The sequence below is a fragment of the Bradyrhizobium sp. 215_C5_N1_1 genome, assembly GCF_052075935.1.
In the GTDB taxonomy this organism is placed as follows: domain Bacteria; phylum Pseudomonadota; class Alphaproteobacteria; order Rhizobiales; family Xanthobacteraceae; genus Bradyrhizobium; species Bradyrhizobium barranii.
Genome location: NZ_CP197228.1, coordinates 6,566,933 through 6,682,275, shown reverse-complemented (window position 1 = coordinate 6,682,275; position 115,343 = coordinate 6,566,933). Strand labels below are relative to the sequence as shown.

The 115,343-nt window shown below is 64.3% G+C and carries 100 protein-coding genes and 2 pseudogenes (2 of these 102 running past the window's edge); 70 read left to right on the top strand and 32 right to left on the bottom strand.

Going from position 1 to position 115,343, the window contains the following annotated elements; all coding sequences use genetic code 11:
- Together AB7G19_RS32030 and AB7G19_RS32025 are read left to right on the top strand one after the other, a co-directional pair.
- Positions 1–1,927: the 3' portion of a LodA/GoxA family CTQ-dependent oxidase gene (locus AB7G19_RS32030; protein ID WP_085404478.1), read on the top strand. 68 nt of this gene lie to the left of the window's left edge; only the last 1,927 of its 1,995 coding nucleotides appear in the window; its start codon lies beyond the left edge, outside the window; the stop codon is at positions 1,925–1,927.
- Positions 1,928–1,935: 8 nt separating this feature from the next.
- Positions 1,936–2,937, top strand: a complete 1,002-nt coding sequence (locus AB7G19_RS32025; protein WP_354114756.1) for an NAD(P)/FAD-dependent oxidoreductase — start codon at positions 1,936–1,938, stop codon at positions 2,935–2,937.
- Between the two features lie 61 nt (positions 2,938–2,998).
- Here AB7G19_RS32025 and AB7G19_RS32020 read toward each other — a convergent pair whose 3' ends face one another.
- On the bottom strand, positions 2,999–4,093 hold the full coding sequence (locus tag AB7G19_RS32020) for an amidohydrolase family protein (protein WP_441268730.1): 1,095 nt from the start codon (positions 4,091–4,093) through the stop codon (positions 2,999–3,001).
- A gap of 322 nt (positions 4,094–4,415) precedes the next feature.
- Here AB7G19_RS32020 and AB7G19_RS32015 point away from each other — a divergent pair, with 322 nt between their 5' ends.
- The 3 genes from AB7G19_RS32015 to AB7G19_RS32005 all read left to right on the top strand — a co-directional run bounded on the left by AB7G19_RS32015 (position 4,416) and on the right by AB7G19_RS32005 (position 7,448).
- On the top strand, positions 4,416–4,769 hold the full coding sequence (locus tag AB7G19_RS32015; protein WP_085404475.1) for a UBP-type zinc finger domain-containing protein: 354 nt from the start codon (positions 4,416–4,418) through the stop codon (positions 4,767–4,769).
- A 468-nt stretch (positions 4,770–5,237) separates the two neighbouring features.
- Positions 5,238–7,013, top strand: coding sequence for an AMP-binding protein (locus AB7G19_RS32010; protein ID WP_245344242.1), 1,776 nt, complete (start codon positions 5,238–5,240; stop codon positions 7,011–7,013).
- 60 nt (positions 7,014–7,073) lie between these two features.
- Positions 7,074–7,448 carry a hypothetical protein gene (locus AB7G19_RS32005; RefSeq protein WP_135215070.1) on the top strand — a complete coding sequence of 125 codons (375 nt, stop codon included), beginning with the start codon at positions 7,074–7,076 and terminating at the stop codon, positions 7,446–7,448.
- On the opposite strand, the gene AB7G19_RS32000 is transcribed toward AB7G19_RS32005, so the two are convergent.
- Together AB7G19_RS32000 and AB7G19_RS31995 are read right to left on the bottom strand one after the other, a co-directional pair.
- Positions 7,417–7,800, bottom strand: a complete 384-nt coding sequence (locus AB7G19_RS32000; RefSeq protein WP_028150113.1) for a YidH family protein — start codon at positions 7,798–7,800, stop codon at positions 7,417–7,419. The two genes, AB7G19_RS32005 and AB7G19_RS32000, sit on opposite strands and share 32 nt — an antisense overlap.
- 97 nt (positions 7,801–7,897) lie before the next feature.
- Positions 7,898–8,641, bottom strand: a complete 744-nt coding sequence (locus AB7G19_RS31995; RefSeq protein ID WP_085404556.1) for an SDR family NAD(P)-dependent oxidoreductase — start codon at positions 8,639–8,641, stop codon at positions 7,898–7,900.
- A 145-nt stretch (positions 8,642–8,786) separates the two neighbouring features.
- On the opposite strand from AB7G19_RS31995, the gene AB7G19_RS31990 reads away from it, so the two are divergent.
- From AB7G19_RS31990 to AB7G19_RS31965, 6 genes and pseudogenes are all read left to right on the top strand, one after another.
- Positions 8,787–9,557 (top strand): methyltransferase domain-containing protein, encoded by a 771-nt coding sequence (locus AB7G19_RS31990; protein WP_028150111.1) that lies wholly within the window; start codon positions 8,787–8,789, stop codon positions 9,555–9,557.
- A 212-nt stretch (positions 9,558–9,769) separates the two neighbouring features.
- Positions 9,770–10,771 (top strand): DctP family TRAP transporter solute-binding subunit, encoded by a 1,002-nt coding sequence (locus AB7G19_RS31985; protein WP_085404471.1) that lies wholly within the window; start codon positions 9,770–9,772, stop codon positions 10,769–10,771.
- A 236-nt stretch (positions 10,772–11,007) separates the two neighbouring features.
- Positions 11,008–11,376, top strand: a pseudogene (locus AB7G19_RS31980) (TRAP transporter small permease); the annotation flags it as partial.
- Positions 11,377–11,616: 240 nt separating this feature from the next.
- Positions 11,617–12,900: a TRAP transporter large permease gene (locus AB7G19_RS31975; protein WP_321576422.1), complete on the top strand. Its 1,284-nt coding sequence runs from the start codon at positions 11,617–11,619 to the stop codon at positions 12,898–12,900.
- Positions 12,901–13,019: 119 nt separating this feature from the next.
- Complete coding sequence (locus AB7G19_RS31970; RefSeq protein WP_085404470.1) at positions 13,020–14,177, top strand: GGDEF domain-containing protein; 1,158 nt, start codon at positions 13,020–13,022, stop codon at positions 14,175–14,177.
- A gap of 252 nt (positions 14,178–14,429) precedes the next feature.
- Positions 14,430–16,352, top strand: coding sequence for an alkyl/aryl-sulfatase (locus AB7G19_RS31965; RefSeq protein WP_085404469.1), 1,923 nt, complete (start codon positions 14,430–14,432; stop codon positions 16,350–16,352).
- Between the two features lie 180 nt (positions 16,353–16,532).
- Here AB7G19_RS31965 and AB7G19_RS31960 read toward each other — a convergent pair whose 3' ends face one another.
- Entirely contained in the window at positions 16,533–17,603 is a 1,071-nt protein-coding gene (locus AB7G19_RS31960) for a glycosyltransferase family 4 protein (RefSeq protein ID WP_085404468.1), read from the bottom strand.
- A gap of 272 nt (positions 17,604–17,875) precedes the next feature.
- On the opposite strand from AB7G19_RS31960, the gene AB7G19_RS31955 reads away from it, so the two are divergent.
- From AB7G19_RS31955 to AB7G19_RS31940, 4 genes are read left to right on the top strand one after another with little or no spacing between them, the layout of a single operon-like run.
- Positions 17,876–19,639, top strand: coding sequence for an ABC transporter ATP-binding protein (locus tag AB7G19_RS31955; RefSeq protein WP_085404467.1), 1,764 nt, complete (start codon positions 17,876–17,878; stop codon positions 19,637–19,639).
- Positions 19,640–19,698: 59 nt separating this feature from the next.
- Positions 19,699–21,903 (top strand): amylo-alpha-1,6-glucosidase, encoded by a 2,205-nt coding sequence (locus tag AB7G19_RS31950; RefSeq protein WP_085404466.1) that lies wholly within the window; start codon positions 19,699–19,701, stop codon positions 21,901–21,903.
- Between the two features lie 22 nt (positions 21,904–21,925).
- Positions 21,926–22,459, top strand: coding sequence for a PRC-barrel domain-containing protein (locus AB7G19_RS31945; protein WP_085404465.1), 534 nt, complete (start codon positions 21,926–21,928; stop codon positions 22,457–22,459).
- A 23-nt stretch (positions 22,460–22,482) separates the two neighbouring features.
- Positions 22,483–23,796 carry an MFS transporter gene (locus tag AB7G19_RS31940; RefSeq protein WP_085404464.1) on the top strand — a complete coding sequence of 438 codons (1,314 nt, stop codon included), beginning with the start codon at positions 22,483–22,485 and terminating at the stop codon, positions 23,794–23,796.
- A 39-nt stretch (positions 23,797–23,835) separates the two neighbouring features.
- Here AB7G19_RS31940 and AB7G19_RS31935 read toward each other — a convergent pair whose 3' ends face one another.
- The 4 genes from AB7G19_RS31935 to fixL form a co-directional block, all read right to left on the bottom strand.
- Positions 23,836–24,525 carry a helix-turn-helix domain-containing protein gene (locus AB7G19_RS31935; protein WP_085404555.1) on the bottom strand — a complete coding sequence of 230 codons (690 nt, stop codon included), beginning with the start codon at positions 24,523–24,525 and terminating at the stop codon, positions 23,836–23,838.
- Positions 24,526–24,628: 103 nt separating this feature from the next.
- Positions 24,629–25,051: a response regulator gene (locus AB7G19_RS31930; protein ID WP_135215071.1), complete on the bottom strand. Its 423-nt coding sequence runs from the start codon at positions 25,049–25,051 to the stop codon at positions 24,629–24,631.
- A 58-nt stretch (positions 25,052–25,109) separates the two neighbouring features.
- A complete protein-coding gene (gene fixJ, locus AB7G19_RS31925; RefSeq protein WP_028150099.1) occupies positions 25,110–25,727 on the bottom strand; it encodes a response regulator FixJ in 618 nt (205 codons plus the stop codon).
- 3 nt (positions 25,728–25,730) lie between these two features.
- Positions 25,731–27,248, bottom strand: a complete 1,518-nt coding sequence (gene fixL, locus AB7G19_RS31920) for a sensor protein FixL (RefSeq protein ID WP_085404554.1) — start codon at positions 27,246–27,248, stop codon at positions 25,731–25,733.
- Between the two features lie 207 nt (positions 27,249–27,455).
- On the opposite strand from fixL, the gene AB7G19_RS31915 reads away from it, so the two are divergent.
- The 12 genes from AB7G19_RS31915 (at position 27,456) to AB7G19_RS31860 (ending at position 39,262) form a co-directional block, all read left to right on the top strand.
- Positions 27,456–28,289, top strand: coding sequence for a universal stress protein (locus AB7G19_RS31915; RefSeq protein ID WP_085404462.1), 834 nt, complete (start codon positions 27,456–27,458; stop codon positions 28,287–28,289).
- 39 nt (positions 28,290–28,328) lie between these two features.
- The gene (locus tag AB7G19_RS31910; protein WP_085404461.1) at positions 28,329–28,754 is read left to right on the top strand and encodes a CBS domain-containing protein; all 426 of its coding nucleotides are present in this window, start codon (positions 28,329–28,331) and stop codon (positions 28,752–28,754) included.
- Between the two features lie 301 nt (positions 28,755–29,055).
- A complete protein-coding gene (gene ccoN, locus AB7G19_RS31905; protein ID WP_085404460.1) occupies positions 29,056–30,705 on the top strand; it encodes a cytochrome-c oxidase, cbb3-type subunit I in 1,650 nt (549 codons plus the stop codon).
- Positions 30,706–30,715: 10 nt separating this feature from the next.
- On the top strand, positions 30,716–31,450 hold the full coding sequence (gene ccoO / locus AB7G19_RS31900) for a cytochrome-c oxidase, cbb3-type subunit II (RefSeq protein WP_014497065.1): 735 nt from the start codon (positions 30,716–30,718) through the stop codon (positions 31,448–31,450).
- A gap of 13 nt (positions 31,451–31,463) precedes the next feature.
- Positions 31,464–31,628: a CcoQ/FixQ family Cbb3-type cytochrome c oxidase assembly chaperone gene (locus AB7G19_RS31895; protein WP_014497064.1), complete on the top strand. Its 165-nt coding sequence runs from the start codon at positions 31,464–31,466 to the stop codon at positions 31,626–31,628.
- 6 nt (positions 31,629–31,634) lie between these two features.
- Positions 31,635–32,510, top strand: coding sequence for a cytochrome-c oxidase, cbb3-type subunit III (gene ccoP / locus AB7G19_RS31890; protein ID WP_085404458.1), 876 nt, complete (start codon positions 31,635–31,637; stop codon positions 32,508–32,510).
- 113 nt (positions 32,511–32,623) lie between these two features.
- A complete protein-coding gene (gene ccoG / locus AB7G19_RS31885) occupies positions 32,624–34,090 on the top strand; it encodes a cytochrome c oxidase accessory protein CcoG (protein WP_085404457.1) in 1,467 nt (488 codons plus the stop codon).
- A gap of 15 nt (positions 34,091–34,105) precedes the next feature.
- Positions 34,106–34,591, top strand: coding sequence for a FixH family protein (locus tag AB7G19_RS31880; protein ID WP_085404456.1), 486 nt, complete (start codon positions 34,106–34,108; stop codon positions 34,589–34,591).
- Between the two features lie 11 nt (positions 34,592–34,602).
- Entirely contained in the window at positions 34,603–36,792 is a 2,190-nt protein-coding gene (locus AB7G19_RS31875; protein WP_085404455.1) for a cation-translocating P-type ATPase, read from the top strand.
- Positions 36,792–36,959, top strand: coding sequence for a cbb3-type cytochrome oxidase assembly protein CcoS (gene ccoS, locus AB7G19_RS31870; RefSeq protein WP_014497059.1), 168 nt, complete (start codon positions 36,792–36,794; stop codon positions 36,957–36,959). The genes AB7G19_RS31875 and ccoS overlap by 1 nt, the downstream gene beginning before the upstream one ends.
- Positions 36,960–37,091: 132 nt before the next feature.
- Positions 37,092–38,234 (top strand): patatin-like phospholipase family protein, encoded by a 1,143-nt coding sequence (locus AB7G19_RS31865; protein ID WP_085404454.1) that lies wholly within the window; start codon positions 37,092–37,094, stop codon positions 38,232–38,234.
- A gap of 77 nt (positions 38,235–38,311) precedes the next feature.
- Complete coding sequence (locus AB7G19_RS31860) at positions 38,312–39,262, top strand: oxygenase MpaB family protein (RefSeq protein WP_085404453.1); 951 nt, start codon at positions 38,312–38,314, stop codon at positions 39,260–39,262.
- Positions 39,263–39,412: 150 nt separating this feature from the next.
- Here AB7G19_RS31860 and glgA read toward each other — a convergent pair whose 3' ends face one another.
- On the bottom strand, positions 39,413–40,828 hold the full coding sequence (gene glgA / locus AB7G19_RS31855) for a glycogen synthase GlgA (protein WP_085404452.1): 1,416 nt from the start codon (positions 40,826–40,828) through the stop codon (positions 39,413–39,415).
- 192 nt (positions 40,829–41,020) lie between these two features.
- On the opposite strand from glgA, the gene AB7G19_RS31850 reads away from it, so the two are divergent.
- The 9 genes from AB7G19_RS31850 (at position 41,021) to AB7G19_RS31810 (ending at position 50,587) form a co-directional block, all read left to right on the top strand.
- Positions 41,021–42,217, top strand: a complete 1,197-nt coding sequence (locus tag AB7G19_RS31850) for a CaiB/BaiF CoA transferase family protein (RefSeq protein ID WP_354114745.1) — start codon at positions 41,021–41,023, stop codon at positions 42,215–42,217.
- Positions 42,218–42,346: 129 nt separating this feature from the next.
- On the top strand, positions 42,347–43,891 hold the full coding sequence (locus AB7G19_RS31845) for an ABC transporter substrate-binding protein (protein WP_085404450.1): 1,545 nt from the start codon (positions 42,347–42,349) through the stop codon (positions 43,889–43,891).
- A gap of 7 nt (positions 43,892–43,898) precedes the next feature.
- Entirely contained in the window at positions 43,899–44,849 is a 951-nt protein-coding gene (locus tag AB7G19_RS31840) for an ABC transporter permease (RefSeq protein ID WP_071915956.1), read from the top strand.
- Positions 44,836–45,708: an ABC transporter permease gene (locus tag AB7G19_RS31835; RefSeq protein WP_085404449.1), complete on the top strand. Its 873-nt coding sequence runs from the start codon at positions 44,836–44,838 to the stop codon at positions 45,706–45,708. The genes AB7G19_RS31840 and AB7G19_RS31835 overlap by 14 nt, the downstream gene beginning before the upstream one ends.
- Positions 45,705–46,697, top strand: a complete 993-nt coding sequence (locus AB7G19_RS31830; protein WP_085404448.1) for an ABC transporter ATP-binding protein — start codon at positions 45,705–45,707, stop codon at positions 46,695–46,697. Before AB7G19_RS31835 ends, AB7G19_RS31830 begins: the two co-directional genes overlap by 4 nt.
- The gene (locus AB7G19_RS31825; protein WP_085404447.1) at positions 46,694–47,665 is read left to right on the top strand and encodes an ABC transporter ATP-binding protein; all 972 of its coding nucleotides are present in this window, start codon (positions 46,694–46,696) and stop codon (positions 47,663–47,665) included. The genes AB7G19_RS31830 and AB7G19_RS31825 overlap by 4 nt, the downstream gene beginning before the upstream one ends.
- A 179-nt stretch (positions 47,666–47,844) precedes the next feature.
- The gene (locus AB7G19_RS31820) at positions 47,845–48,912 is read left to right on the top strand and encodes an alcohol dehydrogenase (RefSeq protein WP_135215076.1); all 1,068 of its coding nucleotides are present in this window, start codon (positions 47,845–47,847) and stop codon (positions 48,910–48,912) included.
- A 134-nt stretch (positions 48,913–49,046) separates the two neighbouring features.
- Positions 49,047–50,126, top strand: a complete 1,080-nt coding sequence (locus AB7G19_RS31815) for an isocitrate/isopropylmalate dehydrogenase family protein (protein ID WP_085404445.1) — start codon at positions 49,047–49,049, stop codon at positions 50,124–50,126.
- Between the two features lie 38 nt (positions 50,127–50,164).
- Positions 50,165–50,587 carry an ASCH domain-containing protein gene (locus tag AB7G19_RS31810; RefSeq protein WP_085404444.1) on the top strand — a complete coding sequence of 141 codons (423 nt, stop codon included), beginning with the start codon at positions 50,165–50,167 and terminating at the stop codon, positions 50,585–50,587.
- Positions 50,588–50,602: 15 nt separating this feature from the next.
- Here the strand turns inward: AB7G19_RS31810 and AB7G19_RS31805 are convergent, their stop codons facing one another.
- The 4 genes from AB7G19_RS31805 to AB7G19_RS31790 all read right to left on the bottom strand — a co-directional run bounded on the left by AB7G19_RS31805 (position 50,603) and on the right by AB7G19_RS31790 (position 54,794).
- Positions 50,603–51,424 carry an enoyl-CoA hydratase gene (locus AB7G19_RS31805; RefSeq protein ID WP_085404443.1) on the bottom strand — a complete coding sequence of 274 codons (822 nt, stop codon included), beginning with the start codon at positions 51,422–51,424 and terminating at the stop codon, positions 50,603–50,605.
- A gap of 176 nt (positions 51,425–51,600) precedes the next feature.
- Positions 51,601–52,950: a L,D-transpeptidase family protein gene (locus AB7G19_RS31800; protein ID WP_135215077.1), complete on the bottom strand. Its 1,350-nt coding sequence runs from the start codon at positions 52,948–52,950 to the stop codon at positions 51,601–51,603.
- Positions 52,951–53,347: 397 nt separating this feature from the next.
- Positions 53,348–53,719 (bottom strand): helix-turn-helix domain-containing protein, encoded by a 372-nt coding sequence (locus AB7G19_RS31795; RefSeq protein ID WP_014497036.1) that lies wholly within the window; start codon positions 53,717–53,719, stop codon positions 53,348–53,350.
- Positions 53,720–53,744: 25 nt separating this feature from the next.
- Complete coding sequence (locus AB7G19_RS31790) at positions 53,745–54,794, bottom strand: LysR family transcriptional regulator (protein WP_038943246.1); 1,050 nt, start codon at positions 54,792–54,794, stop codon at positions 53,745–53,747.
- Between the two features lie 482 nt (positions 54,795–55,276).
- Between AB7G19_RS31790 and AB7G19_RS31785 the strand changes: the two genes are divergently transcribed.
- Together AB7G19_RS31785 and AB7G19_RS31780 are read left to right on the top strand one after the other, a co-directional pair.
- Positions 55,277–55,543 carry a hypothetical protein gene (locus AB7G19_RS31785; protein ID WP_028152051.1) on the top strand — a complete coding sequence of 89 codons (267 nt, stop codon included), beginning with the start codon at positions 55,277–55,279 and terminating at the stop codon, positions 55,541–55,543.
- Between the two features lie 207 nt (positions 55,544–55,750).
- The gene (locus AB7G19_RS31780) at positions 55,751–56,482 is read left to right on the top strand and encodes a cytochrome c biogenesis CcdA family protein (protein WP_085404442.1); all 732 of its coding nucleotides are present in this window, start codon (positions 55,751–55,753) and stop codon (positions 56,480–56,482) included.
- Between the two features lies 1 nt (position 56,483).
- Here the strand turns inward: AB7G19_RS31780 and AB7G19_RS31775 are convergent, their stop codons facing one another.
- Positions 56,484–57,797, bottom strand: coding sequence for an ATP-binding protein (locus tag AB7G19_RS31775; protein WP_085404441.1), 1,314 nt, complete (start codon positions 57,795–57,797; stop codon positions 56,484–56,486).
- Positions 57,794–58,457: pseudogene (locus AB7G19_RS31770) on the bottom strand (response regulator transcription factor). The gene AB7G19_RS31775 and the pseudogene AB7G19_RS31770 overlap by 4 nt, the downstream one beginning before the upstream one ends.
- 257 nt (positions 58,458–58,714) lie before the next feature.
- Between AB7G19_RS31770 and AB7G19_RS31765 the strand changes: the two are divergent.
- The gene (locus AB7G19_RS31765; protein ID WP_094184428.1) at positions 58,715–61,024 is read left to right on the top strand and encodes a TonB-dependent receptor; all 2,310 of its coding nucleotides are present in this window, start codon (positions 58,715–58,717) and stop codon (positions 61,022–61,024) included.
- 97 nt (positions 61,025–61,121) lie between these two features.
- Entirely contained in the window at positions 61,122–61,400 is a 279-nt protein-coding gene (locus AB7G19_RS31760) for a hypothetical protein (protein WP_135215078.1), read from the top strand.
- Positions 61,401–61,418: 18 nt separating this feature from the next.
- Here the strand turns inward: AB7G19_RS31760 and AB7G19_RS31755 are convergent, their stop codons facing one another.
- From AB7G19_RS31755 to AB7G19_RS31745, 3 genes are all read right to left on the bottom strand, one after another.
- The gene (locus tag AB7G19_RS31755) at positions 61,419–62,552 is read right to left on the bottom strand and encodes a mandelate racemase/muconate lactonizing enzyme family protein (protein WP_085404438.1); all 1,134 of its coding nucleotides are present in this window, start codon (positions 62,550–62,552) and stop codon (positions 61,419–61,421) included.
- Positions 62,553–62,574: 22 nt separating this feature from the next.
- Positions 62,575–64,032 (bottom strand): sensor histidine kinase, encoded by a 1,458-nt coding sequence (locus tag AB7G19_RS31750; RefSeq protein ID WP_085404437.1) that lies wholly within the window; start codon positions 64,030–64,032, stop codon positions 62,575–62,577.
- Positions 64,033–64,423: 391 nt separating this feature from the next.
- Complete coding sequence (locus tag AB7G19_RS31745; RefSeq protein ID WP_085404436.1) at positions 64,424–65,698, bottom strand: serine hydrolase domain-containing protein; 1,275 nt, start codon at positions 65,696–65,698, stop codon at positions 64,424–64,426.
- A 162-nt stretch (positions 65,699–65,860) separates the two neighbouring features.
- On the opposite strand from AB7G19_RS31745, the gene AB7G19_RS31740 reads away from it, so the two are divergent.
- Complete coding sequence (locus AB7G19_RS31740; protein WP_085404435.1) at positions 65,861–66,778, top strand: intradiol ring-cleavage dioxygenase; 918 nt, start codon at positions 65,861–65,863, stop codon at positions 66,776–66,778.
- Between the two features lie 748 nt (positions 66,779–67,526).
- On the opposite strand, the gene AB7G19_RS31735 is transcribed toward AB7G19_RS31740, so the two are convergent.
- Complete coding sequence (locus AB7G19_RS31735) at positions 67,527–69,263, bottom strand: bifunctional protein-serine/threonine kinase/phosphatase (RefSeq protein WP_167768251.1); 1,737 nt, start codon at positions 69,261–69,263, stop codon at positions 67,527–67,529.
- 55 nt (positions 69,264–69,318) lie between these two features.
- Positions 69,319–70,158, bottom strand: coding sequence for a formate/nitrite transporter family protein (locus tag AB7G19_RS31730; protein ID WP_028146778.1), 840 nt, complete (start codon positions 70,156–70,158; stop codon positions 69,319–69,321).
- Between the two features lie 673 nt (positions 70,159–70,831).
- Between AB7G19_RS31730 and AB7G19_RS31725 the strand changes: the two genes are divergently transcribed.
- The 11 genes from AB7G19_RS31725 to AB7G19_RS31675 all read left to right on the top strand — a co-directional run bounded on the left by AB7G19_RS31725 (position 70,832) and on the right by AB7G19_RS31675 (position 84,413).
- Positions 70,832–72,145 (top strand): CmpA/NrtA family ABC transporter substrate-binding protein, encoded by a 1,314-nt coding sequence (locus tag AB7G19_RS31725; protein ID WP_085404433.1) that lies wholly within the window; start codon positions 70,832–70,834, stop codon positions 72,143–72,145.
- 61 nt (positions 72,146–72,206) lie between these two features.
- The gene (ntrB, locus tag AB7G19_RS31720; RefSeq protein ID WP_085404432.1) at positions 72,207–73,103 is read left to right on the top strand and encodes a nitrate ABC transporter permease; all 897 of its coding nucleotides are present in this window, start codon (positions 72,207–72,209) and stop codon (positions 73,101–73,103) included.
- A 13-nt stretch (positions 73,104–73,116) separates the two neighbouring features.
- Complete coding sequence (locus AB7G19_RS31715; RefSeq protein WP_085404431.1) at positions 73,117–73,911, top strand: ABC transporter ATP-binding protein; 795 nt, start codon at positions 73,117–73,119, stop codon at positions 73,909–73,911.
- Positions 73,912–74,247: 336 nt separating this feature from the next.
- Positions 74,248–75,639, top strand: a complete 1,392-nt coding sequence (locus AB7G19_RS31710) for an MFS transporter (RefSeq protein ID WP_085404430.1) — start codon at positions 74,248–74,250, stop codon at positions 75,637–75,639.
- A gap of 121 nt (positions 75,640–75,760) precedes the next feature.
- Positions 75,761–76,189: a globin family protein gene (locus tag AB7G19_RS31705; protein ID WP_014497011.1), complete on the top strand. Its 429-nt coding sequence runs from the start codon at positions 75,761–75,763 to the stop codon at positions 76,187–76,189.
- Between the two features lie 10 nt (positions 76,190–76,199).
- Entirely contained in the window at positions 76,200–77,417 is a 1,218-nt protein-coding gene (locus AB7G19_RS31700) for an NAD(P)/FAD-dependent oxidoreductase (protein WP_441268729.1), read from the top strand.
- 14 nt (positions 77,418–77,431) lie between these two features.
- Positions 77,432–80,137: a nitrate reductase gene (locus tag AB7G19_RS31695; protein WP_085404428.1), complete on the top strand. Its 2,706-nt coding sequence runs from the start codon at positions 77,432–77,434 to the stop codon at positions 80,135–80,137.
- A 261-nt stretch (positions 80,138–80,398) separates the two neighbouring features.
- Positions 80,399–81,295, top strand: coding sequence for an SMP-30/gluconolactonase/LRE family protein (locus tag AB7G19_RS31690; RefSeq protein WP_085404427.1), 897 nt, complete (start codon positions 80,399–80,401; stop codon positions 81,293–81,295).
- Positions 81,296–81,303: 8 nt separating this feature from the next.
- Positions 81,304–82,143 carry an aldo/keto reductase gene (locus tag AB7G19_RS31685; RefSeq protein WP_085404426.1) on the top strand — a complete coding sequence of 280 codons (840 nt, stop codon included), beginning with the start codon at positions 81,304–81,306 and terminating at the stop codon, positions 82,141–82,143.
- Between the two features lie 188 nt (positions 82,144–82,331).
- Positions 82,332–83,273, top strand: a complete 942-nt coding sequence (locus AB7G19_RS31680) for a DMT family transporter (RefSeq protein WP_085404425.1) — start codon at positions 82,332–82,334, stop codon at positions 83,271–83,273.
- Between the two features lie 60 nt (positions 83,274–83,333).
- Positions 83,334–84,413 carry a zinc-binding dehydrogenase gene (locus tag AB7G19_RS31675; RefSeq protein ID WP_085404424.1) on the top strand — a complete coding sequence of 360 codons (1,080 nt, stop codon included), beginning with the start codon at positions 83,334–83,336 and terminating at the stop codon, positions 84,411–84,413.
- Here AB7G19_RS31675 and AB7G19_RS31670 read toward each other — a convergent pair.
- The 3 genes from AB7G19_RS31670 to AB7G19_RS31660 all read right to left on the bottom strand — a co-directional run bounded on the left by AB7G19_RS31670 (position 84,391) and on the right by AB7G19_RS31660 (position 87,348).
- The gene (locus AB7G19_RS31670; RefSeq protein WP_085404423.1) at positions 84,391–85,818 is read right to left on the bottom strand and encodes a TAXI family TRAP transporter solute-binding subunit; all 1,428 of its coding nucleotides are present in this window, start codon (positions 85,816–85,818) and stop codon (positions 84,391–84,393) included. The two genes, AB7G19_RS31675 and AB7G19_RS31670, sit on opposite strands and share 23 nt — an antisense overlap.
- 51 nt (positions 85,819–85,869) lie before the next feature.
- Positions 85,870–86,790, bottom strand: a complete 921-nt coding sequence (gene ppk2, locus AB7G19_RS31665; protein WP_085404422.1) for a polyphosphate kinase 2 — start codon at positions 86,788–86,790, stop codon at positions 85,870–85,872.
- Between the two features lie 96 nt (positions 86,791–86,886).
- Positions 86,887–87,348 (bottom strand): Lrp/AsnC family transcriptional regulator, encoded by a 462-nt coding sequence (locus AB7G19_RS31660; RefSeq protein WP_014497003.1) that lies wholly within the window; start codon positions 87,346–87,348, stop codon positions 86,887–86,889.
- Positions 87,349–87,483: 135 nt separating this feature from the next.
- Here AB7G19_RS31660 and AB7G19_RS31655 point away from each other — a divergent pair, with 135 nt between their 5' ends.
- Positions 87,484–89,847 (top strand): transketolase, encoded by a 2,364-nt coding sequence (locus AB7G19_RS31655; RefSeq protein ID WP_135216300.1) that lies wholly within the window; start codon positions 87,484–87,486, stop codon positions 89,845–89,847.
- A gap of 269 nt (positions 89,848–90,116) precedes the next feature.
- Positions 90,117–91,547, top strand: coding sequence for an aldehyde dehydrogenase family protein (locus AB7G19_RS31650; RefSeq protein ID WP_085404420.1), 1,431 nt, complete (start codon positions 90,117–90,119; stop codon positions 91,545–91,547).
- Between the two features lie 276 nt (positions 91,548–91,823).
- On the opposite strand, the gene AB7G19_RS31645 is transcribed toward AB7G19_RS31650, so the two are convergent.
- Positions 91,824–92,792: an SMP-30/gluconolactonase/LRE family protein gene (locus tag AB7G19_RS31645; protein ID WP_085404419.1), complete on the bottom strand. Its 969-nt coding sequence runs from the start codon at positions 92,790–92,792 to the stop codon at positions 91,824–91,826.
- 91 nt (positions 92,793–92,883) lie between these two features.
- Between AB7G19_RS31645 and AB7G19_RS31640 the strand changes: the two genes are divergently transcribed.
- Positions 92,884–93,708 (top strand): NAD-dependent epimerase/dehydratase family protein, encoded by an 825-nt coding sequence (locus tag AB7G19_RS31640; RefSeq protein ID WP_085404418.1) that lies wholly within the window; start codon positions 92,884–92,886, stop codon positions 93,706–93,708.
- 70 nt (positions 93,709–93,778) lie between these two features.
- On the opposite strand, the gene AB7G19_RS31635 is transcribed toward AB7G19_RS31640, so the two are convergent.
- Positions 93,779–94,609, bottom strand: coding sequence for a potassium channel family protein (locus AB7G19_RS31635; RefSeq protein WP_441268728.1), 831 nt, complete (start codon positions 94,607–94,609; stop codon positions 93,779–93,781).
- Positions 94,610–94,638: 29 nt separating this feature from the next.
- Entirely contained in the window at positions 94,639–95,544 is a 906-nt protein-coding gene (locus AB7G19_RS31630) for a transglutaminase family protein (RefSeq protein WP_441268727.1), read from the bottom strand.
- A gap of 192 nt (positions 95,545–95,736) precedes the next feature.
- Here AB7G19_RS31630 and AB7G19_RS31625 point away from each other — a divergent pair, with 192 nt between their 5' ends.
- From AB7G19_RS31625 to AB7G19_RS31615, 3 genes are all read left to right on the top strand, one after another.
- Positions 95,737–96,000 carry a GlsB/YeaQ/YmgE family stress response membrane protein gene (locus AB7G19_RS31625; RefSeq protein WP_028146794.1) on the top strand — a complete coding sequence of 88 codons (264 nt, stop codon included), beginning with the start codon at positions 95,737–95,739 and terminating at the stop codon, positions 95,998–96,000.
- A 24-nt stretch (positions 96,001–96,024) separates the two neighbouring features.
- Positions 96,025–96,450, top strand: a complete 426-nt coding sequence (locus AB7G19_RS31620) for a hypothetical protein (protein WP_085404551.1) — start codon at positions 96,025–96,027, stop codon at positions 96,448–96,450.
- Between the two features lie 105 nt (positions 96,451–96,555).
- Entirely contained in the window at positions 96,556–96,810 is a 255-nt protein-coding gene (locus AB7G19_RS31615; RefSeq protein WP_135216299.1) for a hypothetical protein, read from the top strand.
- Between the two features lie 67 nt (positions 96,811–96,877).
- Here AB7G19_RS31615 and AB7G19_RS31610 read toward each other — a convergent pair whose 3' ends face one another.
- Both AB7G19_RS31610 and AB7G19_RS31605 read right to left on the bottom strand, forming a co-directional pair.
- Positions 96,878–97,777: a hypothetical protein gene (locus tag AB7G19_RS31610; protein WP_085404415.1), complete on the bottom strand. Its 900-nt coding sequence runs from the start codon at positions 97,775–97,777 to the stop codon at positions 96,878–96,880.
- Between the two features lie 32 nt (positions 97,778–97,809).
- Positions 97,810–98,490 (bottom strand): GntR family transcriptional regulator, encoded by a 681-nt coding sequence (locus tag AB7G19_RS31605; protein ID WP_085404414.1) that lies wholly within the window; start codon positions 98,488–98,490, stop codon positions 97,810–97,812.
- Between the two features lie 174 nt (positions 98,491–98,664).
- Here AB7G19_RS31605 and AB7G19_RS31600 point away from each other — a divergent pair, with 174 nt between their 5' ends.
- The 4 genes from AB7G19_RS31600 to AB7G19_RS31585 all read left to right on the top strand — a co-directional run bounded on the left by AB7G19_RS31600 (position 98,665) and on the right by AB7G19_RS31585 (position 103,509).
- Positions 98,665–100,383: an IlvD/Edd family dehydratase gene (locus AB7G19_RS31600; RefSeq protein ID WP_085404550.1), complete on the top strand. Its 1,719-nt coding sequence runs from the start codon at positions 98,665–98,667 to the stop codon at positions 100,381–100,383.
- Between the two features lie 61 nt (positions 100,384–100,444).
- Complete coding sequence (locus tag AB7G19_RS31595) at positions 100,445–101,440, top strand: TRAP transporter substrate-binding protein (RefSeq protein ID WP_063984777.1); 996 nt, start codon at positions 100,445–100,447, stop codon at positions 101,438–101,440.
- Positions 101,441–101,593: 153 nt separating this feature from the next.
- Entirely contained in the window at positions 101,594–102,172 is a 579-nt protein-coding gene (locus AB7G19_RS31590) for a TRAP transporter small permease (RefSeq protein ID WP_085404413.1), read from the top strand.
- Positions 102,169–103,509 (top strand): TRAP transporter large permease, encoded by a 1,341-nt coding sequence (locus AB7G19_RS31585; protein WP_085404412.1) that lies wholly within the window; start codon positions 102,169–102,171, stop codon positions 103,507–103,509. The genes AB7G19_RS31590 and AB7G19_RS31585 overlap by 4 nt, the downstream gene beginning before the upstream one ends.
- A 4-nt stretch (positions 103,510–103,513) precedes the next feature.
- Here AB7G19_RS31585 and AB7G19_RS31580 read toward each other — a convergent pair whose 3' ends face one another.
- Positions 103,514–104,083 carry a histidine phosphatase family protein gene (locus tag AB7G19_RS31580; RefSeq protein WP_085404411.1) on the bottom strand — a complete coding sequence of 190 codons (570 nt, stop codon included), beginning with the start codon at positions 104,081–104,083 and terminating at the stop codon, positions 103,514–103,516.
- The gene (locus AB7G19_RS31575) at positions 104,080–104,874 is read right to left on the bottom strand and encodes an enoyl-CoA hydratase/isomerase family protein (RefSeq protein ID WP_085404549.1); all 795 of its coding nucleotides are present in this window, start codon (positions 104,872–104,874) and stop codon (positions 104,080–104,082) included. Before AB7G19_RS31575 ends, AB7G19_RS31580 begins: the two co-directional genes overlap by 4 nt.
- 227 nt (positions 104,875–105,101) lie before the next feature.
- Here AB7G19_RS31575 and AB7G19_RS31570 point away from each other — a divergent pair, with 227 nt between their 5' ends.
- Positions 105,102–106,322, top strand: a complete 1,221-nt coding sequence (locus AB7G19_RS31570) for an NAD(P)/FAD-dependent oxidoreductase (RefSeq protein WP_085404410.1) — start codon at positions 105,102–105,104, stop codon at positions 106,320–106,322.
- On the opposite strand, the gene AB7G19_RS31565 is transcribed toward AB7G19_RS31570, so the two are convergent.
- Complete coding sequence (locus AB7G19_RS31565) at positions 106,323–107,237, bottom strand: ribokinase (protein ID WP_135216297.1); 915 nt, start codon at positions 107,235–107,237, stop codon at positions 106,323–106,325. It abuts the gene before it with no gap.
- A gap of 19 nt (positions 107,238–107,256) precedes the next feature.
- Complete coding sequence (locus AB7G19_RS31560; RefSeq protein ID WP_014496984.1) at positions 107,257–108,150, bottom strand: sugar kinase; 894 nt, start codon at positions 108,148–108,150, stop codon at positions 107,257–107,259.
- Positions 108,151–108,359: 209 nt separating this feature from the next.
- Between AB7G19_RS31560 and AB7G19_RS31555 the strand changes: the two genes are divergently transcribed.
- From AB7G19_RS31555 to AB7G19_RS31525, 7 genes are all read left to right on the top strand, one after another.
- Entirely contained in the window at positions 108,360–109,208 is an 849-nt protein-coding gene (locus tag AB7G19_RS31555; RefSeq protein WP_135216305.1) for a VOC family protein, read from the top strand.
- Between the two features lie 127 nt (positions 109,209–109,335).
- Positions 109,336–110,091 (top strand): TetR/AcrR family transcriptional regulator, encoded by a 756-nt coding sequence (locus AB7G19_RS31550; protein ID WP_193560924.1) that lies wholly within the window; start codon positions 109,336–109,338, stop codon positions 110,089–110,091.
- A gap of 321 nt (positions 110,092–110,412) precedes the next feature.
- A complete protein-coding gene (locus AB7G19_RS31545) occupies positions 110,413–111,222 on the top strand; it encodes an ABC transporter permease (protein WP_071915912.1) in 810 nt (269 codons plus the stop codon).
- Between the two features lie 62 nt (positions 111,223–111,284).
- Positions 111,285–112,277, top strand: coding sequence for an ABC transporter substrate-binding protein (locus tag AB7G19_RS31540; protein ID WP_085404408.1), 993 nt, complete (start codon positions 111,285–111,287; stop codon positions 112,275–112,277).
- Positions 112,274–113,122: an ABC transporter ATP-binding protein gene (locus AB7G19_RS31535; RefSeq protein ID WP_085404407.1), complete on the top strand. Its 849-nt coding sequence runs from the start codon at positions 112,274–112,276 to the stop codon at positions 113,120–113,122. The genes AB7G19_RS31540 and AB7G19_RS31535 overlap by 4 nt, the downstream gene beginning before the upstream one ends.
- Before the next feature lie 4 nt (positions 113,123–113,126).
- Entirely contained in the window at positions 113,127–114,515 is a 1,389-nt protein-coding gene (locus AB7G19_RS31530; protein WP_085404406.1) for a hypothetical protein, read from the top strand.
- Positions 114,516–114,520: 5 nt separating this feature from the next.
- A protein-coding gene (locus tag AB7G19_RS31525) for a Gfo/Idh/MocA family protein (protein WP_441268726.1) crosses the window boundary here: on the top strand, positions 114,521–115,343 show its 5' portion. It continues 329 nt past the right edge of the window; only the first 823 of its 1,152 coding nucleotides appear in the window; it begins with the start codon at positions 114,521–114,523; its stop codon lies beyond the right edge, outside the window.

The window sequence follows — 115,343 nt, the reverse complement described above, 5'->3', positions numbered from 1 at the left end:
CGCGCAAGGCGCCGGCGACTACGTCATCGGCCCCGAGATGATCGGCGGTGCGTCGACCTTGCCCGGCACGACGCCGGAACAGCCGGCTCGCTTTGTCGAGGACTTTCGCACCGCGAACGGAGAGATCAAGCGGCAAGCCGCGCGCTTCCGCATCTACGCCCACATGAAGGACGGCAGCGTGCAGGAGGTGACCGCTGCATCCGCGAAGATCGAGTGGCGCGTCTGCATCGCAAACCTCAAGGCCGGCTGGTACGAGTTCAACCAGGCAATGGACCTCGGCCCGCTGAGCCAGAACGCGTTGCAGCGAAATCGCGAGCTGGTTTTGCCGGACGCCAGGTGGAAGCTCGACATCACGCCAACCCCGCGAAGCATCGCGGGGCAGGGGGCTGGCCCGATCAGGCTGGACGATGGCGCGTTCTGGGCTTCGCCGGTCTATCTCGGCGAGCTTCGTACCGATGAGGAGGGGCGGCTGATCTTCCTCGGCGGCAATGGAGTTTCGCGGCCTTTCCGCAAAGGGACCCGGCCCCTGACTTTCGCCAACAATCCAGGTTGGCACGATGACGTCAGCGACGGGCCGGTGCGGGCGCAAGTGACATTTGCGGGGCATGCACCGATCGATGCGGAGCCCGGCTATGTCTGCGTTACGCCGCCGAATTACGCGCCGGGGCTGTTCGGTCTCGTCACGATGGACGACGTGGTGCGGGAAGTGTTCTACGACAAGGGCTGGATTCCACGACCGGTCAAGACCTCGTTCGTCAACGACGTGCAACCAATCTTTCAGCGCCTGACCGGACTGCAATGGGTCAACCACGGGCTCTTCGTCGTTCATGGTTTTGGCTCGCCGCTCGACGCGCAGAATGCGCAAGTCCTCGCCAAGCTCAACGACGCGTCTGCTGCGAATGCGGCGTGGCGCGCGGCCGTGCTGGCGTTGTTTCGCGATCCAGGCGCGAGCGGCGCACTGATCGAAGATCAGATAGCGCAGGTGTTCGGCGATGCGGTCGACCAATTCTTCGAAGGTCCGCCGAAGCCTTCGAATTCGCTGCTTGCCGTGACGAAGACCCAGTACGCGCACCTCAAGCGCTGGGCTGCTGGAACATTCGACGCCGACGGGCCGTCGCACCAGCCGCCGCAGGCGCAGGACTTCGATGCCCTGCCTCCCGAGGTCCAGGTCAAGCATCTCGAGCGCGCATCCTTGCACGATTGTCTCGGCGGCCCATTCCATCCCGCGATGGAGATGACATGGGTGATGCGGATTCCGCTGATGTGGGCATCGGCGTATCGGCTGAAGGTCCTGGCCGGTGAGCAACCAGCGCGGCAGGACTTCGGGGGTACTCTCACTCCGGCGGTCTGCACCGGCGCGAATGGTCCGCACGATGGTGTCGCAGCCGGCTGCCTCACCCGCTTCCTTGGCGTGCCGTGGCAGACTGATCATACCTCGTGCAATTCGGCGGCCGACTACTTCCCGTCGACGTTCCTGTCGATGCCGACGTTCTGGGGACCGCGTGCCCCGGATCAGGTTCTGGCAGACGGAAACTATCTGCGTGCGGCCGCCATCGCGCCTCTCGGCCAGGCGACGCAACAGCAGACCTTCAAGCACCTGATGAACCGGGTCGACTGGTTGCGCGACATCCGCGGCAACGATTACTATGACCGCCTGTCGAACATGATTGCGGAATGGTCCGAGCTCGGCATGGTGTTGCCGGTGAAGAACGCGCCTGCATCTCTGCCGGTGCAGGATCTGCGGGTCGAGCAGGGACGCCGCGACAGCAGCGGGCCGATCGATGTCACGGCCGATCCGAAGTACCACGCGGTCGAAGACATGGAGAGCCTTTTCTTGCCGCAGACGACGGCAGGCCTGGCGCAGCGGCGCGGTGCACGCAAGACGGCTCCCCCGCCGAAGCGGACCTATCGCCCGGGCGAGATCTGACCTTGGACGTGCTGCGCACCGACTGTCTCGTGGTCGGCGCGGGGCCTGCCGGCTTGACCGCCGCACGCCTGCTGGCCCTTAGGGGCCGCACGGTCATTGTCGCAGATTCCGGCGTCACGCCGACGACGCGGCTTGAGCTGCTTGCTCCGGCCTCGCTCGTCACTGTCGCGGCGGTGGGACTTGAACATCTGCTCGACGATCCGGCGATCGCCCGAGCCTGTCTCGGGATTCGACGAACACACCGTTCGGGCGCGTCGGACTACGAGGACTTTCTGCGTCATCCCTGCCGCGTCGGGTATGTGGTCGATCGCGGCCGTTTCGACCAGCGCCTTCGCGACGAGGCTGTCGCCGTCGGGGTTACATTTTACGGGCTGCGCGCAATCGGCGTCACGCCGGACCGCGGCGTTATCTGTCGTGCGAGCGATAGCGCTCGGACGAAGCTCGTCCTTGCGGAGATCGTTGTCGATGCAACGGGGCGCGCCGCCGCGATTGCGCGGCGCCGGGGCGCGCGCGTGGCCGCCCGGGATCGCATGGTCGCCGAACTGGTCGAGGATGCGGCTGACGGCGCGACGGCCGGTTCCGCATCGTGGCTCGAATACAGCAGCGATGGACCGACCTGGTCTTACCGCATCAGTGGGCCGCGAGGGCGTGTGCAGACTTGGCGCATTCGCAGATCCGGCACACCGGCTGGAGATGCGCTGCTCAGCGTGGACGCGTCGGCTTGCCTCCTCTCGGAGGCCGCGGGCGAAGGTTGGATTGCAGTGGGCGATGCGGCGATGGCGTTCGATCCGATTGCCTCTCAGGGGCTGTTCAACGCATTGTCGTCCGCTTTGGTCGCGACGGGTGCGCTGTTGTCGGCTGATCGGCTGAGCCCGACCTCGGCGCGATTGTATTCCGACGCGGTCGCCACAACATTCCTTCACTGCGAAGCAGGCCGTATCAGCGTCTATGGCACCATGCCTCCGGCGCCGCAGTCATGGGCCGATCCGGCAAAAACGATCGCGCAATGAAGCATGATTTCGCAGGCCGATCGGGCTCCGAAGCCCGCTCCACGCTTTTCGGGATGATCCTCTAACCCTGCAGCCGGGGAACGAGACGTGTCGCGTTCCGATGGCCGATCGCATCGAGATCGTCTGTCGAGAGGCCAAGCTTCTGCAACTGCGCGAACTGGCCAAGGCTGAAGTACGGATAGTCGCTGCCATAGGTGATCTGCGAGGCGGGCACGAGCTTGAGCAGCGCGGCCATGGACGGCGCGAAAGTCGCATTCGCGGTGTCGTAGTGAAGCCGGCGTAGTTCGCCTTCGATTCCGTCCGGCGCAAACTCCTTCAGGTCGGGCCGCGCCCCATAGAATGAATTGATGCGCCCGGCCATCATCGGTATCGTGCCGCCGGCGTGCGAGAATAGCCATTTGATGTCGCGGTGGCGGGCGAATGCGCCGCTGAGCAGAAGGCTCGTCACGGTCCGTGTGGTGTCGTGCGGGACTTCGATCACCGCCGGGAACGTGCCGACACTGAGCGCGCTACAGCAACTCGCGACCAGCGGATGCACATAAACGACCGCCTTGCGACGGTTCAGCTCCTCGAACACCGGCCTGTAAGCGGCATTGCCGAGCCATTTGTCGCCGTAGCTGCTTTGCAGCCCGATCCCGTCCGCCTTCAGCGTGTCGAACGCATATTCGATCTCCCTGAGCGTGGCATCGACGTCCTGCATCGACAAGGTCGCGAACAGGCCGAAATGGCCCGGATGGTCGCGCACCATGTCCGCCGCGTACTCGTTGCAGGCGCGCGCGAGCCGGCCGGCTTCCGCCGGCCCGAGGTCGAACCACACGCCTGGCGTGGAGGCGACCGACAGGATGCCTGTGCGTATGCCATTGCGGTCCATGTCCTCGACGAGCTTCTCGCGGGTCCAGGCCACCTGGCCGGGAAAGTGCGGCTGCTTGCGTGCGTCTTCGTAGCCAAGCCAGAGCTTTTGATACTCAGGCGGATAGAAATGAAGGTGAGTATCGATCAGCGCCGGCTTGGTCTGTCCGTGCACCGCAACGGCGGGGACGGCCGCGGCCAGGCCAAGTGCACCAACGCCCGCGAGGAAGCCGCGGCGCGACGAGGGCGGGCCGTAGCAGGTGGGGCAGGCGTGATGCCCTCGAGATTTTTGATCCCATTTGTTCATGTTGCACGTCTCCCGTGACGAACTGGCAAAGCCAAGGCCTGTGGTGCTTCTATCGGCAGAACGTTTCGTCCCTCCGCTGTCTGTGGTGCGGCCGCAGCGGGGCAATGATTGTTGGGGATTGGAATACGCCGATTTTTCGTCGCCGAACGATGCCTCGCGTCACGCCTGTGCATCGCCGCCGCAACTTTGTGTGAACGCCTCTCCAATTCTCCCGCGAGATGCTCCCTGATGTCGCGAGGTTGACCCGTCGGGCGAAACACTGGCAAAATGCGATGGCGGCGAAGATTTGCGATGACCGCAATCACTTTCAGTGAGTGGATCGATGAAGTCTGACAGGGATGGCATCAACCTCGCGGCCAAGCCAAGCGGAACGGGTTGCGCGGAATGCTCGGCTGCTGGCGGATGGTGGTTTCATCTTCGCAGATGTGTCGAATGCGGTCACATCGGCTGCTGTGATACGTCACCCAATCAGCATGCAACGAAGCATAACGCGGCGACGGGTCACCCGATCATCACGAGCTTCGAGCCGGGCGAACGGTGGTTTTACGACTATCGCACGGGACAGCCCTTCGCGGGCCCGAAGCTGCAAGGCCCGCACGCGCATCCGTTGGACCAGCCGGTGCCCGGGCCGGACGGCGCGGTGCCTCCGGACTGGCAATCGCTGCTGCATGAATAGGTCGCAGCCTCTGGCAACTGGTCCATAGCAGACGAGCGCGTTTAGCAGCGGGGCTGCTTCCGGGCATCGCGCGTGAACTCACGGGCGGACGTCTTGCGCGAACTCTCGGCACCCGTGAATCCCCCATTGGAACCCTCACTGGTGTCCGTGACGCCGGATCAGCGACATTGCAAATGCAACGCGATCCTCGCGAAGATGAAATTCTCACGCAACGTAGCATCGAGATATTGCCCTCCCGACGTTCTGCAGGAGCCTCATTGCGCGTGAGGACTACAGATCGTTTGCATCGATCGCCGCCGCCTCAGCCGGGCCTTCGCGGATATCGAAAGGAGAACGCCTGTGCAGCCTGCTCTCGACCATCCTGCTTCCACGCCATATTGTTCTATGCCTTCACCACCGACCGACATCGAGGTCACGAGAAGGGATGACGGCACCCTGATATTGCGATCGCGGATTATGCTCGCTGGAGTGAGCGGGACGATTTGCGCATACCTTCCCCACTGGGCTCAGGAAACGCCGGACCGCGTCTTTCTCGCGCAACGAACCCGCGACAATGCATGGCAGTCGATCAGCTATGGCGAATTCTGGTCTCGAGTGCGCTCGGTCGGGCAGGCGCTGATTGATCGGGGTGGCGCAGCGGGCGATACGCTGGCCATCCTGTCCGGCAATTCGATCGAGAATGCGGTGATCCAGTTCGCCGCGATGTCGATCGGTCTGCAGGTTGCGCCGATCTCGCCAAGCTACAGTCTTCTGCCAGGTGGCCTCAGCCGCATCGAAGACATCGCGAAGGTCCTCACGCCGAAGTTTGTGTTTGCCCAGAAGGCGGATCCCTTCGTGCAAGCCCGTGCCATCCCCGGCTTTGCGCAGGCCGAATGGATAACGGCGGAAGAGGCGGCGGATACCACGCCGCTGTCGGAGCTATCCGCCGCGACACCGGGTCACGCGTTTGAGGCGGCGTTCGCAGCACTCGGACCGGAGACCGTCGGCAAAATCCTGTTCACGTCGGGATCGACCGGCTCTCCCAAGGGAGTGATCAATACCCATCGCATGATGTCGAGCGTGCTGCAGATGGCCGCTCAGGTCACGCCGGTCTCGCAGCCCCTGGTTCAGATCGAATGGCTGCCCTGGCATCATACCATGGGCTGCAACGTCATACTGAATGGGATTCTGAAGAACGGCGGCTCTCTCTATATCGACGATGGCCGACCGACGCCCGAAGCGTTTCATCGAACAATCGCCAATCTGCACGACGTCTCTCCGACGGCCTCATTCAATGTCCCAACCGGTTACGCGTTGTTATGCGCCGCGCTCGGCGAGGATCCAGACCTGAGGCGGAAGTTCTTCCATCGCATCGACAGAATGATTTTCGGGGGCGCGGCGATCCCGGCGGCCGTAATGGCAACGCTTCAGGAATATGCAATCGAAGTCCGCGGCGAGCGAGTTCCGATTTTGGCCGGATACGGCGCCACGGAAGCCGGGCCGACCATCTGCGTGTCTTATCGACCGTGCGAAGCGCCGGGAGAGATCGGCTTGCCGGCACCCGGCATCGAACTCAAGCTGGTTCCGGCGATGGACGGTTACGAGGCGCGGGTCCGTGGCCCGAACGTCATGCCCGGTTATCTCGGATTACCCGAATTGTCTGCGGCGGCATTCGACGAAGAGGGCTTCTATCGGGTAGGCGACGCGGTCTCGTTCATCGATCCCGCCGATCTCTGCCGCGGCCTGAGGTTTTCCGGGCGTCTCTCGGAGAATTTCAAAATGATGACAGGCACGTGGGTGCTCGTCGGCGAGCTGCGTGCCGCCATCCTGGACCGGATGGGCGGCGTGCTGCAGGATCTGGTCATCGGAGGCGAGGGCCGCGATTCTCTCGTCGCGCTGGTATGGCTCAATCCGGACCGTGCAAGGCGACATGCTAACGGCGCAGCAGGCGCGGATTCCGGTGACACCCTTTCATTGGATTCCGGCGTTCGCGCATACGTCCATCGGGTCTTGACCGAGCATAACCTAGCGGCAGCGACCAACGCGCGGATATCGGCCGTTGCCATCCAGATCCAGCCGCTGTCGCTCGCGGCAGGCGAGACAACGGACAAGGGCTACATCAATCAGCGCGGGGTCCTGAAGAACCGTTCCGCCATTCTCGACAGTCTCTATAGCGGAGCAGCCTCGCCGCACATCATCCGGCTTGCCTCTCATCCACGCGCGTTGTCGACGGCAGGAAATGCAGTCACGTCGACTGATGCATGACCAGAGAGCCCGGCCGCCGACCTTCCGAGCGTGTTTCTTAAAGGGACCGCCTCTGCGTCATTGACGGCGGCGACGCCAGTAGATTTGGACGAGTGTGCGGCGAACGCCGCAACCCCAACGCGCCGCCGCGGCGATGCCGCAGCCGGCCCTGCCTTTCATTCAACCCGCGAAGCCCAAATTCTCACCATTGGCCTCGGCTTGCTCATTTCGGCGGCTTGGAATATGTATAGACATGCGGTCCATCATCGCGGCCGCAACATCACGTCAGTCAACACCGAGGTCGGCCCCGATGTGATCCTGATGGACGAGCCGTTCGGCGCTCTCGATGCCCAGACCCGTATGGTGATGCAAAGCGATCTCCAGACGTTGTCGATGGAAGCCGGCGCCACCGCTAGGTCCAAAGTCAGAGCGCAAAATAGACGGTCATCGCTGTAACGATCAGGCCCAGCACAACGGCGAGCACCAGTTCTGTCTTGATGCCGCCGGCGGAATGAGATTGTGCGTCGTCAATCATTCGGCCAGTCCTGATGAAGCGAAAGAGCGAAATCACGATGATTGCGATCCCGATCGCGATCAGCGCGAGGCCGTCATAGTGACTGAACGCTCCCGTGAAGCGATCGAATTGCAGTCGGGACCCGATCTCCGTCCTGTTGGCTTCAGCGATAGTTCGGACGAAGAGGTTGAATTTCTCGACGACAAAGCCAAACGCGATGATTGCGATGCCCGTCCTGACCCAGGCGAGAAAAGTCCGCTCGTTTGCCGCGTGGTCTGAGTATCTCTCAATCATCGAGACCTCTCTGGTTGCTGTCGATGGGGTTCGTCGCGCGCTATTCCCGCAGGAGCGGAGCGGCGGGGCGCAATGTATGCGAAGCCAGGGCAAGCCCTCAGAACTGATACCGCCGCAGCCCCCCATCCACCGGGATCACCGTCCCCGTGATGTACCGCGCCACCGGCGACGCCAAAAACACCGCGAGCGCTGCCAGATCCTCCGGCTCGCCCCAATAGCCGACCGGGATTTCTTCTTCGGCAAAGCGCTCGCGATAACCCGGCGGATAGTTGCGGCGGATCTGTTCGCTCATGATGCGGCCGGGCGGGATGCAGTTGATGGTGATGCCGTGCTCGCCGATCTCGCGCGACAGACCCTTGGCCCAGGCGTGCACGGCGGCCTTGGCGGCGAAGGCGGCGTTGAGTCCCTCCGGCTCGGACTTGCCGGTGATGTTGACGATGCGGCCCCATTTGCGTTCGATCATCTGCGGCAGCAGCGCATGCGCGATGCGGCGGTAGCTGGTGAAGTTCAGCGCGATCGCCTCGTCCCATTTGCTGTCGGGCGCATCGACGGGAAGGGGGCGGCTGCCGCCGGCATTGTTGATGAGGATGTCGACATGGCCGAGCTCCTTTTGCGCAAAGGCCGCGATGTTCTCCGCGGCGTCCTTCGCCATCACGTCCTGCTCGAACGACGTGATCAGGCCGGAGCCGACTTCCTTCACCAGCTCGGCAAGGAGATCAGTGCGCCGCGCCACGCCGACGACGCGGACGCCTTCGGCAGCCAGGCCCTTGGCGATGGCGCGGCCGATGCCGATGCTCGCTCCTGTCACGACTGCGGTTTTCGATTTGAGCCCGAGGTCCATGGTCACACGCTCTCTTGTTTGCTTTTTGCTTCTTGTCGTTCGTTTCCTGCCCGTCCCGCCGGCTTCGCGAATTGCCTGAGCGGGACGAGCAGTGGTAACCAAGAGCCTCGACGAAGGAAACACGAAAAAGAAAAGGCGTTGAGCAATGGTCTGGGATCCGCAGCAATACCTGAAATTCTCCGGCCATCGGCTTCGGCCCGCCGTCGACCTCTTGATGCGGATTCCGGATTTCGCCCCGCGCGCGATCGCCGATCTCGGGGCAGGGGCCGGCAACGTGACAAAACTGATCAAGGAGCGCTGGCCGGACGCGACCGTGACCGGTGTCGAGGGCTCGGCCGAGATGGTGGCCGCCGGCCGCAAGGCGGCGCCGGATGTGGAATGGTCGCACGAGGATCTCGGCCATTGGCGCCCCGCCAGGCAATACGATTTGATCTATTCCAATGCCGCACTGCACTGGCTGCCCAATCATGCGGCGCTGTTTCCGTCGGTCATGGAGAAGGTGACGCCCGGCGGCATGCTTGCGGTGCAGATGCCGCGCAACTTCCTCGCGCCATCGCATGTGCTGATCGGCGAGACGGCGCTGAACGGTCCGTGGCGGTCAAAGGTAGAGCATCTCGTTACCCCGCCGCCGGTCGAAGGGCCGGCCTTCTATCATGATTTGCTCGCGCCGCTTTCCCAGAACGTTGACATCTGGGAGACCGAATATCTGCAGGTGCTCGAAGGCGACAATCCCGTGAAGGAATGGACCAAGGGGACCTGGCTGACGCGCTATCTCGACATCCTGCAGGGCGACGAGAAGGCCGCGTTCGAGGCCGCCTATGGCGAGCGGGTGGCGAAGGCCTATCCGAAGAATGCGGCGGGGCAGACGCTGTTTCCGTTCCGGCGTCTGTTCATGGTCGCCCAGCGCAAGGGCTGATCGCACTGCCGCAATGCGACATAAACCGTTCGCAACCCGGGACTGGAAGCGGGTCCCGGGTTGCGCGGACAACAGCCATCAAGCTAGCTTGCCTGCGGCAAATTGGGCTTAGGTCTAGTTGTTCGGGTGGTGGATTGCTGCCACTACTGGGCTGCAAACCGGGCTGCAAAACAAAAAGAACCCGGTTTTAGAGGTTGTTGGGAGGTTACTTCATGCGCAAGCTGCTTCTTGCGGTCGCCGCCGCAGCTATTCTTGTGACCCCAGCGGTGGCACAGGCCCAGAGCCCGATCGTCATCAAGTTCAGCCACGTCGTCGCCAACGACACCCCGAAGGGCAAGGGCGCGCTGAAGTTCAAGGAACTCGCCGAGAAGTACACCGACGGCAAGGTCAAGATCGAAGTCTATCCGAACTCCTCGCTCTACAAGGACAAGGAGGAGATCGAGGCGCTTCAGCTCGGTTCGGTGCAGATGCTGGCGCCCTCGACTGCGAAATTCGCGCCGCTCGGCATCAAGGAGTTCGAGGCGCTCGATCTGCCCTGGCTGTTCAAGGACGACGAGACCTATTCCAGCGCGATGAAGGGCACGATCGGCAAATGGCTGTTCCAGAAGCTCGAGGCCAAGGGCATCACGGGGCTCGCCTATTGGGACAACGGCTTCCACATGGTGTCGTCGAACCGCGCGTTGATGAAGCCTGAGGATTTCAAGGGCCTGAAATTCCGCATCTCCGGATCGAAGATCGCCGACCAGTATTTCCGCCTGATGGGCTCGATCCCGCAGATCATGGCGTTCTCCGAAGTCTACCAGGCGCTCCAGACCGGCGTGGTCGACGGCTGCGAAAACACCGCGTCGAACTACCTGACCCAGAAGTTCTACGAGGTGCAGAAGGACATCACAGTGTCCTATCACGCGCATCTGCAATATGCGGTCATCGTCAACTCGAAATTCTGGTCCGGCCTGCCGCCCGACATCCGCACCCAGCTCGAGAAGGCGATGGTGGATGCAACCGAGTACACCAACCAGATCGCGCACCAGGAGAACGAGGACGCGCTGGCCGAGATCAAGAAGGCGGGCAAGACCAAGCTGCATTATCTGACTGACGCCGACCGCAAGGCGTGGCAGGAATCGATGCGGCCGACTTATACATGGGCAAAGGGTCGGGTCGGGCAGGAGGTGCTCGATCTCGTCGCCAAGGAACTCGACGTCAAGATGAACTGACGCGTTTTCCGCAAGGACAATACGAACGGTCGGGAGTGTGCGCACTTCCGGCCGTTTCGCATCGATAGGGGGACTTTGATTTGCTTCGCGTGCTCAATCAGGCGCTCAACCATCTCGAAGAATGGCTGATCGCGACGCTCATCGCGGCTGCAACCGGGTTGATCTTCATCGCCGTGGTGCACCGTTACGGCGCAGGCGAATCGATCGTCCTCTCCAGATGGGCGGCTGCGCACGGGATGAACTGGCTCGCGACGCTGTCGATGGCGGTGTTCACCTTCCTGTCCGAGCTCGACCTGTCCTGGGCGCAGGAACTCTGCATCTACATGTTCATCTGGATGGCGAAGTTCGGCGCAGCCTATGGCGTGCGCACCGGCATCCATGTCGGCGTCGACCTGCTCGTCAACCGCCTGCCCGAACATTCGCGCAAGCACGTGATCCTGTTCTCGCTGCTGTGCGGCGCGCTGTTCACGGGCATGATCGCGGCCTTCGGCGCCTCCTTCGTCGCCGAGATGTTCAAGACCGGCCAGCAGTCCAATGATTTGGAAGCGCCGATGTGGTTCGTCTATCTGGCGATCCCGCTCGGCTCGGGCCTGATGTGCTTCCGCTTCCTCCAGGTCTCGTGGTCCTACTACTGGACCGGCCATCTGCCGCATCATGACGAGAGTCATGTCGAGGGCGTGGAGGCCGACGTCTCGCCCGCGCTGCATCCGCAGCCCGCCGGCGCGGCGACCAGGGCGGCCGCGCGAAAAGTGTCGCCGCTCGGCGTCATCCTGATCATGGCGCCGATCCTGATCTTCGCGATGTGTCTCGCCGAGAAGTTCGGCGTTGTGGTGCTGCCGCACTGGATGCGTGCCGCGACCGTGTTCGCGCTGCTGATCGCGCTGATGCTGACCGGCATCCCGGTCTCGATCGCGCTCGGCCTCACCGTGATGACGTTCCTGTTCACGCTGACCACAGTGCCGATCGAAGCCGTCTCGATGAAGCTCTTCACGGGCATCGAGGGGTTCGAGATCATGGCGATCCCGTTCTTCATCCTCGCCGGCAATTTCCTCACCCATGGCGGCGTCGCGCGCCGCATGATCAATTTCGCGACCTCGCTGATCGGCCACTGGCACGGCGGTCTCGGCCTTGCCGGCATCGTCGCCTGCGCGATGTTCGCGCTGGTCTGCGGCTCGAGCGTCGCGACCGTTGCCGCGATCGGCGCGATCGTGCTGCCGGAGATGGTCCGCCACGGCTATCCCATGCATTTCGGCGCCGGCATCATCACCGTTGCCGGCTCGCTCGGCATCCTGATGCTGCCGTCGATACCGAAGATCGTCTATGCGGTCTCCACCAATACCTCGATCGGCGCGCTGTTCGTCGCGGGCCTGCTGCCGGGCATCATGCTGACGACGATGCTCTGCATCGTCACCTGGTGGCTCGCACGCAAGCGCGACTATCCACGCCTGCCGAAGGCGAGCTGGGGCGAGACCGTCCGCACCTTCCGCGAGAGCATCTGGGGATTGATGCTGGTCGTCATCATCATCGGCGGCATCTACAGCGGCCTGTTCACCGCCACCGAGGCGGCCGCGATGGCTGCGGTCTACTCCTTTGTCATCGCGGTGTTTGTCTACAAGGCGATCAAGATCGTGGACGTGCCGCGGGTGCTGCTGCGCGCCGCCAACACCAGCGCGATGCTGCTCTACATCGTCACCAACGCGGTGCTGTTCTCCTTCGTGCTCTCCAACGAGAACCTGCCGGCGACCTTGGCCGACTGGATCGCGGCGCAGAACCTCGGCTGGGTCGGCTTCCTCTTGGTCGTCAACATCCTCTTACTGCTCGCCGGCAACTTCATGGAGCCGAACTCGATCATCCTGATCATGGCGCCGATCCTGGCGCCGGCGGCCAAGAAGCTCGGCATCGACCTCGTGCATTTCGGCATCGTGATGGACGTCAACATGGAGGTCGGCCTCTGCCATCCGCCTGTCGGGTTAAATCTCTACGTCGCCTCGATGATAGCGCGCATGCGAATAACCGAGCTCGCGGTCGCCGTGTTGCCGTGGCTCATCACCATGCTCGGCTTCCTCGTCATCGTGACCTACTGGCCCGATCTGACGCTGTGGCTGCCGCGGGTGCTGGGGATGCATTAGCCTATGCACGACCGGGACATGGCTAACGCGCGGTAAACCCGCACACTCAAATGCCATCGCTGTGCTGGGAACCCATTTTACGGGTCTGCGGTAGAAGCATGCCAGCGGATGGGGCTGGCATGTTCTTCAACAGAATGGAATCCGGACGGGCGTCGATTTCGGACGCCGTCTATATGGAAGTCATCACGGGCCTTCACGGCACGACGATGCCCACCATTCTTGCGGCCGCCTGCCAGGCGATGGTCGGTGCGATCACGACCTATGAGACCGGCGACATCGTGACGGCCGGCCTGACGGTTGCCGGTGTGGTGGTGGCCATTGTCCGCCTGTTCGAGATATTCGCTTTCCGTCGCCGCCTCTCATGTCCGCCGCAGCTCGGTCGGGCCGAGGCCGCGCGCTGGGAGCGGCGCTATGTTGCCGGCACCGTTGCAACGGCATCCGTGCTCGGCGTGTTTGCCGCGCGCAGCATCGTGCTGGGTGATGCACTCTGTTCCGTGATGGCGATTGGCATCGGCTTCGGCTTTGGCGCCGGCGTGGTGGCGCGGCTGGCGCTGCGTCCCGTCGCGGCGCTGCTCGATCTCGTCGCAATCGCAGCGCCTGCTGCGATCGTGACCTTCATGCAACCCGATCTGCGCCATGTCGGGCTCGGGCTCCTCATCCTGATGTATGTGGCCGCGAGCTTCGAGATGGTGCGGCTGAGCTTCAATGCCTCGATCAACCAGATCACGCTCAAGCGGCAGTTCGAGCAGCTCTCGCGCCTGGACCCGATGACCGGCGCGTCCAATCGTTCGGTGCTGGCCACGGACCTGCCGCAGATGCTGGCGGCCGGGATGATTGCCGTCCATACGCTCGACCTCGACCGCTTCAAGGAGGCGAACGACCGGTTCGGCCATCCCGTCGGTGACGCACTGCTGAAGCAGGTCGCCGGGCGGCTCAAGGCGCTCGCCGCGCAGGATGACCTCGTGGTCCGGATGGGCGGCGACGAGTTCGTCCTGGTGCAGCGTGCGGCGGCTGATGCGGAAGCGATGGCGCAGCGCATCGTGCAGTCGATCAGCGCGCCCTATGATATCGACGGACAAATGATCGAGCTCGGCGTCAGCGTCGGCGTCGCCGTCGCGCCGGACGACGGGCGCACTGCCGAGGCGCTGTTGTCGCGCTCCGACAAGGCGCTATATCGGGCCAAGCAGGAACGCGGCGGCTATGTGCTGGCGCGGGATTTGCGGATGGCGGATGCGACCGCATCGGGCCAGACCTTGGCGGAAGAGCTCGCTGCGTAAGCCACGCGGACGGTGCACCCTCTCCCCTTGTGGGAGAGGGTGGCTCGCCGCGCAGCGGCGAGGCGGGTGAGGGGTTTCTCTCCGCACAAACAGTCTTGCGGGCGGAGATATACCCCTCATCCGGCGCTTCGCGCCACCTCTCCCACAAGGGGAGAAGGGAAGAGGCATCTCGCTCGATTTCGGCAGTCTCCTCCGATAGCAATCACCCGCGAGATGCGGTTAGATGTTCGCACAGGCCGGGAGGAAACAAGAATGACCAGCAACGAGCCGAAGGACGCAACACCCTCCGTCACCGCGCAGCATGATGCGATGCTGAATGCGCTGCCGTTTTCCGACACGCGGGATTTCGACGATGCCGCACGTGGCTTCCTTGGTACGATCGAGAATGCGGAGATCGCCAACCCGCAGGGGCGGACGGTGTGGAGCCTGAAGCCCTATGGCTTCCTCTCCAGCGAGACGGCGCCGCCGACCGTCAATCCGAGCTTGTGGCGACAGGCGCGGCTCAACATGCATCACGGCCTGTTCGAGGTGGTGCCCGGCGTCTACCAGGTGCGCGGGCTCGACATCGCCAACATGACGCTGATCGAGGGCGACAGCGGCGTCATCGTCGTGGACACGCTGACGTCGATCGAGGGCGCACGTGCCGCGCTCGATCTCTATTACAGGCATCGTGGCCAGAAGCCGGTGGCCGCCGTCATTTTCACCCACACCCATACCGACCATTGGGGTGGCGCGCGCGGCGTGCTGGAGGAGGACGCGCTGGCAACCGGCGCCGTGCCGATCATCGCGCCGAACCTGTTCATGGAGCATGCCGTCTCCGAGAACATCATCGCGGGGCCGGCGATGCTGCGGCGGGCACAATACCAGTTCGGGCCGTTCCTCGCCAAAGGCGTGCGGGGGCAGGTCGACAACGGGCTCGGCAAGTCGATGGCGGCGGGCGCCGTGGCACTGCTGCGTCCGACCGACCTGATCATGGCGACCGGCGACAGGCGCGTGATCGACGGCGTCGAATTCGAATTCCAGATGGCGCCGAACAGCGAAGCGCCGGCGGAGATGCACTTCTTCATCCCGCGCTACAGACTGTTGAACCTCGCCGAGAACTGTACGCACAATTTCCACAATCTGCTGCCGTTCCGCGGCGCCGACGTGCGCGATGCGCTGGCGTGGTCGAAGTACCTCAACGAGGCCTTGCGGCTCTGGGACGGCAAGGCCGAGGCGATGTGCGGCCAGCATCACTGGCCGGTGTGGGGGCGCGAGCGGATCGGCACGATGATCCGCCAGCAGCGCGATCTCTACAAGTTCGCGCATGACCAGACCATCCGCCTGATGAACCACGGCCTCACCGCCGCCGAGATCGCCGAGACGATCCAGTTGCCGAAGAGCCTGGAGGGCGCCTGGCACGGCCGCGGCTATTACGGCCACATCCGGCACAACGTGAAGGCGATCTACCAGAAATATCTCGGCTGGTACGATGCCAACCCGGTCAATCTCGATCCGCTGCCGCCGGTGGAATCCGGCAAGAAGTATGTCGAGTACATGGGCGGCGCCGAGGCCATCCTCGCGCGCGCACGCAAGGACTTCGACAAAGGCGAGTTCCGCTTTGTCGCGCAGGCGCTCGGCCATCTCGTCTTCGCGGAGCCGGAGAATGAAGCGGCGCGTCTGTTGCTCGCGGATACGCTCGAGCAGCTCGGTTATGCCGCCGAGAGCTCGACCTGGCGCAACGCCTATCTGTTCGGCGCGCAGGAGCTGCGTCAGGGCATGCCCAAGACCCCGCCGCGTCCGCCAATGCCGCGCGAGACGCTGGCCGCGCTACGCACCGAGCAGCTCTGGGACGTGCTCGGCATTCGGCTCAACGGCCCCAAGGCCGAGGGCAAGCACATCGTGCTGAATTGGAGCTTTTCCGATACCGGCGAGATCTTCGTGCTCAACCTGGAGAATTGCGCGCTGACTTATACGGAGGGCGTGCAGGCGGAAGGCGCGGACGCCAGTTTCACGCTCGCGCGCGCAACGCTCGATGAGGTCATCGCGAAACTGACGAGCTTTCCGGAAGCGGTCGCCGCCGGCAAGATCAAGCTCGCGGGCAACCCGATGCGGCTTGCCGAGCTGATGGGCCTGATGGACGAATTCCCGCGCATGTTCGAGATCGTCGAGCCGAAGCGGGCGGTGGTGAGTTAGGGCGCCGCCGCCGCCACGTTCTTGCTGGCATCGCCCTCCGCACGCTCGCTGTCATCGCCCGGCTTGACCGGGCGATGACAGTATTCCTGAGACCGCAGTGCTTGAGCCGAGAAGTCGCGGAGTACTGGATGCCCCGGTCAAGCCGGGGCATGACAGTGTGTCGTGAGGTGAAAGCGGCCCTTACTCCGCGCTGCTCACCAGCTTGATCCGCGGCGCCTGCGCTTCCGTCAGGCTGCGATAGGCCGCGAGATAATCCAGCGCCATCCGCCGCGCCGTGAAGCGCTTCTCGAACTGCTTGCGGATGGCCGCGCGATCGAGTTGCGGCAGGCGCTTGACGACGCCGGCAGCGCTGATGATGTCCTCGACCACGAAGCCGGTGAGGCCCTCATCGATGATCTCGGGCACCGAGCCGCGGTTGAAAGCGACGACCGGTGTGCCGCAGGCCATGGCTTCGATCATCACGAGGCCAAACGGCTCCGGCCAGTCGATCGGCAGCAGGAGGCCGAGCGCGCCGCTCAGGAAGTCGGATTTCTCGTGGTCACCGATCTCGCCGATGAAGTCGACCAGCGGATTGTTCTGGATCATCGGCTTGATCAGCTCGTCGTAATAGTCCTGGTCGGCGCGATCGACCTTGGCCGCGATCTTCAGCGGGATGCCGCAATGCATCGCGATCTTGATGGCGCGGTCGACGCCCTTCTCGGGCGCGATGCGGCCGAGCACGGCGAGATATTCCTGCTTCGCCGGCTTCGGCGTCAGCAAGTTCTCCGGCAGGCCGTGGTGGATCGTCGTCACCCAGTTCGCCTGCGGCACCGGCCTGCGCTGCGCGTTCGAGATCGAGATGACAGGCATTTTCGAGAAGGTGTTGAACACGGGCTGATGCTCCGGCAGGTCGAGCCGGCCGTGCAGCGTGGTCACGAACGGGGTCGGCTGCCGGTGGAACAGGGACCACGGATAGTAATCGAGATGGAAGTGGAGGAAGTCGAACTCCTCGTCGTCACATTTCTGCCGCACGCGCTCCAGGAGCACCATATGCAGCGCGTTGGGATCGCGCACGGAACCGTCGAGACGAAGCGCCCGCGGCCAAAGTGCGTCGAGCTTCGCCGACGTCTGCGAGTCGCCGCTGGCGAACAGGGTTACATCGTGTCCAAGGGCAACCAACTCCTCCGTCAACCAGTGCACCACCCGCTCGGTGCCGCCATACAGCTTGGGTGGAACAGCCTCAGTCAACGGAGCTACCTGCGCGATGCGCATCTCGCCATCTCCTCTGTGATCATAGAAGTTAAACCCCCGCCGTGTCTCGGCACCGGCATGCCAGACGAGGGAACGTTCTCGCAATTGCGAAGTTCCTTCAACGAACGTTACTTCTTCGACACACTTCAGTCGGCCGCGATGCTGCCATCTCCTCTTCTCACATCGTCCGCATCCGCATGTCGTGATGGCCCGGCCCGGGAACCGAGGCGAAGCGGTCGATGTTCAATCGGCTAATAGAAAAATCGAAATCAATACGACGGGGTCGCAGTCACATGGATCATCTTTCTGGTTACGCGCGCAGGCCATTTGCCTTTGTCTTGCGCTATCTGCGACGACGGCCGGCATCGCATCTCGTGATCCTGACCGCTGTCGTTGCAGCCGTTGCCTGTTCCGTGGGCACGCAGTACGGCGTCAAATCCCTGGTCGACAGCCTGTCCGCTGGAACTTCGCACGGTGGCAGCGTATGGCTGGCATTCATTTTACTCATGTCGCTGATCGCGGCGGACAATTTCCTGTGGCGGATCGCGAGCTGGACCGCGAGCTTCACCTTCGTTCGTGTCACGGGTGATTTACGCCGTGACATATTTCGTCATCTGACCGGACACGCGCCGAGCTATTTCTCGGATCGCATGCCGGGCATGCTGACGAGCCGTATCACCGCGACCTCAAACGCGGTGTTCACGGTCGAGAACATGTTCGTCTGGAATGTGTTGCCGCCGTGCATCGCCACAATTGCGGCCATCGGGCTGATTGGAACCGTCAGTCCCTATATGGCACTCGGCCTGATCGTGGTCGCGGGCGGTATGGTGATAGCGATGTTCCATCTGGCCGCGGCCGGCAAGCCGCTGCATGACGACTTTGCCGACAAGGCCGCCGTCGTCGACGGCGAGATGATCGATGTCATCAGCAACATGCCGCTGGTCCGCGCCTTCTGCGGCATCAGCCATGAGCACGAGCGGTTCGACGCGACGGTGAACCGGGAACTGACCGCGCGCGGCCGTAGCCTGCGTTATCTGGAAAAGCTGCGGCTCACGCATGCCGGCATAACGGTCGTCCTGACGGTGGCGCTGATGGCCTGGGCAATCACGCTCTGGCAGCAGGGCGAGGCGACCACCGGCGATGTCGTGCTGGTCTGTACGCTCGGCCTCTCCATTCTCAACGCGACGCGCGACCTCGCGGTGGCGCTGGTCGATGTCACCCAGCACGTCGCGCGCCTGACCGAGGCGATCGCGACCCTGCTCATGCCGCATGAATTGCGCGATCATCCCGAGGCCGAGCCGCTGATGAAGAGCGGCGCCGCGATCGCATACAACAACGTCACCTTCGGCTATCCCGGTGGCGAGAAGATTTTTGAACGGTTCAGCCTGCGGCTTCAGCCCGGCCAGCGCGTCGGCCTGGTCGGCCAGTCGGGCGGAGGGAAATCGACCCTGTTCACGTTGCTGCAGCGGTTCTACGATGTCGATGAAGGCAGCGTGACCATCGACGGCCAGGATATTTCCAAGGTGACCCAGCTAAGCCTGCGTGAAGCCATCTCGGTCGTGCCGCAGGATATATCGTTGTTCCATCGCTCGATCCGCGAGAACATCCGCTACGGCCGTCCGAACGCGACCGACGACGAGGTGCTGCGCGCGGCGATCGCGGCGCGCTGCGATTTCATCGATAGCCTGCCGGAGGGCCTCGACACCATGGTCGGCGACCGCGGCGTGAAAATGTCCGGCGGCCAGCGCCAGCGCATCGCGATCGCGCGGGCCTTCCTGAAGGACGCGCCGATCCTGCTGCTCGATGAGGCCACCGCCGCGCTCGACAGCGAATCCGAGGAGGCGATCCGCGAGGCGCTGTTGCGCCTGATGCGCGGCCGCACCGTGATCGCGATCGCGCACCGGCTGGCGACGCTGCGCAATTTCGATCGCGTCCTGGTGCTGAAGAATGGCAAGATCATCGAGGACGGCGCGCCCGACCGCCTGATGCAGGGCCACGGTCCCTACCGTGAGCTGGTGACGCAGGAGATGAGCCGGCTGGCGAAGTTCGCCGCGTAAGTCCAACAGTTGCGTTTGCGTTGGTCGCGTTCGAAAAATAGGCCGCAGGGGAGCAGCTCATGGCAGCCGAAGCCGTAACCCAGATCATCTCGGTAGCGCAGACGGAGGAGGCCGTCGCGGAGCAGGCGTTCTACATTCCGATGACGGGGCCCGCCGCGCGGCCCCGTCGGTCGCTCAAGCACGACGACACCTTCATCGTGCTGGACAGCCATGGCGATATCGGCGCCTCCGCGGGCGGGCCGGACGGCCTGTTCAACCACGACACGCGCTATCTGGCGCGGCTGGAGCTCGTGCTGGACGACCTCCAGCCGCTGCTGCTCGGCTCGAATCTGCGCGACGACAATTCGGCCCTGACCGTCGATCTCACCAATCCCGATATCTATCGGCAGGGCCGCATCGTGCTCCAGAAGGACCTGCTGCACATCGTGCGCACGATCTTCCTGTGGCGCGGCACGGCCTATCAGCGCATCGGCGTGCAGAACCATGGCGACCGTCGCGCCAGCCTGGAGCTGACGCTGCTGTTCGACTGCGATTTTGCCGATCTGTTCGAGGTGCGCGGCGAGCGGCGCCCGCACCGCGGGACCGGCACCAGCAAGTTGCTCGGGCCGACCGACGTGCTGTTCCACTATCGCGGCCTTGACGATGCCGTGCGTACCACCGGCCTGCATTTCGACCCGCGTCCGACGCGGCTGTCGGTGAATGCCGCGACCTGGCAGCTCGATCTGGACCCGCACCAGTCGAAATCCCTGTTCGTGGCGGTGTCCTGCAACCGGCCGATCGCGGAGAAGCCCGCGCGCTTTTTCAGGGGCCTGCTCGCCCATCGCCGCGAGATGCGCCGGTCGACGATGGGCATGGCCAACATCGAGACGTCGAACAACATCTTCAACCAGGTGCTGTGCCAGGCCATGGCCGACCTCAACATGCTGATGACGGAGACGCCGCAGGGGCGTTATCCCTATGCCGGCATTCCCTGGTACTCGACGACGTTCGGCCGCGACGGCCTGATCACCGCGCTCCAGATGCTGTGGATCGATCCGCGGGTCGCGAAGGGCGTGCTGCGGCGGCTCGCGCATTTTCAGGCAGAGACGGTCGATCCGCTGAACGATGCGGCGCCCGGAAAAATCCTGCACGAGATGCGTGGCGGCGAGATGGCTGCGCTCCGCGAGGTGCCGTTCGCGCAATATTACGGCAGCGTGGATTCGACCGCCTTGTTCGTGCTGCTCGCCGGAAGCTATTTCGAGCGCACCGGCGACGAAAAGACCCTGACCGAGCTGTGGCCGGCGATCGAGGCGGGGCTGGCCTGGATCGACGGCCCGGGCGACCCCGACAGGGACGGCTTCGTCGAATACCAGCGCGCCACCGAAAAGGGCCTCGCCAACCAGGGCTGGAAAGACTCTTATGACGCGATCTTCCATGCCGATGGCCAGCTTGCGGAAGGCAATCTCGCCCTTGCCGAGGTGCAGGGCTACGTCTTTGCTGCCAAGCAGCTCGCCGCACGTTGTGCGCTGCGGCTCGGCAAGCCGGACCTCGCCAGAAAGCTCGAGACCGAGGCCAAGGCGCTGGCCGAGCGGTTCGAGAAGGCATTCTGGTGCGAGGAGCTCGGTACCTATGCGCTCGCGCTCGACGGCAGGAAGCGGCCCTGCAAGGTGCGGACGTCCAATGCCGGGCAGGTGCTGTTCAGCGGCATGATCCGCGAGGACCGCGCACGTCTCGTCGCCGCCGATCTGATGGCGCCGCACTTCTTCTCGGGCTGGGGCATCCGCACGGTCGCGCAAGGCGAGGTGCGCTACAATCCGATGTCCTATCATGACGGCTCGATCTGGCCGCACGACAATGCGCTGATCGCGCTCGGGCTCGCGCGCTACGGGCTCAAGCATTCGGTGGCACATCTCTTCAAGGGTTTGTTCGACGCGGCGACCTACATGGACCTGCGGCGGCTGCCCGAATTGTTCTGCGGCTTCCGGCGCGAGAAGCGGCGCGGCCCGACGCTCTATCCGGTCGCCTGCGCGCCGCAGGCCTGGGCCAGCGCGACGCCATTCACGCTGCTGGAGGCCGCGCTCGGCATCGAGTTCGACGTCGCGCGCGGCGAGATTCGCCTGCGCAATCCGCATCTGCCGGCGTTCCTGAACGAGGTGATCCTGCGCGATCTGCGCCTGGGCAGTTCCAGCGTGGATCTGCGCGTCAGCCGTCACGGCGACGACGTCGCGCTGGAGGTCTTGCGCACGCGCGGCCAGATCCAGGTCTCGATCGTGCTGGCGCGCTAGCGGCGCGCCGGGAGGAGGGTTCATGCGTACCGCCGGATGGTTGGTTCTGAGCGCGGCGATCGTCGCGGGATTGACGGTCGCCGCATCGCGTGCCGCGGAGGAGCCGCCCGCGGGCCCAACGACGCCCCCCAGCGAAGCGAACGCGCCGGCCACGGTGCAGCCGCCGGCTTCAACCGTGCCGGTCACGCCGAAGGACGCCGCTCCGCCGCCGTCCGTGACCATCATCGGTGCGAGCGACGCCCATGGCGTGCTCGGCCGTGACGTGCGCAGCGCCGCCGACGAGGATATGGGCCGCATTGTCGACATCATCGTCGACCGCGCCGGCCGTGTGCGCGCCGCCGTGATTGATTTCGGCGGTTTCCTCGGCGTCGGCAGCCGCAAGATCGTGGTGGACTGGAACGCGATGCGGTTCGGCAAGATTGCCAACAAGAAGGACAGCATCACGCTGGAATTGACCAAGGCGCAGGTCGCAGCCGCGCCGGAATACAAGGAAGACACGCCGATGGTGGTGCTCGGCGCGTCCGGCAGCCTGCAGCCGCTGCAAGCGATTCAGTGAGGCGCGGGGAGGGATGGCCGCCGGTGCTGTTGTCGAGGAAGCGGAACCACGCAGATCGCGATAGCCGCGTTGAACGGTACAAGGTTGCCGCGCCGCCGCCTGCGGGCCTTCCGGCGCCGTCGCGCCAGAGCCTGCGCGGCCTCGACTGGTTCATCTTCTTCCTCGCCGACGTTCAGACCGGGTTCGGTCCCTTCATCGCGGTCTACCTCACGACGCAGAAATGGACTCAGGTCGAGATCGGCCTCGTGCTGTCGATCGGTGGCATCGTCGCGCTGATCGGACAGATGCCCGGTGGCGCGATCATCGATGCCGCGAAGTCCGAGCGGCTGGTCGCAGCGCTTGCGATAGCGACCATCGGCTTCTGCGCGCTCGCCTATGCGGCGATGCCGATCTTCCCCGTGGTGGTTGCTGCGGCCACGCTGCATGCGGCGGCGAGCTGCGTGCTGGGGCCGGCGATCGCGGCGATCAGCCTCGGCCTGGTCGGTCCGCTTGCGATCGGCGAACGGCTCGGCCGCAATGCGCGCTTTGCGTCCCTCGGCAACGGCGTCGCCGCCGCCGTGATGGGCACGGCCGGCTATCTCCTGTCGAGCCGCTCGGTGTTCCTCGTCACCTTCCTGCTCGCGATTCCGACCCTGATCGCGCTGTCGCGCATCCGCGAGGAGGAAGTCGACATCGCGCGCTGTCACGGCGAGATGCCGCGCGAGGCGCCGGTTCCAGGCGACACCAATCTCTGGCACCTGATCCGGCAACGCCCGCTCATCGTCTTCGCGCTGAGCGTGCTGCTGCTGCAATTGGCGAACGCCGCGATGATGCCGCTGATGGCGAGCGCGGTGACGGCGCGGTCGAGCCAGTGGGCAACCGTGCTCGTCGCCTTCTGCATCGTCGTGCCGCAGGCGATTGTGGCGCTGCTGTCGCCGACGGTCGGGCGCAAGGCCCAGCTCTGGGGCCGGCGCCCGCTGCTGCTGATCGGATTCGCTGCGCTGACGATCCGGGGCCTTCTGTTTGCGACCGTGCGCGATCCCTATCTGCTGGTCGCGGTGCAGGTGTTCGACGGCATCACGGCGGCGGTGTTCGCGGTGATGATCCCGCTGATCGTGGCCGACGTCGCCTTCGGCAGCGGCCATTTCAATCTGGCGCAAGGCATTGTCGGGACGGCGACCGGCATCGGGGCGTCCTTGAGCACGGCGCTTGGCGGCTATGTCAGCGACAAGTTCGGCAATGCCACCGCCTTCATCGGGCTGTCCGGCGTCGCCGCGACCGGGCTTTTGCTGATCCTCTTTGTGATGCCGGAAACCCGGCGCACCGGCATGATCGCGCCGAAAAGAATGGCCGGCTGAACGAATTCAGCCGGCCAAATTGGGTGGGGAAGACAGAAATCAGGCGTCGAGATTGTGCAGGCGCTGGCGGTTGCGCAGCACGATCTGGCGGGCGCCGGAAAATCCCAAAATGCCCTGGGCGTGAAGCTGCGACAGCGCGCGCGACACGGTCTCCAGCGTGAGGCCGAGATAGTCGCCGATGTCGCGGCGGCACATCGGCAGTGCCATCATGCCGGCTACCGCAAGGCGGCGGTCCATCTCGAGCAGGAAGGTTGCAACGCGCTCCATCGCGGTCTTGCGTCCGAGCAGCAGCATGTGGTCCTCGGCGTGACGTAGTTCGCCGGCGGTCATGGCCCAGAGCTTGCGCGCGACCTGCACATCGGTGCCGGCGGCCTTCTCCAGGCTCGCGCGCTTCACCAGGCGCACGGTCGTGTCGATGATGGCTTCAGCGGCGAGGCGGTGGCTGGGACCGGATTCGAGGCCGAACACGTCACCGGGAAGATGGAAGGAGCCGATCTGGCGGCGGCCGTCGGAGAGCAGCTTGTAGCTGCGCACCGCGCCGGTGATGACCTGGTAGACATATTCGGCCGGCTCGTCCTCGCCGTAGATCTCCTCGTCCTTGCGGTAGGAGAACTCCGTGGCGACGAGGCCGGCGATCGCGCCGAACTGGTCGGAGACGGGATGGGCAGGGGCAATCTTGGCACGAACTTGGGTGTTGATCGCCTGGGTGTTGAGTGTCTCGGTCAGCATCTGCGCCATCTCCGTTGTGATGACGCTTTGGTACGCGGGTTCGGGCGCTTCGAAAATTTCGCGAGATATCTTAAGGGAGGTTACCTACGTAGAACCCCGTAGGTCAGTTGCCGCGGCCGCCCTGGATGGCGTGGCGGATGGACTTGACCAGGGTTTCGTCGAGAAGCGGCTTCAAAATCACGTCCTTGACGCCTGCGGCTGCCGCCCGGGCCGAGATATTCCCATCGGGATAGCCGGTGATCAGGATCACGGGCGTGCCCTCGTCGGACTGGCGCAACCGGCCGGCCAGCTCGATGCCGTTGATGTCGGGCATCTTGTAGTCGATCACGTAACAGTCCGCGCCGGGCGCGCCGCTGGCATTCAGCAGGGCCGTGGCATTCCTGAAGGTCCGCACGGCAAAGCCGTCGGTTTCCAGCAGGAATTGCAGGGATCCCAGCACGGCGGCATCATCGTCGACCACGTAGACGGTGGGCTTTGCGGATGACGTCACTGGAAGCCGCTGATGGTGCGAGCCGATCTCGATCATCCCATCTGGCTAGCACGGCCCGGGAGAATGATTTTGACTTGCCTCAATCCGATTTGCCTCAATCCTTCAACATCCCGGCGCGCATCGCTAGCCGGACCAGCTCCGAGAGGCTATTGGCCTGCATCTTGGTCATGACGTTGGCCCGGTAGACCTCGATGGTGCGGGGGCTGATGTCGTATTCACGGGCGATCAGCTTGTTGGAGAGGCCCGCGATCAGCCCTTCCATGACCTGGCGCTCGCGCGGGCTGAGGGAGGCGACGCGGGCGGCGATGTCCTGCGAGATCGCCTCGTTCTTCGCCGCCGGCTCGGCCTGGCGGATCGCCGTCTCGATCATGGTGGTGAGGCGGTCGTCCTCGAACGGCTTCTCGAGAAAGTCGACCGCCCCCAACTTCATCGCCTCGACCGCGAGCGGCACGTCGCCATGGCCGGTCATGATCAGGATCGGGAACGGGCTTTGCTGCGCCTTCATCCGCTTCAACAGCTCGATCCCGTCGATACCAGGCATGCGCACGTCCGAGACGACGCAGCCGAAGGCAAGGCCGGGCAGGACATCGAGGAAGGCTTGCGCATCGTCAAACAGGGTGACGCCGAAGCCGGAGGAATCCAGCAGGAAGTTCAGCGAGTCCCGCATCGCCTCGTCGTCATCGATGACGTAGACATGTCCCTTGGTCGTCATGGATCAATTCTCATCGGCTGCCGGGAGAGTGAAGCGGAATGTCGCGCCGCCCGATGGGTTGCTCTCGGCCCACATGCGTCCGCCGTGAGCCTCGATGATCGAGCGGCTGATGGACAGTCCCACGCCCATGCCGGTTTCCTTGGTGGTAAAGAAGGTCTGGAACAGGTTGGGAATGACGTCGCCCTGAAATCCGGAGCCGGTGTCGGACACTTCGACCTCGATCATGTCGTCATCGACGCGGGTGTTGGCGACGACGAGCTCGCGCTGCGGCGACTGCGCCATCGCTTCCAGCGCGTTGCGGAACAGATTGACCAGCACCTGCTGGATCTGCACGCGGTCGGCGAGCACGAGATCGGCGTCGGGATCGAGGCTGAAGCGGAGCTGCACGTTCTGCTCGCGCGCGCCGGCAAGCCCGAGCGCGCCGGCCTCCTCGATCAGCTTGGACAGGCTCTCGACCCGCTTCTCGGACTCGCCGCGGGAGACGAAGTCGCGCAGGCGGCGGATGATCTGGCCGGCGCGCAAGGCCTGCTCCGCGGCGCGATCCATCGCACTTTCGATCTTCGGCGTGTTGGGGTCGGTGCTGCCGGCCAGCAGCCGCCGCGATCCCTTCATGTAATTGCTGATCGCCGCCAGCGGCTGGTTGATCTCGTGGGCCAGCGCCGAGGCCATCTCGCCCATCGCGGTCAGCCGCGAGACGTGGACGAGCTCGGACTGCAATTCCTGGAGCCGCGCCTGGGTCTGCTGGTGCTCGGTGAGGTCGCGGACGAAGCCGGTGAAATAGGGCTCGCCGCCGGACTGCATCTCGCCGATCGACAGGTGCATCGGAAAGGTCGTGCCGTCGCGGCGCTTGCCGGTCACGATGCGGCCGATGCCGATGATGTGCGGATCGTTCGTGCTGCGATAGCGCGCGATGTAGCTGTCGTGGCGGGTGCGGTCGGGCTCCGGCATCAGGATGCTGACGTTCTGGCCGATCGCCTCCTGCTCGGACCAGCCGAACAGGCGCTCGGCGGCGGTGCTGAACAGTTGCATGATGCCGCGACCGTCGATGACGATCATGGCGTCGGGAATGGTGTGAAGGATCGAGCGGAGGTGGGTCTCACGCGTGCGCAGGGCTTCCTCGACCTGCTTCTCCTCGTCGATATCGAGGAAGATGCCGCTGAGATGGCGAGCGACGCCGGATTCGTCTCGGATCAAGCCGGCGCGGGCCCTGATCCATTTGCCGCGGCCGGAATTGGCGGAAATCCTGAAGGAGACGTCGAAACCGCCGCCATGCTCGGAGACCTGCTTGATCGCGTTCTCGATGCGCGCGCGGTCACCGGGCTCGAGGCGCGACAGGAAGAGGTCGTAGCTTGCCGGCTGGCCCCGCTCGATACCGAGCAGCGTCCTCGCGGTTTCCGACCACTCCAGCTCGCGCGTCGTGAGGTCGAGATCCCAGGTGCCGACGCCGAATCCCTCGATCCGGACCCGGAAATGCTCGCCGCGACTGTCGTCTGGCGGATGCGTTACGCGGGTCGGCGACAATCGATGACTCCCATCTTCGCGCGGCGGGCGTGGTGCCGCGAACATGACCGCAATTTCGCCCATGGACCGGCCCGAGGCAAGTTCGGATGTCTGATTCCATTGGCGGATTTCCCGCAAGGTCGCGCCCGGCGATTTGATCTACCTCATCCTGCCCCGTCACGGCGAGGCTAGATTTCGCGCCAGTTCATAGCTGTGCGGAGAATCCCAATGACTTACGCGACCGTGATGGTCAGCCTGGCGCTCGATCAGTCCAACGAGGCGCGCCTTCAGGTCGCGGGCGAGCTCGCCGAGCGATTCGAGGCGGCCATTATCGGGGTTGCCGCAGGGCAGTTCGCGCCGCCGCTCTATTTCACCGACGGCGCTGAAGCCCAGAGCCTGATCGATCAGGAGGAAGCCTCGATCAGGAAGCGCCTTGCCGATCTGGAGGCGCAATTCCGCGCCGCCACCAAGGCGCGCGGCGGCCGCGTGGAGTGGCGCGGCGCGATGGATTTTCCGGCGCGATTCGTGCTGGCGCAGGCACGATGTGCCGACATCATCGTCAGCGGCGGCCACAGCCCGGCCTTCTCCGACGCGTTCGCGCTCGCGAGCCCCAAGGACCTGGTGATGCAGGCCGGCCGCCCGCTTCTCGTCGTTCCCGATAAGGTCAACTGGCTCGACCTGCGCAGCGTGCTGGTGGCGTGGAAGGACACGCCGGAGGCGCGGCGCGCGGTGGCGGATGCGCTGCCGATGCTGCGCAAGGCGAGGGACGTCACCATCGTCGAAATCCCGGAGCGCGATGACGACCGTTCGGCGGTGATGGCCGGCGTCACCGACGTTGCCGCCTGGCTCGCCCGTCACGGCGTTACCGCGAGCGCACGCGTCTCGGAGGCCGTGCGGAACGCAACCGCTGCCGCGCAGTTGGAGCAGGTCGCCGGCGACCTTGGGGCCGGCCTGATCGTGGCGGGCGCTTATGGTCATTCGCGCTTTCGCGAGCTGATCCTCGGCGGCGTCACCGAATATCTGGTCACCCAATCCGCCCGCAGCGTGCTGCTGTCGCACTGACGGCCGCCCGGCCCAAAAGCTAATCGAGGAGGACGCGCCGTGTACAAATTTCTTGAAGAGACCGTCGACAGCTACATGACGCGCAACGTCACGACGGTGCGGCGCGACCACGACCTGCTCGCGCTCAGCGAGATGTTCGAGCGTGATGATTTCAATTCCTATCCGGTCGAGGACGACGGGCAGGTGGTCGGCATCGTTACCAAGTTCGACATCCTGAAGTGTTTCGCGTTCTCGCCGAGCCAGATGCTGCCGCACTATCGCGACCTGATGAGCCGCAGGATCGGCGACGTCATGACGCCCGAGTTCATCTATGTCAGCCCCGACACGCGGCTGACGCGCGTGCTCCAGATCATGGTCGAGCACCGCATCAGGAGCATCATCGTGCTCGACGGCGCCGAGAAGCTGGTCGGAATCATCGCCCGCGAGGACGTCATCAAGGCGCTCAAGGCGACGGCGCAGGAGTGACTTCTTCCTTCTCCCCTCATGTCCGCCGAAGCCTTGGCGAAGGCGGATGTGGGAGAAGGTGGCGCGAAGCGCCGGATGAGGGGTTCTCTCCACCGAAAGACTCTCCGTGCGGAGCCAACCCCTCACCCAAGTGAGTGCGCGGCACCGTCCTCGCTGCCCTCTCCCACAAGGGGAGAGGGCACTTCAACTGACGGGCGCCGCGTCACTCACCCGAATAGAAATCCACCTGTCTTGATTTCAATCAATTCGCCGCGAGGTCGAATGTGGTTTCTGGCGGCGTGTTCTTTCAGAGAGAATCCGCATGAGCCAGCCCTCCATCTCCAAATCCATGACCATCGGTGAAAGCGGCCTGGCTATCGTGTTCGCAGTCACCGCCTTCCTTTGCGTGATCGCCTCAGCCAAGGCGCTCGATTCGGCCTTTGCCTTCCATGCCGCGCTCAGCGCAGCGGCGAGCTTGGCTGTGGTCTTTGGCATCATCAACCGCTACTTCGATCGTCCGGCGGCGCTGCCGCCGACGGAGATCAACGGCCGCCCCAACTACAATATGGGTCCGATCAAGTTCACCGCCGTCATGGCGATGTTCTGGGGCATTGCCGGCTTCCTCGTCGGCCTCATCATCGCCTCGCAGCTGGCGTGGCCCGCACTGAACTTCGATCTGCCCTGGACCAGCTTCGGCCGGCTTCGTCCGCTGCACACCTCCGCGGTGATCTTCGCCTTCGGCGGCAACGTGCTGATCGGCACGTCGCTCTATGTCGTGCAGAAGTCCTGCCGGGTGCGCCTTGCGGGCGACCTCGCGCCATGGTTCGTCGTGATCGGCTACAATTTCTTCATCCTGATCGCCGGCACCGGTTATCTGCTCGGTGTCACCCAGTCGAAGGAATATGCCGAGCCGGAATGGTATGCCGACCTCTGGCTCACCATCGTCTGGGTCGCCTATCTGCTGGTCTTCCTTGCCACGATCATCAAGCGCAAGGAGCCGCACATCTTCGTCGCGAACTGGTTCTATCTCGCCTTCATCGTGACGATCGCGGTCCTGCATCTCGGCAACAATCCCGCGCTCCCCGTCTCGGTGTTCGGCTCGAAATCCTATGTCGCCTGGGGCGGCATCCAGGACGCCATGTTCCAGTGGTGGTACGGCCACAACGCAGTCGGCTTCTTCCTGACCGCCGGCTTCCTCGCCATCATGTACTACTTCATCCCGAAGCGCGCGGAGCGGCCGATCTATTCCTACCGGCTGTCGATCATCCACTTCTGGGCGCTGATCTTCCTCTACATCTGGGCCGGCCCGCACCATTTGCACTACACGGCGCTGCCTGACTGGACGCAGACGCTCGGCATGACCTTCTCGATCATGCTGTGGATGCCCTCCTGGGGCGGCATGATCAACGGCCTGATGACGCTGTCGGGCGCCTGGGACAAGCTGCGCACCGATCCCGTGCTGCGCATGCTCGTCGTCTCCGTCGCCTTCTACGGCATGTCGACCTTCGAAGGCCCGATGATGTCGATCAAGGTGGTCAACTCGCTCAGCCACTACACCGACTGGACCATCGGCCACGTGCATTCCGGCGCGCTCGGCTGGGTCGGCTTCGTCTCGTTCGGTGCGCTGTACTGCCTGGTGCCGTGGGTGTGGAATCGCAAGGGCCTCTACAGTCTGAAGCTCGTCAACTGGCACTTCTGGATCGCCACCCTCGGCATCGTCCTCTACATCTCGGCGATGTGGGTGTCCGGCATCCTGCAGGGCCTGATGTGGCGCGCCTACACCTCGCTCGGCTTCCTCGAATATTCCTTCATCGAGAGCGTCGAGGCGATGCATCCCTTCTACATCATCCGCGCCGCCGGCGGCGGCCTGTTCCTGATCGGGGCGCTGATCATGGCCTACAATCTCTGGATGACCGTTCGCGTCGGCGAAGTGGAAGTCCAGATGCCCGTCGCGCTTCAGCCGGCGGAATGAGGAGCCTTCCATGTCGTTCTGGACACGCCATCAAATCTTCGAAAAGAACTCGATCGTCCTGATCGTCGGCATCTTGCTGGTGATCGCGATCGGCGGTCTCGTCGAGATCACTCCGCTGTTCTACCTCAAGAGCACGATCGAGGCGGTCGACGGCGTCAGGCCCTACACGCCGCTGGAGCTTGCGGGCCGCAACGTCTATGTCCGCGAAGGCTGCTATCTCTGCCATTCGCAGATGATCCGCCCGCTGCGCGACGAGGTCGAGCGCTACGGCCACTTCTCGCTCGCCGCCGAGAGCATGTACGACCACCCGTTCCAGTGGGGCTCGAAGCGTACCGGTCCGGACCTCGCCCGCGTCGGCGCCAAATATTCCGACGACTGGCACGTCACCCATCTGACCAACCCGCGCGCGATCGTGCCGCAGTCGGTGATGCCGGGCTATCCGTTCCTGAGCCAGACCGAGGTCGATCCCGATACGATCGCCGACCACATGAAGACGCTCAAGGCCATCGGCACGCCCTACACCGACGACCAGATCGCGAACGCAGGCGCCGATCTGAAGGCCCAGGCCGATCCCGACAATGCCGGCTCCGACGCCTTCGGCAAGCGCTACGCCAAGGCCGTCGTGCGCAATTTCGACGGCAAGGCCGGCACGCCGACCGAGATGGACGCGCTGATCGCGTACCTGCAGATGCTCGGCACGCTGGTCGACTTCAAGCTCTACAACGAGAAAGCCAATCTTCGCTGAGAAGGCATCACCGATGAAAGCCATCCTGACACTCGACAATCTCGCGTCTGGTCTGGTGACCACGATCTGGACGCCGGTGTTCGTCGCGATCTTTCTCGCGATCATCGCCTACGCATTATGGCCCCGCAACAAGGCCGCTTTCGACGAAGCGGCGCGCCTGCCGTTGCGGGAGGAGTAAGAGATCATGACCGACCATCATAGCGACATCGATTCCGTCACCGGCAAGTCCACGACCGGACATGAGTGGGACGGCATCAAGGAGCTCAACACGCCGCTGCCGCGCTGGTGGGTGATCTCATTCTACCTCACCATCGTCTGGGCGATCGGCTACTGGATCGTCTATCCGGCCTGGCCGCTGATCTCCAGCAATACCACGGGCCTGTTCGGCTATTCCTCGCGTGCCGACGTCGCGGTCGAGCTCGCCAACCTCGAGAAGGTCCGGGGTGACAAGATGGCGGCGCTGGGCGCCGCTTCGCTCGCCGACATCGAGAAGGACCCGGCCTTGCTGGCGCTTGCGCGGGCCAAGGGCAAGACCGTGTTCGGCGACAATTGCGCGCCATGCCACGGCTCCGGCGGCGCCGGCGCAAAGGGCTTTCCGAATCTCAACGACGACGACTGGCTGTGGGGCGGCACGCTCGACCAGATCATGCAGACCATCCAGTTCGGCGCGCGTTCCGGCCATGCCAAGGCGCATGAGGGCCAGATGCTCGCCTTCGGCAAGGACGGCGTGCTGAAGGGCGACGAGATCGTCACGGTCGCCAATTACGTGCGGTCGCTGTCGGGCCTCTCGACCCGCAAGGGCTTTGATGCTGCCAAGGGCGAGAAGATCTTTGCGGAGAATTGCGTCGCCTGCCACGGTGACGGCGGCAAGGGCAACCCGGAGATGGGCGCCCCGAACCTGACCGACAAGATCTGGCTCTACGGCTCGGACGAAGCGAGCCTGGTCGAGACCATCAGCCTGGGCCGCGCCGGTGTGATGCCGGCCTGGGAAGGGCGGCTCGATCCCGCCACCATCAAGGCGATGGCGGTCTACGTCCACTCGCTGGGCGGTGGAAAATAGCCTGCTCGCGACATGCGGGGGCGAACATAAAGTGCCCCCGCTTGAGCTGGATCAACTGACGCGCTCGCGTCGGGTCTAGGTTTAATCGCACCTTTTCGAGAAGCTTCTTGGCGATGAACAAGACCGTGAACCCGAACGACCTCACATCGAACGATGACAACGGGCCGCTCTACGTAGCCCAGAAGAAGGTGTATCCCCAGAGCGTCTCCGGTACGTTCCGCCGGATCAAATGGGGCCTGATGGCGTTCTGCCTCGGCGTCTACTACTTCCTCCCGTTCGTGCGCTGGAATCGCGGCATCGGTGCTCCCAGCCAGGCGGTGCTGATCGATCTTCCCAACAGCCGCTTCTACTTCTTCTTCATCGAGCTGTGGCCGCAGGAGATCTACTACTTCACCGGCCTGCTGATCGTCGCCGCGGTGGCGCTGTTCCTGATGAACTCGGTCGGTGGCCGCATCTGGTGCGGCTATCTCTGTCCGCAGACGGTGTGGACCGATCTGTTCTACGCGGTCGAGCGGCTGGTCGAGGGCGACCGGCGCGAGCGGATGAAGAAGGACAAGTCGTCCGATCCGATGAAGCTGGAGCGCATCTCCGAGATCGTGCTCAAGCATTCGATCTGGCTCCTGATCGCCTGGTGGACCGGCGGCGCCTGGGTGCTCTATTTCAACGACGCGCCGACGCTGGTGAAGGAGCTCGTCACGTTCCAGGCGCCGATGATCGCCTATATCTGGATCGGCATCCTGACCGCGACGACCTACGTCCTGGCCGGCTTCATGCGCGAGCAGGTCTGCACCTATATGTGCCCGTGGCCGCGCATCCAGGCCGCGCTCACCGACGAATGGGCGCTCAACGTCACCTATCGCTACGACCGCGGCGAGAAGCGCACTTCGGTGAAGAAGGCGATCGAGCTGCGCGCGCTCGGCGAACACGTCGGCGACTGCGTCGACTGCTATCAATGCGTCGCGGTCTGCCCGACCGGCATCGACATCCGCAACGGGCCGCAGCTCGAATGCATCCAGTGCGGGCTCTGCATCGACGCCTGCGACAACGTGATGACCAAGATCGGCCGGCCGAAGCGGCTGATCGGCTACGACAACGACATCAACATCCAGCGCCGCCAGGAAGGCAAGGCGCCGCTCTACCGCATCGTCCGGGCCCGCACCGTCGCCTACAGCGCGATCATCGCGGCGGTTGGCGGCATCATGATCTACACGCTCGCGACCCGCAGCCTGCTCGACGTCAACGTGCTGCACGACCGCAACCCGGTCGCGGTCAGGCTCAGCGATGGCTCGATCCGCAATGCCTATACGGTGCGGCTCTTGAACAAGAGCGGCTATGACCGCGTCATCGCGATCGACGCGAACGGTCCGGCCAACCTGACCACGCACGTCGTCGGCATTGATTCCGTGACGCCGGATAGGCCGATGATCGTGATCCCGCGCGACTCCACCAGCGAGCTGCGCCTGCTGGTCACTGCGCCGGCGGAGAGCAATCCGGAAAAGTCGGTTCCCGTTCGCTTCCACGTCACCGACATCGGGCTCGGTGAGGTCGCCACCGCCACCGACAACTTCGTCTCGCCCTAGGATCAGGAGACTGCCATGGCCACCAAGCCGCTGACCGGAACAAAAGTGTTCCTGATGCTGGTCGCCTTCTTCGGGCTCGTGATCGGCGTGAACGTGACCATGATGAAGCTCGCGATCGCGACGCTGCCCGGCACCGACGTCGACAGCCCCTATGCCGCGGGCCTCACCTATGACCGCGAGATCTCGGCAGCACAGGACCAGGCCGCGCGCAACTGGAAGGTCAACGCCCATATCGAGCGCCGCGCCGATGGCGCTGCCTCGCTTCAGGTCGAGGCGCGCGATGCGAGCGGCCAGCCGATGAGCGGGTTGAAATTCGGCGGACGCCTGGAGCGGCCGACCGACAAGCGCGCCGATCTCGCAGTCGAGCTGTCGGAAGCCGGCATCGGCATCTATCGCGGCAATGCCGCGTCGGTTGCGCCGGGCCAGTGGGATCTCGTGATCGAAGGCGCGGCGCGGGGAACACGCGTGTTCATGTCGCGCAACCGCGTGATCCTGAACTGAGGGAATTCGTCATGCAGGTCACGCGGGATTTTTCGCATTACGTCCGGGCCGCGGGCGAGGGTATCAAGCACATCGATCTCGCGGTCGAGGGCGTTCACTGCGCCGGCTGCATGGCCAAGATCGAGCGCGGACTGTCGGCCATCCCCGACGTCACGCTGGCGCGCGTGAACCTCACCGACCGCCGCGTCGCGCTGGAATGGAAGCAGGGCACGCTCGACCCGGCCCGCTTCATCGATCGGCTGGAAGAGCTCGGCTACAAGGCCTATCCTTACGAGACCGAGAGCGCGGAAGCGACGGAAGTGGCGGAATCCCGCTTCCTGCTGCGCTGCCTCGGCGTCGCCGCGTTCGCCACCATGAACGTGATGATGCTGTCGATCCCGGTCTGGTCCGGCAACGTCTCCGACATGCTGCCGGAGCAGCGCGATTTCTTCCACTGGCTGTCGGCGCTGATCGCGCTGCCGGCGGCAGCCTATGCCGGCCAGCCGTTCTTCCGCTCGGCCTGGCGCGCGCTGTCGGCCAAGACCACCAACATGGACGTGCCGATCTCGATCGGGGTGTGCCTTGCGCTCGGCATGTCCGTGGTCGAGACCATCCATCACGCCGAGCACGCCTATTTCGACGCGGCGATCATGCTGCTCACGTTTCTTTTGGTCGGCCGCGTCCTCGACCAGAACATGCGGCGGCGGACCCGCGCGGTCGCCGGCAATCTCGCCGCGCTGAAGGCGGAGACCGCGGCCAAGTTCGTCGGGCCCGACGAGATTTCGCAGGTGCCGGTCGCGGCGATCCATCCCGGCGACATCGTGCTGCTCCGGCCCGGCGAGCGTTGCGCCGTCGACGGCACCGTGATCGAGGGGCGTTCCGAGATCGACCAGAGCCTGATCACCGGCGAGACGCTGTATGTCACGGCGGAGCAGGGCACGGCGGTCTATGCGGGCTCCATGAACATCTCCGGCACGCTGCGGGTGCGGGTCTCGGCTGCGTCGGAGGCGACGCTGCTCGCCGAGATCACGCGGCTGCTCGACAACGCGCTGCAGGCACGCTCGCGCTACATGCGGCTCGCAGATCGCGCCTCGCGGCTCTACGCGCCAGTCGTGCATGCGACCGCGCTGATCACCATTTTGGGCTGGGTCATCGCGGGCGCCGGCTGGCACGATGCGATCGTGACCGGCGTGGCCGTGCTGATCATCACCTGTCCCTGCGCGCTCGGGCTCGCGATCCCGACCGTGCAGACGGTGGCCTCGGGCGCGATGTTCAAAGCTGGCGTGCTGCTCAATTCCGGCGACGCCATCGAGCGGCTCGCCGAGGCCGACCACGTCATCTTCGACAAGACCGGCACGCTGACGCTGCCCGATCTCGAAGTGATGAACGCGGCCGATATTCCCGCCGACATTTTTGCACTTGCCGGGCGGCTCGCGCTGTCGAGCCACCATCCCGTTGCCGCCGCCGTCGCGCAGGCCGCCGGTGCAAGGTCGCCGATCGTTGGCGCGGTCGAGGAGGCCGGGCAGGGCGTGCGCGCTGTGGTGGACGGTGTCGAGCTTCGCCTTGGCCGTCCGTTATTCTGCGGCGCCGAAGCGCTGGTCGGCAGCGCCACGCTCGATCCCGAGGCCTCTATCGTGGCTTTCAGCAAAGGGACTGAAAAGTTCATCCTCTCGGTGCGCCAGGGCCTGCGGCCGGACGCGCAGGCCGTGATCGCGGCGCTGAAGGCGCGCAATATCGGCATCGAGATTCTCTCCGGCGACCGCGAGCCCGCGGTGATCGCGGCGGCCCATGCGCTGGGCATCGCCGAATGGCGCGCCGGTGTCACGCCGGCCGACAAGATCGCACGGATCGAGGAACTGAAGCGGCGCGGCGCAAAAGTGCTGATGGTCGGCGACGGCATGAACGACGCGCCGTCGCTGGCGGCGGCCCATGTCTCGATGTCGCCGATCTCGGCCGCGCATCTCAGCCAGGCGACCGCCGATCTCGTCTTCCTCGGCCGGCCGCTGGCGCCTGTCGTCGCCGCGATCGACTCCGCGCGCAAGGCGCTGCATCTGATGCGGCAGAACCTCTGGCTGGCGATCGGCTATAACGTTCTCGCAGTTCCGGTCGCGATCAGCGGCGTGGTGACGCCCCTGATCGCGGCGGCGGCCATGAGCGGATCCTCGATCCTGGTGATGCTGAATTCGTTGCGCGCGCGCGGAGCTGCGCGGGAGATCGTGTGATGGAAATCCTGGTCATCCTGGTGCCGCTGGCGCTGATGCTCGGCGGTGCGGGTCTCGTCGCCTTCCTCTGGTCGCTGCGGAGCGGCCAATATGACGATCTCGACGGCGCGGCGTGGCGGGCTATCGCCGACGACGAGCCGCCGCAGGACGCCCCGGTCAAGCGTTAACGCTCCGTTGGTTCCGCGCTGCCCTTTTCGGACATGGTCGCTGGACGGCCGGCGGTCGCCGGGCGTAACAATGCCGGAAGATTTTGCGTAGAAGCGACGGGGCAGGCTCTCCGGAGCAGGAGCGTGACGAGCATGCAGAAAAATGTCGGAGTGTGCGGGCCTAACGATCTGCCGGGACAGGTCGTGCTGGTGCTGCAAGGCGGCGGTGCGCTCGGCTCCTATCAGGCGGGCGTCTATCAGGCCCTGCACGAGGCCGGGATCGAGCCGGACTGGGTCATCGGCACCTCGATCGGCGCCATCAACGGGAGCCTGATCGCCGGTAATGCGCCGGAAAACAGGCTCGCGCGCCTGAAGGAGTTCTGGAAGCGGATGGAGCAGAATCCGGTCTGGGCTCTGGGCGGCGCCTTTCCCGACTTCAGCGAGAAGCTCGCCTATTTGTCGACTGTCACCAACGGCATTCCCGGCTTCTTCCGGCCCACCCCGCTGGCGCATGCGGGAGATTCCTTTCCGCTCGGCGCCGATCATGCCGGCTTCTATTCGACTGCACCGCTGGAGAAGACGCTGAGCGAGCTGGTCGATTTCGATCTGGCCAATCGCTGCGCGCCGCGACTGACGGTCGGTGCGGCTCATGTCGGCACCAGCGAAATGCGCTATTTCGACAGCCGCGACGGCGAGCTGACGGTGAAGCATGTCATGGCTTCGGGCGCGCTGCCGCCCGCGTTCCCGGCGGTGCGGATCGATGGCGAGCTGTATTGGGACGGCGGCATCCTGTCGAACACGCCGACGGAGGCCGTATTCGACGACAACCCACGCAGGGATTCGCTGATCTTCTCCGTGCATCTATGGAATCCCGTCGGCGCCGAGCCGATCACGATGGCGGAGGTCTTGAACCGCCACAAGGACGTGCAGTACTCCAGCCGCATCGCGAGCCAGATCGTGCGGCAGCAGCAGGCCCATCGCCTGCGCCATGTCATCAACCAGCTTGCCGCGCGGTTGCCCGAGACCGAGCGCAACGATCCCGCGGTGAGGGAGTTGGTGAGCTACGGCTGTCCGACCCGCATGCATGTGGTGCGACTGCTGGCGCCCCAGCTCGATCGCGAAACCCATACCAAGGATATCGACTTCAGTCCGTCAGGCATTACGCGGCGCTGGCATGCTGGCTATGTTCACACGAAATCAGTGCTCGCGCGAAAGCCGTGGATCGGCGAATTCGATCCGCTCGCCGGCGTGGTGCTGCACGAGCATATGGACGAGATGCCGATGGCGGCGGAGTAGGGCCGCGTCCGCTTTCATCGAATTGCCACAGGCCCTGCGGATTGTCGGTCGTCGTCCGCTTTTGAGAGGCCTTGCAGTTGGTATCCGGGAACGATCTGGAATTGGCCCTCGATCAGGTCCGCGCTGACGCGGCGGGACCGGTTGCGGGCGTGTTCGGCCCTGACACGGTGACCTGGCAGATCGACCGGGAGGCCGTCATCTTTCTTGGCGCCGGCCGTGCGCTGTTGTTGCAGCTGGCGCATCCCTGGGTCGCTGCCGCCATCGCGGAGCATTCGCGGACCCTTGCCGATCCGATCGGTCGCTTCCATCGTACCTTCGACATTGTCTTTGCGATGGTGTTCGGCTCGCTCGACCGGGCGCAGTTGTCGTCCCGGCAATTGCATCGGCGCCACAGCATGATCGTCGGCGCGATGCCCGAGGCCGTCGGTCCGTTCGCGGCAGGCTCGCGCTACTGCGCCAATGACATTCCGTCGCTGCGCTGGGTTCATGCGACGCTGGTCGAGACCGCGGTGATGGCACATGACCTGGTCCTTCCGCCGCTCTCGGCGGAGGAGCGCGAGCGCTACTGGAGCGAGAGCCGGATGTTCGGCGCCTTGTTCGGATTGACGGCCGACGATTTGCCCGCGGACTGGTCCGGCTTTGCGGCCTACACCGCGGCGATGGCGCAGTCGGATACGCTGACCGTCAGCCCGGCGGCGCGCGAGATCGCCGCGCAGATCCTTGGCGGCGCCCGTCCGTGGTTGCGACCACCGCGATGGTATCGCGCGCTCACGGCGAGCTTGTTGCCGGAGCGCCTGCGAGCGGGCTTCGGGTTTGAATTCGACGAGCGCGACAAGCGGGCAGCCGACAATGCGCTGAGATGGATCAGGCGCGTCTATCCCAAACTGCCAGACCGGCTGCGCTATGTCGGTCCCTACCAGGAAGCGCAGGCGCGGCTGCGGGGCGAGCCGCAGCCCGACTGGATGACCCGGTGTCTCAATCGCGCCTGGATCGGGCGGCCGCAAATGGATGTGCGCGGGAAGGGGTGAGGTTCTCAGCTCTTGGAGTGACGGGCGATAGAGTGGCGCGCCTCTCTCCACATCGTCATTGCGAGCGCAGCGAAGCAATCCAGACTGTCGCCGCGGAGACAGTCTGGATTGCTTCGTCGCTTCGCTCCTCGCAATGACGGGGAGGTCGCCTCACACCGACGCCAGCCTCCTATACAGCGCGCTATAACTGCCGGCCGAGATGCTCCAGGAGAACGAACGTCCCATCGCGCTGCGACGCATGGAGTCGAGCTGGTCATGCGCCACGAAAGCTGAGAAGGCGCGGCGGACGCCGCCGAGGAAGGACGCGCGCGAGGGCTGCGAGAACAGAAAGCCGGTCTCGCCGTCGGTGATGGTTTCGGCCAAGCCGCCGGTCTGGTGACCGATCGGGAGTGAGCCGAAGCGCTGGGCGTACATCTGGCTGAGCCCGCACGGTTCGAAGCGCGACGGCATCAATGTGAAATCGCTGCCCGCGAAGATGCGCCGCGCCTGGGCGTCGTTGAAGCCGATCGTGACCCCGATCGCGTCGGGGCGGCGGCGATGCGCGTCGATCAGCGCCTGCTCGAGCGCCGGCTCGCCGGAGCCGGTGACCACGATCTGCCCGCCGGCATCGATGATCTCGTCGGCGGCCGACAGCACGAGGTCGATGCCCTTCTGGTGCACGAGGCGTGCGACGATCGCGAACATCGGCCCGCGCGAGACCGCCAGGCCAAACTGCTTGCGGATATAATCCGCATTGGCCTTCTTGCCGACCCAGTCGCCGGCGCCGAACTGCTGGGCCAGCTGGGAGCAGGAGCGCGGGTCCCAGCTCTCGTCGATGCCGTTGAGGATGCCGGTGAGCTCGGCCGCGTCGGAGCGGACACGAAGCAGGCCTTCGAGGCCGCAGCCGAATTCCTCCGTCGTGATCTCGCGTGCATAGGTGCCGCTCACGGTAGTGAGGTGCGAGGCATAGACCAGCCCGGCCTTGAGGAAGGAGAGCTGGTCGTAGAATTCGACGCCGTCGATATGGAAGGAACTCTCGGGGACGCCGATCCGCCGCAGCGAGTCCTTCGGGAAGAGTCCCTGGTAGGCGAGGTTGTGGATGGTCAGGATCGACGGCAGCCTGGCCCCGCGCCACGCGAGGTAGGCCGGCACGAGCGAGGCCTGCCAGTCATTGGCATGGACCAGGTCTGCTGCCCAATTCTTGTCCAGCTTGCCCATGGCCAGCTCAGCGGCAGCCGAGGCAAAGCGCGCGAAGCGGATGTCGTTGTCCGGCCAGTCGCGTCCGGACTCGTCGCCATAGGGATTGCCGGGCCGGTCGTAGAGTTGTGAGCACAACAGCACATAGACCGGCAGCCCGTCCTTGGTCGCAGCCCGCCCGAGCGAGCAGGCCGGCATCTCCGCAAACGCCGGGCAGCGGCCAACGATCTGAATATGCGTGAGTTGTTCGATGATGTCGCGGTAGCCGGGCAACATGACCCGGATATCGGCGAGAGGGCGAAGCGCCCTGGGAAGTGCAGCGGAAACGGCGCCGAGTCCGCCAACGCGGACGAAATCGTCCATCTCGGTTGTGACGAACAAGACCCTCAAGAACAGCTGCCCTCTTCCGATCCCGTCTGTTGCTATGCAAGAACGGGTCCAGTTGTCCTGGAATTCCCAAGCCCGCCCGTGAGACGCGTCCGTTCGGTAAAGACTTTCCTACGCACCCGCCGCCCTCTAGGGTCGGCGCATCAACAAGAGAGAACTTCGATAGTTCCTAAGAGGCCGAGGGGCGCAGCAGGCATGCCGTTAGCAGATAAGCATGAGGGGACGACGACAAAGGCCTTCGCGGGCCTCAGGGTCCTGGATTTTTCGACCACCATCGCCGGCCCCCACTGTGCGCGGATGCTTGCCGACATGGGCGCCGAGGTCATCAAGATCGAGACCGACGGCGGCGAGACGATGCGCACCCGGCCGCCGCTGCGCAAGGGGTGCAGCACCGTATTCGGCCAGCTCAACGTCGGCAAGAAAAGCGTCGTGCTCGATCTCAAGTCCGAGGAGGGCAAGGAGGCGGTGCGCCGGCTCGCCGCGACCGCCGATATCCTGGTCGAGAACTTTCGCCCCGGCGTGATGCACCGGCTGCGGCTGGACTATGACCGCCTGCGCCCGGTCAATCCCAAGCTGATCTATTGCTCGATCTCGGGCTACGGCCAGACCGGTCCCTCGGCCGAGCTGCCGGCCTACGCGCCGGTAATCCATGCGGCCTCCGGCTACGACATGGCGCATCTCGCCTATCAGCCCGGCCGCAGCCGGCCGGATTATTGCGGCATCTACCATGCCGACGTCGTCACCGGCACTTACGGTTTCGGCGCGATTGCGTCGGCGCTCTATCAGCGCACGGTGACCGGGCAGGGCCAGCACATCGACGTCTCGATGCTGGAATCGATGCTGACCTTGACGGTGGTCGAGCTGCAGAGCTCGCAATTCGCGGTGAAGCCACCGCCGCGCCCGATGTTCGGGCCGACCGAGACGGCCAATGGCTATGTCATGATCACGGTCGCGAGCGAGAAGACGTTTCAGTGCCTGATGGGTGTGATCGGCCGTCCCGAATGGATTTCCGATCCGCGCTTCTCCACCTACGCCGCGCGCCGCGAGAACTGGGCCGACATGATGGACGGCGTCGAGGCCTGGTCGCGGCCGCTCACGACCGACGCGTGTCTTGTCGCGCTTGGCGCGGCTGGTGTGCCGGCCTCGGCCTATCGCACCGCGTCCGAGGCGCTGGCCGATCCGCAACTCGCGCACCGGCAGGCGCTCTCGTCCGTCGAGGACGAGGGTGGCTCGTTCCAGGTGCTCAATCTGCCGTTCCGGATGTCGGGCGCCGACACCACGCCCGCCAAGACGATGGCCGTGCTCGGCGAGCACACGGACGAATTGTGCGAGGAGATCGGCCTCGCCGGCGATGCGCCAATTCCGTCAGGCAAAACGGCTGCGACAAACTGAGCGCATCGCAGCACCACTACAGCGTTTGATCACTCGCGTGTTCCTCTTGCCGTGGCGAACATTTATCGCCAATCTCGCCCGAGTCATTCAACGATCCGAAACATCGGACGAGGGATCCCGGGAGGAACCATGACGAACCTTGCTGCCGCGGCGCGCAAGCACGCGCCGATTTTCCTTGTTGCGGCATTTGCTCTCCTTCCGCCGGCTGAGCCGGCACAGGCGCAGAAGGCGGGCGGCAGCATCACCGTCGGTCAGGAGCTGGAGATTACGGGCTTCGATCCGCTCAAGGTCGGGGTCTACGACACCTCGACCTTCACCGCTGCGGCCGCGATCTTCGATACGCTCACCACGCTCGACGACAAGGGCGAGGCCGCGCCCAAGCTGGCAGTGTCCTGGACCCATTCCGACGATTACAAGACCTGGACCTTCAAGCTGCGCCAGGGCGTGAAATTCCACGACGGCACGCCGTTCAATGCGCAAGCCTTCAAGGAGAACTTCGATCGGCAGAAGGACCCCGCCAACAAGTGCCGCTGCGCCTTCTACATCACCAACGTTAGGGAGGTGCAGGCGCCCGACGAATATACTGTCGTCTACAATCTCACCGATCCTTCCGTGAATTTGCCGGCGACGAACACCATCCAGAGCCAGAACAACGTCGTGCATTCGCCGACGGCGTGGAAGACCAAGGGCGACGACTACAATCGCAATCCCGTCGGCACCGGTCCCTACATCCTGAAATCATGGACGGCCGGCGATCGCATGGTTCTGGAGAAGAACCCGGGCTACTGGGACAAGGGCCGTCCCTATCTCGACCGCATCATCCTGAAGCCGCTGCCCGACGCCCAGTCGCGTTTCGCCTCGCTGCAATCGGGCGAGGCCGACATCATCTGGGACGACGAGAACGACGCTGACAACATCATGAAGGCGCAGAAGGACTCCAAGCTCACCGTGCACACCTATAAAGGCTCGGGCGCGCAGGTCTATGCCTTCAACACCAAGGTGGCGCCGTTCGACGACGTCCGCGTGCGGCAGGCGCTGGTGATGGCGATCGACCGCCCGAAGATGTCGCAGGCGATCAGCAACGGCCTGAGCCGGCCCGCGACCAATCCCTACGGCGACGGCTCCTGGGTCAAGTGCAAGGACGACGGCGCGCTGCCGTTCGACGTCGAGAAGGCCAAGGCGCTGATCAAGGAGTATGGCAAGCCGGTCGAATTCAAGACGATGGTGACTGCGACGCCCCGCGGCCGCATGATCGGCCAGGTGCTCCAGCAATTCTGGAAGCGCGCCGGCGCCAACATGGAGATCGAGCAGGTCGACCAGGCCACCATCCCGCCGCGCGCCTTCATGCGTCAGTTCCAGCTCATACCCTGGCGCATCGTCGACCTCGCCGATCCCGATCCGCAGATGTATGCGAACTTCCGCAGCGGCAGCCCGCTGGCGCTGGCCAACTTCGCCGATCCGGAGCTCGATCGGCTGCTCGACCACTCCCGCGTCACCGCCGATCCCGCCGCGCGTATCGAGGACTATTGCGCGATCAGCCGCCTGATCAACAAGGAGGCAATCTGGTTCTGGACCTTCCAGAACACCTATTACGCGCTGTCGAGCGCCAAGCTGAAGGGCTTTCCGAAAATCTACAACGGCGTGATCGACGTCTCGACCACCTGGCTGGAATGACCGCGCGATGCTGAACTTCGTCGTGCGGCGGCTCCTTGCCATCCTGCCGGTGCTGCTCGCCGTCTCGCTGCTCACCTTCCTGATCGCCGCGTTGCTGCCGGGCGACCTTGCCTATGTCATCCTCGGCGATCAGGCGACGCCGGAGAATGTCGCGGCGCTGCGCCGTGACATGGGGCTCGACCAGCCGCTGTGGTGGCGTTACCTGAGCTGGCTCGGCCATGTCCTTCAGGGCGATCTCGGCCGCTCCTTCCGCACCGGGCAGACGGTGTTGCAGGCGGTGGCCGAGCGCATTCCGGTCTCGCTCGAGCTGATGCTGATGGCCGAATTCATCGGGCTCCTGATCGGCGTTCCGCTCGCGATCGCCTGCGCTGCGCGCGCCGGTGGCGCCTTCGACCGCTTCATGACCGGCAGCGCCTTCGCCATGCTGTCGATGCCGTCCTTCCTGATGGCAATTTTGTTGATCTATCTGTTCGCGGTCGAGTTGCGCTGGCTGCCGGCGACCGGCTATGTGCCGTTCACCGAGGAGCCGCTGTCGAACCTGCGCTTCTTCGTGCTGCCGGCGCTGACGCTGGCGCTGGCGGAATGGCCTGGAATCATGCGGGTGCTGCGCTCCGACATGATCGCGACCTTGCAGGAGGACTATATCGCGCTCGCCAAGGCGAAAGGCCTCAAGCCCGCGCGCATCCTGTTTGTGCATGCGCTCAAGCCATCGTCGCTGACCCTGGTGACGGTGACGGGCATCAACATCGGTCGCCTGCTGGGCGGCACGCTGATCGTGGAATCGATCTTCGCGCTGCCGGGCATCGGCCGCTTGCTGGTTGGCGCGATCTACACCCGCGATCTCGTCATCCTCCAGGGCGTGGTGCTGCTGGTCGCCTGCGGCTTCGTCCTCGTCAATTTCATCGTCGACATGCTCTACGCCGTGCTCGATCCCAGGATCCGCCATGGCCACGCTTGAGCTGTCGATGCAGGACGAGGCGGTCTCCGAGCCGGTTCGGCGCCGGCGCAAGCTCGGCATTCTGTTCTGGTCGGCAAGTGCCTGGCTCGCGATTGTCCTGACGCTCGCGATTCTCGCGCCGGTGCTGCCGCTGCAGAATCCTGTAGACATGGACATGCTGGAGCGCCGTGCGGCGTTCTCCGGGGAACACTGGCTCGGCACCGACGGGCTCGGCCGCGACGAATTCGCCCGCCTGATCTTTGGCGCGCGGGTGTCGCTGACGGTGGGGCTGATCGCGCCGATGATCGGCCTTGCGCTCGGCGGCGCGCTTGGTCTCCTCGCCGGCTATTTCCGCGGCCGGTTCGAGACGCTGGTGGTCGGCAGCATGGACGTGCTGCTGGCGTTTCCACCGCTGATCTTCGCGCTCGCGGTGACCGCCTATCTCGGCCAGTCGATTCCCAATCTCACCCTGATCCTCGGTGTGCTCGGCATTCCCGCCTTCATGCGGGTAGCGCGCGCGGCCACGCTGACGCTCGCGCGGCGCGAGTTCGTGATCGCTGCCGAGGCGCTCGGCGCCAGCCATGCGCGCATCCTGCTGCGCGAGCTGCTGCCGAACGTGATCCTGCCGCTGCTGGCCTTCTTCCTGCTCGGCGTCGCCGTCACTATTGTGGTCGAGGGCGCGCTGTCCTTCCTCGGGCTCGGCGTGCCACCGCCGATGGCGAGCTGGGGCAGCATGATCGGCGAGGGGCGCGACAGCCTCGACGTCGCGCCGCGGCTGGCCTTCCTGCCGGCAACGGCGCTGTTCTTGACCGTGCTGGCCTTCAACCTGGTCGGCGACACCTTGCGGGCGCTGACCGACCCGCGTCAGGGGGCGCTGTGAGCGCGCCGCTTCTGACCATCGAGGACGTGGCGGTCGAACTGCCGACCCCCCGCGGCAATTTGCGCGCTGTGGATCATGTCGATCTGTCGCTGGAGGCGGGCCGCACGCTCGGCATCGTCGGCGAATCCGGCTGCGGCAAGACCATGCTGTCGCGCGCGGTGCTTCAGCTCTTGCCGAAGAAGGCGAAGCTGACCGGGCGCGTGATGTTCGACGGCCAGGACCTGGTGCGGCTCGATGCCGAAAGCCTGCGGCGCCTGCGCGGGCGCGACCTCGCGGTCGTGTTCCAGGACCCCATGACCTCGCTCAACCCGGTGCTGACCATCGGCACCCAGCTGATGGAGACGATCCAGGAGCATCTCGAACTGGATGCGCCGGCGGCGCGGAAGCGCAGCATCGAGCTGCTCGCCGCCGTCGGCATTCCGGCGCCGGAGCAGCGGCTCGCGCAATATCCGCATCAATGTTCCGGCGGCATGCGCCAGCGCATCGCGATTGCGATCGCGCTGTCCTGCGAGCCGAAACTGTTGATCGCGGACGAGCCGACCACGGCGCTCGACGTCACGATCCAGGCGCAGATCCTCGATCTGCTGGCGCGCGAGCAGCGCCGCCGCCACATGGCGATGATCATCATCACCCACGATCTCGGCGTCGTCGCCGGCCGCGCCGACGAGGTCGCGGTGATGTATGCGGGCAGGGTGGTCGAGCGCGCGCCGACGCAGGCGTTGTTCAAGCGCATGCACATGCCCTATACCGAGGCGCTGCTGGCGGCGATCCCGAAGCTGGAGACCGCGCCGCATACGCCGCTGCCCGCCATCTCCGGCCGTCCGCCCGATCCGACCCGGCCACTTAAAGGCTGCTCGTTTGCGCCACGCTGCCGCTATGCCGCAGGGCGCTGTCACGAGGCCAAGCCCGAATTGAAGGGCGCGGAGATGCCGGGGCATCTCTATGCCTGCTTCAACCCCATCCAGATGACGGAGGGGATTGACGCATGATGCAGTTTGCCATGCCCGCCGAGCCGCTCCTGAACGTCGACAATCTCGTCGTCGAATATGGTCTCGGCAACAAGACGGTGCACGCGGTCTCCGGCGTCAGCCTCCAGGTCGCGCGCGGCGAGACGCTGGGCCTGGTCGGCGAATCCGGCTGCGGCAAGTCGACGCTGGGGCGCGCGGTGCTGCAATTGCGCCGCGCCAAATCCGGCCGCGTGCTGTTCGACGGCGAGGACCTCACCGCGATGGAAGGCGAGGCGCTGCGCAAGATGCGCCGCCGCGTGCAATTGATCTTCCAGGACCCGATCGCCTCGCTCAATCCGCGCCGGCGCATCGGCGATATCGTCGCCGAGCCGCTCATCATCGCCGGCGTCAAGGATGCCGCCGAACGCAAGCGGCGCGTTCACGAGGTGTTGTCCGCGGTCGGGCTCGATCCTGACATCGTGGCGGGCCGCCTGCCGCACGAATTCTCCGGCGGCCAGTGCCAGCGCATCTGCATCGCACGATCGCTGGTGCTCAACCCCGAATTCATCGTCTGCGACGAGCCGGTCTCGGCGCTCGACGTCTCCATCCGCGCGCAGATCCTCAATCTGCTCGAGGAGATGAAAGCGCGCTTCGGCCTGACGCTGCTGTTCATCGCGCATGATCTCGCGGTGGTGAAAGCGGTCAGCGACCGCGTCGCGGTGATGTATCTCGGCCGCCTCTGCGAGGTCGGGCCGTCGGAGCAATTGTTCGCAAGGCCCGCGCATCCCTACACGGACCTGTTGTTGCAGGCGATCCCGGTGCCCGATCCGGACGTGCGTCCCGTCGAGAGTGTGGCGACCGGCGAGCCACCATCGCCGATTGCGCCGCCGTCCGGCTGCCGCTTCCGCACCCGCTGCCCGCGGGCCGACCAGCGGTGCAGCGCGGAGATACCGGAGTTGCGCGAGGTCGCACCCGGCCAGTTCGCGGCTTGCCACCATCCGCTGGCCTAAACTAGAGCCCCGTTCCGATGTGATCGGAACGGGGCTCTAGATTCTCGTTTTGACGCGTTTTCTTTACGCGAACCGGTATCCACTTCGCTCGAAAACGCTGTAAGACGGCTCCCGGATTTGTTTCGCCCCGCCGGTCATGGCATGGTGGCGACGACAAGAAGTATGCCGGGAGGACGCCGATGAAGAGTTTCAAGGTCGCCGATTTCAAGGCGCCGCTGCAGGAGTTCGACGAGGCCACGCCGCAGCCGTCGGGCACGCAGGTGCTGATCAAGGTGAAGGCCGCCGGCGTCTGCCACAGCGACCTCCACATCTGGGAAGGTGGCTACGATCTCGGCCACGGCCGCAAGCCGCTGTCGCTGAAGGACCGCGGCATCAATCTGCCGCTGACCATGGGCCATGAGACGGTCGGCGAAATCGCAGCCTTCGGCCCCGACGTGAAGCCGACCGACCAGGGCGATCTCAGGCTCGGCGATGTCGGCCTCGTCTATCCCTGGATCGGCTGCGGCAAGTGCGCCACGTGCCTGGCCGGTGACGAGAACATGTGCCTGACGCCGCGCTCGCTCGGCGTCTATTGCGACGGCGGCTATTCCGACCACATGCTGGTGCCGCATCCGCGCTATCTGCTCAACCTGAAGGGGCTCGATCCCGCCTCGGCGGCGCCCTACGCCTGCTCTGGCGTCACCACCTACAGCGCGCTGAAGAAGGTCGAGCAGCATTTTGACACGCCGATCGTGATGTTCGGCGCCGGCGGCCTTGGCCTGATGGCGCTGTCGCTGCTGAAGGCAATGGGCGGAAGAGGCGCGATCATGGTCGACATCGACGCCAGGAAGCGCGAGGCCGCGGAAAAGGCCGGTGCGCTCGCGACCGTCGATCCCAAGGCGCCGGACGCGCTGGAGCAGCTTGCCAAAAAGGCGGGCGGGCCGATCCGCGCCGTGATTGATCTCGTCGGCAACGCCGCGACCACGCAACTCGGCTTCGATTGCCTGACCAAGGGCGGCAAGCTCGTCATCGTCGGCCTGTTCGGCGGCGGCGCGACCTGGGCGCTGCCGCTGATCCCGATCAAGGCGGTGACGATCCAGGGCAGCTATGTCGGCAATTTGCGCGAGACCCAGGAGTTGCTCGACCTCGTGCGCGCGAAGAACGTGCCGCCGATCCCGGTGACGCGCCAGCCGCTCAACAAGGCCAACGACGCGCTGGTGCAATTGCAGCAGGGCGCGGTGGTCGGTCGCACGGTGCTGACGCCGTAATAAACGCTCTCTCCTCCGTCATTGCGAGCGAAGCGAAGCAATCCAGAAATCCCTCGGCGGACACAGTCTGGATTGCTTCGTCGCTTCGCTCCTCGCAATGACGTCCTTGGCTCGTCCTTCCTAAGGTCTCTCAAATGTCCGCAAACAACGCCTTCCACATTGCCGTGCTCGCCGGTGACGGCATCGGTCCCGAAGTCATGGCACCGGCCATCGAAGTCCTGCGCAAGATCGAGGCGAAGTCCGGCCTGAGCTTCCGCTTCACCGAGGCGCCCGCCGGCGCCAACAATTATCTCGCGACCGGCAAGTCGATGCCGGATTCCACTATCAAGCTCTGCGAGGAGGCCGACGCGATCCTGCTCGGCGCTTGCGGCCTGCCGTCGGTCCGCTACCCCGATAATACCGAGATCGCGCCACAGATCGAGCTGCGGTTCATCTTCGATCTCTATGCCGGCGTGCGCCCGGCGCGGCTCATTCCGGGCGTGCCGAGCCCGATCGTCGGCGCCGACCAGCGCGGCATCGATCTCGTCGTGATCCGCGAATCCACCGAAGGCCTGTTCGCCTCGATGGGCAAGGGCATCGTCACCCATGAGGACGCGCGCGAGACCATGGTGATCACGCGCAAGACCTCCGAGCGCCTGTTCGAGTTCTCGTTTCGGCTCGCCGAGCGGCGCAAGGCGCGCGGCAAGCCGGGGATGCTGACCTGCGTCGACAAGGCGAACGTGTTCAAGGCCTTTGCATTCTTCCGCGGCATCTTCGACGAGATCGAGAAGAAGCATCCGAACGTGAAGACCGACCGGCTCTATGTCGATGCCTGCTCGGCGATGCTGGTGAAGCGTCCCTGGGATTTCGATGTGATGGTGATGGAGAACATGTTCGGCGACATCGTCTCCGACATCACCGCGAGCCTGATCGGCGGCCTCGGCATGGCGCCGTCCGCCGATATCGGCGACAAATATGCCGTGTTCCAGCCCTGCCACGGCACCGCACCAGACATCATGGGGCAGGGCAAGGCCAATCCGACCGGCATGATCCTGTCGGCGGCGATGATGCTGGACTGGCTCGCCGACAAGCACGGCGTCGAGAGCGCGGCGGAAGCCGGCGAGCAGATCGAGCGTGCAGTGGATCAGATCTACGCCGGCGGCATCAAGCCGATGGAGTTCGGCGGCAGCAATGGCACGGCTGACATTACGAAAGCGGTGCTCGCTGCGCTGTAGTTACCGCAGGCGGTCGATATCGGAGGAGCCGGAAGTCAATGAGCAATCCGGTTCCCGAGCACTATCGGCACCTCAGGACCTTCGCCTTCGGCGACAATCCTGCGCTCGCGGATGAATTGGTCGAACTCGTCGTCAAGGGCGTCAAGACCGCGACTTGCAGCACGGAGGACGAACCGAACACGTCCACGCCCGGTGAACTCTGGGTCGTGCTTGACGGACGGGGAGAACCGCGCTGCGTCATCGAATCCGTCGAGATCACCTATCGGCGCTTCAATGACGTCGATGCCGCGTTTGCGCACGATGAGGGCGAAGGCGATCGAAGCCTCGCCTATTGGCGCAGCGCCCATCGGACCTATTTCGGCCGGCTCGGGCGATTCAGCGAGGACATGATGCTGATGTGCGAGCGCTTTCGCCTGATCGAGGTGTTTGGTGATCAGAAGCTGACGCCCGCGCCTTGCTGAGCCCGGACGCCGAGGCTACTTGCCCGTAAACTGCGGCTTGCGCTTTTCCATGAAGGCCTGCCGGCCCTCGCGAAAATCCGCGCTGTCCATGCAGGCGTGACCGATCGCCCTGATTGCCTCCAGGTCGCGCTGGCTCTCGTCCTTCAACACCTGCGCGATGGTGATCTTGGCGGCCTTGATCGCGAGTGGGGCGTTCTCGGAGATGGTCTGCGCGATCGTCATCGTCTCACCCCACAACTCGTCGATCGGGAACAAGCGCTCGACGAGGCCAATGCGCAGCGCCTCGGCGGAATCGATCCGCATGCCCGTGTACATCAGAAGCCGTGCCCAGGACGGACCGACCAGCGACACCAGATGCTTCAAGCCGTCATAGCCGTAGGCGATGCCGAGTTTTGCCGCGGGAATGCCGAACTGACTGCCATGCGCGGCGAGGCGGATGTCGGCGAGCATCGCGACCTGCATGCCGCCGCCGAGGCAAAAGCCCTCGATGCAGGCGATGGTCGGCTTGGGATAGTCGGCGAGCAGCGCGCGCTGTGCGGCGCTGCGCCTGGCATATTCCTCGGACGCCGCCGCGTTGTGGCGGGTCTTCTCGAACTGGCTGATGTCGGCCCCGGAGACGAATGCCTTGCCGCCGGCGCCGCGCAGGATCACGACGCGCACCGTCTCGTCATCGCGCAGGCTCGTCAGCGCCTCGCCAAATCCCTCCCACATCTCCAGCGACATTGCGTTGCGCTTGTCGGGATTGTTGAAGGTGATCACGCCGACGCCGTCGATGACCTGCTTGAGGATCTTGCCGTCGGCATGGGGTGTTTCGGTCGTGCTGGAAATGTCAGGCATTGCGCGCTCGCTGTCGTAGGCCGGGCGCAATGTGCGGCCGGGGCGCGGCCCGGGTCAACCGCGACGAGGGACGCGGCTTTGCATCCGCCTGTGCCGCGATTGCATGGCGCGAGAAGCGGTTATACCTTGAGCATGATCTTTTCGGAAAACCGCTGCACACTTTTCCGGATCATGCTCTACTGCGTTGCGTGCATGTGCGCGGTCAGGGGATGGCTGCCTGCATTGCTGAAGAACGCCGCCTCTTCGGCGGTGGCCTCCAGCAACTGCTCGTCCTGATCATAGACGTCGTTGCGGAACTGGACGGTCTGGTCCTTGGTCATCCATGCGGTGAGGTAGATCCAGGCCACCGGCACCTTCTTCGCCATGGCGACCTCGAGGTGCTGGCCGCTCGCAATCTCCGTATCGATCGCGGCGCGGCTCCATTTCGGCTGGTCCTTCAGCAGCCAGGCGGCGAGATCGCGCACATTGTCGACGCGCGAGCAGCCATGGGAATCGAAGCGGTAGTCGTCGCTGAACAGATTGCGCTGGTTGGTGTCGTGCATATAGACCGAATAGGAATTCGGCATGTCGATCTTCACCGCGCCGAGCGCGTTGAAGGTGCCGTTGTGCTGGCGCACGGTGAAGTTCGGCGTGTGCGTGCCCGACCAGTCGACCGAATGCGGGTCGATCGGATTGTCGTGGGCGTCGAGCACCTCCATGTGCATGCGCGACAAATAGGTCGGATCCTTGCGCATATGCGCCGAGATCTCGGTCTTGGCGATCGAGGACGGCACCGTCCAGGTCGGATTGAGCACGACGCTGGTGATCTGGGCCGTCAGGGTCGGCGAGGGCTTTTCGGTCTTGCCGACGATCACGCGATAGCGCCGTACCACCACATCGTTCTCGACCGCTTCGGCAAACGCGGCGGGGATGTTGACCACGACATAGCGCTGGCCGAAGCCGAAATTCATGTTCTCGAGCCGCTGGAGCGAAGCCTCCAGCTGCCGGATGCGCTTCTGCACGGAGACGTTCATCGCCGCGACCGTGCGCGGCGTCACCGTGCCGGTCGGCGCCAGGCCATGGCGGGCCTGGAAGCGCTTCACGGCGTCGGCGAGATCCTGATCGAAAGCGCCACTGGCCTTGTCGGCGGCGAGATCGCCGGAGACGATCAGACGCTTGCGCAGCAGCTCGTCGCTGGCGCCCTGGACGCCGAGGGCGAACTTCGCATCGGCAGGGATGGCTGGCCAGCCGCCGCGTACGGCAAGATCGGAGTAGCTGAGCGCGGCATCCTTGATGCGCTGGGCCGAGCCCTCGTCATAGGTTGGCTCGTGCGTCAGCGCGAGCGCCGCGGCGGAGCGGCTCTCCGCCGTCGAAGCGGGTGCGGCAGCCTTCGGCGCGGCAGCATGGGCCGGGTTCGCCGCTGCGGGCACCGTACCGGCCGCCGTTGCCGGCCTCGGGTTTGCCTGTCCCGTGGTTTCGGTTTGCGCCAGCGCGGAAGCGCTCGCGAGCACGCCGACGGCAACGATCATCGCATGGCGTTTCGACATGTGTCCCATTTTCCCCACGAGGACGAGGCCCGGACGGGCGCTCGCATTGGCAATTCCCGCTCGCCGCGCTGCGTGCGCCGATTCGCAAAAATCGGCGGGAAGCTAGAGCCCCGGAGTTGAGGTCCCATTAAGCACGGCAGTCGAAAGCCCGCGCGTTCGCGGCGGGGCGTCTCGATTGGGTCGCAGCAGGGGCGGGATGGGTTCGCGAAATCCGCGGCGATGGCGGGCAAAATTGCCGGGAAACCCGCAGCAAGAAATCCGCAAGAAAAAAGGGCGGCTTGGCCGCCCCGAAAGGAGAGCCGCGCGCAAGCGCGCGGACTGGGTCTCGTTCAATCCGGCCGCGCCCCCGTGACGCGGCGGATTGAACATCGGCCGTAAAGGTCGGAGCCCGATCGGCTCAGGCCTCGTTCGCTGCGATCGATTCCATCAGCGAGACGAGCTGACGCTGCACCGTCTGGTCCTTGATCTTGCTGTAGGCGCGCAGCAGGCGGAGGCTGAAGGCGGAATCGAGGAACAGCAGGCTCTCGACTTCGCGCGCCTTGTTGTCGCCGTCATAGAAGAAGGTCACGGGCACATCGAGGGCGGTGGCGATCTGCTGAAGCCGAGCCGCGCCGACGCGATTGACGCCCTTCTCGTATTTCTGGACCTGCTGGAAGCTCACGCCGAGCTTCTCGCCGAGCTCGGCCTGCGAGATCTTCATCTCGACGCGCCGCAGACGGATCCGCTTGCCAAGCTCAATGTCCGGCTTGCCGGCGCTGCGCTGCTTCATTCTTTTCGCCGCTGCTTTCATACTCTCACCTTTGTTCTTCGGTTGAAAATCCCCCGAAGAGCTGGGTCAGGGGTTCGCCCATATACTCGTCCTTGAATTCATGCGGATGCACGAACTCTTCCTTAAACCACGGGAATCGCGCCGGATTGAAAGCCTCGATCAGCCAGTCAATCATGTGCCGAACACGTGGAATCCGGCCGCTACCAGGGTGGTAGGACAACCAGATATCCAGCGGCCTGTTCAGCTCGACCTCCAGTGGAATCAACTTCCCGCCAAGCGCAATGGCGTAGCTCGGGAATACGCCGATGCCGGCGCCATTCGCGACCGCCCAATAATTGGCGCTTGAGACGTTGGTCTTCATGACCAGCAGGTCACGTTCCGGAACGCCTGGGAAGAAGCTCTCGAAGGTTTCCTTGGCGGCAAGCTGGTCGGCGAATTGCAGCACCAGGCGGTGCTTGATCAATTCGAGCGCCGAGCGCGGCGTGCCGTGTTTTTCAAGGTATTTTTCCGAAGCCCAGAACATCAGGTGCATGCGGCCGAGCCGCACCAGCTTGACGTCGAGCGCGGAGGGACGCGACAGATGGATGGCGACGTCGGCCTCGTGACGAGAGACATCGGCCGAGCGCATCGCGCAATGCAGGTCGACCAGGATCTTCGGATAGGCCTGCTGGAATTCGACCAGCCGCGGGGCGAGCCAGAACGTCCCGAGACCCTCGGTGACGGCCACGCGAACTTCGCCGGACAGGGCGTTGGCCGTCGAATCGCTGGTGCGCAGCACGTCGAAGGCGGCCGCCTCCATGCGCTCGACTGCGGAGACCACCAGTGCACCTTCATCGGTCAGATGCGTGCCGTGGACGTCGCGGGTGAACAGGGTGGTGCCGGTCTGGCGCTCGAAATCATCAATCCGGCGGCGGACGGCGTTGATCGACAGCGACAGGCGTTCAGACGCCGAGCGAAAACTGCCGCATCGAACGACTTCCAGGAATATGCGGGCCGCATCCCAATCGGAGAGGCCGCTGATGTTGATCTTTGGGCGTTCCTCCTGTGGAACGCCCCTTTCCGCCAAGGAGTGCATACAAGTCCCTTCGGGTTGCTAAACTGGCAGAATTGGGCGCAAACCACAACCACTGCGGGTTGGGGAACGGCGACTTTTGAACGCCATCGTTACTGCCTCGTGGGCGGTATCCGAGTGTTACCAAGGCTGAGAATCGAATCGGCCGACCAACGTTGGAATGAGGGGTGTGGCGTGAGTTCCGTTGCGAGCCCTGAAATGGCTGCAGGATTGTCGGCGTTTTCCGTCACGGAAGTCCTTGCGCGCGAGCTGTCGCCGCGCGGAATGGGTCGATCATCCAGTGCCGCGCGTTCGACTCCCGGCCACGACGATAATGGCGTCCCGCGCAGCGGGTCGATGTTCGCGGGAGCCACGGTTTCCCGGCAAAATCATACTGAAATCATGTTCGGAGGCGTCGGCGCCTCGTGTTATTCTCGGTATCCCATGGGGGCCGAGGGGATTTCCACAAACACGTCTCGCAGGCCGAACTAACGGAAAGAACGCCGGTGTCGCATTCAGACGAACAGTTGCAGTCGGTGCTGGAAACGCTTGAGGAGTGCCGCAAGGTTCTCAACGAGAGCAATAACCGCGAGTCGGCCGAGCTGCTGTCCATCGTCATCCTCGACGTGCGGATGAAGCTCAAAGGAATTGACAGTGCCGATCTCAAGGCGCTGTGCGACGAAATGTTGCGGAGCGCTGGAAGCGAACCGCAGCCCCCCTCCAAGCAGACGCAGGACCAGCCCCGGCGTCCGCTGCTCCGCGTGGTGAAGTAGCCGCGCCGCCGAGTCTCGCTTTTTGGCGAGGTTTGTGCGCGTCCCGATGCCGCATCTGTGATCGCAGACGGCATCGGGAGGAGCCTGGTTTCGTGCGCCTCTGTTGTGCGCATTCCCCGGCATCGGCTACACCAGAGCCGGTTCGGCTCCCGCCCGCGCGCATTCCCGGTGCGCGGCCAAAGAGCCTGAGATGGCTCCGACTGCATCATGCAAAATGTCTCGATCCCGGCGGCCCTGATTGCCGGCCTCGTCAGCTTCCTCTCTCCCTGCGTTCTGCCCCTGGTTCCGCCCTATCTGATCTATCTCACGGGCGCCACGATCGAGCATGTCGAGAACAAGGAGCCGGCCTCGGCGTCCAAGCGCGCCATCATGATGTCGGCGCTCCTGTTCGTGCTCGGCTTCTCCACGGTGTTCGTGGCGCTCGGCGCCAGCGCTTCGCTGATCGGCGGGCTGATTCGTGCCTGGTCGGCCGAGCTGTCGATCCTCGCCGGCATCGTCATCATCATCATGGGCCTGCACTTCCTGGGACTGACGCGGATCGGCCTTTTGATGCGCGAGGGGCGCCTGACCGCGCCCAAGCCTGTCGGCCTGTGGGGCGCCTATGTGATGGGCCTCGCCTTCGCCTTCGGCTGGACGCCCTGCATCGGCCCGATCCTCGCCGCGATCCTCTCGATCGCCGCGGCGGAGGCGACGGTGACGAAGGGGGCGGGCCTGCTCGCAGTCTATTCGGCCGGCCTCGGCATTCCCTTCCTGATCGCCGCCCTGATGATCGAGCAGTTCTCGAAGCTGTTCGCGCGCATGAAGGGCCAGCTCGTCAATGTCGAGCGCGCCATGGGCGTCCTGATGGTGATCACTGGCATCGGCTTCCTCACCGGCACGGTCTCGAATGTCAGCATCTGGCTGCTCGAGACGTTTCCGGCGCTGCAGACGATCGGTTAGCTCACGCTGTCGGCACGGCAGTCAGGTCAAACCGGACATGCGCGACGATGCCGGTCGCGCCACTCCGGTTCTGATGCATCAGCCTGAAGCCGTGCCGGTCGGCGGTGGATTTGGCGATCGCAAGACCAAGCCCGGTCCCCTCGACGCCCTGGGGCGCAGCCCTGAAGAAGCGGTCGTAGATGAACGGCATTGCATCCTCGGGAATGCCTGGGCCGTCATCGACGATCTCCAGCGCGCAAATCTTGCCGTCATTGACGACCCTGAGTTCCACGGAGCCGCCTGAACCTGAATAGCGAATGGCGTTGTCCAGCAGGATGGCGATGAGCTTGGCGATCGCGTTGCGATCGCCGAGGAACCTGCACGGTGTCTCCGCCGTCATCGCGAGCTGGACGTTGCGCGCCTCAGCCAGCGGATAGAAGTCGGCCAGCAACGATGTCGCGAGCGCGGCAAGATCGACGTCGTCGCGCTTCCGGATCGAGGCGCCTTCCGTTCTGGCCATTTCGAGCAACTGGCTCGCCAGATGCGATGCGCGCCGCACGCCGTCCCGAAGTTCGTCGGCAAGCTCGCGAGTCTGTCCGGACAGTTCTGCGGCGATCAGGTTTTCCGCCTGAATCTGGAGCGCGGCCAGAGGTGTCCTCAGTTCGTGCGCCGCGTCCGCCACGAAGCGGCGCTGCGCGTCGAGTGCCGACCGGTGACGATCGACGAGCTTGTCGATGGCAACGATCAGCGGAGCCACTTCCGCCGGTACGCCCACCGGACGCAGGGGCTCCTGCGCATCGACGCTGCGCTGGCCGATTTCGGCCGACAGCCGTTGCAGACCGCTCATCGTGCGGCTGATCGACCAACCCAGAACGGCCCAGACCAGCGGGATGGCGAGCAGCAGCGGAAGCGCGGCGCCTGTCGCCGCGTGCAGCGCGATCTCGTGCCTGGCGCTCCACGCTTGCGCGATCTGGATATCGTGCTGCGCGTGGCTCCAGCGATAGACGCGCCAATCCTGCCCGTCGGCGGTCACGTCGGACAATCCCGGCACTGATTGCCAGGGAATATCGATCGGAGGACCCGCCCGATGCACCAGCGCGCCGGAGCGATCCCAGATGCGGACGACCAACTGATCCTCGTCTTCGCTTTCGAGCAGCGGACCCGCACCGTTGCGGTCGCCTGGACCGACATTGACGGCGATCTCCTGCAACTGCGCGTCGAGGAACTTGTTCATCTCATAGGCGACAAGGCCGAACGATGTTGCCGTTGCCAGGAGGCCGATGGCGGCCAGCAACAGCGTCGCACGCGTGATGATCGTCTTGCGAAGAGAGCTCATGATCCGGACTTCGTGACCATCCACCCGGCACCGCGGATGTTCCGGATGACGTCCTTGCCATACCGCTTGCGCAAGCCGTGGATGACGACGTCAACGGCGTTGCTCTGCACCTCGTCGCCCCAGCCGTAGATCCGGCTCTCGATCTGGCCTCGCGACAGAATGGTTCCGGGACGCTCCATCAGGGCGTACATCACCGAGAACTCCCGCGCGGAAAGCGTCGATTGGATGCCGCGGAAGGTCGCCACATGGGTCGATGGATCGAGCGTGATCTCCTTGCTGCTCATCAGCGAATTGGAGCGGTCGTTGACCCTGCGCATGACCGCGCGGATGCGCGCGAGCAGGGCGCGCAACTCGAACGGCTTGACGATGAAGTCGTCGGCGCCGAGATCGAGTCCCGCGACCATGTCCTCGACCCGGTCGCGGGCCGTGATCACCAGGATGGGCGAAGCCTTCCTGCTGCGCGCAGCCTTGAGAATCTCGAAGCCAGTCATGCCGGGCAGTCCGATATCGAGCAGCGTGATCGCGTGCTCGGCGCGTTGTAGCGCGGCGTAGCCGTCCTGTCCGTCGCGGGTCCAGTCCACGGTCATTCCGTTTCGCTTCAATCCGCGGACGAGCGCCTTGCCGAACATCAGATCGTCTTTCGATCAGCAGGAGGCGCATTGATTCAGGGAAAATCGCTGTGTTGGAGTGGTGGCGCGTCGCAGCACCAAGCGCCACATTCGACACCGCGGCCAAATGGTCAACCGCCTGCGCCTCAATTTAGAACTCTTACAAATTTGGGCGTGAGCGGAGAGAGGCTCGACCTATTCTAAATCCGATCTAATCCTCATCTAATTCTTCGCATTGCAGATGCGCCCCGGTTCGGGACCGCGAAGCCGTCTTTCAGAGCGGCACGCGAAATTTTTGGGGCGTTGCAGATGGAATTGGGTTGTTGGGCTGGCCGCAAGGCGTTGCGTGGTTTTCTGCTGTCGACGACGGCAGCGCTGTCATTCAGTGGTGGGCTGACGATGCAGGCCGGCCCGGCCTCTGCGCAGCAGGGGCAGGCGGCGGGAGCCTTGCCGTCAGTCGTCGTTTCAGCCCCGCAGCAGCGCGCCCGCCGGGCGCAGACCGCGACCACCTCGCGCGCAGCGCGATCGAATCGTCGGACGGCCACCGTCGCACCGGTCGAGAAGAAGCCGCCGAGCGTCAACAATCAGGACGCGCGTACCGGCCAGAAGGGCTATATCACGCGGAGCGTGACCAGCGCGACGAAGACCAATACGGCTCTCCTCAACGTGCCGCAGTCGGTGACGGTGCTGACGAAGGATTTCATCAGGGACCAGGCCTTCACCTCGATCGGCGAGGCGACCCGTTATGTGCCCGGCGTGATCTATCACCAGGGCGAATCGCATCGCGACGACCTCGTCATCCGCGGCCAGCGCAGCAACGCCGACTTCTACACCAACGGCATCCGCGACGACGTCCAGTATTTTCGCGACTTCTACAACATTCAGCGGCTCGAGGTCCTGAAGGGGCCGAACGCGATGATCTTCGGCCGCGGCGGCGGCGGTGGCGTCGTCAACCGCGTACTCAAGGAGGCCGACGGTACGACCATTCGCGAGGTGACGGTCGGCGGCAATTCCTATCCCGGCGCCCGCGTGACCACCGACGTCGGCCAGGCGATCAACGAGAACTGGGCCTTCCGCCTCAACGCGATGTACGAAAACACGCAGAGCTATCGCGATTTCGTCAACCTCGAACGCTGGGCGATCAATCCTACCGCGACCTTTGCGCCGAACGACACCACGACGGTCAAGCTGAGCTACGAGCATCTGCACGACCGGCGTACCGTCGATCGCGGCATCCCTTCGCAGATCCGCCCCGGAAACGCCTTCCCGCGCTATCCCTACGATACGTCGCCGTCTGCGTTCTTCGGCAACCCCAACCTCAACTATGCGCTCGCCGATGTGGATATCGGAACCGCTGTCGTCGAGCACGATTTCGAGAACGGGTGGACGATCAAGAATTCGTCGCAGATCGCCAACTACGACAAGTTCTACCAGAACATCTATCCGGGCGGAGGAGCCAATTCCGGTGCCGTCAATGCCGCCGGAACCTCGAGCAATCTGCAAGCATACAACAACGAGACCGACCGGACGAATTACTTCAACCAGACCGATCTCACCTACAAATTCGGGACGGGCCCAATTCGTCACACCGTCGTCTTCGGCGCCGAGTTGGGCCGTCAGAACGGCCTGAACTACCGGCAGAGCGGGCTCTTCAATGGCGTATCGTCGACCATCACGATCGATCCGAGGAATCCGACGTCGTACGTTCCGGTCACTTTCGCCAATAACGGGGGGACCGATGCCAACAACACCTACAAGCTCAATCTCGGCGCCGTCTACGTCCAGGACCAGGTCGAGATCACGCGCTATCTGGAGCTGATCGGCGGCCTGCGGTTCGATCACTTCGACCTGACGTCGCGAGACCGCCGCACATTCGTCGAGCTCAACCGGGTCGATGATCTGGTGTCGCCACGCGTCGGTGTCCTGTTCAAGCCGCTCGAAAACCTGTCGATCTACGGCAGCTACAGCATCTCGTATCTGCCGAGCGCCGGCGACCAGTTCAGCGCTCTGACACCGGGCCTGGCCATCGCAGCGCCCGAGAAGTTCGTGAACAAGGAAGTCGGGCTCAAATACGACATCTTCCCGAGCCTGCAGTTCGCTACGGCGATCTACGAACTGGACCGGACCAATCAGCGCTTTGCCGATCCCAACAATGCGGGATTCTTCATCCTGAGCGGAGCCACCAAGACCCGCGGCCTCGAAGCGTCTCTGACAGGCTACGTGACGGACGCCTGGCAGATCACGGGCGGCTACGCTTACACGGATGCGCGGATCACCAGCAACAACTCCGCGACCATTGTCGCCGGCAACCGCGTGGGACTTGTGCCGTACAATACCTTTTCCCTCTGGAACAGGTATCAGTTCACGGAGCAGTGGGCCGCGGGCCTCGGTGTGATCCACTACTCGAACTTCTTCGCATCGTCCGACGACACCGTGCTGATTCCGGAGTTCACGCGGGTGGACGCCGCCGTGTTCTTCAGGCTCAACGAGACCTGGCGCGCCCAGCTCAACATCGAAAATCTCCTCGACCGGAAGTACTATTCGACCGCGGACGGGAATAACAACATCACGCCGGGGTCTCCACGTGTGTTCAGATTGTCAGCCACGGCGAACTTCTGATGGTGTTGAGATGACACGCGCGAGTGGCCGGGCTGAAGGCAGATCGACGGCACGCAAGAGCAATCGCGCCGCACAGGCGGCGCGACAGCGCTGCTTCGTGCTGGAGATCAACCAGAGACCGGTTCTGGCGTTCTCGGCCAGCTCACTGCGATCCGCCCGGGCGCGCGTGCAGGAAGCCTGGTTCGTCGAGGAATTGGAGAGCATGTGTTCAGGTGGGCGTCCTCTCCTGTGCCCGGATCATGTCCGACACGTCAGGCTCGCGCTTCCGGCGGAGATTGCCGCGGTGGAACTCGGACGCGGCCTCGATGAGGCGCGCGGCGAGGACGCCAAATATGGCTTCGCGTTTCTCGTTCCGATCGACGTGCCGCCGAATTAACGGCGTCGACCGCTTTTTCTATTGAACCGCGAAGCGCGCGAGCGCCTCGCGGTCGATATCGATACCTAGCCCCGGTCTGTCAGGCACCCGCACGAAACCCTTCTCGTGCTCGATCGGCTCCTTCAAAATCGCCTGCCGGATCGGATGCTCGGTGCGGTCGAACTCGAGCATCGGTTCGATCGGCGCAAGCGAGGTCGGCGTGTGTGACGGCAGCACGGCGAGGAGCTGGAGCGAGGCCGCGATCGCGATCCCGGTGCCCCAGACATGCGGATTGTAGCGGATGCCGAACGCCTCGCTCATGTCGGCGATCTTCTTGCATTCGGAGAGGCCACCCGCGGCGCAGGTGTCGGGCTGGGCGATGTCCAGCGCATGCGATGCGAACAGGTCGCGAAAACCGAAACGGGTGAATTCGCATTCGCCGCCGGCGATGGGAATCGTCAGCGCGGATCGTACCGCGCGATATCCCGCGACATCCTCCGGCGGCACCGGCTCCTCGAACCAGCCGATGTCGTAGCGCTCAATCATGCGGCCGAGCCGGATCGCCGCCACTGCGTCATAGGCGTGGTTCGCATCGACCATCAGCGCGACATCCAGGCCGATCGCCTCGCGCACCGCGCGGGTGACCGCGGCGTCCTCGGCGATGCCGAAGCCGACCTTCAGCTTCACGGCGCGGAAACCCTCCGCGGCGTAGCCGGCCGCTTCCTCCGGCAGGTATTTGAGCGGATCGCCTGATTTGCGCCGGTAGAGCCCGGTCGCATAGGCCGCTATCTCCTTGCGCGCGGCGCCGCCGAGAAGCTGATGCGCTGGCACGCCGAAATGCTTGCCCTTGATGTCCCACAACGCGATATCGATGCCGCTCAGGCCCTGGATCACGACGCCCTTCTGGCCGTGATCGCGCAAGCGTGCGTAGACCATCTGCCACAGCACGTCGGTGCGCAGCGGATCCTCGCCGATCAGCAAGGGCGCGATGCTCTGCACCACCGCCGCCGTCATCCGCGCCGGCCCGTAGCATTCGCCCCAGCCGGTCAGGCCGTCATCCGTCTCGATCTCGACCAGCATCGCGGTGCGCGTGTCGTACCAGGCGCGCGAATAGGCGAAGGGCTGCGAGAGCTTTGCTTCGAGGATGTGCGTGCGCACCTTGGTGATCTTCATCGCCGATGTTCCTTCAATCCGTTCACCGCGCCTCGTCCAGCACGCACGTCACCGTGCAGACGACGCCGCGCGGCAGGAAGTCGACGGTCGCCTCGCCGCCGAGCTGGTCGCGCGCGCTGCGCTCGATCAGGCGCGATCCGAAACCGCGCTGCACCGGCTCCGTCACCGGCGGTCCGCCGATCTCGCTCCAGATCAGCCGCAGCCGGGGCTTCGGCGTGTCGGCGATGACCTCCCATTCCAGCGTGACCCGGCCGGTCTCGTTCGACAGCGCGCCGTATTTCGCGGCGTTGGTGGCGATCTCGTGCACGATCATCGACAGCACCACGGCGAGCCGCGGCGACAGCGGCACGGTGGGGCCGGCCATGCGGATGCGATCGGGATTGCTCAGCAGGAACGGCTGGAGCACGCGCGCGATCACGTCCCTCAGCTCCGAGCCCGCCCATTTCTCCTGGCTCAGGAGATTATGCGCCTCGGCGAGCGCACCGAGCCGTCCCTCGAACTTGGTCCGCTCGTCCCGGCTTGAACTTCGGAAGGTCTGCACTGCGATCGCCTGCATCAAGGCCAGCGTGTTCTTGACGCGATGGTTGAGCTCCTCGATCAGCAGATTGTGCAGCATCTCGCCGCGCGCGATCGTGGTCGCCATCCGCACCGCGAAGGTCAGGCCGGTCAGCAGCAGGATGCCGCCGATCAGGCTGGTGATCGCGATGTCGCGCCAGAGCGGGGCGATCAGCGATCTCTCGGCGACACCGGCCACGACCGTCCAGCCGGTCAGCCGCGATCTCGTATAGGCGGAGGACAGCGCGACGCCGTCGAGCGAAACGGTGGAGAGGGTCGCCTCCGGCGTCCGGGCCATCGCATCGTTCAGTGCGCCGGAGGCCTGCTTGCCGAACGTCTCGGCCGGATTGGGCGCGCGCGCGAACACGCGACCCTTGGTGTCCAGCAGCGACACCGTCCACTGATCGTTCGGCCGCTGCTGCTCGACCAGTTTCTGGAATGTCGCGATCGGCGGGCTGAAGGAGAGCGCGTAGACGACCTCATCGTTGCGCAGCACGGGAACCTCGACGGTCACGATCGGCCGGTTCTTGGTCGAGCCGGTGAACAGGTCGGAATATTGCGGTGACTTGCTCGCAAATACCCGCTCGACGATCTCGCGATTGTTGCGGGGTGGCAGGTTTGTCGTTTCACTCGTGACGGTCGAGAACAGCTGGTGCCCGCTCCCGTCCGCCACCAGCAGGACGCTGTCCTCGCCATATTGGCTGATGAACCCGGTTGCCAGCCGGCGGAAGTCGTCGAAGTCGCCGCTTTGCAGGGCGTTGCTGAGCGCCAGCACCTGCAAGCCGCCGGTCATCCGCTGCACTTCGGAATCGAGCACGAGGCGCATGCTTCGCACCGTCTCCAGCACGCGTCGTGTCGCGTCGCTGCGGTCCTGGCGATAGTTGGAATAGGCAATACCGACCGCAAAGACGATCAGCGGCAACATCGTTCCCGTGACCAGAAGAGCGAGCCGGACCGGCAGAGTGAGCTTTGACAAACGCGGGCGTCCCGGTTCCAGCGCAGCGGCGCCGGATTATGATTTTGGGGAGACCATACGGGTGAGACTTCCACCGCGCCACGATTTTCGCGTCCGGCGAGCACGTCAGGGAGAGATTTTGCAGCGCGGTCGCGGGCGTCAAGTCGCGCACCGAGGCTGAAAGCGGCATGAAGACCGTCAGGTCTGCACGTCCAACTGAGGAGGATGACGCAGTTCTGATTTTGTGGGCCGTGCCCGCCGTTCTGGTGCTCGGCGGCGGAATTTATCTGGTCGGCCATATGCACTACAACGACGGGCCCTCGCGATCGATCGCGAGGGCCCGTTCTTGTTGAGACGCAGCTCAGAGATTGCTCTCGGTGATCGCCGCATAGACCATGCTGCGCAGTTCGCGCCGGAGCGGATAGGCGCTCGACGGCAGCACCTGCGTCATGAAGATGGTGATCAGCTCTTCGGCCGGGTCGATCCAGAACGAGGTCGTGGCCGCACCGCCCCAATTATATTCGCCCGGGCTGCCGGCGATCAGCGTCTCCGCCGGCCGCATGGTCACGGCGAAGCCGAGGCCGAAGCCGATGCCGTTATAGGTGGCTTCCGAAAACAGCGAGCGCGACACCTCCGGCAGCGCGCGGCCGCCTGGAATGTGGTTGCTCGTCATCAGCGCCAGCGTCTTCGGCCCGAGCAGGCGGACGCCGCCCAGCTCGCCGCCATTGAGCAGCGCGCGGCAGAAGGTGAGATAGTCGGCGACCGTCGAGCATAGTCCGCCGCCGCCCGAGATGAACGAGGGCGGCGACAGGAACGAGCTCTTGGTCGGGTCGTCCTGGAGCGTCAGGCCCTCGCGGCGCTGGCCGGCATGGAAGGTCATGCCGCCACCCGGGTCGGCGGAGTAGCAGGCGGCGAAGCGATGCGCCTTGGCGGCCGGCACGTGAAAATCAGTGTCGGTCATGCCGAGCGGATCGAGGATGCGCGTTTTAAGGAACTGCTCGAAGGGAATCCCGGAGATTTTTCCGACGAGATAGCCGAGCACGTCGGTCGCCACCGAGTAGTTCCAGGATTCGCCCGGCGAGAACTCCAGCGGAATTTTTGCCAGCGCCTCGATCATGCTCTGCAGCGTGCCTGACTTCTCGACCTCGCCGATCTTTTCGGTGCGATAGGCGGCATCGACGTTGGAACGCTGCTGGAAGCCGTAGGTGAGACCGGCGGTGTGCCGCAGCAGGTCGACGATCAGCATCGGCCGGGACGGCGGCCGGGTCAGGAAGGCCGGCGCGGTGCCGGCGACGAACACGCCGAGATCCTTCCATTCCGGAATGTATTTGGCGACGGGCTCGTCGATCGCCACGAGGCCTTGCTCGACCAGCATCATGAAGGCGACGCTGGTGAGCGGCTTGGTCATGGAATAGATGCGGTAAATGGTGTCGTCCTTGACCGGCGCCTTGCGCTCGACGTCGGCAAAGCCCTGCACCGAGCTGTGGGCGACCTTGCCGCGGCGATAGACCAGCAGGTGCGTGCCCGGGAAGCGGCCGGCATCGATGTAGCGGCTCTTCAGATGCGCATCGACGCGGTCGAGCGCGGCCTTGGACATGCCCACGGATTCGGGCGAGGCGGGGGTAGGGGCGAGCATCAGTTCCTCCGGGGCGTTTTGTCGGAAAGTTGATAGCGAAATGCCGGCCCCATTCCAAGCCGGTTGCGCTTAACGCGGCCGGGCCTGCTGGTGTAGGCTGCACTGTGGAACGCCTCCAAGGAGCCCATCCGGGCCAACGAGAAAATTCAGGGCAAACGCACCATGACCCAGTTCAACGAGACCGAACTCACCGAAGCCGTCGTCAAGAGCTTCGACAATACGCCTGATGCGCGGGCAAAATTCCTGCTCCAGGAATTGGTGAAGTCGCTGCACGATTACGTGAGCAAGACCGGTCTCACCTTCGAGGAATGGGAATACGCCATCGATTTCCTGACCCGCACCGGCCACAAATGCACCGACACAAGGCAGGAATTCATCCTGCTCTCCGACGTGCTCGGGGTCTCCATGCTGGTCGACGCCGTCAACCACAGGGATCGCGAGGGCGCCACCCAGACCACGGTGCTCGGCCCGTTCTATGTCGGCGAGCACAAGGTCACCGCGCACGGCACCGACATCTCGCCGAACAATCAGACCGGCGAACGGATGTTCGTGCAGAGCCGCGTCACCGACCTCAAGGGCAAGCCGCTTGCGGGCGTTCCCGTCGACGTCTGGCATGCCGACGATGACGGCTTCTACGATTCACAAAAACCGAACTACGACGAGGTCGGTGCCTCGGCGCGGGCGCGCTTCATCACCGACGCCGACGGCCGCTTCTTCTTCCGCACCATTTTGCCGTGCAGCTATCCGATCCCGACCGATGGCCCTGTCGGCGAGATGATCACGCAGACCAAGCGCCATCCGATGCGCCCCGCTCATGTGCACTTCCTCGTCAATGCGAAAGGCTATGAGCCGCTGATCACCCACGTCTTCATGGACGGCGACAAATATCTCGATTCCGACGTGGTGTTCGGCGTCAAGGACGACCTCGTCGCCAAGGTCGAGCCGCGCAACGACCCTGAGATGCCCGACGGCGCCAAGGCAAACGGGCAGTGGCACCTGATGACCTACGAATTCCACCTCAAGCCCGGCGGCGGCATGGCGCCGAAGCCGCTGGGGGTGAAGGCTGCGGAGCCGGCGTGAGGAATTCTCGCTAGAGCGCGCTTCTAGACCGCTCGGTAGTCAGGGCGCGTGCGACGTCCGCTGTGCTTCTGGTAGCTGCGCAACAGCGGACCTCACTGGATGTCCGAGTTGGGCCAACAACAAACATACTGCGAACATAAAGAAGACGCGAGGCGAGCCGGCCTTAACGCCCCCGGAGCGTCCCGATCAAGCAGGACGGATACCGCCTGTTCGTGCAGCGCGTGGGTTCACATGCCACTCCCTCCGCCACCGCCGCCGCCACCACCAGCTTGTCTGGACGCTTCGAGATTTCTGTCTAAACGACTGGGTTCATTAGGCGCGTAACCGAAAGCTCCCGGATAGCCCTTCTTCGATCCCATTGTTTGTAGCTCATGCAGCGGAGCGTAGCCGGGGACGCCCGGGTGATGTCTCTTAGAGATCTTATGCTGCAGACCAAGTGCTTTGCCTGGTACACCCTGCGCAAGCGCGGCTGGTGCGGCGGCGATGAGAGCGGCGGCACAAAGTGCGATGATCGTTGTCTTCACTTTTCGGTCCTCCCTCCTTGAAACAAAAGAGCCCGCGTAGCGGATTCAACGCCGTCACGACGGCATAGTCGAGCGCAAAAACGTCTAGCCGCAATCAACCTTTAAACCCGGCTAATCGCGCGATGTTTGGGCTATTTGGCCGATGTCGCATATGGGTCACCAGCGGCAATGCTCTGGCGAACGATAATGGTTCCACTTGGCCGCTAGAAGTGGACGTCTGCGCCCTATCGCCCGTGCAGCAGCGCCAGCAGCACGACGACTGCGCAAGCAAGCGCTGCCGTGGTCAGCTTCCAGAACATCAGCGGGCTGCGCTCCAAGAGCGGCGTGATCCGTGTGTCGAGATAGGCCGGATTGGGCGTGCGAAGCTCGAAGACGAATTCGGACAGATCCTCGTGCCGCTTGTAGGGATCCGGATGGAGCGCGCGCCTGAGCGCGCCGTCGACCCAGGCCGGCACGTTGCGATCGTCGCCGGCCGGGCGATATTGAAGTCTCCGCACGTCTGCCTTGCGCCGGATCCTGGCGATCTGGGTGCCATAGGGAAGCGTTCCCGTCAGCATCTGGTAGCAGATCACGGCCAGCGAAAACATGTCGGAGCGCGGCGAGCCGCCTTGCCCCAGAAAGTACTCCGGCGCCGTGTACTGGACCGTTCCCAGGATGTCGTCGGCCTCGTCTCGCGGCGCGGCTTCCGCGACGCCCGCGACCCTGACCGACCCGAAGTCGATGATCTTCGCGGTGCCCGTCTTGTCGATCAGGATGTTATCGGGCCTGAGGTCCTGATGCAGCATTTCCATGCGGTGGAAGGCGCGCAGCCCCGCGGCGATCTGCTCGACCAGCCCACGGACGGTTTCGAGATCGGGGCGCGGATTGTCGGTCATCCACTGCTTCAGCGTCTGCCCTTCGACGAATTCGGTCGCGACGTAGAGATAACTGCGCCGTCTCGACTGTGACAGCGGCTTCAGCACGTGCGGGCTGTCGATCCGGCGCGCGATCCACTCCTCCATCAGGAAGCGCTTGAGATAGGCGGCGTTGTCGCGCAGATCAATCGACGGCAGCTTGAGCGCGACCGGCGCCTCGGTCTCCACATCGACGGCGAGATAGATATGACTGCGGCTGCTGCCGTGGATTTCCCGGATGATCCTGTAGCCGTCGAAGATCGCGCGCGGCTCCGGCAGCGGCGGAAGCGGCAACTGTGACGTCTGATTGAAGATGCCGGCCGGCTCGCGCTGCGGCACCGCGTCGATGCGCAGGATCTGGACGGTGATGTTGTCGTCGCTGCCGCGCCGGTAGGCTTCCTCGACGATCGCCTTTGCCGCCCCGTCGAGCTCGGCTGCGTGCTCGCCGAGTGCGCTGGTGATGAAGCGCTGGTCGACGAATTCATAGGCACCGTCGGTCGCCAGGATAAAGGTATCGCCGGCCTCGATCTCGAAAGCCTGGTAGTCGATCTCGATCTGCGGATTGATGCCGAGCGCGCGGCCGAGATAGGTCTGCTCCGACGACACGATGATACGGTGATCGTCGGTCAGCTGCTCGAGCGCCTTGCCGGCGACGCGGTAGACGCGACAGTCGCCGACGTGGAAGATGTGCGCCGTGGTCGCCTTGATGACCATGGCGGTCAGGGTGCAGACATAGCCCTTGTCGCGGTCATAGGCATATTGGCTCTTGCGCGTCTGCGCGTGCAGCCAGGAATTGGTCGCGTCCAGCACGCGGCGGGCGGAGGTCTTCACCGTCCAGGATTCCGACGTGCAGTAATAGTCCATCAGGAAGCTCTTGACCGCCGACTCGCTGGCGATCTGGCTCACCGTGCTGCTCGAGATGCCGTCGGCGAGAACGGCCGCGATGCCCTTCAGGCTGAGCAGAGGCTCTTCCGGAATCAGGACGCCGTGAAAATCCTGATTGACGGGCTTGCGCCCCTTGTCGGAGTGCTGGCCGACAGAGATCAGGAGTCCGCGGGTCATCGTCATCACCAGGCGAAGGGAGCCTCACCCTGGTCGGGCGAGGCTCCTCTGTCGAGACGTATCAGGCCGCAACGCGGGTCGGCGCAGCCTTGCCGGCCTGGCGCTTCGGCTTGGTCATGACGTGGGTGGCATAGAGGGTCATGCCGGTGAAGGCGAGGCCGCCGACGAGGTTGCCGAGCACGGTCGGGATCTCGTTCCAGATCAGATAATCCATGATCGAGAATTTGGCATGGAGCATCAGGCCCGACGGGAACAGGAACATGTTCACGACGGAATGTTCGAACACCATGTAGAAGAACAGCATGATGGGCATCCACATCGCGATGACCTTGCCGGGGACCGAGGTCGAGATCATGGCGCCGACGACGCCGGTCGAGACCATCCAGTTGCACAGCATGCCGCGCATGAACAGCGTCGCCATGCCGGCCGCGCCGTGCGCGGCATAGCCGAGCGTTCGGCCTTCGCCGATGTTTCCAATCGCCGCTCCGACCTTGTCGGGGTCTTGCGTGAAGCCGAACGTCGTCACGAAGGCCATCATGAAGGCGACGGTGAAGGCGCCGGCGAAGTTGCCGACGAAGACGAGGCCCCAGTTGCGCAGCACGCCGCCAAGCGTGACGCCGGGACGCTTGTCGATCAGGGCGAGCGGCGAGAGCACGAACACGCCGGTGAGCAGATCGAAGCCGAGCAGGTACAGCATGATGAAGCCGACGGGAAACAGTATCGCGCCGATCAGCGGCTGGCCGGTGTTCACGTTGATGGTGATGGCGAACCATGCGCCGAGTGCGAGGATGGCGCCGGCCATGAAGGCGCGGATGGCAGTATCCCGGGTGGACATGAAGATCTTGGACTCGCCCGCATCCACCATCTTGGTGACGAATTCCGAAGGCGCGAGATACGACATCAATGGTTCCTTTTGCTTCGTAAGTGAGATCGACACGCCCGAGAGAGCGCAGCTGAACATCATTGGCCGTGCGGACAGCTCTGCCGCGCACGAGGGCTATGGAAGGTCTGGAAGCCTTGGGAATCGCGTCACGAGGACTGAGCCGGGAGGGCCGCGAAGCAGTTGAGCTTCCGGGATGCAGCCGCCAGAGGCTGCAACAATGCGGCAAGCCGCAGTCTTCGTTGACGTCGGTGAAGAAGCAAGTTGCGTGCCGTGTGGGTGTGTTGGAAAAGGCTAGCGATATCAATCAGATGCCGCACGCGTTCAGCTGACTTTTGCGGACGCGCGGCCTTTTGCTTGGGCGGCTGCATAAGATTTGTGCGGCGCACAAGGAATGAGCAATCCGCAAAATCCGCGTGCGCAGCAGGCCTGCGACAGTCTGGCGCGGCGTCAATAACCAATTCATTTTTCGACATTTTTCGGAGTGGCGGGCTTGGCATGAAGCTTGAATCATTCAAGCCGACGCCATTGAAGCCGTCCCGCGAGACTTCTCATCCGATTTGCCGACGCCACCAGACGGGGGTCTCCCCCGCCATGCGTTCGCATGCGCCTGTTTCTGGCGTCACGGACGGACGGGCCACTCGCGCGCACTGACGCCATCAATTCTGCAACGATGCAAAGGACGACACTGCCTATGACCAAGCGCACCCGCCAGCCCTCGGGCCTGAGCCGCCGTCAATTGTTGAAGGCCGCCGGCAGCACCGCCGCTCTTCTCGCCGCCGCCAAGCTGAATTTCCCCGCCGGCGCCTTCGCGCAGGACGCAGGCCCCGAGGTCAAGGGCGCCAAGCTCGGCTTCATCGCGTTGAGCGATGCCGGTCCGCTCTTCGTCGCCAAGGACAAGGGCCTGTTCGCCAAATTCGGCGTGCCCGACACCGACGTGCAGAAGCAGGCCTCATGGGGCACCACGCGCGACAATCTCGTGCTCGGCTCGGAGGGGAACGGCATCGACGGCGCGCACATCCTGACCCCGATGCCGTATCTGATTTCCGCCGGCAAGGTGACGCAGAACAACCAGCCGACCCCGATGTACATCCTGGCGCGGCTCAATCTCGATGCGCAGTGCATCTCGGTCGCCAAGGAATATGCCGACCTCAAGGTCGGTGCCGACGCGTCGGTGCTGAAGGCGGCGTTCGAGAAGAAGAAGGCCGATGGCAAGTCGGCCAAGGTCGCGATGACCTTCCCGGGCGGCACGCATGACCTCTGGGTCCGCTATTGGCTCGCCGCCGGCGGCATCGATCCCGACAAGGACGTCGAGACCATCACCGTGCCGCCGCCGCAGATGGTGGCGAACATGAAGGTCGGCACCATGGACGCGTTCTGCGTCGGCGAGCCCTGGCCCGGGCAGCTCGTGCATCAGGGCATCGGCTACACCGCCGTCAACACCGGCGAGATCTGGAGCAAGCATCCCGAAAAGTCGCTCGGCATGCGCGCGGCCTGGGTCGACAAGAACCCGAAGGCTGCCAAGGCAATCCTGATGGCCGTGATGGAGGCGCAGCAATGGGCCGACAAGATGGAGAACAAGGAAGAGCTCGCGACCATCATGGCGAAACGGCAGTGGATCAACTGCCCGGTCGAGGACATCGCCGATCGCGCCAAGGGCAAGTTCGACTACGGCAATGCCGGCAAGGTGGTCGAGAACTCACCGCATATCATGAAGTACTGGCGCGACTTCGCCTCCTATCCGTTCCAGAGCCATGATCTCTGGTTCATGACCGAGGACATCCGGTGGGGCAAATATGAAGCTTCCTTCGACAGCAAGGCCCTGATCGGCAAGGTCAACCGCGAAGACATGTGGCGCGATGCGGCCAAGACCCTCGGTGTCGCAGCCTCGGAGATTCCAGCCTCCACCTCGCGCGGCAAGGAGACCTTCTTCGACGGCAAGGTGTTCGATCCCGAAAATCCGGCTGCCTATCTGAAATCGCTCGCGATCAAGCGCGTCGAAGTCTGATGGAACCCGCGGCCGCCGTCAGGCGGCCGCGTCGTCCTTTGAAGCCGGAGAGGGATTTTCAATGAACATGCCTGCCACGAAGATTGAGGTTGAGACTGCGACGCCTGCGGGTGCTTCCGCGCCGGTCGTCGCGATGACGCTCAAGCGTCCGCCGCGCAGAGAGGCCTACGCGCGTATGGCGAGGGAGACCGCCGTGCGCGTGATTCCGCCGCTGGTCGTGATCGCGCTGCTGACGCTGGTGTGGGAGCTGGTGTGCCGCCGCGCCGGCTCGGCGCTGCCGCCGCCGTCAAAGGTGTTCAAGGACACCAAGGAACTGATCTTCGATCCGTTCTTCGATCATGGTGGCATCGACAAGGGCCTGTTCTGGCATCTCTCTGCAAGCCTTCAGCGCGTCGCGCTCGGCTATTCGTTGTCGGCGATCGCCGGCATCGCGCTCGGCGTGCTGGTCGGGCAGTCGGTCTGGGCGATGCGCGGGCTCGATCCGCTGTTCCAGGTGCTGCGCACCATCCCGCCGCTGGCCTGGCTGCCGCTGTCGCTCGCTGCGTTCCGCGACGGCCAGCCATCGGCGATCTTCGTCATCTTCATCACCTCGATCTGGCCGATCATCATCAACACCGCGGTCGGTATCCGCAACATCCCGCAGGACTACCGCAACGTCGCCGCGGTGGTACAGCTCAATCCGCTCGAGTTCTTCGGCAAGATCATGATCCCGGCGGCGGCGCCCTACATTTTCACGGGCCTTCGCATCGGCATCGGCCTGTCCTGGCTCGCCATCATCGCAGCCGAAATGCTGATCGGCGGCGTCGGCATCGGTTTCTTCATCTGGGACGCCTGGAATTCCTCGCATATCAGCGAGATCATCCTTGCGCTGTTCTATGTCGGCATCGTCGGCTTCGTGCTCGATCGCCTGATCGCGGGTCTCGGCAAGATCGTCACCCGCGGCACGGCGCAGAACTGAGGGAGAAGGGCACATGACCGCCTATCTGAAGCTCGACCATATCGACAAGGTCTTTACCCGCGGTGCCGCCAGCACGGAGGTGCTGAAGGACATCAATCTCACGATCGAGAAGGGCGAATACGTCTCGATCATCGGCCATTCCGGCTGCGGCAAGTCGACCCTGCTCAACATCATCGCAGGCCTGACCGGCGCCACCACCGGCGGCGTGCTGCTCGAGAACCGCGAGGTCAACTCGCCGGGGCCCGATCGCGCGGTGGTGTTCCAGAACCACAGCCTGCTGCCGTGGCTGACCGTCTACGAGAACGTCAAGCTCGGCGTCGACAAGGTCTTTGCCAGGACCAAGTCCCGCGCCGAACGCGACGCCTGGGTCATGCATAATCTCAACCTGGTGCAGATGGCCCACGCCAGGGACAAGCGTCCTTCGGAAGTCTCCGGCGGCATGAAGCAGCGCGTGGGCATCGCCCGTGCGCTGGCGATGGAACCGAAGGTGCTGCTGCTCGACGAGCCGTTCGGCGCGCTCGACGCGCTGACCCGCGCGCATCTGCAGGACTCGGTGATGGCGCTGCATCAGAAGCTCGGCAACACCATCCTGATGATCACCCACGACGTCGACGAGGCGGTGCTGCTATCCGATCGCATCGTCATGATGACGAACGGGCCGAGCGCGCGCATCGGCGAGGTGCTGGAGGTGCCGCTCGCACGTCCCCGCAAGCGGCTCGATCTTGCGACCAACTCCACCTATTTGAAGTGCCGCCACCGCGTGCTCGAGTTCCTCTACGAGCGTCATCGATTCGTCGAGGCCGCGTAAACCAAGGTTTAACGTGGATGATAAACGCGCCTAAATAATCGACACCTCGCTCAATCCTTGTGCGCCGCACAAGGATTGAGCGAATCGCAAAATTTGCGAGCGAAATACACCTGGAAGAATTTCGGGCAATGCGAACAAGCCCCTGAATTCCCTGTATTTCCCGAACGCGCGCAATTGGCACGGAAATTGAAATACCTTTTCCGACGCCAACGACGACGTCCCTCAACATCATCAATCAGCATCGTGAACTCGCCACCGGGGCATGGCCTCGGCGCGCGCCTCCGCGTGGAGGCTGAGCCTGCAACGACGCAGCGGTGAGCCTAGAAGGGATTATCAATGACGACGAATCCGACTCGAAATCCGACGTGGATTTCTGATTGGCGCCCCGAAGACGAGGCGTTCTGGAATGCGGGCGGCAAAGTGATCGCCCGGCGTAACCTGATCTGGTCGATCGTGGCCGAGCATATCGGCTTCTCGGTGTGGCTGATCTGGAGCATCGTCACCACCAAGCTGCCGCAGGCGGGCTTCCACTACACCACCGACCAGCTGTTCCAGCTCGTCGCGGTGCCCGGGCTGATCGGCGCATTGATGCGCTTCCCCTATACGTTCGCGGTCACGACCTTCGGCGGCCGCAACTGGACCATTTTCAGCGCGGCTGTCCTGTTCATCCCGACGCTGTCGCTCGCCTATTTCGTCGGCCAGCCCGACACCCCGTTCTGGCTGATGCTGCTGATCGCATCGACCGCGGGTCTCGGTGGCGGCAATTTCGCCTCCAGCATGACCAACATCTCCTTCTTCTTCCCTGACCGGATGAAGGGATGGGCGCTGGGGCTGAACGCGGCCGGCGGCAATATCGGCGTCTCCAGCGTGCAGCTCTTGACCCCGATCCTGATGACGCTCGCGGTCATCAACCTGTTCCAGGCGTCCCCCGTCGACGGCATCTTCCTCCAGAACGCCGGCCTGATGTGGGTGCTGCCGATCGCGATCGCGGTGTTCGGCGCGGTGTTCTTCATGAACAACCTGACCACGGCCAAGTCGTCGATCAAGAACCAGCTTGCGGTGGTCAAGCGCAAGCACACCTGGATCATGGCGTATCTCTATATCGGAACATTCGGATCCTTCATCGGCTACTCGGCGGCGTTCCCGCTGCTGATCAAGACGCAGTTTCCGGCGATCTCGATCTCGATCGCGTTCCTCGGGCCGCTGGTCGGTTCGCTGTCGCGACCGCTCGGCGGCTTGCTCGCCGACAAGATCGGCGGCTCCATCCTCACCTTCTGGAATTTCATCGCGATGGCGGGCGCCACCGTCGGCGTGCTCTACTTCGTCGGGCACAAGGACTTCACCGGCTTCCTTGCGATGTTCCTGATCCTGTTCGTGACGACGGGCATCGGCAACGGCTCGACCTACCGCATGATCCCCTCGATCTTCCGCGAGCAGAACCTGTTCAGGGTGCGTGGCAAGGGCGATGCGGCGCGCGCGGCGGCGTTGAAGACCGCGAGCATCGAGAGCGGTGCGGCGGTCGGCTTCATCGGCGCGATCGGCGCGGTCGGCGGCTATCTGATCCCGACCGGTTTCGGCAAGTCGATCGCCATGACCGGTGGTCCCTCGCTCGCGCTCGCGATCTACCTCGCTTTCTACGCCTCCTGCCTCGGACTGACCTGGTGGTTCTACCTGCGTCGCAGCCCGCAGGGTGAGGGCGCGTCAAGCCTCGCGGAAGCGCGAGTCTGAGTTTGGCACGAATGTCGCTTCTCCCCGTACGCGGGGAGAAGACTCTCTGATGACGTTTGACCCATGAACCTTGTTCGCAACGGCGCGGACAAAGGCAGACCGAAACAGACAGGAGAACATCATGACTTCAGAACAGATTGCCCTCGTCCAGCAGAGCTTTTCCAAGGTCGCGCCGATTTCAGAGGCGGCCGCGGTGCTGTTCTACGATCGCCTGTTCGAGGTGGCGCCGTCCGTGCGCGCGATGTTTCCCGAGGACATGACCGAGCAGCGCAAGAAGCTGATGGGCATGCTCGCGGCCGTCGTCGGCGGCCTGTCGAAGCTCGAGACGATTCTTCCCGCGGCCTCGGCGCTCGCCAAGCGTCACGTCGCCTATGGCGCCAAGGCCGAGCACTATCCGGTGGTCGGCGCGACCTTGCTCTGGACCCTCGAGAAGGGCCTCGGCGAGGCCTGGACGCCCGAACTCGCCACGGCCTGGACCGACGCTTACGGCGTCCTGTCCGGCTACATGATTTCCGAGGCCTATGGCGCACAGGCGCAGGCCGCCGAATAGGAGATGCCTTGTGAGTGAACCGCTGGTCATCGTCGGTAACGGTATGGCGGCCGCGCGTCTGGTCGACGAGCTCGCCAAGACCTCGCTCGGCCGCTACGCGGTCGCGGTGATCGGCGAAGAGCCGCGGCTCGCTTACAATCGCGTGCTGCTCTCCTCCGTGCTGGCCGGCGAGACCGGCTCGCACGAGATCGAGCTGAGGCCGGCGGACTGGTGGCGCCATCGCGGCGTCACCGTGCGCTACGGCTATCGCGTCACCGAGATCGACACCGGCCGCCGTGAGCTCAAGATCGAAGGTGAAGAGAGCGTCGAATATTCCAAGCTCGTGCTCGCCACCGGCTCGACGCCGCTGCGGCTCAACGTGCCGGGCGCCGATCTCACCGGGGTGCACACCTTTCGCGATACGCGCGACGTCGATCTGCTGCTGACGCTCGCTGCGGCGAAGAAGCGTGTCGTCGTGGTCGGCGGTGGCCTGCTCGGACTCGAAGCGGCCTATGGCCTTGCGAAAGCCGGCGCGCCGGTGACGCTGCTGCACATGATGGACCGGCTGATGGAGCGCCAGCTCGATCTGCCGGCGGCCGACCTGCTGAAGACGCTGGTCGAGCGCAAGGGCATCCGCATCCTGCTTAACGCCTCCACCGCCCGCATTCACGGCGAGGGCCATGTCGAAGCCGTCGAGCTCGCCGACGGCACGCGCATCGAGGCGGATGCCGTGATCTTCGCCGCCGGCATCAGGCCGAATGTGGCGCTTGCCAAAGAGGCGGGCATCGCGGTCAACCGTGGCATCGTCGTCAACGACGAGATGCAGACGGCCTCGCCCGACATCTACGCGCTCGGCGAATGTGCCGAGCATCGCGGCACCTGCTACGGCCTGGTCGAGCCCGCTTACGAGCAGGCGCGCGTGCTGGCGCGGCATCTCGCCGGCCGTCCCGCCGCCTATCAGGGCAGCGTGGTCTCGACCAATCTGAAGGTCTCCGGCGTCAGCGTCTTCTCCGCCGGCGACTTCATGGGTGGGGACGGCAGCGAGAGCCTGGTGCTGTCAGACCGCAGGCGCGGCACCTACAAGAAGCTCGTCATCGCCGACGGCCGGCTCACCGGCGCGGTGCTGATCGGCGATACCGTCGATGCGCTCTGGTATCTCGAGCTGATCCGCAATCGCGACAAGGTGACGGCGATCCGCACCGACATGATGTTCGGCCGCGCGCTGGCGCGTCCTTCCAAGGCGGCTTGATAAGGCAGCTCGATATGACGGCGATCGATCCCACGCTCCGCGCCACCAAGACGACCTGTCCCTATTGCGGCGTCGGCTGCGGCGTGCTGGCGACGCCCGACGGCAACGGTGGCGCGGCGATCGCGGGCGACCCGGATCATCCCGCCAATTTCGGCCGGCTGTGCTCGAAGGGCTCCGCGCTCGGCGAGACCGTCGGGCTGGAGAGCCGGCTGCTCTATCCGATGATCCGCTGCAAGGGCGTGCTGGAGCGTGTCGCCTGGAGCGACGCGCTCGATCACGTCGCCCATCGCATGCAGCACATCGTGGCGCGCGACGGCGCCGATGCGGTCGCGTTCTATCTCTCGGGCCAGCTCCTGACCGAGGACTATTACGTCGCCAACAAGCTGATGAAGGGCTTTGTCGGCACGGCCAATGTCGACACCAATTCGCGGCTCTGCATGTCGTCCTCGGTCGCCGGCCATCGCCGCGCCTTCGGTGCGGACACCGTGCCCGGCTGCTACGAGGATCTCGACCAGGCTGACTTGCTCGTGTTCGTCGGCTCGAACGCGGCCTGGTGCCATCCCGTGCTGTTCCAGCGCATGCTGAAGAACCGGCAGGAACGCAGCGCGCGCATGATCGTGATCGATCCGCGCCGGACCGACACGGCCAGCGACGTCGACCTGTTCCTCGGCCTCAAGCCCGGCACCGACACCGCGCTGTTCTCCGGCCTGTTCGTCCATCTCGCCGACAATGGCGCGCTGGACCAGGATTACATCGCGCAGAACACGTCGGGCTTCGATGACGCGCTGACGCGCGCGCGCAACATCGCCGGCAGTGTCTCCGCGACCGCACTGGCGACGGGTCTGTCCGAACAGGACGTCGCCACCTTCTTCAAGATGTTCCGCGACACCGAGCGAGTCGTCACGCTCTATTCGCAGGGCGTCAACCAGTCGGCGCAGGGCACCGACAAGGTCAACGCGATCCTGAACTGCCATCTTGCCACGGGACGCATCGGCAAGCCGGGCGCCTCGCCGTTCTCGCTCACCGGCCAGCCCAACGCGATGGGCGGCCGCGAGGTCGGCGGCCTTGCCAACCAGCTCGCCGCGCATATGAACTTCACGCCGCCCGACATCGACCGTGTCAGGCGGTTCTGGAAGGCGCCGCGCATCGCCACCCATGAAGGGTTGAAGGCGGTGCAGCTGTTCGAGGCGATCAACCGCGGCGAGGTCAAGGCGCTCTGGGTGATGGGCACCAACCCGGCGGTGTCATTGCCGGACGCGGACGTCGTACGTGAAGCGCTGAAGAAGCTCGAGCTGTTCGTGGTGTCCGAGAACGTGCTCTCCAACGACACCGTCGAGGCCGGCCCGCATGTGCTGCTGCCGGCGCTGGCCTGGGGCGAGAAGTCGGGCACGGTGACCAACTCCGAACGCCGCATCTCGCGCCAGCGCTCGTTCCTGCCGGCGCCGGGCGAGGCGCGGCCGGACTGGTGGATTCTGAGCGAGACCGCAAAGCGGCTCGGCTTCGGCGACAGCTTCAACTACAAATCCGCCGCTGATATTTTCCGCGAGCACGCGGCGCTTTCGGCGTTCGAGAACGATGGCAGCCGCGATTTCGACATCGGCGCGCTGACCGCGCTCTCGGACGAGGCCTTCGACGCCTTGAAGCCGGTGCAATGGCCGGCGCGCGAAGGCGAGGCGGCCGGCGAGCGCTTCTTCGCGAACGGCGGCTTCTTCACCAATGACGGCAAAGGCCGCTTCGTCGCGCCGGAGGTGCCGTCGCTGCGCGGCGAAACCGGCCCGTCGCGCCCGCTGCGGCTCAACACCGGACGTATCCGCGACCAGTGGCACACCATGACGCGCACGGGGCTCAGCCAGCGTCTCGGCGCGCATCTGCCGGAGCCGTTCGTCGAGATCCACCCGGATGATGCCAGCAAACACGGCATCGCGCATGACGGCTACGCCCGCATCACCACCGATTACGGCCAGTGCATCCTGAAGGTCGTCGTCAGCGACCGTCAGCAGCGCGGCACGCTGTTCGCGCCGATCCACTGGAGTGCGATGAGCGCCTCGCACGGCCGCGTCGGGGCGCTCGTGCAGTCCTTCACCGATCCGTTCTCGGGCCAGCCGGAGTCGAAAGCCACGCCGGCGGCGATCTCGCCTTATGAATACGTCTTCCGCGGCTTTGCGCTGTCGCGCAAGCAGCTCGATCTGCCGCCGAACCTGATGTGGACCCGTGTCACGGTTTCGGGCGGCTTCGGCTATCTCTTCGCCGACAATGCGGATCTGTCGCGCTGGCCGGCCTGGCTCGACGGTGTCGCCGGCGAGGATGTCGCCGACTATCGCGACTTCGGCGGCGGCGTTTATCGCGCGGCCTCGTTCGCGGGCGACCGCATCGAGACCTGCCTATTCGTCGGCCCCGCGCATGATGCCGGCGACTGGGAGGTGGTGAAGAGCCTGTTCGTGGCCGATCACGTCACCGACGAGCAGCGCCGCATGCTGCTGTCAGGCAAATCGACGGAGGGCGCGGCCTCGACCGGCCCCATCGTCTGCGCCTGCTTCGGCGTCGGCCGCGGCACCATCTGCGACACCATCGCGAGCGGCGCGCGCACGGCGGCCGAGATCGGCGCCAAGCTCAAGGCCGGCACCAATTGCGGGTCATGTATCCCCGAGCTGAAGCAGTTGATCGCGACGACGGAAGTGGCGCCGGCGAAGCAGGCGAAGGTCGCGGCGGCTGCGGGGTAGGGGATCTCTCCAGACTGGGAGACTGTCTCGTGCCCCGGACGCTGCGCAGCACGAAGTGATGCGCTGCAGAGCCGGGGCCCATCTCACAGCAGAGTGTTTGGCCTTTCTGGGTCCCGGCTCTGCGCAGCAGCGTTTCACGCTGCAGCGCGTCCGGGACACGAGAGTGACGTGGACGCAGCCATGTCCTTCGCCCAATCGACGCGCCAACGATTGTGCCCTATGTTGCCGCGATCCCCCTCCACATGCACAAAAACAACAATGATGTACCTGGAAACGCCGCCGCGCCTGATCGAAACCAAGATCTTCTCCGCCATGCCCGACCATTTCCGCCGCAAGGGCGTGCGGACCGATTGGGCCGATGCCAACCGGCCGGGTGTGCCGACCGATAGTTTCATCGAAGGGCCGTCGTTCGACAAAGACGGCAACCTCCATATCGTCGACATTCCCTTCGGCCGCATCTTCCGCATCGCGCCTGATGGCGCGTGGTCGCTCGTGATCGAATATGAGGGCTGGCCGAACGGATTGAAGATCGCGGCCGACGGCCGCATCCTCGTGGCCGACTACATGCACGGCATCATGGAACTCGACGCCGGGGCAGGGCGCATCAGGCCCATCCTGACCGCGCGCAATTCGGAATCGTTCCGTGGCTGCAACGATCTGCATCTCGCCTCCAACGGCGACATCTTGTTCACCGATCAGGGCCAGACCGGCCTGCACGACGCAAGCGGCCGTGTCTATCGCCTGACGCCGAGCGGCCGGCTCGATTGCCTGCTCGACACCGGCATCAGCCCGAACGGCCTGGTGCTCGACCCCAGCGAAACGGTGCTGTTCGTCGCCATGACCCGCGACAATGCGGTGTGGCGGTTGCCGTTCATGAAGGACGGCAGCGTGTCGAAGGTCGGCCGCTTCTGCTCGCTGTTCGGCACCAGCGGTCCTGATGGCATGACCATGGACGCGGCCGGTCGCCTGTTCGTCGGCCACGCTTCGCTCGGCCACGTCTTCGTGTTCGCGCCGAACGGAGAGCTGATCGCGCGGATCAAGTCGTGCGCGGGTCCGAGCTGCACCAATGTCGCCATCGGTGGCGCCAAGAAAGATCGGCTCTATATCACGGAGTCAGGGACCGGCAGCGTGCTGGTTGCGGATATCAGCGGACTGTGAGCTTTGACATGAACACAAAACCCTTCGGCAAGACCGGCGCGAACGTCTCCGTCATCGGGCAGGGCACCTGGTATCTCGACCATGGCGACCGCAAGCGCGCGATCGCGGCGCTTCAGCGCGGGCTCGATCTCGGCATGACCCACATCGACACCGCCGAGATGTACGGCGATGCCGAGCTCGTCATCGCCGATGCGATCGCAGGCCGCCGCGATGAAGTGTTCCTGGTTTCAAAGGTGCTGCCGAGCAACGCCTCGCGCGGCGGCACCATCACGGCGTGCGAACGCTCGCTGAAGCGGCTGAAGACCGATCGTCTCGACTGCTATCTGCTGCACTGGCGCGGTTCCTATCCGCTCGAAGACACGGTTGCCGCGTTCGAAGAGTTGGTGAAGGCCGGCAAGATCAAATCCTGGGGCGTCTCCAATTTCGACGCCGACGATCTCGACGAAATTCTCGACGTCTCCGGCGAAGGCCGCATCGCGTGCAATCAAGTGCTCTATCATCTCAAGGAGCGCGCGATCGAGCATGCGGTGATCCCGTGGTGCGAGAAGCGTGGCGTCGCTGTCGTCGCATACTCTCCGTTCGGCCACGACGATTTTCCCGCAAGCAACAGCAAGGGAGGCGCGGTGCTGGCACGTATCGCGGAGGCGCGTCGTATGACACCGCGGCAGGTCGCGCTGAGCTTCCTTACCCGTGCGACTACGGTGTTCGCGATCCCGAAGGCCTCGTCCGCGGAACATGCCGGCGAGAATGCGGCGGCCGGCGATCTCGTGCTGACGAAAGAGGAGATTTCGGCGCTCGATGCGGCGTTTCCGCGCGGTCCGAAGCCGCGCAGCCTACCCATGTTGTAGTGCACAAACGCCTATTATTAATGGAGTATTGACGCGCGGGGTCGTCAGCGCATATCGGCATCCTGTTTTCGGAAGTTGTGAAAGCGGCGCATTTGTCGTTTTTTACGATCGTTCCCGAATCGTCGTTTTCCCAGGTTCCAGCCGTGACACCGCCGCCCGCCGTAGCCGCAAGGCTCGACAGTATTCCCATGCCCGTGCCGGAGAAGAAGCAGGAGGTTCGCCGCGCGCCTGCGCGCGTCGATCATCCCTTCAAGGGCATCGCGCTGGTGCTGTTGTCGACGGTATTCCTCGGTTGTTCCGACGTCACCGCAAAGTATCTGTCGACGAGCCTGCCGTCGATCGAGATCACCTGGATCCGTTTCGTCACATTCGCGCTGATGTTCACGCCGGTGATGCTGCCGGGCTCGCCGCTGCATGCGATGCGCACCGATCGCCTCGGCCTGCAATTGATGCGCGGCGTCGCGCTGCTCGGCTCCTCGCTGTTCTTCATCACCGGTCTCCGTTTCCTCCCCATCGCGGAAGCCTCGGCCACCGGCTTCGTCTCGCCGCTGTTCGTCACCGCGCTGTCGATCATCTTCCTGAGCGAGACGGTCGGCATGCGCCGCTGGATCGCGACCGCGATCGGTCTCATCGGCGTGATGATCATCCTGCGTCCGGGCTCCAATGCGTTCCACGCCGCCGCGTTCTTCCCGATCATCTCGGCATTCTGCTGGGCTGCTGCGCTGATCCTGACGCGCATGATGAGCGGGCGCGAAGCCGTCCTCACCACCATGGCCTATTCGGCGCTCACGGGCGTTGCGATCCTCAGCCTGATGGTGCCGTTCGTCTGGGTGACGCCGAGCTGGACCGCGATCGGGCTCGGCATCGTGATCGGCGTCGCGTCCACCGTGGGCCAGTGGATCATCGTGCTGGCCTATCGCTACGGCGATGCCTCGGTGCTGGCGCCGTTCTCGTACACGCAGTTGCTGTGGGTCAGCATTCTGGGCTTCTTCCTGTTCGGCGAAGTGCCTGACGTCTGGACCGTCACTGGTGCTGCCTTCATCGTCGCCAGCGGTCTCTACATCGCCCATCGCGAGCGCATCCGCCGCGCCCAGCTGCTGGTGCTGGAAGAGCGTTCCCCGAACCCCTGACGCAAGTTCGCGCGTCCCGCTTCGTGCTATCAACGGCTCCAACAACACGGGAGGAGCCGGATGCGCGCTGCGATTTTCAGGAACGGTGAGATTGTCGTCGACCGGATGGCCGAGCCAAAGCCAGGTAACGGTCAGGTGCTGGTCAGGACGCTTGCCTGCGGCATCTGCGGCTCCGACCTTCATGCCCGCCAGCATGCCCCCCGCATGGTGGAGATGGCGAAGAAGACCGGCCGCAAGCCGATGGACCTCGCCCGCGACGTCGTGTTCGGCCATGAGTTCTGCTGTGAGATCGTCGATTACGGTCCCGGAACCGCGCGCAAGCTCAAGCCCGGCACCCGCGTCTGTTCGCTCCCAGCGCTCGTGACGCCGCAAGGCATCGAGGGCATCGGCTATTCCAACGACAATATCGGCGGCTATGCCGAGGCGATGCTGCTCAGCGAGCCCCTGCTGCTTGAGGTGCCCAACGGTCTCGCGTCCGAACATGCGGCGCTGACCGAGCCGCTCGCCGTCGGTGTCCACGCCGTGGCGAAAGCCAACATCCGGGGCGGCGAGGTACCGCTCGTGATCGGCTGCGGCCCGGTCGGGCTCGCGGTGATCGCAGCGCTGAGGATCAAGGGCCTGCATCCGATCGTCGCCGCCGACTATTCGCCGGCGCGGCGTGCACTGGCCGCAAAGCTGGGGGCCGATATCGTCGTCGATCCCAGGGTGACGCAGCCCTACGCGACCTGGGCCGAGCACGCGCAGATGTCGGAGGCCGAGAAGGCGGCGCGCCCGCCGTTGCAGGCCATGCTGCCGGCACTGAAGCCCGCAATCATCTTCGAATGTGTCGGCGTGCCCGGCCTGTTGCAACAGGTGTTCGAGGGCGCCCCGCGTGATGCGCGCATCGTGGTGGTCGGCGTCTGCATGGAGACCGACAGGAGCGAACCCATGCTCGGCATCATGAAGGAGCTCAATGTCCAATATGTGCTCGGCTACACGCCGGATGAGTTCGCAGCGTCACTGCGCCTGATCGCAGAAGGGCAGGTGGATGCGGCCGCGATGGTCACCGCCGAGGTCGGCCTCGACGGCGTCGCAAAGGCGTTCGCTGATCTCGCCAATCCTGAGGCGCACACCAAGATCATCGTGCAGCCGTGGAAATAGGGAACGGCTGAAGCACGCCGCCATCGGGTTTCGCGGCGACGTCGGCATCGCTCATCTGGGCGATCACGGCCCGGCGGTCGACGATCGCCTGATGGAATTGCGCCAGCACGAGACCGAAGGCGGTGAGGTCGCCGTCTTCGATGGCGCCGTCCTCGTGACAGGCCAGCGTCTCGCGCAGTATGTCGTCGGCTGCGCTCTGCATGGCGGCGAGATCGTCGAGCGACGTCGCCTCCCGCACGCTGGAGATCGCCGTCAGCAACCTGTCGCGATGCAGCGCGTTCTCGCTGCGCTCCTCGCGCCGTAGATAGTGCCGCAGCCACGCGGCCACCGAGCCGAAGCCCGAGAGCAGCAGCACTGCGCCCCAGATGTAGTCGCTGTACTTGTCCATGAAGCTGCGCTCGTTGCCGTCGATAAAGGCGGCAGCTCCTGGATGGGCCGGCAGCGCGGCGTCCTTGTCGGTGTCAGGCTTCTGGATGTGACTGGCGCCGGGTAAGTCCTTCACGAGCGACTGACGGACCGTAAACAGCTCGCGGGTGAAGGCAGCGACCGTGTCCTCGGACAGTGAAGCGGGCGCGACGATCAGATGATTGACGGCGATGGTGTCGATCTTGTCGTCCGGCCGCTGCGGCGTCGTGGAAAATGCGCTCGCGGGAATTTCCTCGGATTCGTAGAGCGGGTGCCGCTCGGCGATGGCGTCGGAGACGTCGACGGACAGGAACTTGGGCTCGCCGCGCAGGCGTGCGGTGGTGGCGATCGTGCTTGCGATCGCCTTGTCGCCGAGTGCGCCCACCATCATGAAGGCGTCGAGCGTTGAGTCCTGGGCCATCTCGGAGATGCGGTCGATACTGAACTGTGCGATCGTGACCTTCTGCGGGTTGACGCCTGACTCGGCGAGGATGACACGAAGCAGATTGAGATTGGCATCGCCAAGGCCGACGACACCGATGCGGCGCCCCGTGAGGGGGGCGATCTCCATGATCTTCGGCCTGGCGGCGCCCTTGCGCGCCGCTGGCGCCCACAACACCACGAAATTCCGCCGCAGGATCGCCACCGAATTGGTGTCGGCCGGCATGGCGAAGTCGCCGCGAGCCACCGCGAGGTCGGCCTTGCCGGCGCCGAGCAGATTGAGGCTTTGCAGTGTGCCGTCGGTCTCGATCGGCACGAGCCGCACCGCGCCACCCCTGGCGTCGAACGCCTTCGCCACCGCCGCAATCAGCGCCTGGTCGTCACTGCCGGCCGGCCCGACCGCGATGCGTAGCGTCGCCGGCTGCCAGAGCCAATAGGCGAGGGCAAGAACGACGGTGAGCACCGAGAGCACGCTTTCGAGCGCGAGCCACGGGCCAAAGCGATTCCGGCGGCGAGACGACGCGTCTCTCCTCACGCTCAGATCGCTCGGCACGGGCATCTCGCTTTCCTCATCGGCAAGCTCGCCCGACGGCAGGCGCGGCGGGTGCCGTCAGTATTTCGAAGGCACGTACATCTCCGGCGGAATCGGGCCGCGGTGATAGTCGGGATTACGGACGCGCGGCGGCAGCACCACGGGCACGCGGGCGACCTCCTGGTACGGCATCTGGCTGAGCAGATGCGCGATGCAGTTGAGGCGGGCGCGCTTCTTGTCGACGGCGTCGACGATCCACCACGGCGAATCCGGCAGATGCGTGTGCTCCAGCATCGTCTCCTTGGCCTTGGTGTACGCCTCCCAGCGGCTGCGCGCCTCGACGTCCATCGGGCTCAGCTTCCATTGCTTCAGCGGATCCCTGATGCGCATGCTGAAGCGGAACTGCTGCTCGTCGTCGGTGATCGAGAACCAGTATTTGACGAGAGTGATACCGGAGCGGATCAGCATCCGCTCGAACTCCGGCACCGTCTTGAAGAACTCCTGGTATTGCTCCTCGGTGCAGAAGCCCATCACGCGCTCGACGCCGGCGCGGTTGTACCAGCTGCGGTCGAACAGCACGATCTCGCCGCCGGCCGGCAAATGCGACACGTAGCGCTGGAAGTACCATTGCGTGCGTTCGCGCTCGCTTGGTGCCGGAAGCGCCGCGACACGGCAGATGCGGGGATTGAGCCGCTGGGTGATGCGCTTGATGACGCCGCCCTTGCCGGCGGAGTCGCGGCCCTCGAACAGCACCACGACCTTCTTCTTCTCGCTCTGCACCCAGTCCTGGAGCTTGACCAGCTCGCCCTGGAGCCGCAGCAGTTCCCGGAAATAGAGCCTGCGATCAACCGTCGGGCGGAGCGCGTCGGTCTCGTCCAGCAGCTCGTCGAGCCTGCTGTCATCGAGCTCCATCTCCAGCTCTTCGTCGAGATCGTCGGTCATTTCCCGGATGATGCGCTCGCGTTTGGCCATTTCAGGGGTGCGGTCGGATGCGGTCATGGGTCCTTCTTTCGGCAGGGTGCCTGTCGCCCGTGACCATCGGCGGGGTTTATTGCGCCCATGTGACACCGGTTCCGAAATAGCCCGGCGGGGCCGTCAGACCGGCAGGGCGATCGAATATTTGACCTGGCTGAGCGCGAAGCTCGACTCGATCGAGGCAATGCCGTCCAGCCGGGTCAGCTTGGTCTTCAGGAAGGTCTCGTAGGAGGCGAGGTCGGCCGCCACCACGCGCAGGAGATAGTCGCGGTTGCCGGTCATCAGATAGCACTCCAGCACCTCGTCCCATTTCGAGATCGCGCGGGCGAAACGATTCAGATCCTCCTCCTTCTGCCGCGCCAACTTGATCGAGATGAAGACGCTGACATGCAGCCCCAGCGCCTTCTGGTCGACGGTCGCGATGTAGCGGCTGATGACGCCGCGCTCCTCCAGCAGCTTGACCCGGCGATGGCAGGGCGACACCGAGAGCCCGACCTTGTCGGCGAGTTCCTGCATTGTCAGCCGGCTGTCGTTCTGGAGCAAAGCGAGGATTTTCCGGTCGATGGCGTCGAGGTCTGGCATTGGGATGAAACCTGTCTGAAGTGCTGATCCATTGGTAAAGTATCCCAATATTTGGAGGTATGGCGCGAAAAATTGAGAAGTTTGGCGCCGCCCGCGGGCGTATCATCGTCCAACCTGTTTCCGGGAGCCATTGCGATGCCCGTTGATACCGCCCGTCTGGACACATTGACCGCGCTGGCCCGCAAGGCGCTGTGGCTGTCGTCATGGACCATCCATCACGCCAACCACATCCGCGCCAACGCGGACGGGCTCAAGGTCGGGGGACACCAAGCCTCGTCTGCCTCGCTCGCGACCATCATGTCGGCGCTGTATTTCAGCGTGTTGCGCCCTGAGGATCGCGTTGCGGTGAAGCCGCATGCGAGCCCGGTGTTCCACGCCATCCAGTATCTGTTCGGCCGGCAGACTCGCGAGAAGCTGGAGAACTTTCGCGGCTTCAAGGGCGCGCAGTCCTATCCCTCGCGCACCAAGGATGTCGACGACGTCGATTTCTCGACTGGGTCGGTCGGCCTCGGCGTCGCGCAGACGCTGTTCGCATCGCTGGTGCAGGACTACGTCAAGGCGCATGGCTGGATGAAGGATCGCCGCGAAGGGCGGATGATTGCCCTCGTCGGCGATGCCGAGATGGACGAGGGCAACATTTTCGAAGCGCTCGCCGAAGGCTGGAAGCACGGCCTGCGCAACACCTGGTGGGTGGTCGACTATAACAGGCAGTCGCTCGACGCCGTTGTGCGCGAGGGGCTCTGGGAAAAGTTTGAGACCATGTTCCGCAATTTCGGCTGGGACGTGGTGATCGTGAAATATGGCCGCCTGATGCGCGAGGCCTTCGCCGAGCCCGGCGGCGAGGCGCTTAAAGCTTGGATCGACAATTGCCCGAACGCGCTCTACGCGGCTCTGTGCTTCCAGGGCGGCGCCGCCTTCCGCAAGCATCTGCACGACGAGATCGGCGACCAGGGCCCGATCACCAAGCTGATCGACAGGCGCAGCGACGAGGAGCTGCTGGCGCTGATGTCGAACCTCGGCGGCCACGACATGGCGAGCATGCTGGAGGCGTTCGAGTCGATCGATCACGATCGCCCGGTCTGCTTCATCGCCTACACCATCAAGGGCGTCGGCCTGCCGTTCCAGGGCCACAAGGACAACCACGCCGGCCTGATGACGGTCACGCAGATGGAGAAATATCGCGAGAGCCAGAACATTCGTGCGGGCCATGAATGGGACAAGTACGAGGGCCTCGCGCAGGACGCCGCCGAGCTCGACGCCTTCCTCGCGCGCGTGCCGTTCAACCAGGACGGCCGCCGGCTGACCGCGCCCGTGGTCGGGGTGCCCCAGCAACTCGCGTTCAAGCCGTCGCCGCAGATGTCGACCCAGCAGGGCTTTGGCCTCGTGCTGAACGAGATCGCGCGCGACGACAGCGAGCTGGCGAGGCGCATCGTCACGACCTCGCCCGACGTCACGGTCTCGACCAATCTCGGTCCGTGGGTGAACCGGCGCGGCCTGTTCGCGCGCGGCGAGAAGGCGGATTTATTCCGCAGCGAGAAAATTCCCTCCACGTTCAATTGGGACTTCTCGCCCAAGGGGCAGCATCTCGAGCTCGGCATCGCCGAGATGAACCTGTTCATCATGCTCTCGGCGCTCGGTCTGTCGCACCAGATCAACGGCGAGCGGCTTTTGCCGGTCGGCACGCTCTACGATCCCTTCATCGAGCGCGGCCTCGATGCATTGAACTACGCCTGCTACCAGGATGCGCGCTTCATGGTGGCCGCGACGCCCTCGGGCATCACGCTGGCGCCTGAAGGCGGTGCGCACCAGTCGATCGCGACGCCGTTGATCGGCATGGCGCAGGACGGGCTCGCCTCGTTCGAGCCGGCTTTCGTCGACGAGCTCGCCGTGATCATGGCGTGGGGCTTCAATCACATGCAGCGCGATCCGGGCGAGGGCGGCTCGGTCTATTTGCGGCTCTCGACGCGCAGCATCGAGCAGGCGCAGCGGATCATGACGCCGGAGCTTGCGCAGGGCATCACCGACGGCGCCTATTGGCTGCGCAAGCCGGGGCCCAATGCCGAACTCGTGATCGCCTATACCGGCGCGGTCGCGCCCGAAGCGATCGAGGCGACCGGCTTCATCGGCGAGAGCCGCCGTGACATCGGTCTGCTCGCGATCACCTCGGCGGATCGCCTGCATGCGGGTTGGACCGCTGCGCGGAAATTGCGGCGCGATCGGCGGGGTGTGCAGCATCTCAGCCACATCGAAAAGCTGCTCGCGCCGCTGCCGCGCGACTGCGGCATCGTGACCGTGATCGACGGCCATCCCTCCGCGCTCGGCTGGCTCGGCAGCGTCCGCGGTCATCGCGTCGAGGCACTCGGCGTCGAGCAGTTCGGCCAGACCGGCACCATCGCGGACCTCTACCGCCATTACGGCATCGATGCGAACGCCATCATCGATGCGGCCGAAAGCCTCACCACCGGCGCACCGGTGCTGCACCGGAAGATGGCGGTGTAGTTGAGGTAACTGCCCTGTCATTCCGGGGCGACGCGTAGCGTCGAGCCCGGAATCCATACTCCCGATCGTGGTTATGGATTCCGGGCCCGCGCCAAGTAGCGCGTCCCGGAATGACACCTGAGGGAGCCTTGCCTCGTTCCCGCCATCGGCTCATATATCCTCCGTCCGCAGCAACGCTGGCCCCGCATATGGCGGGTTCAATTGCCGGCGCTTTCGTGCAAGGATGCCTGCCGAAACGCCCCCTCCAAGCCCCCAAGAAGAGGTTAACGATGGTCAATCGCATGCAATTCTACATCGACGGCGCCTGGGTCGATCCCGCCGTCAAGAAGTCCACCGCCGTGGTCAATCCCGCGACGGAAGAGGCGATGTACGAGGTTGCGCTGGGCTCCAAGGCTGACGTCGACAAGGCCGTCACTGCTGCCAAGCGCGCCTTTGCAACCTTCTCCCAGACCAGCCGCGAGGAGCGCGTCGCGCTGCTCACGAAAGTCATCGAGATCTACAAGGGCCGCCTCAAGGAGATCGGCGCCGCCGTCTCCGACGAGATGGGCGCGCCGCTGCCGATGGCGGAGAAGCTCCAGGCCGGCGCCGGCCTCGGCCACCTCATGACCACGCTCGACGTGCTCAAGAACTATCATTTCGAGGAACCGGTCGGCACCGCCATGGTGCTGCGCGAGCCGGTCGGCGTGGTCGGCATGATCACGCCCTGGAACTGGCCGCTGAACCAGATCGCCTGCAAGGTTGCGCCTGCGCTCGCCGCCGGCTGCACTATGATCCTGAAGCCGTCGGAGTTCACCCCAACCTCGGCGTTGATCTTCGCGGAAATCCTCCATGAAGCCGGCGTGCCGAAGGGCGTGTTCAACCTCGTCAACGGCCTCGGCCCCGAGGTCGGCGCCGCTATGAGCGAGCATCCTGACATCGACATGATCTCGTTCACCGGCTCGACCCGCGCCGGCATCGATGTGGCCAAGCGCGCCGCGCCGACCGTGAAGCGCGTCAGCCAGGAGCTCGGCGGCAAGTCGCCGAACGTCATCCTCGAAGGCGCCGACCTGACCAAGGCGGTGACCGGCGGCGTGATGCACATGTTCAACAACTCCGGCCAGTCCTGCAACGCACCCTCGCGCATGATCGTGCCGCTGTCGAAGATGAAGGAAGTCGCCGCGATCGCGAAGGCTGTCGCCGATAAGACCAAGGCCGGTGATCCCCGCGCTGAAGGCACTACCATTGGTCCGGTCGTCAACCGCGGCCAGTGGGACAAGATCCAGGGCCTGATCAAGAAGGGCATCGACGAGGGCGCAACGCTCGTTGCCGGCGGCCCGGGCCTGCCCGAAGGCGTCAACAAGGGCTTCTACGTCCGTCCAACCATCTTCGCCGACGTCACCCCCGACATGACGATCGCCCGTGAAGAGATCTTCGGACCGGTGCTCACCATCATCGGCGCCAAGGACGAAGCCGAGGCCGTGCACATCGCCAACGACACGCCCTATGGTCTCGCGGGTTACGTCTCGGGCGCTTCGGTTGAGGACGCCAAGCGCGTGGGTCGCCAGATCCGCGCCGGCAACGTCAATCTCCAGGGCGTGCCCAACGACCGCACCGCGCCGTTCGGCGGCTACAAGCAGTCGGGCAACGGCCGCGAGTGGGGCAAGTACGGCCTCGAGGACTTCCTCGAAGTGAAGGCCGTTGCGGGCTTCAACGCGGCGTAAGTTTTTTCGCCTGAACAAGCATGACGCCGGAGCGGGAAACCGCTCCGGCGTTTTTCGTTTTGCTCTGTCGTCATTGCGAGGAGCGCAGCGACGAAGCAATCCAGGCTGTCTCCGCGAAAACAGTCTGGATTGCTTCGCTTCGCTCGCAATGACGGAGGAGGGACCTCGTTGGGTGGGCAAAGGAGCGTAGCGACGTGCCCACCATTCCGCGACGAACAAGAAGCGGTGGGCACGCTTTCGCTTTGCCCACCCTACGAGACCGTCTCTGCGGAACGCCTATCCCCCGACCGCGCCTTGCGTGTTCACATACAGCGCGTAGATCGACTGGCTTGCCGCCATGAACAGGCGGTTGCGCTTGACGCCGCCGAAGCAGAGATTGGCGCAGCGCTCGGGCAGCGCGATGCGGCCGATCATGACGCCGTCGGGCGCGAATACGACGACGCCGTCGAGCTCGGGATCGCCCATACCCCAGCCGCACCAGAGATTGCCGTCGATGTCGCAGCGCATGCCGTCGGGCGTGCCCGGGCCGGCATCGATGTGGACGCGCTTGTTGGAGATCGTGGTGCCGTCGGGCGAGACGTCATAGGCGAGGATTTTTCGGTTCGGCACGCCGCGCGATTCCACGACATACAGAATCTTCTCGTCGGGCGAGAAGCACAGCCCGTTCGGACCGAGCACGCCTTCGGCGACGATGGTCGCCTTGCCCGTTGCAGGATCGAGCCGATAGACGTTCGGCTCGATCTCGGGCTCCGCCTTGTAGCCCTCGTAATTGCCAAGCAGGCCGAAGGTCGGATCGGTGAACCAGATCGAGCCGTCGGACTTCACCACCACGTCGTTCGGCGAGTTCAGCCGCTTGCCGCCGAACGAATCCATCAGCACGGTGATGCTGCCGTCATATTCGGTGCGCACCACGCGGCGGCCGCCATGCTCGCAGGTGACGAGCCGGCCCTGACGATCCCTGGTGTTGCCGTTGGCGAAATTCGAGGGCTTTCGGAAGACCGAAACGGTTCCGGTCTCCTCCTCCCATTTGATGATGCGCTGGTTCGGGATGTCGCTGCACAGGAGATAGCGTCCGTCGCCGAACCACACCGGACCCTCGGCCCAGCGCAGGCCGGTCGCCAGCCGCTCCACTGCCGACAGCTTTAGCCAGTATTTTTCGAAGCGGGGGTCCAGTGCTTTTATCGCCGGATCGGGGTAATAGGTCGCCGGCCGCCAGCCTTGAGTGTGGGGCGATGCATCGTTCATGTGCAGGTCTCTTTGTTGCGTTCCCTCTGTCCAAGTCTGCTAGCATCAGTTATCTACGGCCGCAAATCGGTCACCACAGGCGAGGGAAGACATGCCGCGTATTTTGATGACGGGAGCTTCGGGCGGAATCGGCACGAGCCTGCGAAAGCTGCTGCCGCCGATCTATCCGGATCTCCTGCTCTCCGACATCAAGCCGCCCGCCGATCTCGGCGCGAACGAACAATTCAAAGCGGCGGATCTCGCCGATCTCGCGCAGTGCGAGGCGATCTGCGATGGCGTCGACGGCATCATCCATTTCGGCGGCTATTCGGTCGAAGGCACCTGGGACCAAATCCTCCAGGCCAACATCATCGGCGGCTACAATTTGTTCGAGGCCGCGTACCGCAAGGGCGTCAAGCGCGTGGTGTTCGCCTCGTCCAACCACGCGGTCGGCTTCTACCCCCGCCATCACAAGATCGGGACCGACGTCACCCCGCGCCCCGACGGGCGTTATGGCGTCAGCAAGGTGTTCGGCGAGGCCGTCGGTGCGCTCTACGCCGACAAGCACGGCCTGAAGGTGACCTGCCTGCGCATCGGCAATTTCGGCGACATGCCGCTCGACCAGCGCCGGCTCTCGATCTGGCTGAAACCCGACGACCTCGTGCAGCTCTGCCGCATCGGGCTCGAACATCCCGACATCCATTTCGAGGTCTTCTACGGCGCCTCCCTCAACGAGCGCGCCTGGTGGGACAACCACCGCGCCTACGAATTCGGCTATCGCCCGACGGGGCGCGCCGAGGATTTCCGCGAGCACGCGATGGCCGAGCAGACCAAGCTGAAGCCGGATCCGGTCGGCGACCACTACCAGGGCGGCGCGTTCTGCAGCAACGAGTTCGACGGCGACACGAGCCGGATCATTGATTGGAATAAGCGCTGAAATGCCATACCCCCTCTCCACAGTTATGAGGTGAGGGGGCCTCTCCGCGGCACTCGTGCCGGCATGCAGCCTAGTCCATGCCTTCATCGGGAATGTTCAAGACGGTGCCACACGCTTTGCAATGCACCGCGTCGACATCGTGGCGCTGCAGGGCGCAAACCGGACAGGGGAAGCGTACCTTGGAGGGCGCGAGCAGTGCCTTGGCGAGATTCAGGAAAAGGGTCACGCCAAAGATCATGATGACGACGGTGATCAGGCGGCCGACGGTCCCTGGCAAGGTGATGTCGCCGAAGCCGGTCGTGGTCAGTGCGGTGACCGTGAAGTAGAGCGCGTCGGCATAGTTGGCGATCTGATGATTGTGAGACTTCTGCGTCTCGTAGACGATCCCGGTCATCACGAAAATGAACACGCCGAGGTTCACGACGGCAAAGACGACTTCCGCGTTTCGCCGGAAGAAGGGGCTGTCGACCCGGAGCCGCGCCACCATCTGGTAGTCGCGCAGCAGCCGCAATGTTCGAAATGCGCGCAGGAAGCCGCCGGCCTCTCCGGCGAGCGGCGCAAGGAACGAGATGATGACGACGATGTCAGTCCAGGTCGAAAGTCGCGCCAGGTCATGCAGCGGTTGACGGCTGATGATCATCCGTGCGGCGAAATCCGCAAGGATCAGCACGCCGAACACGACATCGAGCGACTCGATGGCCCTGTTGCGAGGCAGGAACGAGGTCGCGATGATGAACAGAACCGTGACGATGTCCAGCGCGAGCAGGGCGTATCGGAATTTTATGCAGCCGAACGTGTCGCCTTCGTAAAGTTGCCGGATCCTGCCCTTCAGGGCCTCGAATGGGACGGCGACGGCGTCGAGCGGCCCATGTCCCTTCGTACTGTTGCGATAAAATGCCATGGTCAGCGACCGCCGCGCATCTCGGTAGCCTATGCTTCCGAAGGATCGAGCATTTCGCCGATCTTGTTGACGGCGACATTGATCGACATGCCCAGGTAATCGCCGGGTTCGCCGAACCACGAGCCAGTCAGCGGCACGGCCTGGCCCGGATGCCGCGCAATGGCCACCGGAATGAGGTCGAAGCCAGCGCTCAAACTGTTGGTTGGATCGTAATCCAGCCAGCCGGCGCCGGGCAGGAATACCTGCACCCATGCGTGGGTCGCGCCGGAGCCGGTCATGCCCACGGCGCCGCCATCGAGCGCCGCATCATAGAGATAACCGCTGACGAAGCGCGCGGCAAAGCCGAGCCGGCGCAACGTCTCGATCATCAGCCAGGCGAAGTCCCGGCAGGTGCCCGATTTCGTGCGCAGCGTTTCGCCGGGTGACTGTGTGCCTTCGGCATCTCTGCCGCAATAGCTGAAGTCGCTGCGAAACTTGCCGAGCATTCGGCGCAGCACGTCGGCGGTCCGATCCTGATCGCCGGCAACGAAGCTCTTGGTCCACGCCGCATGGCTGCCGTCTGCATCGTCGGCATGCGGGCGCAGGTAACCGGCAAGGTCGGTCCATTCGTCCGGGGTGTACTGCACGGGGACCTCCTCGGCCCGGAGGTCCAGCGGAAATGTCTCCAGATCCTTGATGCCAAAATAGACGCCACGAACCCTGAACGTGAATGTCAGCTCGCTGCCGGGTTCGCTGAAGTCCATCACCGTGACGGCATTGGAGCGGGAGTCGGTTACCCAATGCACCTTTGATGGCAGGCTGGTAGCAGCGGACCAGCGAAGCAGCCGGGTCGAGGCGCCGCGCCGCGGCAGGAACATCGCCCGGTGCGTGCCGAACCTCACCGGCTTTGCATAGCGGTAGGTCGTGGTGTGCGTGATCTCGCCTATGATCGCCATGCATCGATCCGCTTCGCATTGCGGGGCTCGTTGAGCACCTTCCGCACAAGAAAGAGCAGGGACCAGCTTTCGGCTCGGCCGCTGCTGCCCATTGATCTAGATCAACGTCGTTCCCGGGATCGTCTGGCCCATCAAGCGATCACGCATTCCTTCAGACGTTGATGTGCAAACCGACCGAATGGAGCGATGGACATGGGTATCCTTTGGACGATCATCATTGGATTTATCGTCGGCGTGGTCGCGAAATTCATCATGCCCGGCGACAAATCCGAGCCCACGGGGTTCATCCTGACGACGGTTTTGGGGATCGTCGGTGCGTTCGTCGCGACGTGGCTCGGTCAGGCCGTGGGATGGTATAAGTTCGGGGAGGGCGCCGGCTTCATCGGCAGCGTGGTCGGCGCCATCATTCTCCTCTTCCTGTACGGGCTTGTTATGGGTCGTCAGGGCCGCGCCTGATCGACCCGAATGATCTTGCTGCGCATGAAAATCAAATTGTCAGTCGTCGCGATGCTCGCGACGATCGTACCGGGAGTCATGTCAGGATCGGCGCGAGCCGCAGCCCTCAGCGATGCCGAGGCGACGTTCCTTGACCAGCTCGTCACCGCATCGGTGGTGCTGGAGCAGCGATGCGACGGTTACGAGGTCGACGGCGCCGGCGGCGTTCAACTCGGCGCCCGGCTTCTCGGCAGCCCTGAGGCGGCGATGGCCATGATCGACGCCTATGCTGCAGCCATCAAGGCCCGCGACGGCGAGACCTACGATCCCGGTAAATTCCGCCCCGAGGTGCGTGAGGCGGCCGGCAAAACGTTCAGGCGCGTCCGGACGGACTTGATCAAGAACCCGACAAGGGGCTGCGCTGACTACGGCGATGCCAGCGTGGACCGCGGTTTGCTGAGGCGGTACTGAACGCGAACAAGCTCTGATTGAGAAGGACCTGTCACTCGCGTCATGCTATCGTCTGTTCCGGGACGTGCATTGCCGTCCCAGGCAACAAGAACAGGGAGGATGGCTATGAAGACGTTAGCGATGTCAGCGTTGATCCTTGCTACCTTGTCGATCGCGCCGGTGAGCGCCGCACCGATCGGTCCCGCGGCTCACCTGAACCCAAACCAAGGTCCGGGATGCTCGCTCTCCGGCGGCGCGGTTGCGAATTGCAAGAACGTCCTCAACTTCAAGTCCTACTACGAGTGCCGCAGTAACCGCATGGAGCGAGGCTGGACGGGCGTTGAGAGCGGCTACTACTGCCGGGCTCTCGACCTCAAATAAGAGCGCGGGTCAGTTCAGAATTTTGGGAGGCCGCCTGCGTTGGCGGCCTCTTCTATCGCGATGAGTGTCAGGCACGCATCCCGATCGCCGGACGAAATGGCGGGCCGTCCCAGGGCTGCGGTGCGGCGGCATAGCGGTCGAAGCGCATTGTGTGGCTGGCGAGCCCCTGGCTCAACACGCGCAGGCTGTTCGCATAGCCGAACATCGCTATGAGCGGTACCGTCGCATCGATCGCGACCGTGTCATCGTCGACGACCCTGGAGTGGGCGGTCCCACGCCGTGATGTCAGGTCGTCAACGATCGATTGTGCGAACGGCGTCGGTGTCACCACTTCGACCTTCATGATCGGCTCAAGCAAGACCGATTCTGCCGTTTGCAGCGCCCTGCGGAACGCGGCATTAGCCGCGATCTCGAAGGCGAGCGGTGAAGAATCGACGTCGTGATACTTGCCGTCGATCAGCTGGACCCTGACGTTCACCACCGGAAAGCCCGCAATCACGCCGCAGGCCAGTACGCTTTCGAGCCCTTTCTCGATCCCGGGCATATATTTGTTCGGTAGCGCATCCACACCAGTCTTGCGTTCAAGCTGGTATCCCGTGCCAGGCTCATTCGGCTCGATGGCAAGCTTGACGGCGGCAAACTCCCCCTTGGGCCCGTAGATCTTTTTGTGAGTGTATTCCGCCTCCGCACGTTTGGTCGGATGCTCGAGAAATGCCACCTGCAGGGCACCAATATTGACGGCTATTCCAGAGGTCCGGTTGAGGGCGTCGATCGCGCTCTCGATGCGGGTTTCGCTCGTTCCCTTCAGGATGATCTGAGCAGAGTCTTGATCGACCGACACGGCGAGCGCTCCGTCCTTGGCGGTGAGCTTCAAGAGCGCAGCAACGAGCTTCTCATGATCGGCCCTGGACTTCGCTTCGATGGCGACGTCAACAAGCAGGGGTGGCGTGCTCACATCATGCGGCATTGTAAGACCTGTAGCGTTGCCTTGGTCTAGCGTCAGCTCTCCTCACCCGCAATCCTCGCCAGATAATCCGACTTGCTGAACTGCATGTGATCCACACACAGCTGCGCCAACGCCCAGCTGTCGCGGCCCTTCAACAGCTCGATCATCAGCTCGTGTTGGCGCCGCGATTGCGCAAGTCCCTCGCGGTCGGCGAGGTTCTTGGCGCGCATCGGCAGCGTCAGGCTCATGTAGTCCTGGAGCGACCGCACCAGATAGGGATTGCCGCAGGCCGAGAACAGCGCGAGGTGAAAGGCGTCGTTGGCCTCGTGGATGCCGCGCAGATCCTGCACATCGGCCTTCGCGCAATATTGCCGTTGCAGTGCGGTCAGCTCGTCGATCAGGCCTTGCGGTGCGGGCAGGGGGATCATCAGCGCGGCCTGCCGGGTCAGCATCTCGCGGACCTCGTAGATCTGCCGGACTTCCTCGGCCGAGTAGAACCGCACGGTGGCGCCGACGTTCTTCTCGCGGCGGACGATGCCGCGGCGCTCGGCATCGACCAAGGCCTGCCGCACGAAGTGCCGGGAGGTGCCGTAGCGCGACATCAGCGCGTCTTCGGTGAGGCGCGCGCCCGGCGGCAGGCGGCCGAAGATGATGTCCTCTTCCAGCCGCGCGACGACATCGTCCGGATCGTCGCGCCGGACCGGCATGGCGTCTGCGGTGCGGATGTCGGACATGCCCTCAGCCTCCGGCTCATGCCGGTCCGCCTTGTGGAGCAGGGAGAACCCGGATTGTCAATAATTTGTGTCGGAAGGCGGTGTCTGGGGCAGAAAGCGCGACGATCTGGCCCAATCTTATTGACAATCAGGGGGCAGGCTGTAGCACAATGGCAAGCGAGAAGGAGCGGTATGATGACGAGTGGTTTGCGCAAGGGTCTGACGAGCTATGGCGATGCCGGCTTCTCGCTGTTCCTGCGCAAGGCGTTCATCAAGGCCATGGGCTATTCCGACGACGCGCTGGAGCGCCCGATCGTCGGCATCACCAACACCTATAGCGACTACAATCCCTGCCACGGCAACGTCCCCCAGATCATCGAGGCCGCCAAGCGCGGCGTGATGCTGTCGGGCGCGATGCCGTTCGTGTTTCCGACCATTTCGATCGCCGAGAGCTTTGCGCATCCGACCTCGATGTATCTGCGCAATCTGATGGCGATGGACACCGAGGAGATGATCCGGGCCCAGCCGATGGATTCGGTGATCGTGATCGGCGGCTGCGACAAGACCCTTCCTGCGCAGGTTATGGCCGCGATCAGTGCTGATTTGCCGACCGTCGTCATTCCCGTCGGTCCCATGGTGGTCGGCCATCACAAGGGCGAGGTGCTCGGTGCCTGCACCGATTGCCGCCGTCTCTGGGGCAAGTATCGCGCCGGCGAAATGGATGATGCCGAGATCGAGGAGGTCAATGGCCGCCTCGCGCCGTCGGTCGGCACCTGCATGGTGATGGGCACGGCCTCGACCATGGCCTGCATGATCGAAGCCATGGGTCTGTCGCTGCCGATGAGCGCGACGATTCCCGCGCCGCATGCCGAACGCTTTCGCCTTGCCGAAGCGAGCGGCAGGGTTGCCGCCGAGATGGCCAAGACCAAGGGGCCGAAGCCGAGCGAATTGCTGACGCCGGCGTCTTTCAAGAATGCGCAGGTCGTGCTCCAGGCGATCGGCGGCTCGACCAACGGCCTGATCCATTTGACGGCGATGGCGCACCGCTCGCCCCACCGCCTCGATCTCGAGGTGTTCGACCGGATTGGCCGCGAAGTGCCGGTGCTGGTCGACCTCAAGCCGTCGGGCGAACACTACATGGAGCATTTCCACCACGCCGGTGGCGTGCCGAAATTGCTGGCGCAGCTCGGCGATCTCGTCGATCTCGACGCGAAGACCATCAGCGGCCAGACGCTGCGCGATGTCGTCGCGAATGCGGAGGACGTGCCTGGCCAGGATGCGATCCGTCCGCGCGACAATCCAATCAAGAAGGAAGGGGGCCTTGCCGTCCTGCACGGCAATCTCGCCCCGCGCGGTGCCGTCATCAAGCAGTCGGCCGCGAGCCCCAAGCTGTTGCAGCACACCGGGCGCGCGGTGGTGTTCGAATCCGTCGAGGACATGACCTTGCGGGTCGACCATCCCGATCTCGACGTGAACTCCGACGACGTGCTGGTGCTGCGCAATGCCGGCCCCAAGGGCGCGCCGGGCATGCCGGAGGCGGGTTATCTGCCGATCCCGAAGAAGCTCGCGCGCGGCGGCACCAAGGATATGGTGCGCATTTCGGATGCGCGCATGAGCGGCACCGCGTTCGGCACCATCGTGCTTCACATCACGCCGGAATCCGCCGTCGGCGGACCGCTCGCGCTGGTGAAGAACGGCGACATGATCCGGCTGGATGTTGCCAAGCGCAGCATCGAGCTGCTGGTCGATGCCGCCGAGCTGGAGCGTCGGCGCACCGCATTGAAGCCGGCGGCAGCACCCGATGAGGCGCGGCGCGGCTACGCCTGGCTGTTCAACGAGACCATCATGCAGGCCGACGAGGGCTGCGACTTCGATTTCATGCAGAGGACTGGGAAGCAGACTGAGAAGGGGTGACGAACCACCCGAACGAGCGCTCAGACCGCACAAGCGGCGGGCGATAAAACAGGGGGAAACGATGATTGCACGATCCATGCGTGGGTTGGTGGCCATGGCCGCCGTACTTTTCGTCACCGGGGCCGGGGCACAGGAGGTGAAGCATTATCGCTTTGCCTACGATCAGCCGCGCAACACCGGCTATTCCATCGCGGGCGACCTCTTTGCCGACAAGCTCAAGGAATTGAGCAAGGGCACCATGATCATCGACCAGTATCCGGGCGCGCAGCTCGGGCAGGAGCCGCAGGTGCTCCAGCTCGTGAAGGCCGGCGACATCGAATTCGCCATCATCTCCTCGGCCAACACCGCGACGATTTCGCCGCAGGCCGGCGTGATGTCGCTGCACTTCCTGTTCCGCGACGAGAACCACGTGGTCAAGGGGCTGGCCGATCCCCGCGTGTTCGAAGCGCTCAAGACCATGATCGACGAGACCACGCAGGGCCTGCACGTGATTGCGACCGGTTCGCAAGGTGTGCGCCACATGTACTCCAAGAAGGAGATCCACAATGTCGGCGACATCAAGGGGCTGAAGATCCGCGTCCAGGCGACCGCGACCGAGGACATGATGTTCCCGGCCTACGGCGCCCAGACCGTGCACATGCCGTTCGGCAGCGTCTACACCAGCTTGCAAACCGGCGTCGTCGACGTCGCCGAGAACAGCATCAATGTCTACCTCGTCAACAAGCACTACGAGGTCGCCCCGGTCCTCAACATCACCGAGCACGAGGCCAACAACGCGCTGGTGTTCGTCTCCGACAAGCTCTGGCAGAGCCTATCGGCGGAGCAGAAGGGGTGGGTGCAGGCGGCGGCCAACGAGGTCAGCACGAAAGAGCCGCAGAAGGCGTTCGACCTCGAGCGCACCGCGGCCGACAAGCTGAAGAAGATGGGCGTGAAGATCGTCGACAACGTCGACAAGAAGAGCTTCACGGTGATCGCCGACCCCTATCTCGACAAGCTCGCCAAGGAGCTCGGCCCGCATGCCGAGAAGATCAAGAATTTGATCCGGTCGGTGAACTAGTTACAGCAAAGTCGTCATGCCCGGGCAGAAGCGCGAAGCGCGCCTTCGCGCCAAATGTCCCGGGCATCCACGTTCTTCCTTCGAGCCCGCACCAAGTGCGTGGATGACCGGGACAAGCCCGGCCATGACGGAAAGCTGCAGCCGGGAGCAACAATGTCCATCGCCGACAAACTGCTGGTGCAACGGCAACGCCACCTGAAATGGCGCTGGCTCGACTGGCTCGAGCTTGCGCTGATGGTCCTCTGCGGCGTGCTCTGCTTCGGCTTCTCGCTGTCGGTCACCGCCGACATCGTCACACGCACCATCGGCCACCCCTGGCTGTGGCTCCAGGAAGTCACCTCGACGCTGTTCATCTATGCGATCTTCGTCGGGACCGCGGTCGCGACCCGGCGCAACGATCACCTCTATCTCACCGCGATCTCCGAAGCGATGCACGGCACGGCGCGGCTGATCGTCGAAGTGATCATTCGTCTCGTCGTGCTCGGCGTCGCCTTCTGCCTGATCTGGTACGGCTATCAGAACTATCTTCGCGGCTTCGGCAGCTTTCGCTTGCCGTCGGGCACTCCGATCGCCTCGCTCTATGCGATCATCCCGCTGTCCGGCGTGCTGATCGGCCTGTTCACCATCGAGCAGCTCGTCAACGGCTTGCGCAACGGCTTTGACCATCACGAGCCGCCCGAAGAGGACGGAGCGCCCGTCATCACGGACGTGCAGATGAGGGCGCAGCCGTGAGCGCACCCGTTGTCCTGGCGTTGATGTCGATCTGCTTCCTGTCGTTCGGCTATCTCGGCGTGCCCGTGCCGTTCTCGCTGATGGCCGGCGTGTTCATTGGTGCGCTCCTCTCCGATGTCTCGCTGGCCGCGATCATCCAGAAGATATTTGACGGCGTGGACTCCGAGGCGTTGCTGGCAATCCCGTTCTTCCTGCTGGTCGGCGAGCTCATGAGCTCGGCCAACGTGGTGGTACGAATAGCCAACCTGTCAGTATCGCTGGTCGGACACATCAGGGGCGGGCTGTCGCAGGTCGTCGTTGTCTTCAGCATGTTCTTCTCGGAAATGTCGGGCTCGACCACTGCCGACGTCGCCGTGATGAGCCGTGCGCTGGGCGGCCCGATGAAACGCGAGGGCTACGAGCCCGCCTTCATTGCGGCGATCATCGCGTCCGCTTCGACCATCGCTGCACTGGTGCCGCCGAGCATTACGGCGGTGGTCTATGGCGCGGTCGGCAACGTCTCGATCGCCGGCCTGTTCATGGCGGGGGTGGTGCCCGGGCTGATGATCGGCTTCGGGTTGATGATCTATTGCTACTTCTTCGGCCCTTCCGGCCTGCGCAAGCCGCGCGCGCCGCTGCGGCAGGTGGTGTTCGCCGCGGGTGACGCCGCCCTGCCGCTGATGATCCCTGTCATTTTGCTCGGCGGCATCCTCACCGGCTGGTTCACGCCGACGGAAGCCGGCGTCGTTGCGGTGGTCTGGATTGTCGTCGTCGTGATCCCCGCGCTGAACCGCGGGCATATCAAAAAGATCCCATATGATTTCTGCCTTGCAGGCTTGATCTTCTCGCTGCCGCTGATCACGATCGGCGCTGCCAATGCCTTCGGCTGGATGCTCGCTTACTTACGCGGTGCGAGTTACATCGCCGACATGATCACCTCGATTGCCGGCAACGATCCGCATCTGATCATGCTGCTGATGGTGCTGCTCTTCACTGTGGTCGGTGACTTCATCGAGCCGGTGCCGACCATCATCATCTTCATGCCGCTGGTCAACGCGCTGACCGAGGCCGGCGACATCAACGCCGTGCACATGGGCGTGGTGCTGATCGCCACGCTCGCCTTTGGCCTGATCACGCCGCCATACGGCCTGGTGCTGCTGATGGCCTCGAAATTCGTCGGCATCAGTTTTGCCAAGGCCTTACGCGCCGCCTTGCCGATCTATGTGGTGTTCCTGGCCACGATCGCGTTCGCGATCTATTTCCCGAGCGTGGTGCTGTGGCTGCCGCAGAAAGTGCTGCCGGAATCGGTCGGCTGCTTCAAGTCGCTGGCGGGGACAGGCTACATCTGTCCTAAGTGACGAGCTACTCGACGCGCCATTGCCCGCCTTCACGGAGGTAGCGAAACGGCGTGCCGTGGCTGTTCTTGAAATAGCTGCCGCACAGTGACTTCGCAATTCCCTGCATCACCGCGTCGTGGCAGACGAACAGGAAATCGTCGTCAGGATGACGGTCGAGCCATGCGGAGACGCAAGCCAGCGACCGTTCCGTCATGGCGTCCCAGTTTTCGCCGTCGGCGGGGAGGATCGAGACGAGGCCCGTCGCCGAGTTGACGCCGTGCTTGATCATGAGGTCGCGGACGGGGAGGCCCTCAAAGCTTCCGAAATCGAACTCGATGATGCCGTCATCGATCGAGAGCGGCACCGAGATGGCGTCTGCGATGATCTCGGCCGTTCGTGCCGCGCGCACCAGCGGGCTCGCGACGATTCGGCTGATGCCGATCCCGCGCAACATGTCCGCGGCCTCGTGCGCCTGCGCAAGGCCGTCCGCGTTCAGCGGGTTGTCGGTTCGTCCCTGAAACAGCCCCTGCCTATTCCAGTCGGTCGCGCCGTGGCGCAGGCCGCAGAACGAGCGCGCCGGTGCCGGCACGCTCACTTGCCCTTGCTCGTGAATTTCTTCACGGCGGCGCGGAAATCCTCCGTATTCATCGCCATGATGATCTTGTGCTCCTCGGCATCGAGCTGCTGCTTCACCGGCGTGGTCGCGGCCTGGTAGACCAGCGACTTGGTGCCGGCGATCGCCGCCGGCGGATTCTGCGCCAGGCGCTCGGCGAGTTTTCGCGTGGCCGCCTTCAACTCCGCGGCGGGGACGACCTTCGCAACCAGGCCCCATTCATAGGCCTGCTGCGCGGTAAAATTGTCCTCCGACAGGAAGATCTGGAGCGCACGTCTCGATCCGACCGTACCGACGATCCCGACCGTCGAGCCGCCGTCCGGCGATACCCCGATCTTGGCATAGGCCGGCGTGAACTTGGCATCCTCCGCGGCGATGCAGAGATCGGTGACGAAGGCGAGGCCCATGCCGGCGCCGGCCGCCGAGCCGTGCACGCTGGACAGCGAGATCTTTGGCATGCGCCGGATGATCTCGATGAAGGCGTGATAATGCTTCAGCAGCTCGCCAACGACCGGCGTGACCGTGCCGGTTTCGGCCGCAGCGCCGATCGTCTGCAGATCGCCGCCGGCCGAGAAGGCGCGGCCTTCTCCTTCGAGCACGACGACCCTGATGTCGTCGGCGCCTTCGAGATAGGCCGCGAGCTGTTCGAGCTTCTGCGCGATTGCAAGGTTGACCGAGTTGAACGCGGCGGGGCGGTTGAGCGTGATGGTTGCGATCGGGCCGTCGATCCGCAGCAGGGCGGGATCGTCGGGTTTGGAGACGGGAGCTGGCATCTGGAATATCCCCGGCATGAGGTCGTTGCTGCAACTAAATCGCAGAAGGTCGGGGGTGACAATCCCCGCATGCCGCTCTTGCGCAGGACGGAATGATGGGCTCAAATGGGCCGCCTTCGTTTAGGAACGGACACGAGCGCCGGCTCCTCCTGGGCAAGCCAAGCCAATATCAGCGAGAGAGGAGACGACATGGGTGACGCTCGTGTCTCCGGAAATGGGCTGTTCCAATGACGGGTGGTCCGGTGATCATTGTCGGAGCCGGCCATGGCGGCTACCAGGTCGCGGCATCCCTGCGCCAGGCGGGCTTTTCCGACCGCGTCTGCCTGATCAACGACGAGGCGCATCTGCCCTATCAGCGGCCGCCGCTGTCCAAGGCCTATATCAAGGGCTCGGCCGGGCCGGAGAGCCTGATGTTCCGGCCGGAGAAATTCTACCAGGATCAGAAGATCGAGCTGATCGCAGGCCGCGCAGTGTCGATCGATCGCGCCGGCCACAAGGTGCATCTCGCATCCGGCGAGACGCTGCCTTACGGCCACCTCGTGCTGGCCACGGGCGCGCGCAACCGGCTGCTTGATTTGCCGAATGCGAATTTGCCCGACGTGAAATACTTACGCATCCTCGACGACAGCGAGGCGCTGCGGAAGATCATGCCGTCGAAGAAGCGCGCGGTGATCATCGGCGCCGGCTTCATCGGCCTGGAATTCGCGGCCACCGCGCGGATCAAGGGGCTCGAGGTCGACGTGCTCGAACTCGCCCCGCGCGTGATGGCGCGCGCGGTGACGGCGGAGGTCTCGGAGTATTTTCAGGCGCGGCATCGCGAGGCCGGCATCCGCATTCACCTCGGTGTGCAGGCAACCTCGATCGAGGCTGAGGGCGGCAAGGTCACCGGCGTTTCCTTGAGCGATGGAAGGCATCTGCCGGCCGACCTCGTCGTGGTCGGTGTCGGCGTGCTGCCGAACATCGAGCTTGCGGCGGAGGCGGGGCTTGCCGTCGCCGCCGGCATCATCGTCGACGAATATCTCTCGACGTCCGATCCTGGCATCTCCGCGATCGGCGACTGCGCGCTGTTCGCCAGTCCGCGCTTCGGCGGATCGCAGCGGCTGGAATCGGTGCAGAACGCCACCGATCACGCCCGCTGCCTCGCGGCGCGGCTGACCGGCGACCGCAAGGCCTACGACAGTCATCCCTGGTTCTGGAGCGACCAGGGCGACGACAAGCTCCAGATGGCGGGGCTGACCACCGGCTACGACCGCGTCGTGCTGCGTGGCGATCCCGAGAAGAAAGCGTTCTCGGCGTTCTGCTACAAGGGCGACAGACTGCTCGGCATCGAGTCGGTCAACCGTGCCGGCGACCACATGTTCGGCCGACGCCTGTTCGGACTGGAGCGCTCGATCACGCCGGAGCAGGCCGCGGACGAAGGCTTCGACCTGAAGAGCGCGCTGGCCTGATCAGCTGGCCTTGACGACCGCGGCGACTTCCGCGGCCGTCGGCATCGACGGCCCGGCGCCCATCCGCTGCACGCTGATCGAGGCGGCCGCGTTGGCGAAGGCGAGCGCGGCACGCAAGGACACGCCCTTCGCCAGCTGCGCCGCGAGCGCGCCGACGAAGCAATCGCCGGCGCCGGTGGTGTCGACCGCTTTCACCACGCGGCCGGGCACCGCGAATTCCTCGCGGCCGGCGAGCGCGAGCACGCCCCGCTTGCCGAGCGTCACGCAGATGATCTGGTCCTCGCGTGCCTGAAGTTGTCGCGCGACGTCGATGATTGTTGCGGCCTCGTCGCCGTCGGAGAGCTCCACGCCTGCGAGGAAGCCGAGCTCGGTCTCGTTCAGCACGAGGATGTCGACGAGCGCCAGCAGCTCGGCGGACATCTTTTGCGCCGGTGCCGGGTTGAGCAGCGTCGTGGCGCCGGCGCTACGGGCGCGCTGGAAGAAGGCGGCAATCGTCGGCAGCGGAATCTCGAACTGGCTGACGGCCACATCGCCCTTCGCCAGCGGAACGTTCGCGACATCGTCGGCGCTGACCAGCGCATTACTGCCGGGGATGACGACGATGGTGTTGTCGGAGGCCGCCACCGTGATGATCGCGGTGCCGCTATGCGTGTCGGCGTCCCGAACAGAGCCGAGCTCGATGCCCTGCGCACCGAGGAACATCCGCAACTCAGCGCCAAATGAATCCTTGCCAAGCCGGCCGATCAGCGTGGTCTTCACGCCGAGTCGCGACGCCGCGACGGCCTGGTTTGCACCTTTGCCGCCAGGAAAATACAGCACCTGCCGGCCGGCGACGGTCTCGCCGACTTTGGGGTGGCGATCGGCGGTCGCCACCACATCCATGTTGATGCTGCCGGCGATAAAGACGCGCCCCATGATATGCCCTTACAAAACCCTAGACCCTGACTTCGAACTCGTGCCTGACTTTGGCGATGTCCACAAGGGTCGGCAGCCCGGCCTCGTTGCCGAGGCGCTGGATCTTGAAGGTCGAGGCGGCGCGGGCAAAATCAAAATGCTCGCGCCAGCTTTTGCCGGGATGGGCGAGGTAGGAATAGACATAGGCGCCGTGGAAGACGTCGCCGGCGCCGTTGGTGTCGATCACGCGCTCGCGCGGGATCGGCATCGCCGGCATGACCTCGACCGCACCCGTTTCATTGTACCAGAGCAGACCCTTCTCACCCATGGTGACGCCGCCGATCTTGCAGCCGCGGCTCTTGAGGTAGTCGAGCATCTTCTCGGGCGTCAGGTCCATCTGCTCGCATAGGCGTTCGGCGACGATGGCGACGTCGATGAATGCGAGCAGCTCATGCGTGTTGGTGCGCAGGCCGCCGCCGTCGAGCGAGGTCAGGATGCCGGCCTCGCGGCAGACTTTTGCATAGTGGATCGCGGCATCGGGCTGATGGCCGTCGATGTGCAGGGCGCGGCAGCCGCCGAGATTGAGCATGGGGAACGGATGGATGTGCTCGTCGTCGCGGCAGCGGACGATGGCGCGCTTGCCGTCCTTGGGCATGATGAAGGACAGCGAGGACTGGTTCACCTTCCGCCCGTGCAGCGAGATCGCGTATTTCGCGCACATGTCCTGGAACATCCGCCCCAGCCAGTCATTGGCCGCCGTGGCGATGAGATCGGGCACGATGCCGAGCTTGGCGCAGCAGAACGCCGCCGTGACCGCGTTGCCGCCGAAGGAGACCGCGTAGTCGGTTGCCACGTGCTTTTCGTCGCCGGTCGGCATGTGGTCGGTGATGAAGACGACGTCGATATAGGTCTGACCGATAAAGAGAGCCTGCATTGGTTGTCCGTGATGCGCTGGGTGGTCCCGGCCGGCGGGCTTACTCTAACACCGGTTCCGCTCTGGGGACGCTGAAATTATTCGCAAATCTGCCGCCCGAGCGCTTGAGGTCGGCATGGGGCCGGAATACGACCATCACCGGTCCATGCCAAGCCCGGACAAACGCCGTCCTTCGGAATATGGTTCCAGGTCGATCAAAGGGGGGAATGATGATCACCGGCCTCGATCACATCGTTGCCCTGGTGAGCGATATCGGTGCGGCCAAGGCGGCGTATCAGACGCTGCTCGGGCGCGCGCCGGCCTGGCAGAATTCCGGCGAGGGCGCCGATCGCGTGCTGTTCACGCTTGCGAACGTGACGATCGAGCTGATGGCGCCGAGCGGCTTTAACGTTGCGGCGGACCGGATCCGCGCGCTGCTCGACGACCGCGAGGGCGTGCTCGCCAGCCTGTGCTTTCGTGTCGCAGACATGGGCAAGATGCACCGGCGGCTGGAGCGGGTGGCCTTGAGGCCTGATCCGGTCGCCGAGGTCGAAAGCAGCGACGTCGCGAGCGGCGCAGTCCTGCACTGGAAACGCACGCGTGCCGCGACCGAATTGACGCGCGGCGTGCGCATGTTCTTCCTCGAGCTCGCCGAGGAGCGGCCGCTGTCGACTGCGACCGACATCGCGCCGATCGATGGGCTCGACCACGTCGTGGTCACCACCGAGGATTCCGACCGCGCCGCTGCGCTCTATGGCGCGCGGCTCGGCCTTGATCTCGCACTGGACCGCTCGCACCAGGATTGGGGCCAGCTGATGTTCTTCCGCTGCGGCGACCTCATCGTCGAAGTGGTGCGCCGCCCCGTGGCGGGCGGGGATTCCGTGCATGACCGTCTCTGGGGCCTGAGCTGGCGGGTCGCCGACATCGACGCCACGCGCGCCCGCCTGCTCGCCGCCGGCCTCGACGTCACCGAGGTGCGCAACGGCCGGAAGCCGGGCACGCGGATCATGACGGTGCGGAATGGGACCTGCGGGATCCAGACGGTGCTGCTGGAGCGCTCGCCGAAGCCGGCGGATTGAGGGGGCGGCCTCCCGTTCGTCATTGCGAGGAGCTCTTGCGACGAAGCAATCCAGGCTGTCTTCGCGGTGGCAGTCTGGATTGCTTCGCTGCGCTCGCAATGACGAAACTATGCGGCGGGCCTCGCGCATGATAAATGCGATCTGGACGATCACCCAGCGGGCACCCGGTTTGGCGAAAGCAACGGCAAAGCGAACTCTGAAATGGCAGCGCGACCCCGAGGGGATGCGGCTGCGCATTCTCGAGGCTGCCAAGCAGGAATTCTCCACCCACGGGCTCGCGGGCGCGCGTGTCGACCGCATCGCGGCGAAGGCCGGCGCCAACAAGCGCATGCTCTACTATCACGTCGGCAACAAGGACGAGCTCTATCTCGCGGTGCTCGAAGGCGCCTATGACAAGATCCGCAGCGAGGAGCGGGGGCTGGATCTCGAGCATCTCGATCCGCCCGAAGCGATCCGGCGCCTGATCGAGTTCACCTGGAACTACTTCCTGCGCAACCCGGAATTCCTGTCGCTGCTCCAGACCGAGAACCTCGCGCGCGCAAAGCACCTCAAGCGCTCGACCAAGGTCAAGTCGATGCACTCGCCCTTCGTCGAGATGATCCGCACCGTGGTGCTGCGCGGCGTCGACAGCGGCGACTTCCAGGTCGCGGTCGATCCGGTGCAGCTCTACATCTCGATCGCGGGGCTCTGCTTCTTCTATCTCTCCAATTCGGCCACGTTGAGCGTGATCTTCGGCCGCGACCTGCTGGACAAGAAAGCCAAGGACGAACGGCTTTCGCACATGGTCGGCCTCGTGCTGGCCGCGCTGACGGGCCGATCGACCGCGCTGTTCGAGATCGCCAAGGCGCCGAAGTCGCGCAGCGCGGTCGCGCAGACGGTTTAGCGGCCTAGTCCGCGCGTTGGCGGACCAATCGTCCGTCGTTTCCTCAATCTCCGCCGTCATTGCCCGCGAAGGCGGGCAATCCAGTATTCCAGAGACGGTTGAGATTGAACCGAGAAGCCGCGGCGTACTGGATTCCCCGCCTTCGCGGGGAATGACACCGAGGGTGAGGCGGTCTCGTGCCCCGGACGTAGCGCAGCAGCACGTCCGGGACACGAGAGGAGGCCAGGAACCGGCACAAAACGTCACAGGGAAAGCTCTGGACAGTATTTATCCAACGAGTTAATTTCTCCCCCGAACGAAGAAGAATGCCGGGAGTGAGACGTGGCTGAGTTGAAGCCGCAAGGTGCGGTATCCAAGATGCTGAATGCGGCCTGGGTCCGGCCGTTTTTGTTCCTGGTTTTCATCGTCGTCGCCTGGGACCTCGCAATCCGGCTGTTCAAAATTCCCGCCTATCAGATCCCGGCGCCGGCCGACGTCGTCGCGGTGCTGCGCACCGAATGGCCGGAACTGCTGCGCCAGTCCTGGCCGACCACCTATGCCACCGTCTGCGGCTTCCTGCTGTCGGCGCTGTTCGGCATTCCCGTCGCGATGCTGATCGCGGGCTCGAAGACGGTGGAGAGCTATGTCTATCCGCTGCTGGTGTTCTCGCAATCCGTGCCGAAGATCGCGATCGCGCCGCTGTTCGTGGTCTGGTTTGGCTTCGGCATCATTCCCAAAGTGATTTCAGCCTTCCTGCTCGGTTTCTTCCCGGTGGTGGTCTCCGCCGTGCAGGGCTTCAAATCGGTCGATCCTGATATGGTCGATCTCGCCCGCGCCATGCAGGGCAGCCGGTTCCGGGTTTTCCTCGCGGTGAACCTGCCGCATGCGCTGCCGGCGATCTTCTCAGGCCTCAAAGTGTCGGTGACGCTTGCCGTGGTCGGCGCCGTCGTCGGCGAGTTCGTCGGCTCCAATTCCGGCATCGGCTACGTGATGCAGCGCTCGATCGGCACGTTCGATCTGCCGACGATGTTCGCGGCGCTGGTGATCCTGGCGCTGCTCGGCGTGATCCTGTTCTGGATCGTGGACCGGATCGAGAAGCTGGTCATTCCCTGGCATGTCAGCCAGCGTGAAGACGTGATTTTCGCCTCGTAACAAAAACTAAGGCAACGAACGGCCATCAACGGCCGACGCAACAAGGGCAAGGGAGAGAAACGATGAAGCGGTGGATAGGAGCTGTCTCGGCTGCGCTGATGGTGTTTGCGGCGATGCCCGCGCAGGCCGCCGACAAGGTCGTGCTGATGCTGAACTGGTACGTCTATGGCGAGCACGCGCCGTTCTATTACGGCAAAGCCAAGGGCATTTACGCGGCCGAAGGCATCGACCTCGAAATCCAGGAAGGCCGCGGCTCGGCTGCGACCACGCAGGCCGTGGCCGCCAAGACCGCCGATTTCGGCTATGTCGACGTCCCCACCATGATGCGCGCCGCGATCAAGGGCGCACCTGTCGTCGCGACCGGCGTGCTGCTCCAGACCAGCCCGATGTCCGCCATGGGCTTTGCCGACAAGAACATCAAGAAGCCGGAGGACATCAAGGGCAAGACGGTGGCGATCACGCCGGCCGATTCCATGACCCAGATCTGGCCGCTGTTCCTGAAGAAGACCGGCCTGAAGGAAAGCGACTTCCAGACCGTTGCCGGCGACGGCCAGACCAAGCTCAACGCCGTCATCAACGGCCAGGCCGATCTGTTGCTCGGCTACGTCATGGACCAGTCGATGAAGATCAAGGACGCCACCGGCAAGGACGTCTATCCGATCAAGTTCGCTGACTACGGCATCAACATGGTCTCCTCGGGCATCATCGCCAACGCCGACTATGTGAAGGCCAATGCCGATCTCGTCCGCCGTTTCATGTCGGCGACGACCAAGGCGGTCGAAGCCGCCGAGAAGGAGCCGAAAGCGGCTGCGCAATCGATCCTCGATGCCAACCCCAAGGGCGGCAAGATCGACACCCTGACGCAGGGCTTTGAGCTGACCATTCCGCTCTACCGGACCGCGGAGACCAAGAGCAAGCGGCCGTTCCAGGTCACCGACCAGAACATGACGGACTCCGTCAATCTGATGGTCGAATATGGCGGACTGGATGCCAAGGCCAAGGAGAACCCGAAGGCCTTCTACACCAACGATTATCTGCCGAAGAGCGGATCGTGAAGCAAGCCGCAGTCGTGAGCGAAATCGTGCAGCACGCCGCGCATCTGAGACTGGTGAGCGACCGGGCTGCCGGCGATGCGTCGGGCATCAAACTGTCCGGCGTGTCGAAAACCTACCGGACGCGCGACGGCGACGTGCCGTCGCTGCGTCCGCTCGACTTCCACATCAATGACGGCGAGTTCTTCGTCGTGGTCGGCCCAAGCGGCTGCGGCAAGTCCACGCTACTCAAGCTGATCTCGGGGTTGCTGCCGCCGACATCAGGCGAGGTCCTGGTCGAGGGTGAGAAGGTGACGAAGCCGCACGGCAATGTCGGCATCGTCTTCCAGAACGCGCTGCTGCTGCCCTGGCGCAACATCCTCGCGAACGTGATGCTGCCGATCGACATGAAGCGGCTGCCGCGACAACACTATCTCGATCGCGCCAAGGCGCTGTTGAAGCTGGTCGGCCTCGAAGGTTTCGAGAAGAAGCTGCCCTGGCAGCTCTCGGGCGGCATGCAGCAGCGCGCCTCGATCTGTCGCGCGTTGGTGCACGATCCCAAGATCATGCTGATGGACGAGCCGTTCGGCGCACTCGACGCGTTGACGCGCGAGCGCATGAATGTCGAGCTGATGCGGATCCAGCGCGAGACTAGGAAGACGGTGCTCCTGATCACGCATTCGATTCCCGAGGCCGTGTTCCTCGCCGACCGCGTGCTGGTCATGACCGAGCGGCCCGGCGCGATCGCGGCGATCTACGACGTGCCGCTGCCGCGCCCGCGCTCGCTCGATGTAATGGCCGATCCTGTCTTCACCGAGCTCGTGCAACGCATCCGCAGGCATTTTTTCTCGCAAGGTTCGCTGGATTAAAGTCATGGCGCCGCGCCTGAAGCTGCGAGACATCGCGTTCTTTGAACGTCCCGTGCATTTTGCGCGGCCGTTCCGCTTTGGCGCGATCACCATCAATGCAACGCCGCAGCTGTTCGTGCGGGTCGAGATCGAGGTCGAGGGCAGCGGGAATGCGGTCGGCGCCAGTGCCGAGCTGCTGGTGCCAAAATGGTTCGACAAGCGGCCGGAGCTGTCGCCGGCGCAGACGGTCGACGGCCTGCGGCGTTCGCTGGAAATTGCGCGGGGCCTTTATCTTGCGCGGACTGGATTCTTGACGGCGTTCGATCTGCATGCCTCGTGCATCGGTGCCCAGGTCGCGACTTGTGCAAAGAAGAATATTCCAGCGCTTGCGGCGGCTTATGGCCCGGCGGAGATCGACAAGGCGATCCTCGACGCACTGCTCCGCGCAGGCGAGACCAACTTTTTCGACGGGATGGCCGGCAACATTGCCGGCATCGATGCACGGCTTTCGCCGGACCTCAAGGAAGCGGACCTCACGGCGTTTCTCGCCGGCCGGAAGCCGCTGCCGCGCGTTGCCATCAGGCACACCGTGGGCCTCGACGATACCGTCGAAGGTGAGGGCGGTGTTGCCGATGCACGCGAGAACGCCGGTGCGTATTACTTCAAGCTGAAACTGTCGGGCGATCCCGCTGCCGATGCAGGACGGCTGGCGCGGATCGGCAAGGAACTCGACACGCTCGGGCGCGACTACAAGGTGACGCTCGACGCGAACGAGCAGTACGCCGATCTTGCCGCACTACAGGCACTGATGGATCGGCTTGATCGTGATTCCGCGCTGCGCCCGATCGCCTCGCGCTTGCTCTATGTCGAACAGCCGATGCCGCGAGACATCACCCGGCAATGCCCGCTCGGCTCGCTCGCCGCGCACGGCTTCATCATCGACGAGGCCGACGATTCCTACGATGCCTTCCCGGCGGCGCGTGCGCGCGGCTATTGCGGCATTTCCTCGAAGTCCTGCAAGGGCCTCTACAAATCCATCGTCAACGCGACGCGCGCGTCGAAATGGAGCGCGGGCGGCGCGCGGTTCTTCGTGACGGGCGAGGACCTGACCTGCCAGGCCGGCCTTGCCGTGCAGCAGGATCTCGCGCTCGGCGCCTTCATCGGCGTCACCCATGCGGAGCGCAACGGCCATCACTATGTCGACGGATTTGGCGAGACGCCGACCGCTGAAGCGCAGGCTTTCGCGCTCGCGCATCCCGATCTCTACGCCGATGCCGGGCAGGGCATCCGCCTCTCCATTCAAAACGGCGATCTCCTGACGGGATCGCTCCATGCAACGGGCTTTGCGACGTCGGTCCATCCGGACTGGTCGGCGCTCCGCCCGCTCGAACAGCCAAAATCACCTTGGGAGTAATTGGCATGACCACCCAACGCCTCGGCCTCATCATGAACGGCGTTACCGGCCGCATGGGTCTCAACCAGCATCTGATCCGCTCGATCGTCGCGATTCGCGAGCAGGGCGGCGTCCGGCTGAAGAACGGCGACCGCGTGATGCCCGATCCGATCCTGGTCGGCCGCAGCGCCGACAAGGTCGAAGCCCTCGCCAAGCGCTACAACATCACGCGCTGGACCACCGATCTCGATGCTGCGCTCGCGGACAAGAACGACACCATGTTCTTCGACGCCGCGACCACGCAGGCGCGGCCCGGTCTGCTGACCCAGGCCATCAACGCCGGCAAGCACGTCTATTGCGAGAAGCCGATCGCGACGAATTTCGAGGAGGCGCTCGAGGTCGTCAAGCTCGCCAACGCAAAGGGCGTCAAGCATGGCACGGTGCAGGACAAGCTGTTCCTGCCGGGCCTGAAGAAGATCGCCTTCCTGCGCGACTCCGGCTTCTTCGGCCGCATCCTCTCGGTGCGCGGCGAATTCGGCTATTGGGTGTTCGAAGGCGGCTGGCAGGAGGCGCAGCGGCCGTCCTGGAACTACCGCGACGAGGACGGCGGCGGCATCATCCTCGACATGGTCTGCCACTGGCGCTACGTGCTCGACAACCTGTTCGGCAACGTCCAGAGCGTGGTCTGCATCGGCAACACCGACATCCCCGAGCGTTTTGACGAGCAGGGCAAGAAGTACAAGGCGACCGCGGATGATTCCGCCTACGCGACCTTCCAGCTCGAGGGCAGCGTCATCGCGCACATCAACATGTCCTGGGTGACGCGCGTCTATCGCGACGACCTCGTCA

Excerpts from the sequence above, each read along its gene's own strand:
- AB7G19_RS32020 (WP_441268730.1), bottom strand. The coding sequence starts at position 4,093 with ATGAACAAATGGGATCAAAAATCTCGAGGGCATCACGCCTGCCCCACC.
- AB7G19_RS31695 (WP_085404428.1), top strand. The coding sequence starts at position 77,432 with ATGACGGCGATCGATCCCACGCTCCGCGCCACCAAGACGACCTGTCCC.
- AB7G19_RS31600 (WP_085404550.1), top strand. The coding sequence starts at position 98,665 with ATGACGAGTGGTTTGCGCAAGGGTCTGACGAGCTATGGCGATGCCGGC.
- AB7G19_RS31685 (WP_085404426.1), top strand. The coding sequence starts at position 81,304 with ATGAACACAAAACCCTTCGGCAAGACCGGCGCGAACGTCTCCGTCATC.
- AB7G19_RS32015 (WP_085404475.1), top strand. The coding sequence starts at position 4,416 with ATGAAGTCTGACAGGGATGGCATCAACCTCGCGGCCAAGCCAAGCGGA.
- fixJ (WP_028150099.1), bottom strand. The coding sequence starts at position 25,727 with ATGACGACCAAGGGACATGTCTACGTCATCGATGACGACGAGGCGATG.
- AB7G19_RS31935 (WP_085404555.1), bottom strand. The coding sequence starts at position 24,525 with ATGCTGACCGAGACACTCAACACCCAGGCGATCAACACCCAAGTTCGT.
- AB7G19_RS31795 (WP_014497036.1), bottom strand. The coding sequence starts at position 53,719 with ATGAAGCAGCGCAGCGCCGGCAAGCCGGACATTGAGCTTGGCAAGCGG.
- AB7G19_RS31540 (WP_085404408.1), top strand. The coding sequence starts at position 111,285 with ATGAAGCGGTGGATAGGAGCTGTCTCGGCTGCGCTGATGGTGTTTGCG.
- AB7G19_RS31880 (WP_085404456.1), top strand. The coding sequence starts at position 34,106 with ATGGCCACCAAGCCGCTGACCGGAACAAAAGTGTTCCTGATGCTGGTC.
- AB7G19_RS31835 (WP_085404449.1), top strand. The coding sequence starts at position 44,836 with ATGGCCACGCTTGAGCTGTCGATGCAGGACGAGGCGGTCTCCGAGCCG.
- AB7G19_RS31820 (WP_135215076.1), top strand. The coding sequence starts at position 47,845 with ATGAAGAGTTTCAAGGTCGCCGATTTCAAGGCGCCGCTGCAGGAGTTC.
- AB7G19_RS31730 (WP_028146778.1), bottom strand. The coding sequence starts at position 70,158 with ATGTCGTATCTCGCGCCTTCGGAATTCGTCACCAAGATGGTGGATGCG.
- ppk2 (WP_085404422.1), bottom strand. The coding sequence starts at position 86,790 with ATGACCGCATCCGACCGCACCCCTGAAATGGCCAAACGCGAGCGCATC.
- AB7G19_RS31895 (WP_014497064.1), top strand. The coding sequence starts at position 31,464 with ATGAAAGCCATCCTGACACTCGACAATCTCGCGTCTGGTCTGGTGACC.
- AB7G19_RS31765 (WP_094184428.1), top strand. The coding sequence starts at position 58,715 with ATGGAATTGGGTTGTTGGGCTGGCCGCAAGGCGTTGCGTGGTTTTCTG.
- AB7G19_RS31995 (WP_085404556.1), bottom strand. The coding sequence starts at position 8,641 with ATGGACCTCGGGCTCAAATCGAAAACCGCAGTCGTGACAGGAGCGAGC.
- AB7G19_RS31690 (WP_085404427.1), top strand. The coding sequence starts at position 80,399 with ATGTACCTGGAAACGCCGCCGCGCCTGATCGAAACCAAGATCTTCTCC.
- AB7G19_RS31840 (WP_071915956.1), top strand. The coding sequence starts at position 43,899 with ATGCTGAACTTCGTCGTGCGGCGGCTCCTTGCCATCCTGCCGGTGCTG.
- ccoO (WP_014497065.1), top strand. The coding sequence starts at position 30,716 with ATGTCGTTCTGGACACGCCATCAAATCTTCGAAAAGAACTCGATCGTC.
- ntrB (WP_085404432.1), top strand. The coding sequence starts at position 72,207 with ATGAACATGCCTGCCACGAAGATTGAGGTTGAGACTGCGACGCCTGCG.
- AB7G19_RS31930 (WP_135215071.1), bottom strand. The coding sequence starts at position 25,051 with ATGATCGAGATCGGCTCGCACCATCAGCGGCTTCCAGTGACGTCATCC.
- AB7G19_RS31610 (WP_085404415.1), bottom strand. The coding sequence starts at position 97,777 with ATGCCGCATGATGTGAGCACGCCACCCCTGCTTGTTGACGTCGCCATC.
- AB7G19_RS31975 (WP_321576422.1), top strand. The coding sequence starts at position 11,617 with ATGCGTGCCGCGACCGTGTTCGCGCTGCTGATCGCGCTGATGCTGACC.
- AB7G19_RS31780 (WP_085404442.1), top strand. The coding sequence starts at position 55,751 with ATGCAAAATGTCTCGATCCCGGCGGCCCTGATTGCCGGCCTCGTCAGC.
- AB7G19_RS31550 (WP_193560924.1), top strand. The coding sequence starts at position 109,336 with ATGATAAATGCGATCTGGACGATCACCCAGCGGGCACCCGGTTTGGCG.
- ccoS (WP_014497059.1), top strand. The coding sequence starts at position 36,792 with ATGGAAATCCTGGTCATCCTGGTGCCGCTGGCGCTGATGCTCGGCGGT.
- AB7G19_RS31575 (WP_085404549.1), bottom strand. The coding sequence starts at position 104,874 with ATGCCAGCTCCCGTCTCCAAACCCGACGATCCCGCCCTGCTGCGGATC.
- AB7G19_RS31660 (WP_014497003.1), bottom strand. The coding sequence starts at position 87,348 with ATGCCAGACCTCGACGCCATCGACCGGAAAATCCTCGCTTTGCTCCAG.
- AB7G19_RS31845 (WP_085404450.1), top strand. The coding sequence starts at position 42,347 with ATGACGAACCTTGCTGCCGCGGCGCGCAAGCACGCGCCGATTTTCCTT.
- AB7G19_RS31990 (WP_028150111.1), top strand. The coding sequence starts at position 8,787 with ATGGTCTGGGATCCGCAGCAATACCTGAAATTCTCCGGCCATCGGCTT.
- AB7G19_RS31745 (WP_085404436.1), bottom strand. The coding sequence starts at position 65,698 with ATGCTCGCCCCTACCCCCGCCTCGCCCGAATCCGTGGGCATGTCCAAG.
- AB7G19_RS31805 (WP_085404443.1), bottom strand. The coding sequence starts at position 51,424 with ATGCCTGACATTTCCAGCACGACCGAAACACCCCATGCCGACGGCAAG.
- AB7G19_RS31630 (WP_441268727.1), bottom strand. The coding sequence starts at position 95,544 with ATGGCGATCATAGGCGAGATCACGCACACCACGACCTACCGCTATGCA.
- AB7G19_RS31615 (WP_135216299.1), top strand. The coding sequence starts at position 96,556 with ATGAAGACGTTAGCGATGTCAGCGTTGATCCTTGCTACCTTGTCGATC.
- AB7G19_RS31970 (WP_085404470.1), top strand. The coding sequence starts at position 13,020 with ATGTTCTTCAACAGAATGGAATCCGGACGGGCGTCGATTTCGGACGCC.
- AB7G19_RS31865 (WP_085404454.1), top strand. The coding sequence starts at position 37,092 with ATGCAGAAAAATGTCGGAGTGTGCGGGCCTAACGATCTGCCGGGACAG.
- AB7G19_RS31735 (WP_167768251.1), bottom strand. The coding sequence starts at position 69,263 with ATGACGATGACCCGCGGACTCCTGATCTCTGTCGGCCAGCACTCCGAC.
- AB7G19_RS31680 (WP_085404425.1), top strand. The coding sequence starts at position 82,332 with ATGCCCGTGCCGGAGAAGAAGCAGGAGGTTCGCCGCGCGCCTGCGCGC.
- AB7G19_RS31655 (WP_135216300.1), top strand. The coding sequence starts at position 87,484 with ATGCCCGTTGATACCGCCCGTCTGGACACATTGACCGCGCTGGCCCGC.
- AB7G19_RS31960 (WP_085404468.1), bottom strand. The coding sequence starts at position 17,603 with ATGCGCATCGCGCAGGTAGCTCCGTTGACTGAGGCTGTTCCACCCAAG.
- ccoN (WP_085404460.1), top strand. The coding sequence starts at position 29,056 with ATGAGCCAGCCCTCCATCTCCAAATCCATGACCATCGGTGAAAGCGGC.
- AB7G19_RS31965 (WP_085404469.1), top strand. The coding sequence starts at position 14,430 with ATGACCAGCAACGAGCCGAAGGACGCAACACCCTCCGTCACCGCGCAG.
- AB7G19_RS31850 (WP_354114745.1), top strand. The coding sequence starts at position 41,021 with ATGCCGTTAGCAGATAAGCATGAGGGGACGACGACAAAGGCCTTCGCG.
- AB7G19_RS31715 (WP_085404431.1), top strand. The coding sequence starts at position 73,117 with ATGACCGCCTATCTGAAGCTCGACCATATCGACAAGGTCTTTACCCGC.
- AB7G19_RS31635 (WP_441268728.1), bottom strand. The coding sequence starts at position 94,609 with ATGGCATTTTATCGCAACAGTACGAAGGGACATGGGCCGCTCGACGCC.
- AB7G19_RS31570 (WP_085404410.1), top strand. The coding sequence starts at position 105,102 with ATGACGGGTGGTCCGGTGATCATTGTCGGAGCCGGCCATGGCGGCTAC.
- AB7G19_RS31710 (WP_085404430.1), top strand. The coding sequence starts at position 74,248 with ATGACGACGAATCCGACTCGAAATCCGACGTGGATTTCTGATTGGCGC.
- AB7G19_RS31810 (WP_085404444.1), top strand. The coding sequence starts at position 50,165 with ATGAGCAATCCGGTTCCCGAGCACTATCGGCACCTCAGGACCTTCGCC.
- AB7G19_RS31815 (WP_085404445.1), top strand. The coding sequence starts at position 49,047 with ATGTCCGCAAACAACGCCTTCCACATTGCCGTGCTCGCCGGTGACGGC.
- AB7G19_RS31725 (WP_085404433.1), top strand. The coding sequence starts at position 70,832 with ATGACCAAGCGCACCCGCCAGCCCTCGGGCCTGAGCCGCCGTCAATTG.
- AB7G19_RS31530 (WP_085404406.1), top strand. The coding sequence starts at position 113,127 with ATGGCGCCGCGCCTGAAGCTGCGAGACATCGCGTTCTTTGAACGTCCC.
- AB7G19_RS31595 (WP_063984777.1), top strand. The coding sequence starts at position 100,445 with ATGATTGCACGATCCATGCGTGGGTTGGTGGCCATGGCCGCCGTACTT.
- AB7G19_RS31620 (WP_085404551.1), top strand. The coding sequence starts at position 96,025 with ATGAAAATCAAATTGTCAGTCGTCGCGATGCTCGCGACGATCGTACCG.
- AB7G19_RS31670 (WP_085404423.1), bottom strand. The coding sequence starts at position 85,818 with ATGCCCGTGCCGAGCGATCTGAGCGTGAGGAGAGACGCGTCGTCTCGC.
- AB7G19_RS31825 (WP_085404447.1), top strand. The coding sequence starts at position 46,694 with ATGATGCAGTTTGCCATGCCCGCCGAGCCGCTCCTGAACGTCGACAAT.
- AB7G19_RS31875 (WP_085404455.1), top strand. The coding sequence starts at position 34,603 with ATGCAGGTCACGCGGGATTTTTCGCATTACGTCCGGGCCGCGGGCGAG.
- AB7G19_RS31950 (WP_085404466.1), top strand. The coding sequence starts at position 19,699 with ATGGCAGCCGAAGCCGTAACCCAGATCATCTCGGTAGCGCAGACGGAG.
- AB7G19_RS31955 (WP_085404467.1), top strand. The coding sequence starts at position 17,876 with ATGGATCATCTTTCTGGTTACGCGCGCAGGCCATTTGCCTTTGTCTTG.
- AB7G19_RS31800 (WP_135215077.1), bottom strand. The coding sequence starts at position 52,950 with ATGTCGAAACGCCATGCGATGATCGTTGCCGTCGGCGTGCTCGCGAGC.
- AB7G19_RS31790 (WP_038943246.1), bottom strand. The coding sequence starts at position 54,794 with ATGCACTCCTTGGCGGAAAGGGGCGTTCCACAGGAGGAACGCCCAAAG.
- AB7G19_RS32000 (WP_028150113.1), bottom strand. The coding sequence starts at position 7,800 with ATGATTGAGAGATACTCAGACCACGCGGCAAACGAGCGGACTTTTCTC.
- AB7G19_RS31985 (WP_085404471.1), top strand. The coding sequence starts at position 9,770 with ATGCGCAAGCTGCTTCTTGCGGTCGCCGCCGCAGCTATTCTTGTGACC.
- AB7G19_RS31555 (WP_135216305.1), top strand. The coding sequence starts at position 108,360 with ATGATCACCGGCCTCGATCACATCGTTGCCCTGGTGAGCGATATCGGT.
- AB7G19_RS31650 (WP_085404420.1), top strand. The coding sequence starts at position 90,117 with ATGGTCAATCGCATGCAATTCTACATCGACGGCGCCTGGGTCGATCCC.
- AB7G19_RS31640 (WP_085404418.1), top strand. The coding sequence starts at position 92,884 with ATGCCGCGTATTTTGATGACGGGAGCTTCGGGCGGAATCGGCACGAGC.
- AB7G19_RS31750 (WP_085404437.1), bottom strand. The coding sequence starts at position 64,032 with ATGTTGCCGCTGATCGTCTTTGCGGTCGGTATTGCCTATTCCAACTAT.
- AB7G19_RS31560 (WP_014496984.1), bottom strand. The coding sequence starts at position 108,150 with ATGCAGGCTCTCTTTATCGGTCAGACCTATATCGACGTCGTCTTCATC.
- AB7G19_RS31625 (WP_028146794.1), top strand. The coding sequence starts at position 95,737 with ATGGGTATCCTTTGGACGATCATCATTGGATTTATCGTCGGCGTGGTC.
- AB7G19_RS31740 (WP_085404435.1), top strand. The coding sequence starts at position 65,861 with ATGACCCAGTTCAACGAGACCGAACTCACCGAAGCCGTCGTCAAGAGC.
- AB7G19_RS31605 (WP_085404414.1), bottom strand. The coding sequence starts at position 98,490 with ATGTCCGACATCCGCACCGCAGACGCCATGCCGGTCCGGCGCGACGAT.
- AB7G19_RS31675 (WP_085404424.1), top strand. The coding sequence starts at position 83,334 with ATGCGCGCTGCGATTTTCAGGAACGGTGAGATTGTCGTCGACCGGATG.
- AB7G19_RS31755 (WP_085404438.1), bottom strand. The coding sequence starts at position 62,552 with ATGAAGATCACCAAGGTGCGCACGCACATCCTCGAAGCAAAGCTCTCG.
- AB7G19_RS31915 (WP_085404462.1), top strand. The coding sequence starts at position 27,456 with ATGACTTACGCGACCGTGATGGTCAGCCTGGCGCTCGATCAGTCCAAC.
- ccoP (WP_085404458.1), top strand. The coding sequence starts at position 31,635 with ATGACCGACCATCATAGCGACATCGATTCCGTCACCGGCAAGTCCACG.
- AB7G19_RS31945 (WP_085404465.1), top strand. The coding sequence starts at position 21,926 with ATGCGTACCGCCGGATGGTTGGTTCTGAGCGCGGCGATCGTCGCGGGA.
- AB7G19_RS31705 (WP_014497011.1), top strand. The coding sequence starts at position 75,761 with ATGACTTCAGAACAGATTGCCCTCGTCCAGCAGAGCTTTTCCAAGGTC.
- ccoG (WP_085404457.1), top strand. The coding sequence starts at position 32,624 with ATGAACAAGACCGTGAACCCGAACGACCTCACATCGAACGATGACAAC.
- AB7G19_RS31565 (WP_135216297.1), bottom strand. The coding sequence starts at position 107,237 with ATGGGGCGCGTCTTTATCGCCGGCAGCATCAACATGGATGTGGTGGCG.
- AB7G19_RS31590 (WP_085404413.1), top strand. The coding sequence starts at position 101,594 with ATGTCCATCGCCGACAAACTGCTGGTGCAACGGCAACGCCACCTGAAA.
- AB7G19_RS31775 (WP_085404441.1), bottom strand. The coding sequence starts at position 57,797 with ATGAGCTCTCTTCGCAAGACGATCATCACGCGTGCGACGCTGTTGCTG.
- AB7G19_RS31645 (WP_085404419.1), bottom strand. The coding sequence starts at position 92,792 with ATGAACGATGCATCGCCCCACACTCAAGGCTGGCGGCCGGCGACCTAT.